Here is a 112,064-nt window from a genome sequence, read left to right on the forward strand (position 1 = left end):
CTGATGGTGCGCGCGGCGCTGATGAAGCTGCGGGCGTAGGATTTTAAACTTTCAGAAGGGGTCAGGAGACCCCTTCTCCTTGAGGGGGAGGGACCGAGGGCAGCGGCGCGACGATGTTCACGGGCCAGGGAGGGAATTTTTCATAGATGCCGGGGCCCAGCTCCTTGCTGCTGGCGTAGCCGCGGCGGAACATTTCGAGCTTGGCGTCAATGTTATCGACGTGATGGAGGGCGATGGCTTCGGGTGTTTTCGGCAGCACGGGAGACCCGAACTCAAGGGAGCCATGATGAGCGGCGATGAGATGCAGCAAGTGCAGGCGCACGACTTCAGAAGCGGGCTCCAGCGCGGCCCACCCGGCGGCAGCGGGGTCCTCCATCATGTCCCGCCAGAGCTTGTTCACCAGCTCAAGACCGAGCGGGATGTGGCCCAGCATCTCGGCGGTGAGATTGTAGGGCATGGTGAAGCCGGACTCGGCATAGACGTTTTCCCAGAGCTTGCCGCAGTCGTGAAACAGCACGCCGGCAATCATAAGGTCGCGGTTTAACTGCGGATAGACGGCGGCGACCGCCGAGGCGCAGCGCATCATCTGCGCCACGTGCTCCACCAGGCCGCCGCGGCGGGCGTGGTGATTTTTACGCGCGGCGCCGGTGCGGCGGAAGCGCTCGCCATGGCGCTCGAGAAACAGCAGGCAGAGCTTCAGCAGACGCGGATCGCGCAGGGATTCGATGAAGGCGAGGATGTCCGCATAGTCGGCCTGCTGGCGGGAGGCGAGGTCCGGGTCCCCGAGCAGGAGGGTGCTGGTCTCGTCTTCGGTGAGGAGGCGCATCTGCACCTGACGGGGCTCGATGCCGTATTTGCCGTCCACCCACTGGCCTGCGAGCTGGATGAAGGCATTGCGGGCCAGCTTGGCGGCGTCTGCAAACAGTGGGTTGTTGTCGAAGATGCGCCAGACGAGGGAGTCCGCGGCATCGACGAGCTTCACCTCAAAGAAGGGGCTGCCGGCGCTGGTGGTCTTCTCAAGGCGTGACTCGACCTGGAGGTGCAGGCGGTAGGGCTGCGGCGACTGATTGGCGACCTGCCGCAACTGGGTGAGGGAGATGAGGTCGAGGTCTTCAGCCGTGGCGTCTTGCATGGAGGCAGAGTGGCCGCGGACGGCATGGGGCGTCAAGGGGCTTTGAACCAGTTGCGGCGCAACTGGACTACTTACATGGCCAGCTTGCCGATCTCGCGCCACGGGCCCTGCTTGAGCACGATGTCAGGCACGAGCGACTGCCAGTTCATGTCGCGGGCGTTGATCATGTTGCGCACTTCGGCGCTGGTGTGGAAGAGGTAGTCGAGATTGGGCTCCTCCAGGGCGCGGACGCTCTGGGTTTCGATGAGGTAGCGGAGCAGGTGCTTCTGCTCGGGCGTCACCTGGGCGTCGTTGACGCTGAGGATCTGGCCGTTCATCGGGTTGCCCATGGGATAGACATAGACGCGCACCTGGTTTTTGAAGAGGCGGCCGAAGGCCTCCAGCAGGCCGCCTTCGAGATCAAGGCACCAGCGTTCATTGAAAAGCTCCTGGAAGAGCGGCAGGCCGAGAACGATGCCGATGGGGCACTGGGTGTGGCGGGCGAGGTAGCTGCTGACGCGATGGAACTCGGGATACTTGGAGATGAGCACGTTTTTGCCGAGGGCCTGGAGGACATCCGCACGGGCGAGAAATTCGCTGTCCGGCACCTCGGCGCCGCTGGCGAGGAGATTGTGCATGGTGATCTCCAGGATCTCCACGTTGTTGCGCGCGGCCTCGCCGAAGTCGGCCTGGAAGGCGGCCTGGCCGCGCTCGATCATGTCGAGATTGAGCCGGGTGATGGGATCAAAGCTGCCGCGCTTGAGGAAGACGGGCTTTTTGTAGAGCACGTCGGAGGCCTGCCAGATCTCGCCGTCGGCGCCGAAGAGAGCGGCGTCTGCGAGTCCGAGGCGGACTAGCTTCAGCGCCACGAGGCGGTCCTGGAATTCTGACGCGGCGAAGGCGGGCCCGGTGAAGTCGATCATGTCGATCTCGACGCGCTTGCGGGTGAGATCATCGAGCAGGCTCTGAAGAAAGAAGGAGAGGTCCGCGCGCAGATGAAAGGCGGCGTAGATGAGGTTCACGCCGAGCTTTCCAGCGGCATCTGACTGGCGCGCGTTGGAGTCGTCCAGCAGGCGCACATGCATCTGGATCTCGCTGCTGGGGCCGCCGGGCTCAGTCTGGAAGCGCAGGCCGATCCAGCCATGGCATTCCTCCTTGGTGTCGCGGTAGGAGCGGGCGCGGATGGTGTCTGCCAGGGTGAAGAAGGTGGTGGTGGCGCCGCGCTTTGCATTCAGGCGCTGGACGAGCATGGGGTACTCGTGCTCAAGCATGGCGCACATGCGCTGGCGCGAGACGTAGCGGGAGCACTTGCCGTAAATCTCGTCGCTGATGGTCATGTCATAGGCGGACATGGTTTTCGCCACGGTGCCGGAGGCGCCGCCGGCGCGGAAGAACCAGTTGGCGACCTCCTGCCCCGCACCGATCTCAGCAAAGGTGCCGTAGATGGTATGAGCGAGATTGATCTTGAGCGCTTTCTCAAGCGTGCCGGGGCGTTCGTTGACGGAATTCATGGAGGAGGGTTTTATGATGCGCATGCCTGAGGGCGATGCACGAAGCATTTGAAAGCAGTTCCGGCTCCATCCGGATCCGTGAGCCAGGCTGGCGCGGAATGCGCCGATAGGAATTCTGCCAATGTCTGATGCGAGGCCGCGGTGAGGCCAAGCTCGTGCAGCCAGGCGCAGTAGTCGGTGAAATTGATGTCGGCGGTGATGTCCTGACGGCCGGGGTTGGCATAGATGTCTGCTCCGGTGAGCCTTTGATGCAGGAGATAAGCACGCAGCGTGCCGTGTGGCCGGCGATGGTAGAGGCGGGGAAAGTCGCCGCCGTAATCAATGGTGAGCATGGCGCCGCTTTTCCACCGCGGCGTCCATTCACGGAGCCAGTCACGAATGCTGGGGTGGAGCTCGCAGCGCTGGCGGTCTGCGAAGGTGGTGTGGCGCAGTGCGCTGTAATGCGATGGATCGAGCGTGTGGGGATGAAGCGATTCAGGCACATGCACTTCGAGCCAGCGCTGCCCGGCGGCGCTCCACTGCACCAGCGTGGCGGGAAAGGCGTCGAGCAGTTCGTTGTGGCAGATGAAGGCGTGGCCCTGGGCGGCGGCGAGCGCGGACGGGAGATCCGCATGCCACGTCACTTTACCGCCGAGTTTCTTTTGCTGCTCCTGGCGCAGCACCGGGGAGGTTTCGACGATGTGGAAGGCGAAGCGGCGGCGTGCCCACCAGCCGAGAGATTTGCGCACGGTGTGCATGAGCGAGCCATCTCCGGCGCCGACTTCGATGACGTGGCGGACGTGCGGCTGGAGACGCGACTCTGTTTTGAGCCAGGCGGCGATGGCGTGGCCGAGGGAGGATGAGAGAGTGGCGGAGGTGCTGAAGTCGCCCCGTGCGCCGACGGTTTTGATGTGCCGGGTGTAGTAGCCGCGTTCGGGGTCAAACAGGGCGCGGGCCATGAAGGCGGAGAAGGGCTCGGCTTTGGGGGATGCTGCGCCAGGCGAGTCTGCGGAGTGCTGCGGACTCGGAGGTCCGCGCTCCGAGGCGGAGAAGGGCTCGGCTTTGGGGGATGCTGAGCCAGGCGAATCTGCGGAGTGCTGCGGACTCGGAGGTCCGCGCTCCGAGGCGGAGAAGGGCTCGGCTTTGGGGGATGCTGAGCCAGGCGAGTCTGCGGGGTGCTGCGGACTCGGAGGTCCGCGCTCCGAGGCGGAGAAGGGCTCGGCTTTGGGGGATGCTGAGCCAGGCGAATCTGCGGAGTGCTGTGGACTCGGAGGTCCGCGCTCCGAGGCGGAGAAGGGCTCAGAAACTGCGGATGATTTCATCGGCAATGATCTGAAGACCCTCCTCCACGATGCTCCGAGGCTGCGAGTAGGTGAGGCGCAGGCATTCGTGGGGATGACGCCAGTCTTTGTTCAAGCCGAAGGCGAAGTAGTGGCCGGGAATGACGAGGACTTTGCGTTCTTTGAGACGGCGGTACAGCTCCGCGGCGGTGATGGGGAGACCGTTGATCCAGAGCCAGAGGAAGAAGGCGCCCTCCTGCGCATGCAGGGCCCAGGGCACGCGGTCGCCGAGGGCGGAAGCGAGCACGGATTTGGCGAAGTCTGAGCGCTCGCGGTAGAAAGGCCGGATGACGGAGGGGCCGAGCCTGACGAGGGTGTCGTCTTTGAGCAGCGGCATGAGGAGCGCCTGACCGAGATTGCCATTCGCGAGCGAGACGATGGCGTTCATGTTTGAAAGCGCCTTCACGATGTGGGGATCGGCCACGATCATGGCCGTGCGCACGCCGGGCAGGCCGACCTTGCTCATGCTGATGCTGAAGATCATGCCGGGCCGCCACTTGGGCTGGAAGCCATTGTGAATGACGCCGGGGAACGGGTGGCCGTAGGCGTTGTCGATGATGAGCGGAATGCCGTGCGAGTCTGCCAGGGCGTGGAGGCTGTCGAACTCGTTTTGCGTGAGGACGTTGCCCGTGGGATTGGTGGGGCAGGAGACGCACATCGCAGCGACATCCGGCGTGATGCGGAGCTGGTCGAAATCGACGTGGTATTTGATCTCGTGCGGGGCGGTTTCGACGATGCGCGGCAGGCAGGCGGTGAACTGACCCTCAGCGAGCGCCTGATTGGCGTAGCCAATGTACTCCGGAAGCAGCGGGAAAAGGATGCGGCGTTTTCCAGCACCAGTCTGCCCGGCGAGAAGATTGAAGAGCAGAAAGAACGCCGACTGGGAGCTGGGCATGACCGCGACGTTTTCATGCGTCACGTCCCAGCCGCACTCGCGCTTGAGGAAGGCCGCGAAGCTTTCGCGGAAAAGCGGATTGCCGCCGGGGGGATCGTAGTTGAGCAGGGTGCGGTCCATGCTGCCGTCTCCCAGCATGGCCTGCATGCGTTCACGCCAGAGCTGCTGCACGGCGGGGATGGCGGCGGGCTGGCCGCCGCCGAGCATGCGCATGTCAGGATGCGTGGTGAGCGCGGCGCCGCAGTCATCCATGAGTTCCTGGATGCCGCTGGGGCCGGCGAGGCGCTGGCCGATGTCTGAGAAGGTTGGTTGCATCACGGGACGGCGGAGGTTTGCACCCAGTCGCGGATGTTGAAATCTGGCGCAGCTTTTTCAATCTGCCAGCGGCCATCCGCATTAAGCCTGACACTGCCGAGCCAGCGCTGGCGCCACTCCGCGGGTGCGATCATGCTGAGCTGGCGCCTGCCCTCGACTTCGTAGAGGTGATAGACTTCACCGCAGACGGGCTCGAAGCCGAAGTGGCTCTCGTAAATAAGCTTGTTCCAGTTGAAGGCGTCGATGACTTCCATGTAGCGCTCCTGGATTTCGACCATTTCCTGCTGCAGCACGCGCTCGACGCGGGAGACGCCGCGGGATTTGAAGCTGGTCAGGTCCTGCGGGACGATTTTGGCGGCAAGACGCGAAACGGGGTACGGCAGGTAGCTGCCGCGGGGTTCAGGAGCTTGCAGGGCGGCGTCGAGGGGGTCCAAAACAGGGGGCTTTCCGGGTAAAATGAGCGCCCGGGAGCAGGATGCAACCGGTGCTTTGATTTGAACACGGCAGTTCCCAGACGTATCTTAATAAAGATGAAAAAAACCTCCACCCTGCTGCTGGCCGCCCTGCTCTCCGGGCTGCTGGCCTCCTGCGCCAGCAGAACCATGGACAGCATTCCCACGCTGGCGGAACTGAACGCCTATGAAAAGGTGGTGCGCGCCAGGTATCAGGTGCTGTACAATGAACTCGATCAGAAACGCGCCAGCGGAACGATCAGCAAGGCCGAGTATGCCGAGCAAAAGCAGCGGCTGGACTCCAAGGTCTCCGAGGCTGTGAACAATGCCGCCTGGAACAAGCACTACCTGGCGGAATCTGAACGCAAGTCTGACGGAGTGCCGACCCCTGACCACCCGGTGGCCCTGGCCCCTGGGCAGGTGGGAGGCGCCGGGATGAGCGGCGCGATCTCATCCGGCGCGATGGGCTCGTTTTACCGCCCCTCCTACCAAAACTATGGCGCCGTCACGGGGATGGGTGGCTCGGCGGGCATGGGCAGCGTTCGCTCTGCGAATGACCAGCTCGGAAATGTGAGAAACATCCGCAATGACGCCATGTCGGCCGGGGGCACGTACCTTTCCACACCTCCGCCGGGCTCCATCTACGATGATGATGTGAAGCGTTAGGGCGGGGATCTCCCGGTCTCGTCCCGCATGCTGTTTTCGTCGCCCCTGCGCGACGCTCAGCGACTGCACTTCCAGAAAAGATAAAGCCCTGTGAGGAGTGATCCCCACAGGGCTTTTGTCGGCGGATTACTCCGCCACATTGACCTCCCTAGGAGGCCAATGCGTTACTTCTTCTTCTTGGCGGCCTTCTTGGCGGCTTTCTTGGCGGGTGCAGCCTTCTTGGCGGCTTTCTTTGCAGCTTTCTTAGCCATGGTGTTTATCCTCTGTTTGTTGTTGGTTGCGTTGTTGTTTTGTTTTGCCGCGGGTGCGCTTTTGGCGCCACCACGGACACTTTTTCCTGCGGCAGCCGGAGCGGCGGCGCGCTTTTCTTCGATCGCGGCCTGCGCTGCGGCAAGACGTGCGACTGGGACACGGAAAGGACTGCAACTCACATACGTGAGGCCTGCACGATGGCAGAATTTGACGCTGTCAGGATCACCGCCGTGTTCACCGCAGATGCCCAGCTTGATGTCGGGCTTGGTCTTGCGGCCTTTTTCGATGGCGATCTTGATGAGCTGACCCACGCCGGTTTGATCCAGAGTGGCAAAGGGGTTCTTCTTGAAGATCTCGTTCTCGGTGTAGGGCATCAGGAAGCTGCCCATGTCATCACGGCTGATGCCGAGCGCGGTCTGAGTGAGGTCGTTGGTGCCGAAGCTGAAGAACTGGGCCGTCTCGGCGATTTCATCTGCCGTGAGAGCTCCACGCGGCACCTCAATCATGGTGCCGACAAGATAGTCGAGCTTCACTTTTTTCTCAGCCATCACTTCTTTTGCTACCTTATGCACGATTTCCACCTGAAGGTCGAGCTCTTTCTTGAACCCGACGAGAGGAATCATCACTTCGGGCTTCACCTTGATCTTCTTCTTGGCCACATCCGCGGCGGCTTCAAAGATGGCGCGGGCCTGCATTTCGGTGATCTCAGGATAGGCGATGCCAAGACGGCAGCCGCGATGTCCGAGCATCGGATTGAACTCATGCAGAGCGGCGACACGAGCGGAAACCTTCTCGACGGAAACACCCATCTTCTTGGCGAGCTCGGCCTGGGCCTTCTCCTCATGCGGCACGAATTCGTGGAGAGGCGGGTCGAGGAGACGGATGGTGGCAGGCAGACCTTTGAGGGACTCAAAGATGCCGGTGAAGTCTTCGCGCTGATAAGGCAGCAGCTTGGCCAGGGCCTTTTTGCGGTCGCCCACGTTGTCGGCGAGAATCATTTCACGCACGGCGTCGATGCGGTCGCCTTCGAAGAACATGTGCTCGGTGCGGGTCAGGCCGATGCCCTGCGCGCCAAAGGAGATGGCGTTCTGCGTCTGCTCCGGATTGTCGGCGTTTGTGCGGACCTGCATGCGGGTGGCCTTGCCGCACCAGTTCATGAGCTGCTGGAAGCTCTTGAACTTCTCGGTGGCCTGAGCCGCCTTGTCACCGTGCAGCATGCCGGTGATGATCTCGGAAGGAGCGGTCTTCAGCTCGCCGGCGTACACGGTGCCGCTGGTGCCGTCGATGGAGAGGTAGTCGCCTTCACTGAAGGTGGTGCCGGCCACGGTGACGGTCTTCTTGTCATAGTCGATTTCCAGTGCGGCGGCGCCGCAGATGCAAACCTTGCCCATCTGACGGGCAACGAGAGCTGCGTGGGAGGACACACCACCACGGGCGGTGAGGATGCCTTCAGCGGCGATCATGCCGCGAAGGTCTTCGGGGCTGGTTTCGTTGCGGACGAGCAGCACTTTTTCACCCTTCTGCTCAGCGATGACGGCGCGGTCAGCGTTGAGGTAGATCTTGCCGGAGGCGGCGCCAGGGCCGGCAGGAAGACCGGTGGCGACTGCCTTGGCCTTCTTGACGTCAGCGGCGTCGAAGATCGGAGCGAGGAGCTGGTCGAGCTGATCGGCAGGATTGCGCAGCACGGCGGTTTCCCAGTCGATGAGCTTTTCCTTCACCATGTCCATGGAGAACTTCAGGGCGGCGGCGGCGGTGCGCTTGCCATTGCGGGTCTGCAGCATGAACAGCTTGCCTTCCTGGATGGTAAACTCGATGTCCTGCACATCCTTGAAGTGCTTTTCCAGAGTCTGGCGGACCTTCATGAGCTCCGCGTAGGACTTCGGCATTTCCTTCTGCAGCTGGGCCACAGGCTCAGGCGTGCGCACGCCGGCGACGACGTCTTCGCCCTGGGCGTTGATGAGGAACTCACCGTAGAACTCGTTGGCGCCGTTGGCAGGGTTGCGGGTGAAGGCCACGCCGGAGCCGGAGGTCGGACCCGTGTTGCCGAACACCATGGCCTGCACGTTCACGGCAGTGCCCCACTCGGCGGGGATGTTGTACTTGCGGCGGTACACGATCGCGCGGTCGTTCATCCAGGAACCGAACACAGCGCCGGCGGCGCCACGAAGCTGATCCCACGGATCGCTTGGGAAGCCCTTGCCAGTGCGGTCCTTCACGAGCTGCTTGAAGCGCTTCACCAGCTCCTTCTGGTCGTCGGCGGTCAGGTCGCTGTCCAGGATGTCCTTGTGGTAGGTCGCATGCTTGTATTCTTCGATGACGACTTCGAAGGGCTCATGGTCTTCGCCTTCGCGCTTCTGCACGCCGAGCACCACGTCTCCGTACATCTGGACGAAGCGGCGGTAGCAGTCCCAGGCGAAGCGCTCGTTGTTCGTGGCGGCCACCAGGGAGAGCACGGTCTCGTCATTGAGGCCGAGGTTGAGAATGGTGTCCATCATGCCGGGCATGGAGTCACGCGCGCCGGAGCGCACGGCGACAAGAAGAGGGAAGCCCTTGGCATCACCAAACTTGTAGCCCATGATTTTTTCCATGCCTTTGACGGCGGCTTCCATCTGCGCCTGCAGCGAGGCCGGATAGGTCTTCTTGTTTTCGTAGAAGTAGGTGCAGACTTCCGTGCTGATCGTGAATCCGGGAGGCACGGGAAGACCGATGCGGCTCATCTCGGCGAGATTGGCACCTTTGCCGCCGAGCAATGCTTTCATGGAACCATCACCATCTGATTTGCCTGGTCCGAAAAAATAAACGTACTTCTTTTTGTCTGCGCTGCCCTTGGATGCTGTCTTTGCCATAAGTTGATTCAGATCGTCTGATGCGATCCGTGGTTGTTGTGTATGTTCTGGGGGGGATTGAAGCGCGGATTTAAATCGTTGAAGTATATGATGCAAGCATTAGTTGACAATCAAAAGCTCGTGCGGGCGAGGGTGCTGCAAGACTCACAACGGCCGCGCACGGCGTTCTCCGCAGCGCTGAAGTTGTGCCATGCTTCATGACAAGTATTGACGTGGCAGCGCAAAACCGATTAAATTCCAGCCTGGAACGACGACTGTTTTTTTGAACCTTCCGTTCCCAGCGCCTGCCCAATACAAACCCAACCGAAGATCATGAAAATCAAACCTCGTTCCAACGCCCGCCTGCGACCAGGCTTCACACTCATTGAACTGCTGGTGGTCATCACCATCATCGCCATTCTTGCCGGCCTGGTCATCTCCCAGGCCAACAAGCTGATGGCGGATGGCAGAAAGCTGCAGGTGCAGACGGTGATCAAGGATCTGCGCAACGCCATCACGAGCTACCAGACCGATTACAACCGCTATCCGGTGAACCCCAGCCTGCTGAGCGCCGCCTCCTCCGGCCAGGACATCCAGGCTCTGCCGACCGATGAAAACAGCGGCATCGTCGGCGCGCTGACGACCCTGACCTCAGCCTCGAGCGGTTCATCCGGCGGCTCGTCCGGCGGCACCACCAATTTGAACCCGAAGGACATCAAATACATCGACCTGCCGATCGCGAAGAACGGCAAGTTTGGCCTGGTGAACGCCCAGCCGCCTTACAAGCTGGTGGATCTGTGGGGCACCGTGTATTATGTGCTGCTGGACACCAACGGCGACAAGCAGGTGGCCAATCCGGATTTGAACAACTCGGATTCCAAGATCTCGTCCAACACCATCAGCCCGCCGCCGAAGATGCTGCCCGTGGAAGTCGCCATCTATAGCTGGGGCCAGGACCTGCAGCAGCAGACGCAGGATGACGTGGTTTCCTGGCGTCAGAAGTGAGTGGCTCGCGGGCATGCCGCCTGACCTTTTCAGAAAACAGAAGCGCAGCGGTCCGCCGCTGCGCTTTTTTATTGCCGCAATGATCGATCAGGCGCGCTGGGCGAGCAGCTCGCCCGCCTTGGCCGGATCCACCTTCTCATAGAAGTCGTCCTCGATCATGCAGACAGGGCCGAAGCCGCAGCTCGCCAGACATTCGGCGAACTCGATGCTGTATTTGCCATCGGCACTGACGGCGATGGGGTGATGGTGATCGGTATGGGAACGGTCGATGTTGCCGGCTTTGCAGAAGGCGTCCATCAGCTCGTAACTTCCTGCCATGGCGCATGAAAGGGTGCGGCACACGCGGATGTGATATTTGCCAGGAGCGGCCTGACGGAAGCCCGGATAAAACGTGACGACTTCGAGCACCTGGATCGGCTCCAGGCCGAGCTTGGCGGCGACCCAGTTCACGGCCTCGTCACTGATGAAGCGGAAATGCTCCTGCGTCAGGTGGAGCAGCGGCAGAACGGCGCTGCGTTTGGAAACGGGATAATGCGAGATCGCCTCATCCATGCGTTTTTCCAATTCGGCTGGAACTTCAAAGGCCATGCGTGGGTGTCTCGGAAAAAGGTTGGAGATGAATCAGCGGTCACACTCGCCCATGACGAAGTCGAGGCTGCCAAGCACGGCAGGGATGTCACTGAGCATGTGCCCGGGGATCAGCTTGGAGATGATGCTGAGGTTGAGGAAGGAGGGGGCGCGGATTTTCAGGCGGTGCGGGACACCGCCGCCGGTGCTGTTGATGTAGAAGCCGAGCTCGCCCTTGGGGTTTTCCGCAGCGAAATACACTTCCCCGGCGGGAGCATCGATGCCCTGGGTGGCGATGATGAAGTGGTGGATGAGCTCCTCCATCTTCATGAGCACCTTTTCCTTCTTGGGCAGCAGGCCCTTGGCATCGGCGACATTGATGGGGCCTTCGGGCAGACTGGCCAGCACCTGCTTCAGGATGCGGACGCTCTGGCGCATCTCCTCCATGCGGACGAGGTAGCGGTCATAGCAGTCGCCCTTGGCGCCAATGGGGATGTCGAACTCGTACTTCTCGTAATCGAGATAGGGCTGGGCCTTGCGCAGGTCATGCTCGACGCCGGAGCCGCGCAGATTGGGGCCGGTGAGGCCGTAGGCGATGGCGTCCGCCTTGGAGATGACGCCGATGTCCTGGGTGCGGTCGATGAAGATGCGATTGCGCGAGAGCAGCTTGTCGATCTCATCAATCACGGGCTCCAGTTCGCCGAGGAAGGTTTTCACCGCGCCCACGAATCCGTTGGGAAGATCGCGGATCTGCCCGCCCACTCGGGTGTAGCTGGTGGTGAAGCGCGCGCCGGTGAGCTGCTCGCAGAGATTGTAGATCTTCTCGCGTTCCGTGAAGGTGTAGAGGAAGACGGTCATGGCGCCGACGTCCATGGCAAACACCCCGACCCCGAGCATGTGCGCGGAGATGCGGGCGAGCTCGCAGCAGATCACGCGGATGGCGCGGCCGCGCTCAGGCACCTCCCAGCCCATGAGCTTTTCCACGGCGAGGGCATACGCGACGTTGTTGGCCAGGGGGGCGAGGTAGTCCAGCCGGTCCGTGTAGGGCACGAACTGGTTGTAGTGCATGTTCTCGGCGATTTTTTCGTCGCCGCGATGCAGGAAGCCGACATCGGGGTCGGCCTTGGTGATGATCTCACCGTCGAGCTCCAGGATGAGGCGCAGCACGCCGTGGGTGGCGGGATGGCTGGGGCCCATGTTGAGCACCAGTTTCTCTCCGACGATGTCCGTCGTGGCTTCTTCCGCAGCTTCGAGCTGCCGGGCCGCTTTGGCGGCGGTATCCGGGGCCTCGTATTCTCGGGTGACAGTGGACATGAAAAGCAGGGGTCTGGTAGCGGGCGTGAATGGTATCTATCTACGCTGCCCAAAGAGCGGCAAGGCGATTTTGTGAAAAATTTCACAAGCGCCTGCCAACCGGCCCCCGATCCCCCGGTTTTTCTGCCATTCCGCCTTCGGATATCCCTATATATTATAGGCTGCCGTGCCGGAAGTTGCCCTCCGGGCAGGTTTGGGACAGGATGACGCCGCCCATGCCTCCCGCCCCATGCCTCATGAGACGCCTGCTGCTCCCGGCCTGCACCGGGGTCTGGCTGGCCGTGGCCGGATGGGGGCTGGGCCAGACAGCAGCGCCTGCGGACGGCATTCTGGATGAGACCCGGGCCCTGACGCCTGAAACGCACCGGGTGCTCGCCGAAGAACTCAGCCGGTTTTCGCGGGATTTGAAGTGCCAGGCATGGATCAGGGCCACGAGCTTCTCCACTTCGGGAGTGACTCTCCGCCGGCAGGCGCAGGCCACGCGGCGGGAGTGGAGCGGGACACAGCCTGCCGTGCTGATGACTTATGACCGCGCCAGCAACAGCGGGGCGATGTCCTTTGCCCCCGATTTCTGGGAGCGCTACCCCTCCGCGGAGCTGGTGGAGATCATGCAGGAGACGCGCCGCATCCTGGCGGAGCCCAGGCTCACGCTGGATGAGAGGCTCGCGCTGGCGACGCGGTCGTGGATGGAACGGCTGCGCAACATGGAAAGCGTGCGGCTGAAACACTCCCTCCTGCTGCAGCGGCGGGAAAAGCAGTTTGCCATGGTCATGCCCGCCCTGCTGACGGGGGGCGCAGCGGCGGCCGCGCTGCTGGGCTTCCTTTCACGACGGCGCAGCGAGCGCGCCGGGCGGCGCTTTCTGTTTCCGGAGGTGCAGGTGGGCATGCGTTTTGGCGCGGCCTATGGGGGCGGTGTGAGCGCCGAGATCAAAACAAACGCCGGCGCGCAATGACGGATGTCATTCGTCACTCGTGGGCGGTTCGTCGCCCTCTGCTTTGATCCCCATGTCCAGCAGCATCTTGTCGAGCTGCTCGACGTATTTCCAGGGCAGCTTTTTGCGCTGATACTTGCGGAAGAGCAGGTCGCGCAGCTCCAGCCAGCGCTGCGGCGGCGGATTTTCCAGCGGCATCCACGCCTCGCCATCCGGATGAGCATACCGAAACTGCCATTCGCGCGAGTTCCAGTACGCGCGGATGTACTGTTTGCGGCCGTCTTCGAGACGTTCATGCCATTCGTGGATTTGGTTTTTGGTCATTGAGAGCGCGCAGGATGCGCTAGTATCGCGCCCATGCAAGCCGCCAGCCCCGGCAGTTCCCCTGCCCTGCCCAAACTCCTGCTCTATCTTCTCGCCGTCATGCTCGGCGGGGCGCTCCTGTCGGCACCGCTGTTCCATCTGGGCAAGGCCGCGCACGGCTGGCTCTCCAGCTCATCGATTCATGATGCGGGGCTGGTGAAGTGGCTGCTGGCGGAAATCGAGCGGGCGCAGTTCACGCGGTACTTCAACCGCGCCGTGCTGGTGTGCGCGATCGTTTTCATCTGGCCGTTCATGCGCTGGGTGCGGCTGGAGCGCGCGCTGCTGCCGGCATGGCGTCCGTTCGGCGCGGGGCTCAAGCAGTGGGCCACCGGCTTTGTGCTGGCCGCGGGGCTGCTGCTGGCGCTCGGATTCATCTTCCTGAAAATGGGCGCGTATCATCTGCGCCCTGACCCGCGCTGGTGGAAGCTCGGAGAGCCGGTCACCGCCGCGCTGGGCGCCGGCATCGTGGAGGAGTTTTTCTTCCGCGGGCTGCTCCTGGGGCTGCTGCTGCGGACGATGCGGGAGACGAAGGCCCTGCTGGCGCTGACGTTCGTCTTTGCGCTGGTGCATTTCCTCAAGCCGCCGGAAGGCTGGCAGATCAGCGATGCCGAGGTGACGTGGAGCAGCGGCTTTGTGGTGCTCAAAGCGATCGCCCTGGGTTTTGGCGATGTGCAGTTTCTCCTGGCTGAATTTGCCACGCTCTTTGCGGTGGGCTGGGTGCTGGCGAAGGTGCGCGTGCAGACAGGGGCGCTGTGGGCCGGCATCGGCCTGCACGGTGGCTGGGTCTTTGGCCTGAAGTACTTCAGTGCCCTCACCACCTACTCGAACGGCTGGCTGCCCTGGATCGGCGCGAATTTGAAGGTGGGCCTCATGCCGCTGTGCACTGTGCTGATCACCGGATGGATCGCCTCACGTCTGCTGCGTGTTCGATAAGATACTTGTGATCATTGTTCCACGCGAACACGGAAACTCATGCCTCGACTGCTCGCCATCGGTGACATCCACGGCCATTCAAAAGCCTTCACCAGTCTCCTCGAGGTCATCAAGCCTCAAATGGAGGATACACTCGTGCTGCTCGGTGATTACGTGGACAGAGGGCCGGATTCCTGTGGAGTGATCGAACGCATCCTGAAGCTGAAGAAGGAAACGCATTTGATCTGCCTGCGCGGCAATCACGAGGAGATGTTCCTCACCGCCTATGGTTCAAACGAAGGCTCCAACTTTGGGGGATCTTGTGAAGCAGACGAGACAATCTTATCCTATCAAAAGCATGGTTTGCGGTCCATCCCAGAAACACACTGGGAACTCCTTCGAACAACCGGGCTTTATCACGAAACAGAAGACTGCATTTTCGTTCATGCCAATGTCGAGCCTGACGTGCCCATGGAGAGCCAGGACGAGAGCACACTCCTTTGGCAGCACATCAAGCACCCACCGAGGCACTTTTCGGAGAAACTCATCATTTGCGGCCACACGCCCCAGCCTGACGGATTGCCAGCACATCTGGGCACGGCGGTGTGCATCGACAGCGGCATTTACCGCACAGGCTGGCTGACCTGCTACGAGCCTCGGAGAAAACGCTACTGGCAGTGCAACGACGCAGGTGAAACGAGGGTTGACGTCTTGCTTCCAGACACAGATTGAAAGTGCGGACGGATGCCGCCGCGCACCGCCCTGCCGGCCGGATGAATCGTAGTCCTCAACGCACCCGATAATTCATTTGCAGCACGAAGCTGTGCACGGAATCATTCCCCCCTTGCGACTCCCTGCCGGAGTGGCGGAATTGGTAGACGCGCCAGACTTAGGATCTGGTTTGGAAACAAGTGCAGGTTCGAGTCCTGTCTCCGGCACCATGAATGAAACTTGCTGTGAATCAATGAATTGGAGGGAAGGCAATCGTTGCACATGCAAACGCATGATGACAGATACATTCTCATTTGAGCCGATTTTCTTGACACTTTCTTGACACTTTTTTTTGGCTCATCCCTTGATGCAGCCAGGTTCATGAACTCCCCCGGCATCAAGAAGCAGGTCGAGGATCACTGGAAACGGCTGCAGGAATCCTTTGGAGCCTGGTCAATGAACGCCGGCCCTGGTCACTTCTTCACGGTCGCAGTTCCTGTGAGCCGTCCCGATGAATCTCTGAAGGTGATGGTGCTGCCTCTGACTGTGCTGGTGCCGGTCGTTCTTCCCTGTGCATCTCGGAAGGTCGTTTTGTCGGTGTTCGATTGTGAGGCTGTTCCCGTGGTTCTTCCCTGGGCATCTCTGAAGGTGGTCGTGGTGCCTGATGTGCTGGTGGTTGTCGAAGATCTGCCTTTCTCATCTCTCAACGTGGCATTTTTACCAGCGAGTGTGGAGGCAGGATCAGCAAAGGCGAGGATGGGAAACAGGAGGACCTGAATCAGCTTCATGGACGATTTGGACGACTTTGGGCTGGAAATCTTCATGCTTAACCTCTCCCTGACGCTTTCCACCCATGCCAGAAGCTCATCGACCGGCATGAAGTATACTCATTGACAGGATGCTAATGATTGAGGTGTGGCATGAATGGTTCTGAATTACGCCGTGTTTAGGACACAAAACGTTTTGAAAATCATCCCAAAATGCCCTTAATTCGGTGCCATTCGGGTGTTGCATGATTCTCTGTCGGCTGTTGACTAATGTGGGATTCCGGCCGAATTTCGATGCTTGCCCTTTTCAAACACTCCACATTTTTAACGCGAAGAGATTGACATCCACTTTATCCGATTCTTTATCCGCCGCGAATTCCCAGCCCCTTGCCAGCCTTGACCAAATCTCGATTCCAAATTAAATTTAAGAACGCAAAGTTCAAGGAGCAGCATGTCCGTCTGGTCAGAGGAACCAATGAGGTGGGCGAAAGCAGCACGCTGATTGGCGGTTCCAACCTTGTGAAAGGCAGGCCCGAGAGGGTTCCGCCGCAGGCCGGGACAGGCCGGGCCTTGGGGCTTGGCCGCTTGCGGAACACAAAGTAAACCGCGCCCTTGATGCTTGTCGAAGCTCTTCACGCCAAGGGAACTTCTTACTTCGATCTCACAGAACGGATAGCCGGTGGAGATCCAGGGGGGCGCCCGTTTCACCGGATTTGTGAAATCATGAGGAAGTCCCGAGCGGAGACGATCCTCATCCATAGGGAAGTGCAGACGGAACCCCGGTTTACGGAGTATTACAATCACCTGGCAGACGAGCTCCGCCACAAGGAGCCTGATCTTGAGACCAAAGTAACCCAGGTCACCTTCCTCTCGAATCATCTTTCTGATCCGCCTCCCGTCGGGACACTGGATGACGAGCAGCTGCACAAAATCCGCGAACAGCTCGACAAGGATTCCATTTTGGCCACTTGCGTCATCGTGTCCTTCAAACGCTGGAACTCTGACGGCACAGAGTCGTTCCGGGTCGGTTATGTTTACGAAGCCATCGTGCGCGCGCCTGAGCTCGGGACCGGTGATGGCGGTGTGGAATTTCCTTCACACTATTCTCATGTCAAATCGACGATTCTAGCAGTCGTTCTCAACAAGAAAAACATTAAGATTTCCGGTTCTTACTTTGTCCAGCAGGACGGGATTGATTGCGTGTGCGCGCATGCCTGCCTCAAGATGTCGCTCATCCAGGTAGACGCAGGCAAGGGCGAGACAAGGATGCCGCCCACAACACGGCGGATAAACGAGATTGCCATCGCCGAGCGGAAGAGAACGCACAAGGAGCCTTTCCGGCCCAAAGACGGGCTCTACATCGACGAAGTGCTCAAGGTGCTCGAGGCCGAGGATGCGACCCCCCTGATACTTGACCGCAGCATAAGGCGGTCGATCAACGCCTACGAGTTTACTTACCTTTTGATTGAGAGCGGCATCCCGGCCATGGTCGTGTTCACCCATGGGGATGAGATGACTTCCGGGGAAAGCCCGGACATCTCTCACATAATGCCCGTGGTCGGACACACCCTGAACGCTGACAAATGGCTCCCGATGGCGTCCATGCACTATTCGTCGATGAAGACAGACGCAGGCGTGGACGAGCACCGCTACCGCACCACGGCAGAATGGGTATGCCACCTGGTGATTCACGACGACTACCTGGGGCCTTACTACTGCATGACGGAGGATGACCTCAACTATCCGCGACACAATCCCGACGAGCAGGCAAAAACACGAATTCAGTATGTGATCGGGCTCATACCCAAGGACTCGATCGTCCAAGTCGCGCCCTATTACATCCAAGACACGGCCGCAAAAATATTTGAGTCCTGCTGCGGGGACTTGATTGCAAAACTGAAGAGCCCCTGGCGGAATTACTTCCAGCAGCATCCATGGACACCCGACACTCTGGTTCTCAGAACCCAGCTTGTCAGCAAGTCTGCCTACATCAAGCACCTCTGCGAAAACTCCGACCACCTGGGCCGTAAGGCTCACAAGTCTGTCCGCAGGCAGCTGCTGTCCCGCCTGCCCGCCTGTTTCTGGATCATTGAATTCACCCTGCCGGAAATCTACGCAGTGAACCAAAACACCTTTGGTGAGATTTATATTGATGCCACAGCCACAGAAGACGATCTTGCCCGCGCCGACGAGCCGGAAACAAAACTGTGCTTGGGCATCCGCTTTCTCGATACCCTCTTCTTTGCAGACGGCCACGAATTAGACACTGGCTTGGCGTCACATTTCCCAATGTTCCGACGATTGGTGAATGAAACCGCCTTCCAGCAAGCCAAAATCTCAAAACATGTTTAACAAGAAACAAAACGAGTCCTCGCTCGAGGGTGACAGGAGCGGATTGAAGCCGATGCTCCTTTCAGAGCTTATTTCTGCCGTCAAACTTGACCTGCTACGTTCAGCAAAAAAACGAGACGCTGGCTTTGAAGCTATGTTTGCCCTCGACGAGATTGTGATTGAAACCGAAATCACCACGAGCAGAACCATCGGTGCCAAAGGGGCGGTTGACTTCAAAGTTTTGGCCCTGGGAGCAGAAGGGGGCCAAGGCAATGCGACAAAGCACAAAGTCACCGTGAAGTTGAAGGTATTGCCAGACAGGCAGGATGTTATCGTGCAAGGGGCTTCACGCCTGCGGAAACCGGATAAAAAGAGAAAATGACAAGCGCCGCAATCTCTTTGGCTTGATTCTGGAGTCTCAGTTCGTCCAGACCACCAGCGATTTTAAGCCCTTTGGTATGATCTGTGATGCCGATGTATTGATATCCCCGTTCAAGAGCCTCAGTCGCCATGTCCTCGATTGTTCCTTCCCCATCGCTCCATTGTGTGTGCATCTGTAGGTCTCCCTTGAGCTGCTTCTTCCACTTGGGATTCTTGGCCAGGATCTTTCGTGCCTGAGCGAGCGTTAAGAATTCCTGCCGTTTTGGCGGCGGTTCAGCTTTGGGTGGCGAATCAAACCACCGGAGGATCTTACGAACGTTCGAAGGCCCGACTCCAACGAGTTCGGTCAAAGACAGTCCAGCTTTAACCACTTCAGCAGCCTCAACGGGCCACATGAACGCGCTATGGGCTGCCCGACGATACGACAACTCTCGATGCCCCTCCACCATCTCAGCCTCGCGGATGAGGAGTTCGGCGATGGAAGCGTTGCTCAATATGGGTTCCAGAGATCAATCTCAAGACAATCGTGGCTCAGCCCAGGTTTGCGCTTCTGCCTGTTTTCGTGGAAACACGCTAATCGATAGCTCGCTACTACCCAACGTGCGGTCCAACGTCTCCCGCTGCATACCAGTCCTACCGGCACCTCAAGGTTCTACGCCGACAAAAACAGGTGGTAGCGAATGAGGTTCCGGAAAGTGGCTCTGCGATGGTCGGCACCAGGTCCCCATAAGGCGAGGCGAACCCCGGCCGTTACAGCGACGGAAGCGAGGGGTGGAGTAAGTTGTTTCCCAGAAGGGGGGACGCGGTGGCCTGCCACATCATCACGCGCCATAATCGAATGCTGATTTGGGAGTCAGCTGAGTGCAAGCTGCTTCTGCCGTTGACTGAACTTTAATTCCGTTTCCTGTAACGGGGAGTTGTAAAACTTCGTCATTCGCTGGCTGCTGAGCACTGTATAGTGGAGTTGGGATCCAGGCTCCATCAATCGGAATGGTCAGGTTTGCAATCAAAGTGGCCATGGAAGTAGCCACCGCAGTGCTCATAGAGCAAAACAACTGAGAATCGGTCGTATTCATGGGGCATTTGGAATTTCAGGAGCCTTGGGAGATCGCTTTCGGGAGGGCTTTTGGCTGTCGGTTTGTGGCAGATGGGCAGAGGGGGAGTGTTTCCATCCTTCAAACAGTCGCATGTCTTGAATTGCCGGAGCTCCACCGTTCGAAGGATTGTGGCGCTGGTACCTTCCTTCCGTCAAGTAAGCATGCGACCCTCCTCCCACGGATTCAATGATCGCACGAGTATACGAGTATTCGCGCTCATTTCCGCCAGCCAAAACTGAATTGGGATCGAGCCGACCGGAAAATTGTAGATCTTCATCGATGGCTGCAAAGGTGGATTTGATAAGCGCATACAGCGGAACTGAGGGGGTCTCGATGGGTAGTCCCAATTCTTTGCGAGCTTCCCGCCGATGAATCGGATAATCATGGCTTCCGGAATCAGAACAGAGGAACTTGATGATGCGGTCAATTTTGACTTCCTCCATCCTGCCCATAAGCAACTTACGTGCTAACATCTGGATCTGGGTCCTTGCACGGAATGCAGTCCCTAACACAAGCGGGTGAATAGATTCGGCAAGCTTTAAGAAAATTTTGGCCTTCTCTGCTTGGTCGGAAATTTTCAATTCTTCACCTGCCAAATCGAAATAACCTTGAATTGCCTCCACACTTACGGGAATGCGAACGTTTGGATTGTTTGGATGCTGAGGGTTCAACGGCTGATTCACTGACGGGTCGATGGGGCCGAGAGTGGCCTGTTTTGCCATCACAATGTTGTCGGCGGCGAGACACATTAATGTTCCGGCACTTAGTGCCTGAAAGGGGACGATGACTTCAAAATCATCACAATAATGCTTTATCAGATTAATCAGGCTCCAGGCTGCCATTGTCTGCCCCCCATTGGTGAGGAGGAATAGAGAGATCTTCTTAACTGGGCCAATCTCATCCAGATGCTGAGCCATCAGCGTATAGGTGTCCGGAGCTATTGCGGTTTCAAGGCCCGCCCGTGTTCCCGTAACATAGCAAATGAGCTTGGATTTTCGAGCCTTCTCAAGTTGGATATAATTCTCGCGCCTTTTCTCGTAGCTCATACTTATTTTATCACTACGATTTTATTTAAATCCATTCAAGACTTTTTCTTCTTTTAAAAGGAAATCGAGCGATTGATTCTCCGGCGGGTGATCAGGAGACCATTTCTTAAAATTTAAAACCGAACTTTCGGTGCAATTGCAAAAAAATCATGTCTGCAATCCGATCTGCCGGGTGCAAAAAAGGATTGTGAAGCCATCAGTATGACTGCCACCCTCCATTCGAGAGTAAGCCATGGTTGATTTTCTGGCACCAAATTCGGCACAGCTTCCCAGCTCAACGCCTTCTGAGAGACTCAAGATTCAGTACTAATTTAGGTATCGGGAAAGAATGCCCAGAACACCAAATCTTCCATTTCTAATAGCTTCCTCTCGGATCAAGATGTCTCGCTTATCACCTGCAGCGACTCGATCAAAATAAAAGTACGCCGGGGCCACGCAATCATGTGGACCACCGTTATATTTATCCTCGGCGTCCCGAAGCGCAGCAGCGATGGCACAATCTCGTTGAAGCTGGAATGCATGCTTCAGCTTAAAGCTTCTGTAGCCATCGGCTTTGAACGCCATTTCGGCTATGCGGTGCCACGCCAGCGATTCATCGACCCATTTAGTGATCACCAACACTCCGTCATCGTGCCGCATCGTTTGAATGGCAGTGCTCTCAAGTGAGGTGTCGAACTCCTGCCTTAGCCTGAGAACCGCCGAAAGAGGGGTCTCCTTCACCGCTCGGAGTCGCGGCACAAATCGCTTGGGCGGCATGAGTAGATTAGCAGCAAAAGTATCTGCTTCCAATTCCTCGATGCTGTCAGCCCCGTCAAACGCCCCAGTGTTTGAGCCATGGGACGGACACCCGGCCAGCAACTGCTTGCGATGTTCCGGTATGTGGTAGTGCCCAAGTTCGTGCGCAATGGTGAAGCGTTCGCGTGATGAACCCGGGGTATTGCCGTTGTCCAGGTTGCACAATATGGTCCATGCACCATCGCGGAGAGCCAGCAGTCCATCAAACTTGCCGACACCATAATTGCCATGAACAACAGTGATCTTCTTGTCCTTGCAGATTTTTATTGGGCAGACACGCCCGGTCTGAGTACACTCATTTGCGACGTCATCACTAAGTTCGAGCAGCTCTTGCTCACGCTGGTGATGCAGTTTGAATTTCATTGGCCGCGCTGCTTTCTATTGGCATCGGCGATGTCGGCCTCGATCTTGGACCTTGTAGCCTCATCAATTTCAGAGCCGTTGCGCGCAGCCAGCGCCAACCCCGTGAAGGAAGCTGCGTCGGTCGTATACCGCATGACAGGAACTGCGGTCTTTGCAGAAGATTGCCAAGTCAGCATCTGCTCAATTTGCGCAAAAGAGGCGTCGATCTGGCTCTGGCTGACCTGGCAATCCATGTGTCGTTCGGCCAAGGATACCTGTGAAACTGTGGTGGGAATAACAGCTCCGATCTCGACAAGCGCCTTGCGGATTTCCGGCCGAAGATCGTCGTTGGATTGATTTGTGGATTGGCTAGACATGGGTCAAAACATGGCTGGTGGTTGATGAGGCGGGGGCAAGCTCGGTTTGCAGGCGCAGAATGAGGCGTCGATATTTTTGGCGTATGGTGCTTCGCTCATAGCCTGTTCGCTGCTCAAGGGCATCACGCTCACTGGAGGGCAGCTCTCTTCCGCCTGCTTTGCACTCCGCGAAATTGGCATAGGTAAGCAGAATGTCCCTTTCCTCGGGCTTCATTTGCTGGAGTAGCTCCTGCAACTTTTTCAGCTCTTTGCGGGGAGTGGGAGTCTCGTCATCGCGGGTTTCGTCCACATTAATAACGATGTCGTGATCAGCTGCCAGTGGAACGATGGTGATTCCAGGATGACTCCTAGCGAGCGATCTCAATGCATCCCGGGCAAGATTGGACGCCACCCTTCCTAGCCATGCCCTGACGAGTTTCCGGCACGCTTCTTTGTCATTATTGCTTTTGTCGCTGAAGCTGTGTGCTTTGCGGTAGGCTTTTTCAAACACCTGATTGCATAAAAGCCCGGTGTCGATCTCCACCGTTTCGAGTTGGCGGGCATACCGGTCAAGGACAGCGCAGACAAAGCCAAAATGGCGCTGATGGAACTCGCGGAAAGCTTTGTTGGCCAGGTCCTGATCTGCTTCCGAGCTGCCAGCTTCGCCAATGAGGTACAGAAGACAAGCGTCTGACTCGTCGGAAAATGGGTTTTGCACAGTATGCATTGTAGCGTGGTAACGACAGCCTGTGACACAGGGGGAGGAAATGCAAGCAACCGAGGCAAAAAGTCTTCTGTCACAGGGCGGCGTTACTCCTGTGAATGCAAACTACGCATCCCCCCCACTCAAGCCTCGGCGCCGCTGAGGAAAACCATACGCAAACCTGCCAACCCGCGTCCAAGTGGATGGCCCTCGTGAACGATGAAAACGTTTATGCACCGTCGCGTCGAGTTAAAGCGTTGGTCCTCAAGACCCAAGCAGGCGTTCCCCCAGATCATGTGATTGTGCGCGACCACGACTCCGGCCGCGATGTAGCATACGATGACCAGGAGCTCCTTGATCTTGCTGAGGGAAATGTGTTCGTGGCAATGCCTCCCTGTGAGTTTACTAGGCATAGTGGCTGTGTGGGTCGCCCAAAGCTGGCATGGTTTGTCGACGATCGCCCTGAAATCACCTTGGTGTCCGAGCAGACCAGCGATTCAATCCGTGGGCTTTTCAGTCTATCTACCGCTGTCGACCTTTTCCGGGACAGTCAATCACCTGTGGACGAGGTGACTGCCTCCGGAACTTTCCTCAAATTTGATGAAGGCCCTGTGTTCTACACGCGTGGCAAAGGTTGCGAGCAAAAAGAAATCACGATCTACATTAACACTGAGCCGAAGAAAACTAAACTTGCTGTGATCAACTACGAACAGGTGATTGCACTAGCCTATCCGACTCTTCCAGTCGGGAATGATGTCCACTTCACAGTCAACTACCGCAAAGGTCCGCCAGAGAATTCAGAAGGCCTTTTGGTTGAAGACGGTACTCCAGTCAAATTGAAGGAAGGAATGCGCTTTGATGTCTCACCAAACGATCGATCATAATCCTGAGCTAAAGCGTCTCCGCGACGAGGGCTTCAACATCTCTATTGTTGGAGGATTTCTCGTCGTGGACGACGTTCCCTACGTGGCCCCAGACAATACCGTAAAGACCGGAAAGTTGATCTCTGACTTGCCGCTCTCGGGCAACCTCATTTCAAAAATGGGAACTCATGTAGCTCACTTCTGTGGCGAGTATCCTTGCAACCACAAGGGGCAGCCACTTCTGTATCTAAGGCATCAAAGCCAAGAAACCGTGCACTGTCCGGGCTTGAGCAGCCAACACTCCTTTTCAAGCAAACCCAACGGTGGCGTGGGGTATTCCGATTATTATCACAAAATGACTTCATATGTGGATAAGCTTTCGGGACCGGCGCGGCAGCTAGATCCCTCCTGTGATGCGCGAACGTTTCCTCCCTTCCAAGGGAATGAGCAGCATTCTGTCTTCTGTTACATCGATACCGCTTCCAGCCGTGCCGGCATTGGAGCGCTCTCCGAACGCTTGGCTGTCCCTCGGGTGGCCATTGTCGGCCTCGGTGGAACCGGATCATATGTCCTCGACCTCCTGGCGAAAACCCCCATCGGTGAGATCCATCTGTTTGACTCGGACATTCTTGCGAACCACAACGCATTCCGGGCTCCTGGAGCGGCTTCATTTGATGAACTGGTGCTCAGGCAGACAAAAGTTCATTACTTTCAGGCAATGTACTCAAAAATGCGTCGGCACCTTTACGCTCATGCCGAAAAGCTCAGCGAAGCAAATGTCCATAAACTTCAGTCGATGACCTTTGTGTTTCTCTGCCTGGACCACGGCCCGACGAAGCGCATGCTGATTGAGAATCTCGAAAAATTCGGTATCTCTTTCATCGATGTCGGAATGGGTTTGAACCTTTCTTCTAGTGGTCAGCTTATCGGTTCGCTACAAGTGACTACCAGCACGCCAGAAATGAGGGATCACATCACGGCCAAAAAGCGGATTTCATTTGGGGAACCCGAGGGCGAGGCCATATACGCAACGAATATCCAAGTGGCCGAACTGAACTCGCTTAACGCAGCGATGGCAGTGATAAAGTGGAAAAAACTTATGGGTTTTTATGCCGACGAAGATGGAGAGCATTTTTCGGTATATTCCGTACATGCCAATCACCTGATCAACGCAGATACCCCATGAAAACGGCTCAGATACTTGAACCGGAATTCGTGCTATCCGTTCCGAACCCGCTTCAGCAAGGCGTGCTCTATGTCTCCATGGAGTTTGCTACTGTGATTCATCTGTGCGCTTGCGGGTGTGGCAACAAAGTTGTGACCCCACTTAAACGTGCGGGTTGGGAACTTTCGTACACTGAAGACGGAGTGTCTCTGTATCCTTCGATCGGATGTTGGTCATTCGCCTGCAGATCCCATTATTGGGTTCGTCAAAACCAAGTAGTGTGGTCTGACGACTGGTCCAATGCAGAGATTCGCAATGGAAGGGAAGAGACCCAGCGTATGCACTTAGATCACCAGCGAAGAGCAAAGTCTCAAGAAGAGGAGAATAATACTTCAACACATCACTCAGCATCAGCCGCAGCGGCAGAGGTTGTCGTTTCTCCGCCATCAAAAACATATTTTCGGCGAGTGCTGGAGGTCCTCCAGTTTTGGAAGTAAGATGTTTCTAGTCCCATTCAATGCCAGGTGAGCCGATTCTGCCGAGAGTTTAGTACCCAATTGGATACTAACACATCCAAGGAATATCCCTCTTAAAATAAGACCTCGGCAACAACCATTTCTGTCCTAGCGTTGCCGTGGAGGATTCCACTAGCTAAAGAAAAGAGCCCCTGTCCAGCATGAAGCCGAAACGGAGACTCTTCCCTTTTCACGCAGACAAGCCAACGTACGAATCCAGAAGCCCGTGGAGAGCTTCTGTGCGTTTCGGCAGCTCTTGGAGATTCCCATCTTTCAGAGACTCCGTGAACGCATTGAACAGGCTCCAGACATTCCTCCCCTCAAAGGCATCATGTTTTGGCTCACGCCACTCATGAAGCACGCTGGGGATCAAACGATTGGAGCAAACACCAACGTCCACAGAGCGGATGATGAGGTCGTGGGCTTTAACGTCATCAATCTCAGCCTCTTTGTAGGCGGAGATGCGGGTGTCTTGCTGGTGCCATTTCGCCATGAGTTTGCCAATCGACCGTGAAACAAGCTGGGGCAGGTCACGGTTGATGTAGCGTGTGTGCTTCCTGTCGAATTTGATCTCTCCAGCAAAGGAAAGATTGTCGCAAACCAGAACTGCAGCACCGGCAACAATACCAGCGGGGAACATCTTGTCGTGACTGTTTCTGAGTCCGAGGATCCAGCAATAATCCTCTCCTTGGGCTTCTCGCTTCGTATGTATTTCCATGAGCCCGAAATACCTGTTCCCTTCGTGGGAGAGGGAATGGGCTTGTTTTCCAATGCGAAGGTTGGTCCGTTTGAGGGTGTTCTGGACGGTAGCGATCAACTCGTGGTGAGGAATCGGATGCCAGCTTGGTGTGGGATGCGGAGTCTTCACCTTGCGGACGTCTTTGAGGTCCACATGAGAGGCGCCACAATGCAGGATGAGGTTGGGGCTTTTACGTGTTGGGGGTGGTGGGGGTAGCGGGTCAAGATTCGAGATCATGACGGTGTTTTCCTTTCTGTGTTGGGGTTGGGAGCGTCAGGTGTGTTGAACCATGCGCTCGATTCTTTGGATGACAGGGACAGCGAGTAGACGAGCAGCCAGGTCACCAGAGGAGATCCAGTAACCATTCTTCCATTCGACTTTGATGGTGCCGAGTGGAGTGATGATGGTGGCTCGTTTCAGTTTCTCGTGTCTGTCGAAGACGATGGACGAGATGCGTTTCATAAAAAAGCCAGACACACCGGTTAGGCATGTCTGGCTCCTTGGGGTTTGAGGTTCGATCACAGCTTCATCCCTTGGAGAGAACGAAGCGTGGATCGGACAGACTGCATTTCCCTGGCGCTGGCCTTCTGGTCACGGTTGATGACTTTAAGCTTCAACGACAGATCGCGCAGCAGGTTGAAGCCCTCGTTGAACTTGTCACGAATGAGCAAGGTCATATCGATGGCTTCTTCCATGGGCGTTTTCTGTCCGTCGGAGGGAGGTGGTGTATCGGGTGTGGGACTGTGGAGCATGGGTTTGGGGGTGGGTTGTGGTGAAACAGGCCGAGGTGGTGGCATGTTCACCGGTTTGGATGGTGCTGGGTCTGGTGCGGTCATTCTCAGCGGCATCACGATCATTTGCTTGTGCTGGGTATGGAACCGGAGCGGACTCATGTCGTTGATGAGGCTGATGGTGTTAAGACCGAAGCCGAGAGCCTTGATGAGAAAGCGACGGCTCAGGTAGATCGTCACCTCAGGTCCTTCTGCTTTGACGTCAGAGACCGGAACTCGTGTCCAGCCTTCATTGTCGACGTCTTTGCCGAGGAGCAGGAGCTGTCCCTTGGCCCACTCTAGTCCGATGGTTTGGTATCGGTCTGGGTCGTGACAGGGCATACGCTGAATGAGCTTGATCAGTGCCTCCAGTTTGGCCGGGTCCAGGGTGATGCGTGTTTTGGCTTCACGCTGGTCTGGAACGGTAATGCGCCAGTCAGGATATTTGCCCTGAATCTGACGGCTTATGAACCTCCAGCGCCTTGAGGAGAGCTGAACGAATTCATTATCGGACTTCATCTGCCATTCCCCGTCCTGATTAAACTCCTTCCAGCCGATGAACTTGTTGGAGGGTATCAGCACAGAGCTTTGAATGGGCAGGGTAAACGAATTGGCACTGAAGAGGTGCTTTCCGTCTGTCCCTACCACATTGAAGGCTTTGGGGTTGCTGGCGTCGATGAAGGCACCGTTGAGGATGTAGCGAGTCTGGTCTGAGCTGGCGCAATCGAGAGCCTGATGAAGAGACTCACGAACGGCAGGAGACAGGACCACGGCTTCGCTTTTGATGCGTGGTATCTGCGGAAACAGCTCCAAGGAGACCGGTTTGACCTTGGAGGCACCGAGGTTTTCAGCAAGGGCGAACCGGATGATTGGGCCTTGAGGTGTGTTTTCGATGAGAAGGCGCTCGGCTTTGTCACAGCTTTTGGTGAGCTGATAGAGCTGGTCATACGGGATGAGCACAGCGAGAGGAGGTCCTTCAGATGGGTGTTCAAGTCTGAGAGTCACAAAACGGTCAAGATCAGATCCGGTGAGGGCGATCCAGCCTTCGTGAGTTCTTTCGACTTTGACACAGAGCAGGGCGGGCAAGGTGGCTTTATGGTTGATGACCTTGCCGATGCCTAGAAGTGCGGCTTTGAGCTCCGCGATGGGCAGGGCGATGGGTTGCATGGGTGTTTGGGGTTGTGGGTTAAACGCCAAAAAGCCCATGCGCCGGTTAAGGACACATGGGCTTGAGGGCGTTAAGAGTTGAGGAATGTTTCCTGTAGGAGGGTTCAGCAATCCGAACCAGCCTACATTGTCAGACGAAATGATGACCAAAGCTTGTAATTAGCGGTGGAGTGGAGGCGTCTTTTGGCTAGATTTCTATCATGGCTCACCAAAATATCGACATCACTTGGCTGGAAGCAGAGGTTTCATTTGGGGCGGATACGATCAAAGATAAATGGTTAGTCAGCAAGCACAGCGACGGATCCCATTCTATTGAAGTCACAAAAGAAATGCAGAATGGAAAGAATTATGTTTTTGATATTCCATTTGATATTGATGATACGGCTCCTTCCCGTTCAGGTGCATATGGTGTGCGCACCCTACTCAAGCCTTTGGACGCATCACAAATGACCTGCAGACAACAAATCACGTCGATTGAGGAACTAGATCAGCTTGGTTCGCCTAATGATGAAGAAGCGCAGACTTGAATCTCAGTTCTCGTGGGGACTACTTTAAGTGAAAAGAGCCGGACAACCCCGCTATTGGGATCATCCGGCTCTTGGGTTTTGTCGTTGGGGAGTGTTAGTAGCCGTAGGGGTCACGCCTTTGGCTGGAGCGCATGCGCATGACAAAAATGCTGCGCCCGATGAACACCATGCCCGACACCAGAAGGATGCAGAGCAGGACTGACAACGGGAACAGAATGAAGCTGCTCATGGTCGAGTTCAGCAGTGCAATCCAGCTTTTGAGCTGTTCCAGTGCCAGTGTGACCAACGGCGCCACAATGACCACAGGAACAGCAATGGCGATGGATAGACGTGCGTTCATTTTGACGAACTCACGAAGCTGACCAGACGGAGACAGCCAGTGCTCCAGTGTGGTGAGGATGAACCGAATCACCTCAGCAGCTCTTTCGATGCCGTTAAGGTGTGGGAGTTCATTATCGACTACGGGTGCGGGTAACGGTCTAGGACGCCAATGTTGCGTGAACATTTTCTTCAGTCGCTTGGGCCATGTGGGACTTACGACCGTTGAGGGATGCGGGGGAAGGTGTTGATCCTCCCATTCGTCGGGTGAATGTGTCATAGAAGTGTTTGCGTGTTTTGGAGCCGAGGGCAGTTCCGAGGATGAGCAGGAAGGCACAGCCGACAGCCAGAGAACCGGTAGCGATCTGCCAGCGGTTGAGGCTTTGGTTTTGTGCGGCGAGCTTGTTTTCGAGTCCATCGATCTTAATTTGCATGACGAGCAAAGGATCAGGCTTCAATGAGAACCAGCCTGCATGTGCTGTTGGCGAAAACAGGAGCAGGCCGATGATGAGTGTGAGGATGTGTTTCATGATTTGATGGGGTTGTGGGGTTCAATGTCTGCGGCATTCGTTGAAGAACTCACAGGACGAGCAATGCATCCCCGGTGAAGGAACAAATTGCTCATGTTGGAGTCCTGTGACGTAAGCTTCCATTTGGCGGAAGAGCCGGTTTTCCTGATGTCTGGTCATGGGTGGCATCGTGGTGATGACGACCTTGGGGTTTTTGAGTTTGACCAGGTGATGAAGGGCCATGCCGCTTTCCTTTTGACCAGTGTTGTGACGGTAAAGGATGGCGTAGCCAGTGGTTTGAATCTCAGTGGTGTGGGCGACCTTTTCTGGATTGGGCGTGGTGGCCGAGGTCTTGTAGTCGATGATCTGCCGACGTTGGACCAGGTCGAGGATGCCAATCAACCGGGGTAAACCATGGTTGACGAGATCAGCCTCCACAGGGACTTCAACGGCATCCGGCTTTAAATCAGCAGGAACATGGGATTCGCGCAGGTAGGTTTCTACCAGACGCCATCCCGTTGTTTTTTCTGCATCTTCCTCACCAGCTTCCCAGACAGGCATGCCTTCTGAGGTGTCCGACCATGCTTCAATGTAGGCGTTGTGAGCCTGCTTGAGTGTGAGCGGCTTTTGGAGCCACCGTGCTTTGTTCCATGTCTTCAAAACAGAGTGAACTGAGTTGCCGACGTGGAGCGAGGGTGTTTTTGGCTTTTTGAGCCTGAGCACGTAGCGGAAGAAGAATTTCAGCCGGCATTGCAGAAATAAGGACAGGCGAGAAGCCGATACCTTTTCCTGCAAGCCGGTGAGGATTTCCTTCTCGCTGGGCTCTTTGTGGGGAGCTTCAGCGAGTGTGTTCATGCCGCTTGGTGGTTGGTGGGTTGTTGTTGCCGCCAGCGTGTTTGACGAGGCGCTGGTTTACCGGCCTTGACCAGCAGATCTTCGATGAGCTGTGAGGCCTGCATCTTGTTAAGATGCTTTACGCCGGCACCAAAGAGCTGCTGGGACAGTTCCTCGGCCACCTGCTTAGTTATGCTGGGGTTCTCGTTGACGATGCGGAGGATAAACCCCTTTTGACCGTCTGTGCAGTTCCAGGCATCACCAACAGCTTTTGGTTGCTGCTGATGCTGTCCGTTGCTGTTCTGACGACCGTTGCCATTGAGCTGATAGGTGCGGCCGTTGTTCTGGGGACGCTGCTGACCGTTGTTGTTGGGGCGGTCATTGGCGGCCGGTACAAAGCCGGGATGCTGGATTTCCTGATCGACCGATTGTTGCAGGAGCTGATAAAGCTTCTGCACTTCTCCTTCGACCTGGCTGATGTCTGACAACTCGATCTCAACAGAAGCCGCAAAGCTGTGACTGCTGTAGTGGGGGAGACCGAGTTTCTTGCTGTAGTTGGCGCTGAGTTTGATGGCCATGGTGTTTTGATGTGGTGGTGGGATGAAGGCACGAAAAAAAGCCAGACCTGTGATGGCCTGGCTTGATGCGTGGATGGGTGCTGCTTTGAGTTCTAAGCCGCTTTTGGCAGCTCAGGACGTGGTGGAGTGCTGATGTCTGCTTCTCTGAGGGTGGTCGCTGTAATCCATCCCGCTGAGCCCTGAAGCGATTGCCGGAGAAGAAGATCCACGAGTTTTGTCATGGGGATCTTCTGGTGTTTTGCTTCATGGTATATGACGGAGACCAGAAACCGGCTGATCTGCGGACTGTAGTGCTTCGGTCTGGACATGGCGCTACTTTTGAATGTAACGCTGATCACAGACTTTGATCACCATTTCGCCAATGCTCTCGCCGGCCTTATAGAAAGCACGGTCCATGATTTTATAAGCAACGGCGAATGCGATGATGGTGCCGAGCGCTTGAGTTGCTGCGACGATGTAGAGGATGACGATTGCCTTTTTCATTGTGGGTGTGGTATGAGGTTGATGTGTCGCAGAGGATGGCCTCTTTGATCATCTTGTTATACCCGCAATGAATCAGCTTTAAGGGAGGGGGGGGTTATTTGAACTCCACCCCATACCTCTTCGTCAACAGCGCTCTCAGCGGCATTTGGTCGGATTGGATTTTTTGAATACCCTCCATGGCAGATGTCAGTTCACTTGAGAGGAGAAGCCATCTAGTTTTGCGCTCCCCCTTGAGGTTTTCCATCTCTTTAAAGGATGTGGTGAAATCACCGGAAAAGCCACGAAAGAAGTGTTTAGCGAGGTTGTCGAAACTTCCGAGATTTTCGTCTTCTATTTTTACCTCCGAGACAAAGTTGCTCAATTTCGTGGTGACAATCTCCAATTTTTGAGATGCCTCGACTACATTGTGAGCATAGTTGAGCAACTCCTCATCGACGTTTGCCATCGGGAGATCAAGAATCCCGTTCCGGATTCTCTTCATCATGTCGCAAAGCTCCTGAGCTTTTACCATCGCATTGCTTTGGTGCTCATCTCCAACAAGCGGTTTATCAGTGACAGAGGCAGACTCTCTTTCAGCAATTTTGTTGATCGAAGCCCAGTATTGAATCGTTGCGCGTTTGCCAGCTGAACCCGAAGGCAGCATTAACCACACGAAAATTACCGCCACACCGCCTGCAATGATCTTTCTCCGATAGGGCTGGATCTTTGACACCGCCTCCTTCACCCTCGCATCATCACGTATCTTTTGCCATTCAGGGCCAACTTTTTGCTGCACTTGAGAGACAGCTTCATTGACCTTCTTGTTCTCCCTGATCTTTTGAAGGAACACAAGAACCCGTGACCATGAGTTTTTCAGCCACGATTCGATCTCTGGTTTATTGGGTAGAGCTTTCATTTTGAAGTGGCGCGAACGTTGAACAGGATCAGCTCCATAATCGGCTTCGGCAGATAAAGCCTCACTGCCTCCAATGGCTTCCAATTTGATCCCCGGCTTCCGCTTGTGGTGAGATCTGGATTCATGAGCAGGCTGTCAATCCTCAGCACATCCACAGGCCCTTTTGGCTGTCCATAGGTGTACTTGGCGCTGTATTCCTTCCATCCCCGCTCGTCTTGAAAGAAGGGCTTGTGGTCGATCCATAGCCGTCTGCTCGCTTTCGTTCGTGCGTTAACGAAGTTGTAGCAGTGCCAGACCGTTTCCTTATACGGAGCATCAACCAGGTCTGCTTTGGGAGCTTCAGTCACCAGTTGAACCGCGACAACTTGATCCGCTTTGTCCACAACCAGGTAAAGCTTGTTGAAATGCCCGTCGAAGATCCCATCGAAACCGTAGTGGAAAAATGAGTCTTTTGGAAACCCTGGACACACCACCTTGATTTTTGGAACGACCTTTTGAATGAGGTGGAGCTGGTCTCTGGCTTCCACGTAGGGCATCAAATACGTAACATTCTGGTAGAGCTTGATCCTGGGTGCCTTCGACGTGTCTGAGGAAGGCTGTGCGAAGGTGGAGAGCAACACACCCAAATCCTCCATGGTTGCTGAACCACCCTGAGCCGCTGACTGCCATCCCTTGTCCAGAACGAGGGTGCCTGGAGGTGTGGGGGATTGTGCAAATCCATTGAAGGACTGCAGCACAACGAAAGCGGCAAGGGATATGGCTCGGATGGACATGGCGGCAAGATTCAAAACTCGCCACCAAGAAGGCGGACTCTGATGAATCCGCCGAGGTGGCCGGAGAGTTGATAAGCCGCCATAGGCCAGCCGCGACGGCCTTTAAGCCGAAGCTCTGGACATACGCCGTCGCCTCCCGGCCATTGTGCATGGTCGTGAAGCGACGTGTTTGCGGCACACGTCGACCGCCTATGGTGAGGTTATCAAGCCCCGGTTCTGGTCTCCCAGAACTGTTCAAATGCTAACGGGGAGGAGAACGCAGTAAAGGGGAAACTGAAACAGGAACCACCCACATCAAATTCCTGCCCAATATGATTCATCCTCCCAAGGGTTGAATTTGAATGGTTTCAGCACATGCGTTTACATCTCAGATTTTTTTAAAGCCTTACAACAACGGCATCATTCACGACGAAGCTGCGAGTGAAAATAAGCAGCAGCACCAGCTTCATCATGGGTTCGTCATCTCTCTGGTTGTTCAGCAAGGAGTGCATACAGCGCTGCAGCAGTGCTTAAGATAGCACTGCTGCTGCATCTGCACTCACTGCACCAAATGAATGCAGCAGAAGTGAAAAAGGCTGCTGCTGCACTTGTTTGAATGGTCAATTTCGGTTGAATCAGGTCACGTCCCCTCCCCCTTTCAAAGATGCCCAACCAACGACAAGCCGGAACCAAACTTGCCGGAGCCTACATCAGCGCCGACAAGGACAAGGCTCTGGCCGAAATCGCTGCCCTGAAAGGCTATGAAAACAAGGCCGAGTTCCTCCGTGCTCTGTTTGATGCAGCGATTGAGGAGAATGAATCGGCCCTTAAAAAAGCGCGACCTTCGGTTAAAAACAAGATGCGAAGACACATTTAGGGCCATATTCGCTAGGAAGTCCACTGAGTCATCTGGGTGCATTATAGGCTTGCAGTATAATAATTTTGCTTGTGCCGTTCACTTGGCCTTGCTATCCACTTTCCTGTCAATAACCTCGACTAGGTCTCGCCCGTAGACTTCCCAATGCTTCAAATTTCTGCCGATCCTTCGCTGCCATCATTAACCCATGAAGATCGATATCCACACCCACACCCGCAAGTGCAAAACAGGTGATGCTCTAACACGAAATATTTCAGCGCAAGATTTTTGTGAGGCCGTTCTTTCCACCGATGTTAAAATCATCGGCATCACTAACCATAATGTATTCGATCTGGATCAATATAAAGAGATTTTGGCTCGCCTAGGTACAGAGGCCCAAGCATGGCCAGGAATCGAACTCGACATCCAAGAGGAGGAATCCAGAGGTCACTTATTGGTAATTGTGTCACCATCAGTCGTAGATCAATTCTCCAGCATAGTTGAACGGGTAACCCATGGGTTCACACCTGACAACTTTTTGATATCGATCGAGGACGTCCTAAATGCATTTGACGAACTTTGTCCTTTGTACGTGGCCCACTACAAACAAAAGAAGCCAAACCTCTCTGACGAGGGAATTCTAGCTTTACAAAGCAGAACGAGAAATCCCTGTTTTGTCATCAAGGAGGTAGCAAACGCAATATCAGCGGGTATTTACATATCGCATGGCCATGCTTCGATATACGGATCCGATCTTCACGACTGGGCAGAGTACAAAGACATTTCGCGCGAGCTCCCCGATCTTCGCCTGCCGGTGGAAAGCTTTGAGCACTTTTGCCTCCTTTTAAAAAAGGATCCCACAACGATCAATACGATCCTCAATAAAAAGACATGTGAAGAACTCATCCTTCTTCCATTTGAAGACAGTGCAATCTTGAAGCTGAAGGTCTACAATGACATCAACATAATATTCGGACCCAAGGGAACCGGCAAGTCGTGCATATTGAAGGCCATCGCCAAGTCCTATTCAGACAATGGAATTTGTACAAATGTTTACGTTTCGGCGAGCGACCGCCTGGACGAAATTTTCGACACCAGAGGCAAAAATTTGACAGTTAACCTTAACGACTTTGGCATTAACTATTGCACGAACGAAATCAAAGAAATCCGTGAAGCTGCGGAGGTGACAGTCACAAGCGTGAGCAGCTACTTTGCCCACTTTTCTGCAACAACCACAAATCGAAATGCCAAAAAGATTTTGTTGAAGGATCTTAAGCCGGAAGAAGAAACTAGTCTCAGACATCAGTTTTCAGAGACCCATGAAGCAAGAAACAAAACATATGATTTCCTTCAGTTTTTAACATCACATCAGTCTATAAAAGAGGAATTAACTGAAGAGGAACATGGAGAGCTGTCACAAATCCTTTCTGATCTCGTTTCTCGCTTAAGCAAAAGGGAATGGATTCACTACTCCACATGGAAAGAGGTTTGTCTGCTCAACTCGGCAATCGCCGCATTCCGAACAGAGATCGCGAGAAAAACAGGCGTGCCCGCAAAACCATCCTCTACCGGCTTTCGGGATTATGCATTCAATCGGATTAAGATTGAGATCGCGGCAAATGAAATTATCAAGAGCTTAAGCGCGCAAATACCTCGTTTGCAAGAGAACGTGGGTAGTCTTGGGACCAACAAAGGCAATTTAGAATACCATACTGAATTTAGATTCCAGACTGGCGCTGTGACTGATAGTGCGTTCTGGAGCTTTAGCAGCGTGAAGAAAGGGACTCAGAAGAACTTTTCAAAGCAAATCCGCCAAATCGCCGGTTGTATTTACGATGATTCTTTGTTTCGCTGCATCGCTGACCTAAACGCCATTGAGGAAGTCGAAAACATAAAAACAGTCCAAGAACTGCTTCTTTTTAACCGACGTTTTATGCTGGATGGTAGCCAGTATATTCCATCAAGCGGCGAGGCATCAATGGTAATGTTGCAAAAGGAACTGGGCGCAGAAAAAGACATATACATATTAGATGAGCCGGAACGCAGTTTAGGCAATGAGTACATTAATGACGTCATCGTTCCACTGATCAAGGAGCGCGCCAGAACCGGCAAAAAGATTTTTATCTCGACGCACGATGCCAACATCGCTGTAAGAACGCTACCGTACAGTTCGGTTTATCGGTGTCACGGAAAAGAAGGTTATACCACGTACATTGGTAATCCTTTTTCAAATAATTTGATCAATGCCGACAATCACCATGACCAGCTTGACTGGAAAAAGGTCAGTATGAAAACGCTTGAAGGCGGGGAAGAAGCATTCGGAGAAAGGGGAATAATTTATGGAACAGATTAAAGCCAGCGTAAAATCTAAAGACGACAAATATTTCATTCATATTGAATCAGGTGATGAAGGAGTTTTTATTCCATTATCAGAGGATAAGCCGAATGATGTCAAAAGTGCATTTAATAAGCTTATCATTTGCCTTAAGAAGGGAAAATTTCAAATTCAACTCGAAGAAGTACGTGATGATCTTTTTTGCCAGGTTGCTAAAGAATATGTCACACAGCTGAACCGCGAACTTGTTGAGGTTCACAATGAGATGACACGCTACGGCTTGGTTTCGACAGCGGATGATTAACCGACTTGAAGGCAACATTCCCACCACCATTCTCCCAATTGTCTAAGCGGCCTGATTAGCTCCGCTTCCACCATGTGGTTTCACAACTTCGTCGTTCTTCAATACTATTGCACCTTTCTTCATAGAGCTCATAGCTTGTGAGCTTTGATCTCTATGACGCCAGCAAGTTCATAGGGTGCTAGCCGTGACGCTTACGATCAACCTCACCTCCTGCCGATTTTTTTCACGCTATTTTTGAAATGAATCGGATGGGTCAGATATGGAAGAGTTTACATTATAGTCACCTCTTGGACCAATCCTGGGCGAAGCAAGGTCATCGCCGTATCGATGACGAAAATTGGCGACACGAGGGCCATTGCGTCCGTTGCGCGTTTTCATTCCGATGTGAAATTCGATCATGTTCGAGCCAACACAAAAACCGCTTCGCGAACGACTCCAACCGCTGGCCCAGGAATCCGTGTTTATTGGCACCTCTTCATGGAAATATCCGGGCTGGTTTGGGCAGATCTACGCCCGATGCACCACCAGCAACAAGTTCTCAGAGGCCAAGTTTGACTGATGGGCTCTCCTCAACAGCTCAGACTCTTCCAGATCGAGAATCCCCTATCCTCTCGCCTCGGGGCTGATTTTTTCCGTTCTCTGCCTTCGGTCCCTGGCGTCTATTTCTTTTACGGGGCGGATGGTGCGCTGCTTTACATCGGTCAGTCTTTGGACCTGAAAGCACGGATTGGTAGCTATCGGCACGTGACTCCCGAGAAAAATCCCAAGCGAACTTTGCAACTGGTCCATCGAGTCTTCAAAATTGAATGGAGAGAATGTGCCACAGCCGCCGAAGCCATTGAGCTTGAGCGTGTGCTGCTTTTGGAACATCGACCACCGTTTAATCGTGCTGGCGTGTGGAAGGGTGATCCATGGTGGCTGAAAATCGAAGTCGTGTCTGACAGGCTGAATCTTGAGTTGATTCGTGAGGAAAGCGGCATAGGCCCTCTTCCACCAGCGTTTAGGTACCTCTTGAGCTCATTAATCAGGTGCCTGTTTCGTTTGTCCTCCCCTTCCGTTGCACTCACTGATTATCCACACGGCCTGTTTGAGCCAGCTCTGCCGCTTAGCCTTTCCATAGCACTCCCGAACGCAGCTGAGGCCTTTGGAATGCTCGCCGCTTATGCTGAAGGTCGTTTTGAGTCACTGCTGACGAAGATCCATGAGATTCACCTGGGCGTTTCCGCCTCAGAGCAGGAATATTGGAAAGAGGAGGTGGAGCGGTTGGTCAAATATGCTTCCAAGACTCAGAAGGCAGACAGCGGGTCCAAGGCGGTAGAAGTGAATGTGTGCTGATTACGGCCTATGGTCTCGTTGGTCATGATTTTTCAGTTGCAGAGGGAACTGGTTGGATAATGTTCTTTTGAACACATTACAACATGAACGCCCTAGCAAAGCTCGCCCAATACCTGGAGCAGATCCTGTTCCTTGGAGGCATTCAGGCAGGGCTTCCGGTCGCTGAATCCCCACGCATAGACCGACTGGATGACTTCGACATGGAAAGCCTGCGTATCCCCAAGAGCATGCGGACATTCGCACTAAAGGTGCGAGGTGATTCCATGATCAATGCCGGCATCCATGACGGTGATGTGGTCATTCTGGACTTCGAACGTCAGGTCAAGAACCGAGACATCGTTGCGGCTCTTATTGACGGAGATTCCACGCTTAAACGCTATGTCGTTCAACGTGGCAAGCCCTTCCTCAAAGCAGAAAACCCGGCCTTCCCTGCCCTGATTCCGGCTCAAGAGCTGGTGATTCAAGGGGTGATGGTGGCCTTGTTTCGACAGGTCACATGATCGTTCACCTCGATGCTGACGCGTATTTCGCATCTGTCGAACAAGCAGCAGATCCAAAGCTGAGAGGCAGGCCCATTGCTGTCGGTGGGGAGAAAAGAGGCATCATTGCGTCAGCCAGCTACGAGGCAAGGAAGCTGGGGATCTATACGCCTATGCCTACAGCAAGGGCAAGGAAGCTGTGTCCCAAGCTGATTGTGCTACCTGGGGACTTCGAAAAATACGAGCGATTCAGCCGGTTCATGTTCAGCTACGCCTTTGACTTTACGCCAGAGGTTGAAATCACATCCATCGACGAAGGCTATTTTGACCTGAAGGGATTGCGCAAAGGGACGCCCGAAGCAGTGGCTCAAACCATCCGGAAGGCCATAGCCCAGCGACTGAAGATCACCGTTTCAGAAGGCATAGGCAGCAACAAGCTCGTCTCTCAGGTCGCGTCGAAGCTCAAGAAGCCAGCGAGCCTGATTGAAGTTCCACGAGGGCATGAGCGTGAATTTCTGGCTCCCCTTCCCAATCAGTGGCTCCCCAATGTCGGACCCAAGCTCTCAGGGACGTTAAAATCTGCAGGCCTGGCTTTGATCCGTGAGGTGGCTGAAACACCCGTGGAAATGCTTGCTCTTCTGGTTGGCGGCTATGGGCATCAGCTTCGTGAATTCGCACACGGCATTGACCAGCGTCCTTTAGTGGTGGAGAAACAGCCGGCGAAGTCCTACGGCGAACAGCACACCTTTGAGACTGATGTGACCGAGGAAGCCGTCTTGATCGCCCAGCTTTACAAGATGGCGGACAATCTAACGGCCAAGGTGCGGGAGGACAGATGCAGCTTCCGCACCATCACACTCAAGCTCCGTTATAACGACATGCAGGACGTGACGAGGAGCACGAGCCTAGAAGAACCCTCAGACCTAGCTGAGGACATTTTCCCTTTGTTTTCGGGACTGCTCAAAAAGGCCTGGGATCGTCGTGTGAGTGTCCGCCTCATTGGTTTAAAGCTCAGTCACATCTACGGCTCTGTCTTTCGTAGTGAACTGCCTCTTGAAGCCGATTCTATGAAGCGGCTGAAAATGCAAAAGCTGGCTCCCGTGTTCGACCAGCTCAGGAGGGACCATCAGATCATGAGAGGCAATGAGCTGGTGTCTCATTCCATCCGGCGTTCCAAAACGATCTTTCCAGCGTTCACCAAGCCAGCATCGACCATAAAGCTGTTGGCTGGCCTCAACTTCAAATCCCAGTTCAGCTTTCTGGATTCTCTGCTCTCACCTGAAGAGGTGGTTGCCTTGGCGAAAGAAGCCGGTTTCCGTTCAGTGGCCATCACAGATCCAAACCTGCATGGAGTTGTTCCGTTCTTTCAGGCAGCGAAGGAAGCAGGGATCAAAGCCATTGTGGGCGCTGAACTGAAAGCTGTGGAGGGGTCTCGGCTGGTTTATGTGGCGAATGCGACGGGCTACCAAAACCTGTGCCATCTGTTGAGCGTTGAGACCCTGAGGGAGAAGGAGATACAGGCAAATTGCGAAGGCCTGTTGTTTGCCGATCCCTCAACGCATGCTTTGCCAGAAATCCGCTACAGAACTTCACAGGATCGAAGAAAACACGGCATCGTTCAAAGCATCCGCACTCTCACCCGGCTCAATCAGAAGCATCCCGAGAAGAGGCGTGGGGATTATTCTCTGCAGTCAGCCCATGCTCAGCTTGGTTCATTCACAGCAGAGCAAATCAGAGCTTCGAACGACCTGGCGGAGCAGTGCGATTTCAGCTTTGATTTCGAGACGCTAAGATTTCCGAGATTCACACCTGCAGACGGAAGCACACCCAATGAGATGCTTTATCGTCTTGCTGTGAAGGGATTGGAAAGGCGCTACGGGGATAAGGCTCAACTGCATAAGGCCCAATTGGAAGAGGAACTGGGCATTATCGCAGAGGTTGGCTATGAAGAATATTTCCTGGCCGTCTGGGAGCTGCTACAAGATTGCAAGACACAAGGCATCGAATGGATCACCCGAGGCAGTGCCGCGGATTCTCTGGTCTGCTACAGCCTTGGCATCAGTGGTGTTTGCCCCATCCGCTTTGACCTTTATTTCCGGAGATTCTTGAACCGGGAGCGAATGGCGATGAACAAATTGCCAGACATCGACATCGACTTCCCTCACGACAGAAAGGATGACGTCGTGGACCTGATCTTTCGTCGATATGGAAACCAGCATGCGGCCATTGTGGGTGGCTTTAACACGTTCCAAGGCCGTTCCGCACTGGCTGACATCGCCAAGGTTCTAGGCGTGTCTGAGCACCAAATACGGCGATTTACGGAGCGAGTACCTCATACCAGTGCTGCAAGACTCAGCGATGCGGTCAAAGACAGCCAAGAATGCCAGGATCATGAATGGGATGAGGAACCCTACAAGACGGCACTGGAAATGGCTGGATTCCTTGATGGCTTTCCCCGCTATCGAAAGATGCATCCTTGTGGCGTGGTCATTTCACGGGACGCCATTCATTCACTGACTCCCACGTTTATCAGCGCCAAAGGCTATCCGACGACGCACATGGATATGGATGCCGTCGAAGCGATTGGACTGATCAAAATGGACATCCTCGCTCAAGGAGGGCTGGCAGTGATGAGAGATACCGTAAAAGCCATTGAGAAAAAAGGAGTGCCTGTGGATATTGAGGCCTTCGAGCCATGGGAAGATCCGGAAGTGTGGGAGATGATAGCCAGTGGAGGAGCCAGAGCTGTTCATCACATTGAATCACCGGCCATGATCTCTCTCTGCAAAATGACCAACGTCCGAGAGATTGACGGACTGGTTGCCATTGTGAGTGTGATCCGTCCAGGTGCAGCAAACGAGTCCAAAAAGCTGAAATTCACCCGGCGTTATCAAGGATTGGAACCGGTTTATTATCCTGATCCTTCTTTGGAGAGTTGCCTGAAGAGCACGTTCGGCCTTGTCGTTTACGAGGAGCACATTCTGCAAATATGTGAAGCTTTTGCGGGTATGCCTCCGGGACGTGGTGATGTTCTCAGGCGGGCATTGAACAAGCAAAAAGCAAAACTCATCGCGGAGCTGAAGCTGGAGTTCATTGCCTGTTCCAGAGCACGAGGACACACCAAAGCCAAGATCGACGAGGTTTGGGAGCTGGTATCAGGATTCAACGGCTATGCCTTCTGTCGGGCACACAGCACAGCGTATGGAGTGGAGGCGTATCAAGCAGCATGGCTCAAACGCTACCATCCAGCCGAGTTCATGGCTGCTGTGCTGACTCATGGGAAGGGTTTTTATTCTCCCCTTGTTTACGCTCTGGAATGCTATCGGCTTGGGCTGCATTTTAAAGCTCCCTGCATCAATAATCCATCGTCCTGCTTTGAAACCGATGGAACGTGTATTCAAGTGCCCGTTCGCAGCATCAAGGGCATCTCAGAGAAGACTCTGGCAAGACTTGAAGCAGAAGTGAGGCACAGAAGCTTTTCATCACTGCGTGACTTCTGTGACAGAGTTCGTCCAGCCGTTGATGAGGTGGAGAACATGATCCGTGCCGGCGCCTTTGATGTGTTTGGTGATTCCCGTCCTCTCCAGTATTGGCAGTCTCGTGCGCTTTTAGCCTCCAAGAGTGAGGAAGATCGACAAGAATGGCTCCTCCGACCGCCAGACGTTGCTCAGCACCTACAACATCAGCTACACGAACCGACGCTGAAGGAGAAACTGGAATGGGAATATGACTTGTTCGGCTTCACCATTTCAGGGCATCCGTTGGACCTGTATCCAGAGGTGGCATGGGAGACGTATTGCCCGGTGGAGCGACTTCATGAATTCGTCGGTAAACGCGTTGTCTGCTGCGGTCTGGTGATTGAGCAGCGCCTTCACCATCAGACGACCGGAGAATTGATGAAGTTCCTGAGCTTGGCTGATCGAACCGGGATTGTTGAAACCGAGCTTTTTGCTGACACCTACAAGAGCTACGGGGCCGTCACAGTGCGCTATCCAGTTCTTGAGGTAGACGCCACAGTGGAACCATATGAGAATGGGCGGGGATTTTCACTGCGGGTGTTCCGAGTGAGCAAGGCACGCACAAAATCGTGAAGCTTTCTCAGACCTCCTTGATTGCCGACGTGGATTTTAGAAACTGATTCAATTCATCCGCGCTAATGAGAACATGGCGAAACGCTCGTGATGGTCGAATCAGTCCACGTTGAATGGCACGGTGCATTGAGACGGGCGAAACTCCGAGCAGTGTTGCCGCATCCTTCAGTTTGTAGGCCAGTGGAGGAGGTTGTTATGTATTCATGGGAAGAACAGCATACGCCACCTGCTGAACACGCAATGGCATCCAGGAACCATGATTTGCGGTCGTCATGATTCGAACTCCTGAGTCATCAATTGCCGTGGCGGCATGGCCTCGGGACTTCGGGTTGACCATGGCCGCCAGTTCTTTTGCCGTTGACGCACGGATGGATCGTGTTTCTTCCAAATCCTACACAGGCAGCGGAAATGTGGTCTTGAAGCCATAGAATCAAGGGGTGCTGTGCTTTTGCACCAAGCACGCAAAGTCATGAAATCTGTATTTTCTTATCTCTGCCTGGTTCTTTGCGCGCTTAGAGAGATCAATCAATTCATTGGCTCCCTCCTCAAGATATGAACGCCCCCCTTCAAAGTGACCTTTCTTCGTTTGGTGCTTAGGTGCATGGGCAGTGATTTTTAGTAACGTTAAAGGTGTGAGACGCAGCAGGAGGATCTTCAACTCAAACAAATCGGTGGACATTCAAATTGCAATAGAGCCCAATTATTTGGATTCAAGCTGGAGATATTTGCTGCGAACCCACCCTTGCTGAGAATCTATAGTAATTGGAACCCATTCAGTCTCTCCGTTTAATACTGAATCCCCCCTGATTTGCACCTTCACACCATTGGCAAGTGTGAGAACAGTTTTTGAATTCATTGAAGGAGCGGAACGGACGTTGAGTGTGTCATTTGAAGGAATTCCGCTAATAACAGCAGATTTTTCACCGACTACGATTTTAGTAGAGCCTGTCTCAGCCGGTCGAAAAGGAATAATTGAAGGACGGCTTGATTCAATAATTTTACTATTACTGGTCGTTGGCGCTACTGGAGGCTGAAATTCTAATGCGGTTGGTTCCGCGAAGGCAACATCAGTGACCTCAAGAATAAAATTGCCCTCTGCGAGAGTTAAAGCAGCAGCTTCTTTTACAGCTTTATCCATATCTATTTTTTTAGCAAGCATCTGAGCAGTTTGAATCACTGCCAGTGATCCATCGCAAAAAAATCTTTCGGCAGGCAAACTTGTAAACGTTCTAAATGTATAATACATCGTTTCATTCGGCTGCATTAGGTGTTGATACTCTTCCTCACTACGTTCTAGATTCAGATACTTACTAAGGCCGGTGAATTCAATGGAACTCATTTGAACCTTTTCTCCAAAGTCATTAACACTATTAAGCTTAGCGCGCAGTGCTTTAATCGCTTTTTGGGAGATGTTGCGCACGCCAACGCTCAATACCATATCGCCAGCACCATTCTTCCATATCCAGATGCCACGAAGCGCTAATGACTCATTATTGCTTTCGAAACGTTTAGTTGCTTCATCTGCACTATTAGCAACTCCTTTCAGACAAACAATAGCGAAAATAACGATCGAAAAATGGGCCAATGGTTTTTTCATAACATCGAAGCTGTAGAATATGCGTGCCAACAGATATTTATCTGATTATATTAAGAAGTGCAATTTTATAGGCAACTAAATCAAACGTCGCCTTAGCCTCATCGACTAAGGCCACATGTCCCTTTAGTAGTATTTCACTCGCGACCAATTAGAGCTTGGGCAAGACAGGCGAGAGGAAGTTTGATAAAGGCTTTAAGGATCATAGTGGTATTTTTTGCCCCAGATCCTCACTTTGTCAATTTTTTGGAACGTATTAATTACTATATTTTCTTAAGTTAACAATTCGGACAACCTTTGTGCTCGCATTCATCCGGTTCATTCCATAGATTCGAACTCGACCTGCGTCTGCCCCTATGAAATCCATTCTGCTTTACGTGTGCCTGGTTCTCGGAGCCCTGACGTTATTTGGCGCTGATGTCCCCACTGAGATCAACCTCCTCGACGGATCCAAGCTCAAGGGAAGGATAACTTCAAACAACGGCTCCGAGATCACCGTCATCAGCGATCTTGGCGTTTTCCGCATTCCCCTAGAGAAGTTGACTCCAGAATCCAAAGCAGCGGTCTCAGAGGTCACAAAACCCGATGTGGACGCCTTGTTGAGAAAGGTTGCTGAGTTGGAGGCCAAAGTGTCTCAGCTTCAGCAGGAAAACCAAGCACTTCGTCGGCAGGTGGCAGCATCCCCCTCCCCTGGCTATACCCCCTCCGGATCCAATTCTCTGACTCCTTCCTCACCAACGCCAACGACCCGAGCAGCACCAGGAGGGAGCTACACCATCAGTTCCACAGGAAAGCGCCACAATTCAGGATGCCGATATTTTGGATCTGGTCGGCCTTGTGGAGCAACAGACGGAATCGCATGCAAAATCTGTGGTGGTTAATCTTCTCGCTGCTCATTCTTTGTCAAGCCTCTGGACAAGATGTGGTGAGGGTAGTGACCTGGAATCTTGAATGGTTCCCAGGAAAGAAACCAGCGGCATCACAGGAAGAGCGGGACAAGCACTTCAACGAGGTGGCTGATGTCCTGCCCAAGATTCATGCGGATGTGGTGATTTTACAGGAGGTCCGAAATGATGAGGCTGCACAACGTCTGGCGAAGCTGATGCCTGGCTTTTCTGTGCATGTGACCAGCCGATTTCCAGACAGTTTCACGCACAAATTGGGAGAACAACAGATTACCATTCTTTCGCGTTTTAAGGCCGATGCAGCTTGGTCTGAGTCATGGAAGAGAGGATGGGCTAACGCTCCTCGTGGGTATGCCTATGCGAAGCTGTTGATCTCTGGAAAGCCACTGCACGTTTACGGGCTGCATCTGAAAAGCAACCTTGGCAATCCAGTCGAGAATACATCCAAACGAGAGGATGCTATGGAACAGTTGATTGAGCACACCAACGAATATTGCAAACCCGGTGAAGGCGTGGTTGTAGCGGGGGATTTCAACACGTCCAAGGATCAGGTGAAATTGGCATCCGACACCACTCTCCTTAAAATCGAAAAGGCTGGATTCTTCTGGACCTTTGAAGGGCTGCCTCTTGAGCAACGCATTACGGTTCCAAGAAAGGGCTCATACCCAGACGCCTGCTTTGACCACATTTATGTCAGAGACCTTGGCCGACCAGTTGCAAAACCACTGACAAACACACCCGGCAGCGATCATTTTCCTGTGGTGTTGGATCTTGTTGTGGAAACCAAATGAGCCTCACCAAAATCATTTCGGGCGGACAGACAGGCGCAGACAGAGCTGGGCTGGATCGAGCGAGAGCAAGGAGCCGGGAATCAACCTATGGGCGCAGCAGGTTCTACACAATAGCCTGTATGGGGACGACTCAAATCCAACCATGATGGGACGAACATGTGAGAGATGCTGGCTATCAGTTATAGCAACTCCTTGCATCAGGCCCATTGTTGATAACACTATTGCATGAAGTGCCTTCTTCTCACCTTGATTTTTGTTTCGGCGGTCCATGTCACAGCGGAAACCAAACGCGCTACCGAAAAGCATGTCAAAGTGGATCTAAACGGTGATGGCAAAAACGAGGATGTGCTGGTTCGATCTCTTAACAAACAGGGCGAGGAGATGACAGCATTCGAGGTGATCACTGAAGGGCAGAAAACCTCAGTTGCGGGCATGTTTTCGTCGGACTCAGACGATGGCTGGCCGACCCTCAAAGCGATTGCTCCATATCCAGGCAACAAGACGCAATGGTTGTTGATCGATGGTATTTTGTCTGGCTTCCTGGGATCAAGCAGCTCAATAATTGGGTTTCGAGAAGGACGTTTAGAGCAACTAGCTGCTTTTAAAGGAGCTGGCGAGCTTAAGATTCCTGGCAACGCAACAATCCTGACGAATGCCTGGGTTGGCTTTTGGTCACGCGTGGTGAAGTGGTCGATAGCCACAGATGGCAGTCTGAAGCTCGTTCCACAGGAGTTTTATGGAGTGGGCACAAGAGATGTAGAAGTGGTGCGCACATTCCCACTGCTTGAAACGCGCAATTCTGAGGCTGTAGTCGCAAGAACCAAGGAAGGGTCCAAAGTCGACATCCTCATATGGCAAGGGGAGCTACCGTTGACCGAATCGAAGCAACTTTCCTCAGATGTGCTCGAAAAAAGCTACCGTGAACCGGTCTGGCTCACTGGGTGGTATTTGATCCGAACCGAAACTGGACTGATTGGCTGGGTCAAAGGGGAAGGATTGGATAAACACCTCACTCTGCCGGTTGCGGGTTAAGCCATTCGAATAGTATGAACCTGGAAGAATTCCGCAAAGCATGTGAAGTCGCTGAAGGCTACATTGATCTGGGCCTTTTCGAGGATGCACTGAATATTTTGGAGGCTCTGCCAACGCAAGCCAAGATCTCCAAAGAGGTCATCATCCTTCACATGACCATTCTCGTGAAATCGGGACAGCCACTCAAAGCGTCATACCTGGGCGAGAATCTGTGTTTTGGTGATCCTGACAACGTAAGCCTGATGCTTGAGGTGGCCCAGTTGAAGCATGACGCCGGCGAGTTTACTGAAGCGATTAAATGGCTGAGGTCCGTGGAACCCAAATGCCAACACACCGGACAATTCCATCTAATCAGGGCCAGGTGTCATGCGGGATTGGGCGACCGTGAAGCATGCATCTTGGCTCTTCGCGAGGCACACAGAATCATTCCAGACCTCAGAATGAAGAGCCTTGAAGATCCAGCATTTGACCTGATACTCGGCAAAGCCCCCAATATTTAAACTCATGCCCCTTCCCTCCGTCTCTCAGCTCAAACAGGCCCTCAAACTCGCAATCAAACTCGAAGAAGCACAGTCAGAACTCGCCTCCATTCTGGGTGAATCATCAGACACGGCAAAGAGAGGTCCAGGTCGCCCTAAAAAGCAGCGAACGATGTCTGAAGAGGGCAAAAAGCGTATCGCGGAGGCACAGAAAAGGCGTTGGGCAGCTCAGAAGAAGGCTGAAGGGAAGAAGTGATGTGCCTTCTTTAAGTTTCTGGGCTAGCAATTTCACCCATGCTGATGAAAAACTCAACGGTGTACTCTGGCAAGGATATTGCACGAGCCGGCGCTGTGCTTGCCAAACCGGACATCGCGGAAACCGATCCTAGCGCTTTCGAAAATGCCATGGCCACCCTTTCGTATTGGCGGGCATGCCATGAAGAGCCGTTGAACTTGGCTGTAGAACTATTGAGTCAGTGTTCTCAGAGACATGATAAGCGTGCGGTGATTGCAAAACGACTCAAGCGTACACCGTCAATCATAAACAAGCTATGTAGGTTTGAGGGGATGAGCCTCAAAAACATGCAGGATATTGGAGGATGCCGTGCCATTGTATCAAGCGAGAAGCGTGTTCGGAAAGTGGTTCGTGAACTGACGAAGCATAAAGAATTCAGGATCAAAGACTACATCAGCAAACCCAAGGCTGACGGCTACAGAAGCATCCATTTGATAGGAAGCTTTTCGAAAAACAAGGGCGCTCCTCGTTCGATTGAACTACAAGTGCGCACAGCGGCACAGCACTCTTGGGCTACTGCAGTTGAAATAATAGACTTGTTTACTGGGCAAGCCATTAAAGCGAGTCGAGGCACAAAAGAATGGAGCACCTTCTTTCGATGTGCCGGAGAGCAAATCGCATTAATAGAAGATATTCATTTATTCAATCAGCTTTCCAATGAGGTTCTAGTTGAAGAGATCATTCACAAATTTAATGATAAATCGGTTCCTGACAGACACAAGGCTGTTACCACAAATGCAGCCACTTTGTATAGTCTGGGTAAAAACCTTGGAATTCTTGAGCATTTTAACGCTCGGGCCTTTTCGCTTAAGCTTGCCGATGATCATTTCACAAAAGTGGCTACCAAAGGATATTTTCTTCTGGAAATAAATCTAGAGAAACATGAAATCCAATCTCGCCATTTTCCAGAAGATAAGTTTCAAGCAGGTGTTGAAGCTTACCTCGCAGCCGAGAAACAAGCGGCAATAGTCAAAGAACTTGTCGTCGCTTTGGTCTCGACCGATGCTTTGGGCGGTATCACAGAAGCCTATCCAAACTACTTTGCTGACTCCAGTTTATTCACAAAGTACATTGCTGCTTCAATAGAGGCTTACCAGAGGTATATGCCAAATGCTATCTATCGCATATACAAGAAAATTTTTGGCTAATTATCGCGTTTTCAAATGACGAAGCAGATTCTTGCACCTGACTGCCTACCACCGCTAGATCATTTTTAAAAGTTTAGGAATTCACGTTTAAACACATCTCACTCGTCACTCCAGATCACCGGCATATTTGACAGTTTCATTCATCGTTGAAAAGAAACCCAAAGACCCCTGAGTTGTGACGATCCAATAAACCCCGGGGAAAATCCATGATCAGTGTGTCGTTGATCTGTTGAATCGGTTGTGAAAGGAGAAGCAGTGCCAATTGATCAATACGGGGATGCTTGAAGTTTCCATTGAACTCGTGCTTTCTCAGAAGAATGCGGTCGAGGAAGTGGTGAATGGGTGAGGGCTGGATCATGATGCCTCAACCTGCTTTTCCAAATCGCTGAAGAAGTTTGGCGTGGCATCCTAAAAGTAGCTGTCTTTGCGAAAGATTGCCTACATCTCCTCTTGTGAATATTCATCTCTGTGGCCAGTGTATTCCTCCACAGGTACTATCAGGTCCTCAATTACCGAGCAATTGGCCCATTATCTTCCAACCTGATCAATCCCATTTGACGGAAGAGGCCTGTGGAGGAATACAAAAAATTCGCTTTCACGATCTGTGCAGTCCAGCATTCCATCATACACAAACCGAAAGAAGATCCTCATCAGAGAATGCACATGCCGGTAGGAAGTGACCGGATCATCTTCACCTTCGACCACTTCAATCAGCCGGCATGAAGAAGTGAAGAACACCAGATCCTCCTTCTTCATTCCCGTCAGCTGAATCATCTCTGACATCCTCATGGTCGGTTCAATTTTCTGCCTCTTTGCATTTTTGAGGATCTTCCGGCCTTGCTGAAGTATCCCCAGGTAATCGAGGCCAGCCATTCGAGACAGGAGCCCGTTGAAGCTGCCGGTGATGATTAATTCGCCGGCGTCATTCATTCCCCTGCCCTCCTTCCTCTGTGACTGACATCTGGGACTGCAAATAGCGCACGGCATCCATTTCCCGGTCAAAGAAGCCAGTCCTTGAGCCATCGACGTCCAGGATCCAGAAAAGGCCGTAAAAATCAAGGACCACCGCTTCTTCATCGCCCAGCATCACAGACGAAACAGGGCGAGAGAGGAGCAGAACAGCCAGGGAGCGAGGCCCTTTATTGAGCAGCATTGAGATCATTAACATCCTAGCCCTTCATCATTTGAAGCAGCGATTCCATAACTCTCTACCGGCACTGGACCACTTTTAAAAAATTATGAATCTAGGTGGATGCGTTGGTCATTCGGCTGTGTGCGTTCTGAAACAATAAACCGGACTGCTTCATCGAGATCCGCAAAGAACCCCAAACTCCCCAGAGTTGTGACGATCCAATAAACCCCGAAGAAATCCATGATCAGGGCGTTGTTGAGTTGCTGAACTGGTCTTGAGAGCAGCAGCAGTGAGCGCTTATTGATCAGAGGCCGAGTGACGTTTCCATTGAGAACCTGCTGCGCTAAAAGAATTCGTTCTTGAAAGTGGTGAATGGGAAGAGGGAGGGTCATAGCTTCTCAACCTCCTTCTCCCACTCCTCGAAAAAATTGGGTGTCGAATTCCGGAAGTTGGCATCACACCGAAAAAAGGCCTCCATCTCCTCTTGGGAATAATCTCTTTGTTGATCTGTGTATTTATCGGCAAGGGAACGAAAAACCTTGGGCTGATATTGAGTTGTCCAAGGGCCGAAATCCAGCATAGACGGATTTGAATAATAATCCCTGCTCAATCCTGGCACCTTGCACGTCTCACAAAACAAATGGCTGATACACTTTCCCATATCAAAATAAAAAGCCTTCCTCGTTATTGGCTTTGCTTTGCAGACCTCACATATGCCGGCCAAACATGAGGCTCTAGCATAAAGCTCCTCGAAATAATCTTTCTCGTATGGGTCTAAATCCTGCCGTCTTTTTATCACTTTGTTTTCATACAGCCACGTGGCGTATGAGGGATCGTTGAAGAAGATCCACTCATACGACCTCCCCCTGTGCTTCCCGAATTCAATTTCGCAGTACATTTGGTTCTTGGTTCGTCATAATTATTGGTTTCTGTTCTTTTGGTGTATGCACTACTGCAGCAACGGTTAAGAAAACCGTTGCTGCTGCACTACATCCTACACCTCGATGAATGCAGCAGAGGTGTTTTGCCGCTGCTGCACTACTTTTTCAGGATTGGATACCTTTGACTGATTGAGTGCAGCAATGGGCTTTTGCTGCTGCACTTCCTTGTCCTGATTGCTCTGGGGTGGCTTGATGTCTTTAACGTCTATGGACTTGGGTTCAGGTGTGACTTTCCATTTTCCATTTTCTAACTTTTTCACCTTCCCACTGTCTTCTAGAATTTTCTTTTTTACCGAGAACGTCCTTTCCTTCATTTTGTGATCTTCAATACACCTATCTTTCCATTCGCTGTTGGTTAATTCCTCATCACCAAGAGTTTCTAAAAGCATATCGGTTGTGAATTGTTCGACACGTTGGCCAGGCACTTTCAGCTTTCTTGGATCGTATTTCGTTGTTGGCGTCATGAATGGATATTCCCAGCTCACGCAAAACGGCGCTATTGGCTTGTGATTTCGCAACGTGACATCAACTGTGAAAACACCTTCCGTTTCATGCTTGGTGATGATCATGATCGCATCAGGGGAACGCGCAAATACACCCGAACCAGAAATGCGGTCCATGGACTCTTTTCCTGCCTGCCCACCTTTTGAGAAGTGATGCCCAACAACTATGGCTGCCCCAGTAACCACAGCCAGCTTGTCCAGGTCATTCATCAATGAGTTAATATCACCAGCTGAATTTTCATCACGATAACCCAACAATTTGTAGATGGGGTCAATGATAATGAGGCTGTATCCCTTTCCTTTTAATTTCATTTCCAGCTCCGGCATCAACTCAGAGATGTCCCCAGCTTTGCCTCGGAGATTCCATATATGCAGGTTTTCAAGGTCTAACTTATTCTTCAATAAATCTTTGCCTTCTTTGATGTCCTCCAAACGTGATCGGAAGTGTTCCCGTTGTATTTCCAGGTCGATAAATAGAACTTTTCCAATCTCAGTTCTGAACCCCCACCAAGATTGGCCGCTTGCCACACTCACTGCCATGTCCATCAGCGCATAGGTCTTATTTGTTTTCGACGCGCCACCGTAAACCATCGTTGATCCGGCACTCAGCACCCCATGAATCACTGGCCTGGGGAGTGGCATCTCAGTAGCCAACAACTCAGAGGCTTTGATGATTGGCGGCAGCTTATTGGGGGAGTCGGGATCAGCCGGTATTGAAACCGGCTGCCCAAGGTGCTTGCTTGGCTTGATAACGCTCATTGCGCGCCCTCCTTATCGCGTAAAATCTTGTGAGCCTGCTCATTCAAAGTCAGCACAGCGTCGTAAAAGCCGACATCACACTTCTTCATCAGGTAGGCATAAATATCACCTTTCCAATCGCAGCCGTAGCATCTGCCACCGCTATCGTTTGACCATATATAGAAAAGATGTTGGTCGTCCTTATGGAAAGGACACATGCATCTCAGCCGGCCTCCAGCTTCGATGACTTTCTTTCCGTTGCGTCCAAGCAGCTTTGCGAAGGAAACGCTTTCCTTCAGCTCCTTGGCATCTATCTCGTATTTCGTTGACTCACTGCTTGTGGAAACCCTGGATTCATTATCAGGGCTTTCACAAGAAGCGGTTAATTTTGACTGTTCTTTACTTTCGCATTCTTGCCGATTTGTTTTGGTTTCCATAGTTCTAACGTTGCCCCTTGGGTTGAGACATGAGCGGGGACTTGTGCCAATGCCTTTATTGCGGTTTGAGTGTTGGTATTCATAGTTTTAGGATTGCGTTGAGGTACCATTAAGGACAAAAAAAGAGGTTTAGTTAAGTGTGAGTGTCGAGGATAGTTGTGCAATGCGACCATCAAGAAGATAAATCTTCAGAAGATGGTCACCCTTGTCACGGTTGATTTGAAAAGTTTTCAGATCTTGGGGAAGGATGCCAGCCAGACGCAGTTGTTTGGCTATCATGTTAAGGAATGATGCAGGGTATTCCTTCGACTCTTCCAAAACCTTATCTGTGCAGGTGTCGATTGCGTTGAGAATAAATGAATCCAGGGCACGGTCTTCAAGGTCCAGGGCCAGTCCGATCTTGCGAGCTTGATGTTCCCCCACTGTTCTGCTGCCACCCTGTAGCCCTGCAATCAACGAATGCGGAACTTTTGCCATGACTGCGAGCTCTCGGTTTGTGAGCCGAGCTTTCTCCCGCAATTCTGATAGTAGTTTTCCGAATGCCGCATGATTCATAATCGATAACTTCATTATTGCATACAATTTGCATTTGTCAACTTGAAGTTACAAAAGTTATAAGTTTGGTTTCGCCAGTCAGTGCCATCTAATAGACTGACCGATGTTTCTTTTCCGTGGTCCGATTAATCTAGTGCCGTGAAACCCATTGATTTATTACCCGGCCACACAAGGCCCCAGTTCCCGCTGTGCCTCTGAATGGCGCAGACTTTCGTCCTACACGCTCCTACCCTCCGAAACCACCTCCATCGGCGTGGCGACGCCAGCAGCCTTAATACCAAATTCTGACGTAATCACTCCCCTCCACGAATGGGCATTGATACTCGACACCCAACTCACTCCTGCCACCTCCAGTCCTTGCATATCGAATGCGTCCGCCCCATATAAAGAAGCCACCCCACACCGATTCAGTGTGAGGTGGCCGATCTTGCTTTTGCAGTTTGGCTATCCGTCAGGATCGGGTGCCTTGAGTGAAGTTGCCGCTCGCTTTGGCATTGTGCCTCACGAGCGGCCTATGGGGGTTACTTTTTGACTTCAGCGATGCGAGCAGCCGCACCGAACGGCCGCAGGCGCCAGGTGGTCTTATCTTTGGCGCACTCGATTTTTTTCTCCTCGTGCAGCTTCACGCGAGCCTCTCCGAGCAGCTTGCTGTCACTGAAGACAACATTGAGTTCTGCAGCTGTCACTCCCTCATCACCGATCTGGTTGACGATGGATTCAATTGCACTCTCGTAATTGTCCGTGCCGTTCATTCCTGTGAATGTCCGGTAGCTCATATAGAGGTCGGTGCGCTGAACATTGATCTGAGCAAGATATGAATCCTGCCCTTGCTGGATGAGGGCTTTGAGCTCATCCGGCGTCATGGGTTTAGGTTGCGTTTGAAGTGCCATATGTATTTGTTGGGTTTATTTTTGTGCTGTCTATTTTTGCTGACTCACCATTTCGGACAGCGACGACCTGGTGAAATTTGTCTCCCCTATTTGACGGCATGAACCTCCAGACGGTTGATTGCTTCAATCACTGCAGGCAGGCGAAAACGCACTGTTTTGTGCCCGAGCTTGATGTAAGGGATGCGGCGCTTACGCATCAGTTCGTCAACCATCCGTGTAGAGGGCAGATTCAAGCATTGAGCCAACTGCTCCTTGGTGAGCAGGCTGGAGGTCGGATCTCCTGGGAGAGGATTTCCGGCCTTGTGTGTTGGAGGCGTTATAGTCACGCCATTGAGAACGTCTCCGGAACATCATGCTTGGACGGCGTTGTCTGGTGTGTGAACCAGTGCTTCCAGACATTCCAATTTGACAAAGGGTAGTTTTGATGCGGCTGACCTTCAGCATCACCCTATCTTTCGACTGCTCAACTCCGAAGGAGCAAAGCCTCTCGACATGATCTATCCCACTGAAGAGTATTTCGGCTCAGCGCAATCCCACATTGGTCTGCCGATTGCATGCTCGATCTCATATCCAAAACTCTCTGGAAATAGCACGGACAATAAGACGTTGACCTCAGTCCCTGACGGATTCCATTCCTGCTCAGCCATATCAGCAGCTTTCGGATATTCAGCGAGGAATTGCTGCGCCTTTACGCGGAGGGAGTCGAAGCGTTTTTGCGCGAGCGAATTAGGCGGATCAGAGCAACATGCGTCGCAGACCTCATTGTACATATTGTTCCTCTCCAATGTCGAATTGCTATTTAGAAGCCTTGAAATCTCAAGCCCTTGCTTTTCCAACTGCATACCAGTCCGCTTCCAATTGTTGAAGAAATGGCTAATGAGCAGCATTCTCTTTTCCTTGGGATCAAGTTTTAAGGATGTCACTCCCTTAATGACCTCTATGGGTTCCGAGCTGCTCAATGGAACCAGTTGTTGTGGTTCCAGAATGGTGTCAGGCACTGATTCAATGCACTTTTCCCAAACGCCTCGGTGCCAAATGCCCACGCGATACAAACAATTTGTCCACTTTGCTATATGGACCCCATCTACCACGACAGGGACAAACGCAGCAAGTCTGGTGCCTCCAGGCGCTCTGATCAACAGTGCCCGCACACGCTCTTTAAATATACCATGCTCGTTTTTTTGTCGATTATCCCGAATTTTTAGTGACCGTTGGATGTCTTGCCAGTCGGTTGCACGGAGCATGAAACCGACTTCAGGGTATGCAGTCCGATCTGGCGAAACGAAGACGAAGTTCTCATCTAACAAGCACGTGCAGATGTGATGCGCCTGACCTTTGGTGAACTGCGCAACAATGTTCAAATGCGTCGGCAGCAATCTACAGTCTTGGGAAAGAAACAGATAATGCTCATTTATGGCTCCAACGCAGAGGTGATGTGTTTCCAGCTTGTAGTCGCGGCGGACAATCTTTGGGTCGTCAGCTCTGGCTATGCTCACAAAGGCATTGCACAAACTGCTGCTGGCTGCAACGCGTTGGGACTTTTTGGAAGGCATACTCAACAATGCAACTCTTGTTCGCAGTGAATGCCGATCTCGTCAACAAGCCGATTTGATGCTTCCAGCCCCTGGGAACAAATTCCAGTATGCCGCAGCATCCTTAGGCTTCACAACCTCCCGATAGTGCTGAAACAATAGCTGCGTGTTGGAGTGACCCAAATCCAGAGCAAGGGCGTTGGCGTTGTTTTCATGCGCGAGAGCATAACTCGCAAACGAATGTCGAAGAGCATTCTGAGGCCATTGTTCTATGCCAGCAAGGCACCGAGCCGAATCAAGCAGCTCCTTGAAATTCGGCGGCGTCACCTGTCCAGATGACTTCACCAAATCCTTCAACCATGCAGCGAGGTTTTCCCGCATTCGAACCAAACGACGGCGAGCACTTTTTGCCTTCATTGCAGTGACCTCGATAAAGCGTTCTTCGATATCGACATTGCTCCAATCAAGGCGGATGATCTCTGATCTCCGCAGTCCAGCAAACGCGCCAATCACCAGAAAAGCTTTCAGCTGTGCCGGTGCATGTTGGAGAAGGCGAGAGATCTCGGGCACCGAAAGAATACCAACGGGCGTTTCAATCTCCCTTGCTTTCGCTGTTCCCACGACCGGGTTCTCCAGGCAATAGGACCGAAACTTTGCATGATTAAATGCCACCACGAGGACACGACGAAAATTATTGCGAGTGAGCGCTGAGACCGGCTTGGCCAAATTGGTCTTGAGGTTTCTCAACCAATCATCAACTTCCCTTCTATCGATGGATGAAACGTCCCTATCGCCAAACGTCTTCGCGAAACACTGAAGTTTGTTGGTCAGGTCCTGAAGATAACGACCGCTAGCACCATCGGCTGTTTTGGCGGCAAGGAATTCCTCGACAAATTGATTCCAGGGGATGGTCTTCTTCTCTGCTTGAAGATGTGGCAGATAAAACTTCACGGCATCCAGCAATGAGTGACCATACGGCTCAAGGAGCCTAGCAGCCTCGATGGCTTCGACTCGAAGCTTCTCCGGGATGCTGAAAGCCGCCTCGCCAACATTTTTCTTTGCGACGCGCAGTTGTTCGGCCTTTGTATCTGCTTCCTCTTTCGTTTTGAAAAAGAACCGTTGCCGCTTCCCATTGATCATCCCGCAATCGACCATCCAACTGCTCGAATGTGCGTTGATTCTCTTCTTGACGATGGGCCATGTCTTTCGCCTTTTGGACACATGCAGTTTTTGACACTATTTTGACACACGGTCAAGGCTTTGCCTCAATATCAAAGATTTAAGTGTACATATTCACAGACTTAGGATCTGGTTTGGAAACAAGTGCAGGTTCGAGTCCTGTCTCCGGCACTTACGCTGTGGATGCGCCCAGCGCGGCTTCTTTCTCCAGGATGGCCAGGCTGGTTTTTAAAACGGTGTCGGGATTGAGGGAAATGCTGTCGATGCCCTGCTCCACGAGGAACTGCGCAAAGTCCGGGTAGTCGCTCGGGGCCTGGCCGCAGATGCCGATTTTACGCCCTTTCTCACGGCAGGTGCGGATCACGCTGGCAATCATCGTCTTCACGGCGGCGTTCCGCTCGTTGAAGATCGGGGCCACGATCTCGCTGTCGCGGTCCACGCCGAGGATAAGCTGAGTGAGATCGTTGGAGCCGATGCTGAAGCCGTCAAAAATCTCCGCGAACTCGGCGGCGAGCACGACGTTGCTCGGGATCTCGCACATCACGTAGATCTCCAGCCCGTTCACTCCGCGGGTGAGGCCGTGCTTTTCCATCTCGGCCTGCACGCGGCGGCCCTCTTCCACCGTGCGGCAAAAGGGGATCATGACCTTGAGGTTGGTCAGGCCCATCTCCTCGCGCACCTTGCGCACGGCGCGGCATTCCAGGGCAAAGCCCTCCTGGTAGCGCGGGTGGTAGTAGCGGCTGGCTCCGCGAAAGCCGAGCATCGGGTTTTCCTCCACGGGCTCAAACTGCCGGCCGCCGATGAGGTTGGCGTATTCGTTGGATTTGAAGTCGCTCAGCCTGAGGATGACGTCCTTCGGATGAAAGGCGGCGGCGAGCGTGGCCACTCCCTGCGCGAGGCGGTCCACAAAGTACTGCGGTTTGTCGTCGCAGCCCGCGGTGAGCTTTTCGATCTCCGCCTTCGCGGCGGCATCCGTCAGCCGCCCGAAGTGAATGAGCGCGAGCGGGTGCACCTTGATGTGGGTGGTGATGATGAACTCCATGCGCGCCAGGCCCACGCCATCATTCGGCAGAAAGGAGAGCGCGAAGGCGGTTTCAGGATTGGCGAGGTTCATCATCACCTTCGTGCGCGGGCGGCGCAGGTCCTGCAGGCGGGTCTCCTGCACGTCAAAGCCGGCGGCTCCTTCATAGACAAAGCCAGTGTCCCCCTCCGCACAGGAGACGGTGATCATCTGCCCGTCTCTGAGTGAGTTCGTGCCGTGCTCGGTGCCGACGATGGCGGGCAGGCCGAGCTCGCGGCTAACAATGGCCGCGTGGCAGGTGCGGCCGCCACGGTTGGTCACGATGGCGGCGGCCTTTTTCATCACCGGCTCCCAGTCTGGATCCGTCTTGTCCGCCACCAGGATTTCGCCCTCACGGAATTCGCGCAGGAGCTCCACGCTACGCACCACGCGCACGGGCCCCGTGGCGATCTTTTCGCCCACGCTGCGGCCGGTGACGAGAACGCGGCCGCGCTGGTGCAGCGTGTAGGTCTGGATGACATCGCGGCTCTTCTGCGCCTGCACGGTCTCGGGCCGGGCCTGCACGATGAAGAGCTCTCCGGTGCGGCCGTCTTTGGCCCATTCGATGTCCATGGGCGTGGGCTGTCCGCGCTTGCGCGAGTAGTGCTCCTCGATCACGCAGGCCCACTGTGCGAGCTGGAGGATGTCATCATCATCCAGCGCAAAGCGGGTGCGATCTCCCGGGGGCACGGGCACGTTTTTGACCATGCGGCCGCCGCCGGTGTCGTAGATGAGCTTGAACTCCTTGGACCCCGCGCGCTTTTGCAGGATGGGGCGGCGGCCCTGCTTCAGCGTGGGCTTGAAGACGCAGTATTCATCCGGGTTCACGGAGCCGAGCACCACGTTTTCTCCGAGCCCGTAGGAGGCGTTGATGAGCACCACGTCGCGGAAGCCCGTCTCGGTGTCGAGCGTGAACATCACGCCTGCGCAGGCGAGATCTGAGCGCACCATGCGCTGCACGCCGATGGAGAGAGCGATGAGAAAATGATCAAAGCCCTTGTCCTCGCGGTAGGAGATGGCGCGGTCCGTGAAGAGGGAGGCAAAGGAGCGCCGGCAGTGCTCCAGCACGGAGGCACCGCCGCGCACGTTGAGATACGTCTCCTGCTGCCCGGCAAAGCTGGCGTCCGGCAGGTCCTCCGCCGTGGCGCTGCTGCGCACGGCCACGTCTGGCGGCGGCTTGTGGGCTCCGCCGAGCTGCTGATACGCGGCCAGGATCTCCTCTTCCAAATCCTGCGGCATGGGGGTGGAGAGCATGGCCTGCCGCACCTCGCTGCCGCGCTGCTGGAGATTGTCCATGTCCCGCGTGTCGAGTCCGGCCAGGATCTGCCGGATGCGTGCGTCGAGTCCGGTGCTGTGGAGGAAATGGCGGTAGCCCTCCGCCGTCACGGCAAAGCCGTCCGGCACTTTCACGCCCTGCCCTCCCAGCTCCCGGAACATCTCCCCGAGCGAGGCGTTTTTGCCACCGACGGTGGGGATGTCGTCGATGCAGATTTCGGCAAACCGTTTGATGAAGCGTGGTGTGGTCATTGGTGTTGATAGGTTCCCATCCACACGCCCTGGGCCAGGACGTGGCCCGCCATCGCTTTTTCGAGCGCGCTTTTCCTGCTGCCTGGCGCCAGGGTCAGTGTGGAGTCGAGTGCGTAGAGCTTGAAGAAGTAACGATGTGCCCCGCCAGGAGGTGGGGCTGGACCGTCATAGCTGGTGCCTCCAGAATCGTTGCGGCCTGTCTGCGTGCCGGCAGGCAGCGCCCGCTTTTTCTCCACCGCCTCAGGCAATGAAGCGGTGCCCCCAGGCAGATTCCACAGCAGCCAGTGCACCCACGTGCCATGCGGAGCATCGGGATCGTCGCAGATCAAAGCAAAGCTTCGTGTGCCCTGGGGGGCGTCCGACCAATCGAGCTCCGGTGATACATTCGCACCGTCGCCGGTGTATCGGGCCGGGATGCCTGTTCCGTGGGCAAAGGCCGGGCAGCGAAGCGTGAGGATCTGGGGTGTGGTGCTCATGGATGAGAGGCTGGGTTTCAGGCTGACTCCGGTTGCCGCCGCGATCAGCAGCAGCACGGCGAGAATCAGGATGCGGCGGACATCGATCATGTCTTGGCTGGTGGTGATGGCTAGATGCCCGATGGGAATGTCTCCGGTGCTTCGCCGGCCTCCCAGAGCGAGGTGCGCTCCAGGGGCTCGACCGCACGCGTTTCATCAAAGTGGATGACCGCGTCAAACTGGTCCGCCAGACGTGTGTGAAAGTAATGACTGAAGCGCTCGGTGTCGGGCCGGTAGATGACGCCGATGGCACGCTCGAGCAGGGGCTGCTGCAGCGCGGCCTTCAGCCGCGCCTCTCCGCGGAGCAGAAGAAGAAAGCGGGGAATCCCCGTCTGATGAAACAGGGACTCGACGCTCCCGCTGATCGGCCGGCGCACCCGCTTTCTCTCGGCCTCGCCGCCCCAGTCGGAACTGGCTGTGACGGTGCCCTGCGCCGTGGTGAAGCCCACCAGCACCGCGTCTTTCCGGCGGCGCTGCCTCACGAGCTGCCCCACATTCCACTCGCCTCTTCGTGTCATGTCCGTGGCGCGTGCATCTCCCAGGTGGGAGTTGTGCTCCCAGACCACGATCTTGGGAGTCTGGCGGTAGAGTGTGGCGAGGTGCCCCTCCAGCGCGAAGAGCGTCTGGGTCATGTGGCTGTCCCGCAGATTCCAGGATGACACATCGCTGCGATACATGGTGCGGTAATACTGCTCGGCGTTCTTCACGAGGCGCGCGTTCTGCTCCGCATTGAAAAAATCATCCGCCGCCACGCGGCCGTCCAGCCCGGCCAGTTCCGCGGAACGTGAGAAAAGCTCCACGAACTGGCTCACCGCCTCGTCTTCGCAGGAGGAGCCCACGCCCGTGGCCACGTCAAAACCGTAGCGCTGGGTGTCGCCACCATAGCAGTTGAAGCATGAGTAGCGCTCGCGCGCGCGCTTTGCGGCCGGCGGATCAATTTTGTCCAGATACGTCAGGACGGCGTTCATCGAGGTGTTGAGGCTGTAGAGATCCAGGCCGTAGAAGCCGGTTTTCTCCAGGGGGCTGCGAATGCTGTCATTATGGGCGCGCAGCCAGCCGATGAAGTCGAGCACGTCGGCATTCCGCCACATCCAGGCGGGGAATCTTTGAAAGCCGCCCAGGGAATCGATCGCATCCTTGTCGCCGCCCAGGCCGCGCACGAACTGGTTCACCCGCTGTGCGTCGGGAAAATCCGCCTCCACCGCCACGGCATTGAATCCCTTTTCGAGGATCAGCCGCTTGGTGATCTGCGCGCGCTCGCGGTAGAACTCATGCGTCCCGTGCGAAGCCTCGCCCAGAAGCACAAAACGGGCGTCGCCGATGAGATGGAGAAGCGGATCGTAATCTGCGGCCTCCCCCGGGCGCAGAGGACGGGCCGCCGCCTGGATGACGGCTGGGATGGAAGCTGCGTGTGTCGTCCGGATCATGGCTGTGTCTCCAGGGGTGTTCATGAGAGAGGAGGCGAGGTGACGAAGACGGGCACGTGGGCATGGGTGAGCACGCTTTGCACCGCGGAGCCGAGCAGGGCGGTGGCCACGCGCGAACGCCCCCGCGAGCCCATGCAGATGGCATCGGCGCCAAAACGCTCCGCCGCCGCGCAGATGGCCGAAGGCACGTCATGATGCGCCAGAACCTCCGAAGTGATCCGCACGCCCGGAGCATGCAGCAGAGAGGAAGGCAGAGCCTGGAGCCGCTTCTCTGCCTCCTCGTGCTCCCTGGCGGCGGCCAGGCTTTGGTCAAAATAAACCCGCGATGCGATGACGGGATTGATGCCGTCCGAAGGCTCACGACAGACATGCACCAGCCTGATTTCCCCGTCTCCCGCCAGCAGGCTGTGCGCATGCCGGAGCACATCGCAATCCTGACCGTTGAGAGACACCGCCGCCAGCACGCGCCGGATGCCGGGAACAGCGGTGGGGACCACCGCCTTCATGGGAACGCACAGCACATTGGTCCCGGCATAGGCAAGAACGCGCCTGGAGAACGAAGCTGACGCGAGGCGTTTCAAACCATGGCGCTGCCGGGTGCCGATCACCACCATGCCGTAGGCGCCTCCCCTGGCGAGGCCGAGAAAATGCTCCGCGGGACTCCTGGCGACCTCATGCGCATGCACCGTGAGCGGCAGGTCTGGCAGCGCGGCGTGCATCTTGTCCCACACATCACGCTCATGAGCCTGATGCTCATCCGGTGTCGTGGCCTGATCCCGGGCGGGACCCACATGAGACGCCGCGGCCTTCACCCGTCCCATGCCGGCAAGTTTTCCCAGCCACGCGATGGCGGCGTCTGATGATCCCCCGAGATCGACACCGAGCAGCAGCTCAAGCACGGCGGCATCCCGCAGCCAGGAGAGGAGGACATCCGGCTGCCTCACGACAAGCGTCGGAAAGGGGGCTCTCTCCGCCACGTCTTCGGCGATGCTGCCGCGCGGCGAACGCCCTGCGCTGCGTCCGGCGAATCCCAGCACGATCAAGGCCGTGGGCTGCTCTTTGGCCGCGGCCAGCAGCTCCCCGACCGTGCTGCCATGGCGAAAGTCCTCGACGACCTGGACGCCTGATTCACGCAGACGCTCCGCCTCGGCATGCAGGCGGTCGATCTCCGGACGGTCGTCAGGCACGATCACGGGCAGCTCGCCCATGGCGATGTACTCACGCCCGCAATGAAGGAGACGCAGCGGGAGCTTCAGCTTCTTCGCCAGCAGCGCGGCGACATCCGCAGCACCCTGGGCGCAGGGTGAAAAATCTGTGGCGCAAAGAATGGACATGGTCTTGACGAAATGACTGCCGCGTTGGCGCCCGCCAGCAACTGGCAGGCTGCCCTCCCGCACTCAGGCTGTGGATGAGATGCCTTCAGCCTCTGAAGCAGATGCACCGCCGCGGCCCTCACTCAAAGTAGGCCTTGATGACGTACTGCGAGACCATCCGCTGGGTGTTGAAGAAGGAACCGTTGAGCGAGATGCAGTGGCGCATGACTTCGGTGAAGCGGTCACGATCACGGTAGAAGAGCGGGATCACCACCTGCTCCAGCTTGTCATACAGCGCGGCGGCATCGTACGCATTCCTGTCAGGATGACTGCGGTCCATGGTGCAGGATTCGCCCACGGCCCAGCCCGTGCCACCTTCGATCCAGCCCTCGATCCACCAGCCGTCCAGCACGCTGAGGCTTGGCACGCCGTTGAGCGCGGCCTTCATGCCGCTGGTGCCGGAGGCTTCCAGAGGCGGCTGCGGTGTGTTCAGCCACACGTCCGCTCCGGCGACCATGAGCCGGGCAAGGTCCAGATCATAATCAGGAAGATAAACCATGGTGATGTCCTGCCCGAGCCGCTCTCTGACACGGATGATTCGTTGAATCGCCTCCTTTCCCTCACAGTCGTTGGGATGGGCCTTGCCTCCATAGATGATCTGCAGACGGCCCGCGCTGGCGGCGATGCGCTTGAGGCGCTCCACGTCGCTGACCAGCAGATCGCTGCGCTTGTAGGCGGTGGCGCGGCGCGCGAACCCAAGCGTCAGCACATGCGGATCAAGGACCACGCCCGTATCGCGGCGTACACGCTCCGCCAGCAGTCGTCTGGCGGCCTGATGGGCGTCCCAGATTTCTGTCAGCGGCAGGCTGTGGGCAAAGCGAAGGCTGAAATTATCCCCGCGCCAGCCGGGGATGTGGCGGTCAAACAGCTCCTGAAACGGCGGCGAGGTCCATGTGGCTGCGTGCACTCCATTGGTGATGGAGTCGATCTTGTAATGCGCAAACATGAGCTGGGAAGTCTCCGCATGCTTCTTGGCCACACCGTTGATGAAGTGGCTGAGGTTGAGCGCGAGGAAGGTCATGTTCAGCGTGCCATCACAGCAGAAGACCTCGCGCATGCTCGTGACCTCGGCACGCCCCAGCACCCGGGTGGCCAGATCGAGCGGAAACTGGTCATGCCCCGAGGCCACCGGCGTGTGCGTGGTGAAGACGCACTGGCGGCGCACGGACTCCACATCGTCATGAGTGAAGGTGCTGCGTCCCGCCCGGTGTGCCGACTCATCCAGCAGCTCCAGCCCGAGCAGCGCTGCGTGCCCTTCATTCATGTGGTAGCGCGTCAGCCCCGTGCAGCCCAGGGCGCGCAGCATGCGCACCCCGCCGATGCCCAGCACCACCTCCTGGCAGATGCGGTAGCAGGCATCGCCACCATAGAGATAATGCGTGAGCGTGCGGTCCCACGCGGCGTTTTCAGGAAGATCCGTGTCCAGAAAAAACACCGGCACGCTGAAGCCTCCGGGCGCACGCACCTCATGCTTCCAGGCGCGCAGAGACACGGCACGGCCCTCGATGGTGACACTGACGCGCGGAGACTGCTCCTCCAGATGCCGGCCGATGTCCCAGTCGCACGGCTCCTCCCGCTGCCAGCCGCTGGCGTCGATCTTCTGGCGGAAGTAGCCTTTGCGATGCAGCAGCGTGACGACGACCATCGGCACCTTCAGCTCCGCCGCGGAGCGCACCGTGTCTCCTGCCAGCACGCCCAGCCCGCCTGCATACGTGGGCATGCCGGAGTCGAGCGCGATCTCCATGGTGAAATAGGCGACGAGAGGCTCGTTCACGGCGGCACCGGAGTTTGTTCAAGCCGGGCCGCGCTGGAGAGCAGGTGCGCCACCTCCTCGTCCTGAGTCTGGGAAAAGTCCTCATACCACCGGCCGACGCCGAGAAAACCCTCCGGCCGCGAGAGGGCCACCAGTTCATCCACCATCGGCTCCAGCTCCGCGCAGGTGTCCGGCGCCGCCACCGGCACCGCGATGACGATCCGGCGCGGATGCTGCTGGCGGAGGGCCATCACCGCCGCGCGAATGGTGCTTCCCGTGGCAATGCCATCATCCACCAGGATCACAATTTTGTCCCCGACCTCCGGCGCCGCCATGCGCCCCCGGTAGGCCAGCTCACGGCGGTGCAGCTCCTTCAACTGCACCGCGGCCTCCTCATCAAAGACAGACCTCGGGATGTCCATGCCGCGCATCACCTCAGGGTGGATGACCTGCACGCCGCCGCTGGCGATCGCGCCCATCGCCAGCTCTTCATGCCCGCGCACTCCGATCTTGCGCACCACGAGCACATCCAGCGGCACGTGCAGCTTCTCCGCCACTTCATACGCCACCGGCACACCGCCGCGCGGCAGGGCGAGCACGATCACATCCGCACAGTCTGCGTATTTCATGAGGGCGCCGGCCAGCATCTGTCCGGCATGCACTCGGTTCCTGAAAACGAGGCTCTTCATGCGCCGGCCCTCCATTCCGCCGAAGCTGCCAGGTGGCGGCAGAACCACTCCGCGCTGAGCTGCGCCACCTGCTCCAGCTTGCCGGGTTCCTCAAAGAGGTGCGTGGCTCCGGTGACCACGCGCAGCTCCTTCTCGCAGTTCATGCAGGCGAGCGCCGTTTCATTCAGGCCCAGCACCACGTCATCATTGCCGCCCACGATGAGCAGCGTGGGAGATTTGACGCGGGAGAGCGCCCTGCCGGCGAGGTCCGGGCGCCCGCCGCGCGACACGATGGCGCCCACCTTTTTCCCCAGCCGCGCGGCGGCCAGCAGCGCGGCGCCGCCGCCGGTGCTGGCGCCGAAATAGCCCACGGGCAGCTCGCTGGTGTCCGGGTGCTGGTTGATCCATTGCGTCACCGCCACAAGCCTGCCGGCCAGCATTTCGACATCGAAGCTCAGGTGCTGGGTTTGCGCATCCTCCGTCTCCTCCCTCTGCGTGAGCAGGTCGAGCAGCAGCGTGCCCAGGCCCGCATCGCGGATGACCTGCGCCACAAACTGATTACGCGGGCTGTGCCGGCTGCTGCCGCTGCCGTGGGCAAAGATGACGATGCCCTGCGCGCCGGCGGGGAGGTGCAGCTCGGCATCCAGGTCGCGCGTGTTCACGGGGATGTGCACGATTTCGTGAACTTCGGGGGAAGTCGGACAGGCGATGGTTTTCATGGCCGAAGATGGGAGTTTAAATGATGCCAGTCCTTAGATCTGCGCGGTTCCCTCGATGATGGCGCGGAGGTCGGTCTCGCGCTGGTGGCGCGCCACATCGTGCTCTGGAAACTCTTCGCGGTCTGGTTCTTCGAGTTCTGAAAGTGCGTGCGGTGCGGAGGCCTGCGCCGAAGCAAGAGGTCCCAGCCTCGCGCCGGAGGGCAGCCCCTCGCGCTCGGCCCGGCTCTGTGCCTCCACCGTCCGGCGCGCCCAGGGCACCGCGCGCAGGCGTGCGGCGGGAATGGGCCTGCCCGTGTCCTCGCAGATGCCGTAGGTGCCCTGCATGATGCGGTTGATGGCGCTTACCACTTCAAGGAGCGCGTCATCTTCCTGCGCCAGCAGGCCGAGCGCGAGTTCATGGTCAAACTCATCGGTGGCGCTGTCCGCGAGATCCATGCTGTGGGGTTCAATGGGTTCGCTGACCTCCGCCTGGTGGTCGCTGCGTTTGCCGAGCAGCTCATCGAGCAGAGTCTGAAGTTTGTGGTAGTGCCAGGCCCAGCACCGGGGCACAGCGGGAGACAGGGTGGATGGTGTGTTGTTCATGATGTGCGTTATTCCAACGGTGATTCTGCGCCGGGCATGCGGTGGTTCTCCTCCGGTTCGGGCTCCTCGGTCATGGTGGCCTCCGTGAGCAGCAGCACGCCCGCCACGGACACGGCGTTTTCCAGCGCAATGCGCACCACCTTTGCCGGATCCACAATGCCGGCCTCCATGAGGTCGGTGTAAACGCAGCGGGAGGCGTCAAAGCCCTGGTTGCCGCTGCTCTCGCGCATCCTGCACACCACCACCCCGCCATCGGTGGCGGAGTTCTCGGCGATCTGCCGCACCGGAGCCTCCAGCGCACGGCGCAGGATGAGCATGCCGGTGCGCTCGTCTCCCTCCGCCAGCGCGGCGTCCTTTTCCACGGCGTCAATGGCGCGCAGCAGGGCGAGACCTCCGCCAGGGACGATGCCCTCGGCAATGGCCGCCTTGGTGGAGCTGACGGCGTCATCAAAGGCGTCCTTGCGCGCCTTCATCTCAGACTCGCTCGGTGCTCCCACGCGCACGACGGCCACGCCGCCGCTGAGCTTTGCCAGGCGCTCCTGCAGCTTTTCGCGGTCGTAGTCGGAGGTGGTCTCCTTGATCTGCTGGCGGAGCTGGTTGCAGCGCGCGGTGATCAGATCCTTGCGCCCCTCCCCGCCCACGATGGTGGTCGCATCCTTGGTGACCACGACACGCCTGGCTTTTCCAAGGCTGTGCTGGGAGATTTTTTCGAGGGTCATGCCGAGCTCATCAGACACCACCTCGCCGGCGGTCAGCACGGCGATGTCCTGCAGCATGGCCTTGCGGCGGTCGCCAAAGCCCGGCGCCTTCACCGCCACGCAGGGCAGCACTCCGCGCAGCTTGTTCACCACCAGCGTGGCCAGCGCCTCGCTTTCCACATCCTCGGCAATGATGACCAGGGGGCGGCCCGATTTCGCGATCTGCTCCAGCAGCGGCAGCAGCTCCTTCATGTGCATGACCTTGCGCTCGGTGAGGAGGATCAGGGGATCGTCCAGCACCGCCTCCATCTTTTCCGGATGGGTGACGAAGTAGGGCGAGATGTAGCCATGCTCAAACTGCATGCCTTCGACCACCTCCACCGCCGTCTCGGTGGTCTTTGCCTCCTCGACGGTGATGGCTCCTTCGGCGCCCACCTTCTCCATCGCATCCGCCACAAGTTCGCCGATGGCAGGATCATTGTGCGCGGAGATGGTGGCGACCTGCGCTTTTTCCTTCCGGCTCGCGACAGGGCGGGAAATGGCATGCACGGCCTGAACTGCGACGCGCAGGCCGCGTTCGAGGCCGCGCTTGATGTCCACCGCGGAGGCGCCGGCCGTCACATTCCGCACGCCATCGGCAAAGATGGCATGCGCCAGGATGGTGGAGGTGCTGGTGCCATCCCCGACGGTTTCGCCGGTGCGCTCGGCGGCCTGGCGGATCATCTGCACGCCCAGGTTTTCCTCCGGGTCCTTGAGATCAAACTCCCGCGCAATGGTGACACCATCATTGCAAACGAGAGGTTTTCCCCATTTGCGGGCGATGAGGACGCTTTTCGATTTGGGGCCGAGCGTGACGCGCACCGCGTCCGCGAGCGCCGCGGCGCCGCGCAGCACTTTTTCGCGCGCGGCAGCCCTGAAGATGACTTTTTTGTGAGCCATGGAGCGGGAGATTTGGAGGACAGGATGCCGGTGCTTTCGATCAGACCGCGAGGCCAAAGCGGTGCTTCACCGCCGCGGCATCAAGACCGAGAGAGGCGGCGAGCAGGCGCGTGGCGATGCGCTCCGCGGCCACACGCAGGATCCGTGAGGACTGCGCCTGATCGAGCTCGACGCCCTCGTGCTTGATGGAAAGGATGCGCGCACCGGCGATGAGGAGTTGCATCAGGAAGTCCTCCAGCTCCACGGGATCATCCGTGCGGTGGGTGTCACGGCGGCTGTTGTGCTGCGGGTGGATGGTGTATTCGACAGAGAATTTGGAGATCATGGTGATGGATGAGTTGAAGAAGTGAGTCTGCGGGAGCACCGCGCTGACAGGCCCGTCCAGCGGGCCATGATCTGCGGGGATGCTGCTACAGTTCTCACAGGTGTTTCTTCCGCCCGCCGCTCTCTCCGGACAATCAGCCAGTGAGATGCACCGTCTTCAGCCAATGAGGAACGGGGTGTTCAGCCTCTGGCTGAGAAAACAAACCCGCACCCCGGCTCCGCCGCGCCTTCACCTTGACCGCCCGGGCCTCTCCACAAAGTCAGCCGCGACGGGAGGAAGCTTTTTGAGCAGGGCCAGTGTTTCGCGGATGGCATCCACATTCACCGCGACCGCGAGGTGTGAAAAGCTGCTCTTGTCCGCGCCGATCCGGCTGGTGAGAACGCCCACCACCTGGGGACGGCCCGTGCGCATGGTGAGAAACACCGGCGCTCCGCTGTCGCCGGGATAAACGTCCGCATTGATGAGGAACCTGCCCCCGGCCATGGCGCCGCTGGCCGGATAGGAGGCTATGCGCCCGCTGCGCAGCAGGGCAAAGGCGCCCCGTGTGCCCGGATAGACATCAGGATAGCCGAGGAATGACACCTCGTCCCCCGCACGCAGTTCCGCGCTGGTCAGCGTCTGCTCGTCCGGGATTGAATCCAGCCCCAGCAGCTTCCGCGCTTTGTCCGGCACCGTGAGGCAAAACGCCGCGAGGTCATGCGTGGGATGTTTGACATAGAAGGAGTCTCTCATGGCCCCCCTGGCGGGGATGATGATCACCGGCTCCGGATCCACCCCGCCGTTCTGGTCCTGATGGTGAAGACAGACGATCACGGGTCCCTCGCGCATGGTCTTCATCACATGCGCGCAGGTGACCACCACGGCCGTGTCATGCCCCTTCGAGTCACGGCTCTTGAGGACGAAGCCCGAAGCCATGCCATGCAGGGTGGCGACCGGGCAGGCGGACCACATCATCTTGTCCGTGACGGTCCTGCGCGTGGCGCAGCCTGTCAGGAGCATGGCCAGGATGAGGCCGCAGACGGCACGCGGCGCCACCGGCATGCCGGTGCGCAATGTCAGATGATGGGGTTGCTTCATGGCTCTTCGGGATGCACGACAAAAACGGGCTTGGGCGTCAGTGACATGACGGACTGCGCCGTGGAGCCAAGCAGCGCGGCGCCGATGCGGGAGCGGCCGCCGCCCCCCATGCAGATGACATCGGCCCCATGCATGGCGGCGGCGTCGCAGATGCCCAGCGCGGTGCTTTGAGACCCGCCTCCAGGTCCTTGAAGTACTGCTCGTCTGGCGGGAGAAGGGAGATCCCCCATGTGAACCGGGTCAGGGATGCAGTGGAGAAGCTTCAGCGGGAGGTTCAGTTTTCCAGCGAGGGCTGCCGCGATGTCTGCCGCCGCCTTGGCCTGCTTTGAAAAGTCCGTTGCACAGAGGATTTGCATAATGAGAAAAGGGCGCCGCAGGAGGCGGGCGGTGCGGGGATGGTGATGATGGCTTCCGGCATGGGGCCGGCCTTGTCCCAAGGGCCTCGCAGGGACCCATGGCCGAAGCGCCGCCGGGCTCCATGCGCAGATGGTCCATTCCGCGCTCAGCCATTGGCTGAGAGGCCGCCTCCAGGTGCTCCGGGCCGGTCAGGTGGCAGCGCAGCCAGTCCACACTAAGCCTGGAGGCGATCTGCAGGCTGCGCGGTGTCTCCAGGAGATGGGTCACATGCGGAATGACGCACCACTGATCACCTCGGGCTGCGTTTTCCTGCCGCGAAAGACGCGAAGTCGCGGACGCACGCGCGTCATGCTCTCCGGCGATGTGCAGGGCGGGCGCCTTCCTTTCAGGCCTGGCCGCGGGCACGCCGGGAAAGCCGCCGATGCAAACCACGGCGGAGACCACGCCGCCCATTCTGGCGGCGGCTATCTGGGCGGCCGCGCCGCCGCTGTTCATGCCCAGAAAGCCAATCTTCAGGCTGGTGCTCAGCGCCTCCGTGGCCAGCCACCAGGTGGCGCAGATGATGCCGTCCGCCAGCAGGTTCACATCCGCGGCGGACTCCTGCCCCGGACGGGCGGTGAAGTCCAGCAGCAGGACAGCCATGCCAGCTTCTACCATGGCCCGGGCCAGGGCCTGCATGCGCGCGCCGCGGCTGCCGCCGCCTTTTCCATGGACAAGCACCACCACGCCGCGCGCATGCGGCGGGATCTGCAGAGAGCCTTCCAAAAAGGCCGTCTCCAACGGGAGAAAAAAACGCCGGCATGGAGCTCCGGCAGGAGAATTTGCGGCCTGGGCGGCGGCTGCTGCTTTCATGAGACAATGAGATCAAAAAAAGGGACTGTTTAGGGGAAAAAACTCAGCAGCCGCGGGGGCCTTTGGAGCATCGGCTCCCCGCGGCTGCCGTCACCTGCGGCGGCAGAATCACGCATGCGCGTTTTGCGTGATCTGCCCGGGGCCGCGGGCGGAATTTTGCACGGCGTCGGGCCGCGCCAGGTCAGGTCAGCTCACCTTGACCTCGATGGCCTTCGGCCTCGCCTTTTCATCCTTGGGCAGATGAACCTCGAGCAGGCCGTTTTTGAAGTCGGCGCTGACCTTGTCTCCGCTGACGCCTTCGGGCAGCGTGAAGCTGCGCACGAAGCTGCCGTAGGAACGCTCGATCCGGTGGAACTTCTTGTTCTTCTCCTCCTTCTCGATCTTGCGCTCGCCGGAGATGGTCAGCTCGCCGTTTTCCACGGTGATCTTGACCTCCTCCTTTTTGAGATCGGGCAGCTCCGCCTTCACCAGGTATTCCTTGTCGTCCTCCGTGATGTCCACCAGAGGAGACCACCGGGCGACGGTCATGGATTCGCTGCCTCCGTTTCCATTGGTGGACAGCAGCGGGCGGCCGAAGAATTTGTCCAGGCGGTTTTCCAAGCTGGTGATCTCCTGGAGGGGATCCCAGCTGGAGGTGGTGCGGAAGGGATTGAGCAGGGATAGTGCATTCATGATGTTTGGGTGTGTTTGTGTGTTTGGGTTGCGGACTTCGGGGTTGGTTCACGCTGCCGCCGTGTCCGCGCGGCGGCAGGGAAAGACGACGCGGTTCAGATGAGCATGCCCGAGCCCGCCGGAGGGCTCTCGCAGCCGGGTGATCTGCCAAAGCTGAGAAACTGGAAGCCCGGCGTAGCCGCGGGCTCCCGCAGGCGCGCGATGCGGCTCAAATCCGAGTTCATCCGCGTTTCAAACTCCTCGTTGCTGATGAACTCCAGCCGCCAGTGCCAGGCGATCTGGCGCAGGTCCCGGGTGAGCGGACCGTCCAGGGTCTCGGGCGTGGACTCAAAATCATACAATGCCACGAGGGCGGCCGGTCCGCCGGTGTTTTGCCCGAAGCATTCGTTGATCCACTTGTGGACGCCCTCCGGCAGGGGCTGCGGGCCATGACCGGAGATGATGAGGAGATCCGAACCCGCCCAGTCCTCGGCGGCGGAGGCCCGCATGTCTGAGCCTGCCAGGGAGGCAAAGCTCCAGGCGCGGTGCAGGACACGCACGCGGCCGTCAAAATGGAAGTGCAGCCACTCGACGGCTTCACAGGCCTGGATGGCGCCGATGAAGTCGTCATAAACGGAGATCACATTCAGCACGCCGGGGGCGGTGCCGGAGCCTGCGCGCGGCTGGCAGGCGAGGGCGGATGTCGGAGTCGTGGCCTGTTTCATAACGCCGCCATTGGGCAGCGTACGGCCTCTGCCGGCAATGAGCGGAGGGCCCCGCCGCTTCTCAGCCTCCGGCCTAGCCGGCCTCATGCGCACCCGCAGTCCGGCACGGCGGGTGCGCCGCGTCCGCTGGCGCGCCTCAGCCCTGCTCTCCGCACCAGCACACGGCCTGGCGCACCAGCTCGGTGTTGTTCTTCACGCCCAGCTTGGTCTTGATGTTCACACGGTGGGTGTCCACGGTCTTGGTGCTGAGGTGCAGGGCAGCCGCGATCTCGTGCGTGTCCTTGCCCTGGCCGATGAGGCGGAAGACTTCAAACTCGCGCGTGGTCAGCGCGCTGATGACCGAGGTGCTGTTCTTCGTGGCCGGGCGGGAGAGGGAGTCGAGGATGGTGGAGGACATCTGCTCGCTCACGGCCACCCTCCCTCCCATGATCCGGTGCACGGCGGCCATGATTTTTTCCGGCCCCTCCATCTTCATCACGTAGCCGCGGCCGCCGGCCCGCAGCACGCGCTCCGCAAAGAACGCCTCCTCATGCATGGAGACCACCAGCACCGGCAGCTCGGGCATCATGGCATGAATGTCCTGCAGCAGCTCCAGGCCGCTCTTGCCGGGCAGGTTCAGGTCCAGAACGAGGAGGTCGGGCTGCTGGCGGCTGACGCCGGTGATGGCCTCGGCGGCGGTTCCGGCCTCGCCGCAGACGATGAACTTTCCATCTCCCTCCAGCATGCGGCGTACGCCGTCGCGAAACACAGGATGATCGTCCACGATGAAAACTCGTTTGGTGTTCTGGTCTTTTTTCATGTCAGGAGGCAGGTGTTTTTTTGTGCACTTTGCAGGTGATGAGGGTGCCGCCGAGCGGCGCGTGATCGATCTTGAACTCAGCTCCGATGAGGCTGGCGCGATGCTGCATGATGCGCAGGCCCATGCCCCGTCCCGAGTGGCTGTGCTCCGGCAGGCCGCATCCATCATCGCGTACGGCTAGCGTGACCTGCCTGCCACGCCGGGAGAGCGTGATGTCGATCCGCGTGGCTCCTGCATGCCTTGCCGCATTGGTCACCGCCTCCTGGCAGATGCGCAGCAGGTTGGTCGTCACCGCCTGGTCGAGGCCGGCATCCTTGCTGGCGCCATGAAAGCGGCAGGGCACGCCAAACATCAGCCGCGTGCGCGAGGCCAGGTCCCTGAGCGCCGCCACCAGGCCGCCGGTCTCCAGCGCCACCGGATGCAGCCCCTGCGCCAGGCTGCGCGTGAGGGCCAGCACCTGGCGCAGAATCTCGGAGATTTTACCGGCTTCGGCAGCCTCCGGGGCCGAGCGCTGGCGCAGGCTGTCATGCAGCACCTGGCTCATGCACCAAAGCCCCGCGATCTGCTGCCCCAGGTCATCGTGCAGGTCTTCGCCGATCGCGGCGCGCTCGCTCTCGCTGACGTCCAGGATCTCCTTCTCCAGCGCCCGGCGGCTGGTGATGTCCCGGATCACGCCGGTGAAAATGTGCATGTGGTCCACCTGGCTGACAGCCAGTTCGATCGGGAAAAGAGTGCCGTCCTTGCGCCGCCCCTGCGCTTCACGGCCCATGCCGATGAGTCTTGCCTGGCCGGTGCGCTTGAACCTTCTGAGGTAGCTGTCGTGCTCCTCGCGGTAGGGTGAAGGCATCAGCATCTTCACATTCCGCCCGACCATCTCCGCCTCGGTGTAGCCAAACATCCGCTCAGTGGCGGGGTTCACGTTGATGATGATGCCGCGCTGGTCGATGGTGACAACGGCGTCCGCCACCGTGTTGAGAATGGCGCGCAGCCGCTCCTCGCGCTCATGCAGCAGGGTGACGGCCCGGCGCTGCTCGGTGATTTCCTCCTTGATCGCCACAAAGTGCCGTATTTTTCCGTCCGAGTTCATGATCGGGGCGATCACGGCGTATTCCCAGAACAGCTCCCCGTTCTTCTTCCGGTTGCAGAATTCACCGCGCCATTCGTGCCCGGCCGCGAGCGTGTCCCACATTTTCTGGTAGAACTCCGGCGGCTGCTCCCCGGATTTCAGCAGGCGCGGGTTCTTGCCGGTGACCTCGGCGGCCGTGTAGCCCGTGACCCGGGTGAACCTCGGGTTCACGTACTCGATCGCCCCCTTCGCGGAGGTGATCATCACCACCGCGGGACTCTGCCGCACCGCATGGGAGAGCGTCTCCAGCTTGGCCAGCGCGGCGCTGAGCTTTGACTGCGTCTCTTTCAGCGCGGTGATGTCCACCAGCATGCTCACCGCGCCGCAGGGGCGCCCGCTGGCATCATGCACGGGATCAGGGAAGCAAAGCACATGGGAGCGGCTTCCGTCCGGACGCTCCACGATGCGCTCCATCCCGCGCACGGGCTCGCCGCTGCGGACCGCCTCCACGATCGCAAGCTGGGAGCGCTTCATCGGCCTGGCCTCGGCATCCAGAATCCGGTAGGAGGCGTCCCAGCGGTCTTCGTCATCCGGCTCGCGGCCCCAGAGCTTGGCCGCCTCCGCGTTGAAAAGTGTGATGCGCCCCGCCGCATCGCAGGTGTAAACCGCCGCCGGCAGTGCGTGCACGAGCTGCCGGTAGCGCTCCTCGCTCTCGCGCAGGGCGGCCTCGGCCTTCTTGCGCGCAGTAATGTCCCGTGAGACGAGCAGAAGGCTTGTGACGCAGCCTTTGGAGTCGCGAACGGGCGTGCAGTGCCCCTCCAGCCAGACCCATGTGTCAGGTTTCCTGAGAAAGCGATATTCGATGGTGGTGCTTCTGCCTTTCAGATTGGCGGCGCGCGCTTCACGGATGGTTTTCAAGTCATCGCAATGCATGTGCGCCGCAGCCCCCTGCGCCGCCAGCGTGCTGATCGAGATGCCAAGCCTTCGCTCGTATGAGGGGCTGAGGTAAAGAATGTTTCCTCTCACGTTGCTCAGCGCCACAAAGTCGGCGGTGTTGTCCGCCAGCAGCCGGTAGCGCTCCTCGCTCTCGCGCAGCGCTTCCTCCGCGCGGCAGCGTCCGATGAAACTCGCCGCCGCCTGCGCGTAGAAATCCAGCCGCGCGAGCTCCAGCTCGGCGGGGCGGTGCGGCTGGCGGAAGTGCGTGCTGATCATTCCCAGCGGCGCGCCATTTTGACTGAAGAGCGGCGTGGACTGCACCGCGCGGTAGCCCGCCGCACGGGCGACACGGCGGAAGGGTTTGAAGCCCGCGTCCTTTTCCACGTCCTCGATGATGATCCGTTCTCGCGCGCGCAGCGCGCGCAGCGCGCGGCCGCACGCGGCATTCTCCTTCGTGGAGACCTCGTGGAAGAAATCGAGAAACGGCTTTTTGAAGCCGCGATGCACCGCGATGCGCAGCACGCGCTTCTCCGCGTCATAGAGCTGCACATTGCCAAAATCCGCGCCGAGCATGGCGATGGTGGACGCCAGGATTTCCTTCAGCCCCGCGCCCAGGTCCCGGATCTGCCAGAGGCGCGCATTCGCTGCATTCAGCCTTGCCAATGCGGCCGCCTCTGACTCCAGAGACTTCTGCCTCCCCGCCGCGCGGAGGGCAGGAGCGCCATGCGCCGGCTTTTTCATGGCTGCGGCGGGGCCGGTGGTGAACCTGCGGCACCAGTGGCGCTTGGACTGGTTTTAGGGGCATTCATTTGGAAGTTCAGCAGCACTCATATAGCGGAGCGGCGATGTGTGTCTCAGCGGCAAATGCGGTGCTTTGCGCCTCCCTTGCGTCGTGGTGCTGTGGGGGCCGGCTTTCATTTAGGAGTCAGATCTGGCATTCATCCTCCACCCTGGAGGTCGCCGGCAGGGTGCAGACGACCATCGTTCCCTGCCGGTCCGGGCGGTTCTGAAGCTCCAGCATCCCGCCGATCATGTCCGCCCGGTATTTCATGGTGCGCAGGCCCATCCCTTCTCCGGCGGCGGACCCCGGCAGCAGGCTGCCGTCGTTGCGGATGGAGAGCACGTAATGGCCTGGCGTGAGGGAGACCTCGATGGTGATCGACTTCGCCTTGCCGTGCTTCACCGCGTTGGTCACGGCCTCCTGGCTGATCCGGTAGAGGTGTGTGGCGGTGGTGTTGTCCAGCGCGATCTCCGCCGGGCCATGGTACGCACAGGTGATGCTGAACATCTGGCGCGTGCGGACGGCCAGCTCCTCCAGGGCCGCGGCCAGTCCGCCGTCTCCGATGGTCACCGGGTGCAGGCCGCGCGCAAGGGTGCGCGTGAGCACCAGCGCCTCTTTCAGGAGGCTGTTGATTTGCGCGGCGTGCTCCGCCTCGGGCAGGCCGCGCCGCTTGAGGCTTTTTTTCAGCACGTCGCTCATCAGCCAGGTGCCGGCGAGCCGCTGGCCCAGGTCGTCATGCAGATCCTGGCCGATCCGCTGCTGCTCACGCTCGCTGACGTACAGGATCTCGCGTTCGAGTTCGCGCCGCTTGGCGATCTCCCCGCGCAGGACTTCATTGCTGGTGCGCAGCTCCGCCTCCGCGGCGGCGAGCTGCTTGTCCTTCTCAACCTGCGCCAGGGCGCGGCGGACCACGGTGGGCAGGAACTCCAGGAAGTGCGCGTCCTTGACCAGGTAGTCCAGCGCGCCGCGCTTCATCATGTCCACCGCCACGCGTTCGTCTCCCTGCCCGGTGATGACGACGAAGGGCACGCTGCGTCCCGTCTCCGCCACGGCGGTGATCACCTCGGAGCCTTCTCCGTCCGGCAGTTTCAGGTCCAGCAGCAGCAGGTCCGCCTGGTTTTTGGCAAGCCATTCCGCCGCCTCCTGCGCTGAGCCGGTGCAGTGTGTCTGATAGCCCTCCCGCTCGAGGGCGCGCGCGATCAGCCGGGTGAGCCCTGGGTCATCATCCACCAGCAGCAGGGTGGCGGTGGAATGCGCGCCGGCCATGACAGGAGATCAAGTTTGGTCGTGCAGGCCGGGCACCCGCACGAGGGAGACAAACATCCCGAGCTGTTTGATGGCTTCGGCAAACTTGTCGTAGTCCACCGGTTTGACGATGTAGCTGTTGCACCCGAGCAGATGGCAGCGCTCGATCTCACGCGGGTCGTCCGTGGTGGTGAGCATGATCACCGGCATCCTGCGCAGGAACTTGTCCTCCTTGATCTGGCGCAGCACCTCCGCGCCGTCCACCTTGGGCATGCGGATGTCCAGCAGCAGAAGATACGCGGCATCCGGCTGACGATGCGCGCCAGGGCCGCGGGCAAACAAAAAGTCCAGCACTTCCTGGCCGTTCTCAAAGCGCTGGATGGGATTATGCAGACCCACTCGGGCGAGATTTTTTTCGATGAGCCTGGCGTGACCGGCGTCATCTTCGGCAATGATGATGATGACTTCCTGCGTCATGACTTCTTTTTAAAAGGGTTCGTAGTGGCTGGCAAGCTGACAAAAAATTGACTGCCTAGGCCGGGTGCCGACTCCACCCATATTTTACCGTCGAGTCTTTCAAGAATTCGCTGAGAGATGGTGAGGCCGAGTCCTTCTCCGCTGCCGTGCGAAGGATCGAGACGGTGGAAGATTTCAAAGGCCTTGGCCTGATGGGCAGGGGCAATACCTATGCCATTGTCACTCACCACATAGACAGCGTGTGTGCCATCTTTGTAACCTTTCACGCTGATGTGGCCGGGCCGTGCGGGGTCGAGATACTTGACGGCGTTGTCCAGCAGGTTGGTGAAGACCTGGTTCACCTGCGTCGCATCTCCGCGGCTGTCCGGCAGCTCTCCGATGTCGAGCTGCGCGCCGGCCTGCTGAAGCTGAAACTCCATCGCCTGGGCGATCTGCCGGACCATGACCTGCATGGAAAGGGGCTCGATGGAAAGCGCCGCGCGGCCCAGTCGCGAGAAGCGCAGCAGCCCGTTCAGGAGGGTGTCGATCTTGGACACACCCGCCTGGATGAAGCCGAGAGATTCGGGGATGTCTTCGCTGAATGCGGTGAACAGGTCCTCCTTGGGCACCACGCTGCCGGGCGTGTTGGACAGTTTGGCGCGCAGGTCCTCGCAGGTGCGCGTGAGCTCGCGGCCAAAGCCCTGGATGTTCACCAGCGGGGAGCGCAGATCGTGCGAGGCCACGTACACGATGGCCTCCAGCTCCTTGTTTTTTTCCGCCAGCGACTGAGCCAGCTCCGCCAGCTTTTCCTCATCGCGCTTCCGCTGGGTGATGTCTGTGCGGATGGCGATGTACTGCTGGGGTTTTCCCGCCAGGTCCACAAAGGGAAAGATGGTGGTGTCCACCCAGTAGATGCCGCCGTCCTTGGCGCGGTTGCGGATCTCGCCCTTCCACACCTGGCCATGCCCGATGGTGCTCCACAGATCTTTGAAAAATTCCTTGGCGTGGTGGCCTGAGTTGATGATGCGGTGGTCCTGCCCCAGCAGCTCGCCGCGGCTGTATTTGGAGATTTCGCAGAACTTGTCATTCACATAGGTGATGATCCCGCGTGCGTCCGTGATGGCCACGATGGAGTGGGCGTCCAGCGCCGCCTTCAGGTCCATCAGCTCCTTCACGGGCACGAACTGCGAAGCCTGGCTCTCCGCGCCTGCCAGGCCGGCCTCCATCTGCTGCAGCCGCTCGATGAGCTGCGCCTGGGTCATGCTGGAATAATCGTTCATCTCGGCTCATGCTGCCTGGTTTCCAGACAGTAATCACGGCAAAAAGCATTCCTTTTTCAGAAAAAGTTTCGGATCAGATGCTATTTCATCCGAGACCTCAGCCGGATCGTTTTTCCCCCAACCATAAAGCGGCCATGACCGCGATGATGCAGCGTGCGGGGATCTTTGACGCCGGGGTCGATCCATGCCTGGACGACCTCCAGCACAAACAGTCCGTATTTGGCCACCATCCGCGTGTCCGCCACCCGGCATTCGAGGCTGGCGTAGCATTCGCCGATGAGCGGCGCGGCCACCTTTTGAGCGGGCAGCGGCGTGAGCCCGAAGCGTTTGAACTTGTCCGTGCGTGCCCCGGTGGTGTTGCCGCAGCGCACCACTTTCTCCGCGAGCTCGACGGTGGGGATGTTGATGACGCAGCTTTTTGCGGCCTTCAGCAGGGAGAAGGAGTAATTGCGGTCGCTGACGATGCAGCCGACCAGCGGCGGCTCAAACTCCATCATCAGGTGCCAGGAGAGCGTCATGACGTTGCGCCGCTCTTTGTGGGCGGTGGTCAGCAGAATGACCGGCCCTGTCTCCAGCAGGCCATAGACTTTTGCGAGAGGGAAGGGTCTGCGGGTGGTCATGGGCCTAGCTGCGGTTGGTTTTCCAGTCCTGCGGCGGCACCAGCCGCACTTTCTCCGGCCAGGGCGCCCCCTGCAGGATCCAGTCGTGCAGGAGTTTCTGCTGCTCGCGCTCCACGCCTTCAGGCGTGGGCGGCATGGCCACCGGGTTTTCGTGCCCGAGGAGCAGCACCTTGTACAGCAGGCTCTGGTGCGGCGCGCCGGGGATGATGACCGGGCCGCTGCGCCCGCCTTTCATCGCCAGGGCTTTGGTTTCAAGGTTCAGCCCCGCGCAGACATAGCGCCGGTGGTGGCACTCCAGGCAGCGGGACTCCAGCAGCGGCTTCACCTCGGCCACAAAATCGACCGCATGATCTGGCGGCAGCTCGGGCTGCAACTGCGTACAGGCCGTGAGGCCGAGAAGGCCAAGAACGGCCGCGAGGATGTGTGGTTTCATGGATGAAAAGGAACGGATCTGAAAGACGCGGCTGGTGTGCGGATCGGGTGTTTCTCCGTGCATGGATTCAGCGGGGGGCGCGGCATCATGGGTGAACGGCTCCGGCCACCACCCGGACGGGCGTGCCGTTGTCCACCCACTCATAAAAGAACCGCGCGGGATTGCCGCCATCCAGCGGCAGGCGGATGCAGCCGTGCGAGGCCGGGTAGTCCGGCACGGAGGTGAAGCCATGAATGAAAACATGCCCATGGATCTGCACGCTCCACGGCATGGGGGCGTTGTTAAAAAGGTGCGAATAATGCATCCTGGCCCTGAACGGGCCGGCGGTGAAACTGCCCTGCGGGGTGCGGCCATTGCGGCCGGAGCTGATGTGCGTCTGCAGCACCAGCCGGTCGCCCTGCCATGCCTGCAACTGCTGGGTGGCAAGATTGACCTCCACCTGCTTGGGCCCCACGCTCAGGCTCATCCGATAAAACCCCCGGCGGAGCACGGTGATGCTGTCCTCGGTGGTGAGGGTGATGCCGGGATGCGCCAGCGGCAGATCGGCGGCACGGACCAGCTCGGTGCCGTCGATGAGCTGGCGCAGCGCGCCTGGCTGGAGGACGAGATTTTCCAACTGCACGCAGCGGCCCTCCTTGTCGCGCGTGACGTCCAGATGAAGCTGCTTTGCGGCGTCCAGCAGGGGCGCGTAGATGACGCCGGGCTCGGCGGCAAAAGTGACGGCCTGGACATGCGGCTGCGCCCAAACCGGGGACAGGCACGCCAGCGTGAGGAAGAGGCAGAGCAGCGGAGAGTTCATGAGGGAGACTCCGCGGGTGTTGCCTCCGCGGGTACGACCAGCACCGAGCAGGTGAGCCGCGCCAGCAGGCGCTCCGCCGTGGAGCCCAGCAGGACGTAGCGCAGATTGCTGCGCCCCTTGCTGCCGATGACGATCAGATCGGCCCCGCATTCAGCGGCGTGCTCCTGGATGCCCGGCGCATAGGACATGGACTCACGCAGCACCTCGCTGTGGAAAGTGGCCGCGGCATCCTTCTGGACAAACTCGTGAAGCGTCTGGTGGAGATTTTGAATGAGCGCCTTGCGCTCCACATCGGTGAACACGAGCGGGGGCGCCGTGTCCTCGGTAAACATGCCGCCGCGTGGCGTGACCACCCAGGGCTCGCGCCACACATGCAGGAAGTCCACATGGGCGCCGTCCTGCGTGGCCATGCTCTGCGCCATGCGGACCACCTCGCGCGCGGTGTCGGAGAAATCGACACAGGCCACGATCTTGCGAAAGGCCTCCGGATGGCCGGAGCGCACGAGCAGGGTCGGGATCTGCGCCTTGCGCGCCAGCTTGGCGGAGACCGAACCGGCGCCTGCGGAGGCCCCGCCCTTCCCCATGATGCCGGCCACCAGCATGTCGGCATGCAATGAGCGGATGTGGCCGAGGATCTCATGCAGCGGAACGCCCGTGGCGATGGTGGTCTCGAAGCCCGCAGGCAGCGTGACGCCGTGCAGCCAGCTCGCCAGCGCCTTGCGGGCGCCCTCCACCGCCGTGCGGGCATGGCTCTCAAAGCTTTCCTCGCGCAGGCTGGCCAGGGTGGCCACGGCTTCCGAATCCACCACATGGAGTACGTGCAGCCTGGCGCCGCTGAGCGTGGCGAGGCGCGCCGCCTGCACGAGCGCCGCGTGGGAGCCGGTGGAAAAATCCACGGCGACGAGAATGGTCCTGGGTGTGTTCATCAGTGTCCGCCTGTTCGCCACGAATGAGCCTCCGGCAATCGGCAGATGCCAGTGCCTGCTCTCAGCCAATGGCTGAGAGGCGCAGAGTCTTCTGGCTCATGGCATGTGCCCGGCGGCGCTGCTTAGCATCAGACACACAGCCCCACCGGCTGCCTTCAGACAGACCAGACATAACCAACCATGAAAACCAGCACTCTTCTCCTCATCCTTTCCCTTTCAGCGCTGACGGGCTGCCACAAGCAGTCGCAACCCGAAGCCACCAAGCCCCCGCCTCCGAAGGAGGCTGCGGCGCCTGCTCCAGTGCCGAAGCCGGCACCCGCTCCAACTCCAGCTCCTGCGCCCACACCGGCTCCCACACCGGCCCCCGCGCCAACGCCTGCTCCAACACCCGCACCGGCGCCTGCTCCAGCACCAGCGCCTGCCACCAAGTAACTTCAGCCGCTTTTCCAGCCATGTTCCATGGAGCGGCACGGCGGGTCCGGCATAGCCTGCCTGCCGCTCCATGAGAATGTGGGGAAACCAGATCCCACCACACCCTGCCATGAAAGCCAAATCCAGCCCCGCTGACACGCCGCCCGCCGTGAACGCTCCTCCTCTGCCGCGCCAGCTCGGCGCCAACCACAGCGACACCGCCAGACGTCCGCGCAAGCACCACAACAACTTCAAGCAGTCCAACGACCTGCGCGAAGACCGCGGCATCCGCCAGCTCAAGGCCAGCCCCAAGGCCCAGTCCAACCGTGGCGGACGCTGATACCACCTCCGCCTTAATCCCCGCGCTGTGCTGTCGTCCGCATATGCGCGGAGCGCGTAACGTTTTGCATGAAAGCCATGCTCCTGGAGTCTCCCGGCAGCCCGCTGGTGCTGCGGCAGATCGACACGCCGCAGGCGGGGCCGGGGCAGCTTCTCGTACGGGTGCGGGCCTGCGCCGTGTGCCGCACCGACCTGCATGTGATCGATGGCGAGCTGCGCCAGCCAAAGCTGCCCCTGGTTCCCGGGCATGAGATCGTGGGCAGCGTGGAGGCCCTGGGCGAGGGCGTGCAGGGTTTTCAGCGCGGCGACCGCGTGGGCATCCCCTGGCTGGGCTGGACCTGCGGTGCGTGCCCCATGTGCCTGAGCGGCCGCGAAAATCTCTGCGACACGGCGATGTTCACCGGCTACACGCTCGACGGCGGCTATGCGGAGTACACCGTGGCGGACGCGCGCTTCTGCTTTCCGCTGCCCGCCGGCATGGATGATGTGGCCGCCGCGCCGCTGCTGTGCGCGGGGTTGATCGGCCACCGCTGCCTGATGAAGACGGGTGACGCGAGGCGGCTCGGGCTCTACGGCTTTGGCGCGGCGGCGCACATCGTCATCCAGGTGGCGCGGCATCAGGGCCGGGAGGTGTATGCCTTCACGCGTGGCGGAGACCTGGCGGCGCAGCAGTTTGCGCGGCATCTCGGCGCCGCCTGGGCCGGGGCGTCTGACGAGGCTCCGCCGCACAAGCTCGATGCGGCGGTCATCTTCGCCCCCGCGGGAGAGCTGGTGCCCCGCGCGCTCCGCTCCCTGGAGAAAGGCGGCATCGTGGTATGTGGTGGTATCCACATGAGCGACATCCCCTCCTTCCCCTATGCGGATCTCTGGCAGGAGCGCTCCATCTGCTCCGTGGCGAACCTCACACGGCGCGACGGCCATGAATTCCTCGCGCTGGCTCCCCGCGTGCCGGTGGTGACGCAGACGCAGGCTTTTCCGCTGGAGGCCGCCAATGAGGCGCTGGCCCGCCTGCGCGAAGGCCGTCTCACGGGTGCGGCGGTGCTGGTGCCGGAGTGAGTGAATCACGCGGCGGCGAGACCGCGCATCTGCCGCGTGAGCACCTTCCGCAGCCTCCGCCTTGGCAGGTGCAGGGACTTTGCCGCCACGGCGAAGACGCGGGATTTCTTCTCGCGCAGCCTGCGCGCAATGGCCTTCCGCCACGGCGCGGCGGAGGCTCCTCCTGACACGTGGGAGCCAAGGAGCCTGAGGTCGTTCACCTGGCCCAGCAGGTGGCCGAGCTCCCGTGCCGGGCGCACGCTGCTCCGCGCCTGCGGCAGGCGGCCCAGCGCGAGGCTGAGGTAGTACCAATGCTTCACGTGCTTGCGCCAGCGGTGCATCTGCACAGCGTCATCTCCGGCGGCGCACTTTTTCATGCGCCTCCTGCAGCCATGCTGGCAGCGGACATAGCCGGCCACCACATCTTCCGGCGTCAGCTTTTTCAGCCGCAGCGCCGCCACCTCATGCCGCAGCAGCGCGATCCTGCGCCGCGCTCCGGCCAGCACGCGTGCAGGCCCGGCGGTGGCGCTCTGCCCGGTGCCCGCATTCAGCTTCAGTGCCGGCAGACTGCGGCGGCGGCGCAGGGTCTCCGCCAGTTTTTGCATGACTTCGAGATCGCGCCTGCCGGCGAAGGCGTCCTTGATCTGGCGAATGAGCCGGCGCAGGCGGTTCATCTTCGCCTGAGGAATCACGCCCCGGATGAGGCAGAGGAGGGAGCGCAGCTTCTTCATGCGCAGGCGCAGGGCATGCACCGCCTGCGCCGGTGCGCGTGGCATGCGGCGCAGATCGGCCTCCGCGTGGCGGCACAGGGCCGTCATGAGGCGGACCAGTCTCGCGCCGGGGCGCTGCGCGTCAGCCTTCATGGGCGTTCCTTTCCGCCAGGAGCAGCAGCAGACGCGCGAGCGTGGTGGAGACGTCGTCATGCGTCGTGATGCGCAGGCCGCAGGAGTCCGGCAGCTCCTCCGGGGGCTCGTAATGGTTGTTGATCCGCGCGTGGTCCTCCGCGCGTGCGTCAGACACCACGCCGCCGCACCTCCCGCGCTCCTGCAGGCGGCGCAGCGTGGTGGTTTCATCGGCCTCGGCCACCACCCACACGCAGGCCAGTCCCTGCCGCGCCAGCAGCGCCCGCAGGGCATCGCGGTGGGCGCGCTTGGAGAAAGTAGCATCGAGGATGATGCAGCCCTCCGCCGCCGCGTGGGTGGCTTCGGCAAACAGCGTGTCATAGACGCGCTGTGTCATCTCCGCGGAATACAGCGCGGCGCGCTCCTCCGCCGTGCCGCGCTGATGCAGCTCCACGCCGGCCAGCGTCTTGCGCACGCGGTCCGAGGAAATGACCCGCCAGCCGGTCTCGTGCCCCAGCGCCTGCGCCAGCGCCGACTTGCCGCAGGCCACGCGCCCCATCACCACAAAGACGCAGGGCGCGCCCCCGGCGATGGCATGTCGCAGCGCCAGCCTGAAGTAGCGCCGTGCCAGATCCATGCTCGCCGCGCGCTCCTCCGCGCCCACGGTTTCCCCTTGGCTGTGCAGGCCCTCCACCTTGCCACGCACGCAGGCGCGGTAGCACTGGTAAAAGTCCAGCAGTCGCGGCAGCGCGGCATCCTGCAGCAGCGTGGCAAAACGTGCCGCCACATGCCGCGCCAGGTCCGGACGGCCGTTGAAGTCTAGGTCCATCGTCAGAAACGCAATGTCGCAGGCCACGTCGATGTGGCGGAAGGCCTCGTTGAACTCGATGCAGTCATAGATGCGCACCCCGTCCGCCGAAATGTGGATGTGCTCGCTGTGCAGATCACCATGGCAGTCGCGTATCCAGCCCTGCGCGCTGCGCGCAGCCAGCAGCGCGCGATGCTGCTGCTCGAAGCAGCGCGTGTAATGCTCGATGGCCGCCAGCGCCGCTGCGGAGATCGCGTGCCCGGCGGCGCCGCGCATGGCCTCAAAGTTTCCACGCAGAGCCTCGTCCAGCCGCCGGCACGCCAGGTCGCTCTCCGCCTCTGGCAGCGGCGGCTGCCCACGGTAAAAGTCATGCAGCAGGTCCACCACGCGGTCCATCATGGCGGTGCCCGCCTCTCCCTGAAGCAGCCGCTGGTGCAGAAAGCCGGCGGCGTCCAGCTCGCGCATTTTCACCGTCCATTCCAGGACTCTGCCCTCCCCGCCGAGCTGCAGCCCTGCGGCTGTCTCCACCACCGGCACCACATCGAGATACACGTCCGCGGCCAGCCGCCGGTTCAGCAGCAGCTCGCGCCCGCAGTCCCCCTGCCGCAGCTCCAGGGTGGAGAAATCGAGAAAGCCGAAGTTCACCGGCTTTTTGACTTTGTACACCAGCGGCGGCGCGATGAAGACCCACGAGGCATGCGTCTGCATCAGGCGCACTGCGGCGGGCCGGTGCGGGTAGGAGCCCGGGGCTGCGAGGAAATCAAGCACGCGCTGGGTGTCAGGCGGGATCATGGGGGCAGTGGAAGGCGAAGCGGGCCGGTCTGCAAATCCGCACATCACCGGGACTCAAGTTTCCCCGCAGAAATGACAGGCCCGGCACAACCGGTGGCAACCAGTGGCAGCCTTTGCCCTTGCCCCCTCAAGGGCCTCTCCGGCCGACCAGGCGCTGTCAAATCTTGGCGGCTTATCGTGCCGCCTTGCTGGCGGCGGCCTTCGGCGAGCGTTTCGCCTGCCCGTTTCCGTTGGAGGTGGGGCCGGCTGCCTTGCGTTTGGGGGCCGCCTTGGCGGCGCGGGGCGCAGCCGCTGCCTGCTTCGGGGCTTTCGCGGACAGCAGCCGGTTTTCGGCCTCGGTCCAGAAGAAGATGTCCTGGCCGGAAGGGCAGCCGGCATCTTCCCACAGGCAGTAGGCCAGCGCGCGGATGGACTCATGCGCGGGCGACGTTTCAGCTTGGCATGTGTGTGGCATGGTTCGTGGTGTTGGAGGGTGAAGGAGGGTGTTATTATTCATTGATGCCCCAGCGCCGCGGACGGCTGAGCTGCCTGCCGGAAAGAACACATTCGGAAGCATGCGTCTCCACCAGCGTCCGGAACTGCATGCGGTCTGGGTTCATGCGTCCGTTCAGACCACCCTCGTATCCGCAGTCAGGTTCCGCGGCTGCGTGGTCAAATTCAGGCTCAGGAAGTCCGGCCTGCATGACCAGGCTGATGAGGGACAGGGCGGAGTGGAGGCCGGCGGGGAGGGGGAGTGGTTGTGCTTGGATCATGGCCGCATCCTGCCAAATCCCCGCATGGCGGCAATGAGCCTGCACTCGCAACACTTCTCAGCCATTTCCTGAGACGCCTTCAGCATGCGGGCGAAGGCCTGCGCGCATTCAGTTTTTCCTCCCTCTGGAGCGGTTCGAAGCAGGGATTTTTGTTTTACAAAGCGGGCCGGAATCGATACTGTTCTTCAGAACAGTATGAGCCAAGCCGCTTCCCTCCTCCACATCCGTGAACTCCTGCGCAGCAAGTTTCCCGCAGCGCAGTCTGTGCCGGTGAAAACCGACGCGGTGTGCACGGGTGTGGAATGCCTGGATCAAATGGGCATGCAGGCAGGGCGTTTGCACGAGATTGTTTCCGCCAGCCGGGGAGCTGGCGCGGGCCTGCTTTTGTCTGCCCTGCTGGAATGCTGGAGCGAGAGGCGCCAGCCGGTGGCGCTGGTGGATGGCGCGGATGTTTTCAATCCGCAGGATGTCACGGCGGAAACGCGGGAGCGGCTGCTGTGGCTCAGGTGCCGGAATGTGGACCAGGCGGTCAAGGGAGCCGACCTCTTGCTGCGGGATGGAAACATCTCCCACGTGCTGATGGACATGGAGCTGTGCCCCGCCTCCAGCATGCGCAAGGTTCCCGCGCAGGCCTGGCACCGGCTGCGACTGCTCGCGGAAAAAAGCGGCGCTCTGTGCTGTGTCTTCACCGCTTTTCAAACAGTGCCCTGCGCACGGTCGCGCCTGGTGATGAAGCTGCCGCATGGACTGGAGGCCATGGACCGGCCGCGCGCCGAACTGCTGGCCCGGCTGCGCGGCGGTGTGGGGCGCGGCGCGCTAGGCGGCGAAGCTGAGGAAGAATCATCCGCGCCGTACTTTTTTTCGGCATGAAGGCGGGCCTGTCATCACTGCATGCGGCCCTCTGGCTGCCACGCTTTGCGCTGCAGGCGGCGCTGCGGATCCAGCCGCAGCCTGCGGGCCGCGCGGTGGCCGTGCTGGATGGTGAAGCGGAGCTGTCGTCTGAGAAAGAGAAAGAAAAAGAGGCGGGCTCGGGGCGCATCATGCATGCGAATCCGGTGGCGGAGCGTCAGGGGATCGCTGCCGGCATGACGGCCTCCCAGGCCATGGCACGCTGCATGAAGCTCACGCTGCTGCATCGTGTGGCCGCGGAGGAGGAGCGTGTGCAGCATGAGCTGCTGAAATGCGCGGATCATTGGACACCGCATTATGAATCGACCAGCCCCGGCCTCTGTGTGCTGGAGGTGTCAGGGATCCGCCATGTGTGGCGGCGGCGGGCTGCCTGTGGTGAAGGCATGCGTGCGGAGCTCGCCGCGCGGAAGCTGGATGCGCGCGTGGGTTTTGCGGTGGATGCAGACCATGCCTGCCTGGCAGCGCAGGCCGCCGATGATGTGCTGATTCTGGACGGCGGCGTGGATGAAGGTGCGCTGCTGGAAAAGCTGCCGGTGAAAGTACTGCAGCCCTCCGCCGCCGTGCTGGAAGTGCTGGAGCTCTGGGGCGTGCGCACGCTGGCGCAGCTCACCGCCCTGCCCCGCGAAGGAGTGGCAGGCCGCCTGGGAGCAGAAGGCCTGCAGGTGTGGCAGCTCGCCAAAGGCGGCGCCGGCAGGCTGCTGCAGCGGGTGCGCCCGGCGGTGATGTTTGGCGAAACCACTGAGCTGGAGCATGGCGTGGAGTCTTTGGAGCCCCTGCTGCTCCTGCTGCAGCGCATGCTGCAGACGCTGTGCGGCAGGCTGGCGGAGCAGTGGCTGGTGGCGGCCGCGGAGCACCTGCTGCTGACGTTTGAAGACGGCACGGTGCATGAGCGTCTGCTGCGCGTGGCCGAGCCCACGCGCGATGAAGAGCTGCTGCTGCGCATTCTGCATGCTCATCTGGACGGCCTGCGCAGCTCCAGCGCCGTGAAGGCCGTGAAGCTGGAGCTCACGCCCACACGGCAGGCCATGCGGCAGAATCTGCTGTTTGAACGCAGCCTGCGTGATCCGCAGCGTTTTGCGGAGACCCTGGCGCAACTGGAGGTGCTGCTGGGCATGGGCCGTGTGGGCAAACCGCGCCTGCTGCCCACACGCAGGCCGGATGCTGTTTCGATGGCGGGGTTTCTGGAGCCGGCGCCCTCCGCTCCGGTACGCAGTGAGCCCCCTTCCCATGGCCTGCCCATGTGCTGCTTCCGGCCGCCACGGCCCGTGAGCGTGCGCCTGGAGGAGCAGCGGCCGGTGGCCATCACCACGCCGGACGCCGTGCTCACCATCGTTCAGGCCCACGGCCCCTGCTTTCTCTCCGGTGACTGGTGGGACCGCCAGGCCTGGAGCCGCGAAACGTGGGAGGTGGAGACGAGTGACGGCGCGTTGTACCGGCTGGCCTGCGAAGGCCGGCAGTGGATGCTGGACGGAGTTTTCGGCTGACGCTCATGGCTTTTGTGGAACTCCATGCGCGCAGCGCGTTCAGCTTTTTGCGGGCCGCCAGCTCCCCTGAGGAGCTGCTGGATCATGCGGCTGCGCATGGCATGGAGCAGATCGCCCTCACAGACCGCGATGGTGTGTATGGCTCGGCGCGCGCGCACCACCGCGCCAGGGAGCATGGCCTGCGCAGCATCGTGGGTGCGGAGCTGACGCTTGAAGACGAGACCGTGCTTCCGGTGCTGGTGCGCACGCGTGAAGGCTACCAAAATCTCTGCCGCATGCTCACGCTGGCCAAGCTGCGCGCTGCGAAGAACGCCAGCCGCATCACCTGGGCGGAGCTGGAGCAGCATGCGCAGGGATTGATGGCGCTTTCAGGCGATGAAGAAGGGCCGCTGGTGCAGGCCATCAGCCGTGGGGAGCGTGAGTCCGCGCTGGGTGTCATGGAAAATCTCGTGCGCATCTTTGGCGTCCAGAATTTCGGCGTGGAAATCCAACGTCATCATCTGGCCGGTGACCGGCGCCGTGCGGCCTCCCTGGTGGAGCTGGCGGAGCGTTTTTCCCTTCCTCTCATCGCCTCCAACGGCCCCTGCCATGCCACGCGTGAAGGCCGCCTGCTGCTGGATGCTTTTACGGCGCTGCGCCACCACACCACGCTGGATGAGGCGGGCCTGCTGCTCGCGCCGAACTCACAGCGTCATCTCAAACGCGAGCGGCAGATGCGCGAGCTGTTTGCCGATCTGCCGACGGCGGTGGAAAACACGGCGCGCCTGGCGGAGCGCGTCGAGTTCACCCTGGAAAATCTCGGCTATGAATTTCCCACCTATGCCGTGCCTGCGGGACACAGCATGGATTCGTTTCTGCGCGAAAGGTCCTTTCATGGCGCACGCGGCCGCTACGGCAGAATGGACGCCACCATCAGGGACAAGCTGGAGCATGAGCTGCGCATCATCATCATGCTCGGCTTCAGCGGGTATTTCCTGGTAGTCTGGGACATCGTGCGCTGGTGCAAAGAGCAGGGCATCCTGGTGCAGGGCCGCGGCAGCGCGGCGAACAGCGTGGTCTGCTATGCCCTGGGCATCACCAATGCGGATCCGATCGCGAACAAGCTCTTGTTTGAGCGCTTCCTCAGCGAGGGCCGTGACACCTGGCCGGACATTGATCTGGACCTGCCCAGCGGCGACCGCCGTGAGCGGGTCATCCAGGAAATGTACCGGCGCTTTGCCCCGCATGGAGCAGCGATGACGGCGAATGTCATCACCTACCGCGGGCGCAGCGCCCTGCGGGAGATGGGCAAGGTGCTGGGGCTGCCACCTGATGTGCTCAGCCGCTTCTCCAGCCTTTTTGCCAATGGGGATTTTCATCACACCCTGGGAACGGCCGACCATGTGAAACGCGCCGGCCTGCCCGAAAACCACCCGCGGCTGGACGCTCTGCTGCGGCTGCATGCCGCGGTGCACGGGCTGCCGCGGCATCTGGGCCAGCACAGCGGCGGCATGGTGCTGTGCAGCCAGGGTCTCAACACGATGGTTCCTCTGGAACCGGCGTCGATGCCGGGACGTGTCGTGGTGCAGTGGGATAAGGATGACTGCGCAGACCTGGGCATCATCAAGGTGGATCTGCTCGGACTGGGCATGATGGCGGTGCTGGAGGAGACCATCGACACCTGCCGTGTACGCGGAGAAACGCGCGCCGTCGAGCTGCACCGCATTCCGCAGGATGATGCGGCGACCTATGACATGATCTGCCGTGCGGACACCATCGGTGTGTTTCAGATCGAGAGCCGTGCGCAGATGGCCACCCTGCCACGGCTGCAGCCGCGCTGTTTTTACGATCTGGTGGTGGAGGTGGCCATCATCCGCCCCGGGCCGATCGTGGGCAAAATGGTGCACCCGTATCTGAACCGCCATGCGGGGCGGGAGAAGGTGGACTACATCGCGGATTGTTTTCAACCGGTGCTGGAGCGCACGCTGGGGGTGCCGTTGTTTCAGGAGCAGGTGCTGCAGATGGCCATGCTGATCGCCGGCTTTAGCGGCAGCGAGGCGGAGGAGCTGCGGCGTGCGCTGAGCTTTCACCGCTCCCAGGAGCGCATGGACAAGGTGATGGCCAAACTGCGGCTGGCGATGAAGCAGCGCGAAGTACCCGAAGCAACGCAGGACCGCGTGGTGAAGTCCATTCAGTCCTTCGCGGTGTACGGGTTTCCGGAATCTCACGCCATCAGCTTTGCGCTGCTGGCCTATGCCAGCGCGTGGCTGCGCACGCACCGGCTGGCGGAGTTTACAGCAGCGCTGCTCAACAACCAGCCCATGGGTTTTTATTCCTCGGCCACGCTGGTGCGGGATGCAAAACTGCACGGCCTCCGGGTGCTGCCCGTCTGCGTGTGCGTGTCGGATCTCGGCTGCAGAGTGGATGATGATGCCACGATCCGGCTGGGGCTCAGCCAGCTCCGCGGCTTCTGCGCCGCCTCCAGAAACCTGCTGATCTCGGCACGCCAGTCCGGCCCCTGGCTCAGCATGGAGGATTTCCTGCTGCGCTGCCCGCTGCCCAAGGATGAGCTGCGGGTGCTGGCCAGGTCAGGTGCCCTCAATGCGTTAGGCGGAAACCGCCGTGCCGCCCTTTGGGAGGTGGAGCACAAACGCGAGCTCAATCTCTTCTCCATTCATCGAAATGCCGCTGTTGAAGACGCAGAAACGTCCTCGCCTCTCGCCGTCATGACGCCGGTGGAAAGGCTGGAGGCCGACTACGCCTCCACATCGCTGACCGTGGGTCCGCATCCCATGGCGCTCATGCGTGCGGCACTGCCAGACATCACGCGCGCCTGTGACCTCCCCGGCGGACGTCGTGGTTCGCGGGTGAAAATCGGCGGCATGGTGATCTGCCGCCAGCGGCCCGGCACCGCGAACGGGCATGTCTTCATCAGCCTTGAAGATGAAACCGGCATTGCGAATGCCTTTGTTCCCTCGGAGTTGTTTGAAGCACGCAGGCTGGTCATCACGCAGGAGTCTTTCCTGCTCATCCGCGGGCGGCTGCAGATTGAGGATGGCGTCACCACCGTCCTGGCGCTGGCCATTGACCGCCTGCCAGGCCCGGCGCACGGCGGCGTGCAGTCGCATGATTTTCATTGAAGGGCGCCTCAGGAAACCTGCCCGCCAGCGTACCTCATCCTGCGAAGCGGAATGCCCCGGCCCCTCACCCGGTCTCTCCCGGAGGACGCTCAGACCCAACACACTTCGACGGGGAGCGGGGATTCACGTTGAAGCACTTTGGAACTCAATCGGAGCCCTGACGGGTTTCTCCTCTCCCCGTCGAGGACACCGCTGCTTCAAGGTTGGTTCGGGGAGAGGTCGGGTGAGGGGGCGGCTGGCTGCTTCGCAGGATGCGATTGGGAAAGAGCAGTTTCCAGAGGTGTCCTGAGCAGAATCGTCAAGCCAGAGCCCTGGCCACCACGCGCAGGTGCATGCGCAATGAATGTCCGCTCCTCAGGAAACGAGGAGCGGTCAGTGGCGATCCTGGCGGACGTGATCGGCGATGAGGCGGTCCAGCTCGCGGACACCAAAAGGTTTGTTCAAGTAGGCGGTGGCTCCGGCGGCCAGGCACTTTTCCTTGTCCGTGGCGCTCACATGACCTGAGAGGCTGACGATGGCGATGTCCCGCGTCTTGGGATCGGCGGAAGCACGGATCTGCCGGATGGCGCTCAGGCCATCCACGACCGGCATGCGCACATCCATGAGGATGAGGTCAGGCTTCAGCGTGCAGGCCTGCTGCACCGCCTCGTTGCCATCCCGCGCGGTGATGACGTTGAAGCCGAGGCTTTCCAGGTAGTTGCGCGTGACCGTGATGAGCGCGGGCTGGTCATCCGCAATGAGAATGGTGGGCTGCTGCTGCTGCTGCGAGCCGACGGGTGCTGCGGCTTCCGGAATGACCTGCGGCTCCGGCATGGTGCCTGATTCCAGCGCTGCTTCCTCCACGGCCAGTCTGTCCAGGGGCAGGCGGATGGACATGCCGACCTCCTGGCCGCCCGTTTCATCCATCTCAAAGGAGCCGCTGTGAAGCTGCACGAGCTGCTGCAGCAGAGCCAGGCCGATGGGTTTGACTTTCCCGAGCTGGCTGAGGAGCTGGGCGGGCGTGCCGCCGCCTCCCGTGGCGGCGCCGCGGGTCTGGAGCTGGAGCCCCTTCTCGCCATGCGTGATGTGCAGGCGCAGCCCGCCGCCCGTGTTCATGGTCAGGATCGCGGCGGAGAGCAGCTCTGTGATGACCTGCTGCAGACGGTGCGGATCCGCCAGGACGCTGAGCCGAGGCGGCTGCACTTCAGTGACGATCTGAATGGACCGTGACTTTGCCAGCGCCGCCACCGTCGCCACGCTCGCGGCGCATTTCTCACTGACCACGCAGGCGCTCTTTGCCAGCGGGGAGGCGCCGGCTTCGATCCTGCCGAGGTCCACCACGTCCGCGATGAGCTGGAGGAGCTGCCGGGCGCTGTCCTGAATGGCGGTGACCGCTTTTTTCTGCGTGCTTTCCAGAGGTCCATACACGCCTTCGAGCAACGTTTCTCCTTGAGCGAGAATGTTTGAAATGGGATTGCGCAGCTCATGACCCATGCTGCCGAGGAACTCATTTTTCTCCGCAGTGGACCCCTCGGTGAAGGAAAAATGCGCTCGCAAGGCGTCGTGAGGCCGAGGTTTAGGAAAGTCTAAATCATTATTCATTATCGTGCTTCCACGCTACAGGTGTCAGATTTGTTGTATGTTACCGCTGATTTCAGCCATCATCATAAAATAAGAACATTCATGCAGCAGGCAAATTGGCATTCCAGTTGTTCAGGAAAATCCGGGTTGATCCTGCTGGTGGAGGATCATGACCTCTACCGCGAGGTGGTGCGTGCCGCGCTTGGCAGGTACCTGCCTCACTTTGAAATGGTGGAGGCGGACTGCGTGGCCGCCGCTCTGCCAGTGCTGCAGGCACACAAGATCGACGTGATGGTGGTGGACATGACCCTGCCCGATGGATCTGCGATTGATCTGGTGGAGCAAAGCAGGTATTTCATCGAGCAGGGAGTCAAAGTTATCGTACTGAGCAGTCATTCCAGCGCCGACATGCTGCCGGTGCTGAGCCGCAGTGATGTGCATGGCTTTGTCTCCAAGGAACAGGGGTTGAAAACACTTGCCGAGGCGATCACCGCCGTCTGCCGCGCCGATGCTCCTGCATTGGTGGAAAGGGAGCCGGCGCTGACACAGGCATTGTGAATGTTTGACCTCACTGCCATGATCGCCTGCCCCATGCCGCCATCCATCGCCAAAGATGATCTGGACATCGCCCTGCAGGGCGACTGGTTTCGCAGCGTCTTTGACTGCCTGAATGACGCGGTTTTCATCCATGACGCGGTCACCGGGGCCATCCTGGAGGTGAACCAGCGCGCCTGCGAAATGTATGGCTGCGGGCCGGATGAAATGCGCAGGCATTCGGTGGCGGTGTTCAGTGTGAACACCCCGCCCTACACCGCCGATGAAGCGCTGCACTGGATGCGCAAGGCGGTCGAGGAAGGGCCGCAGTTGTTTGAGTGGCAGGCACGTTCGTTTTCGGGGCGCGTGTTCTGGGTGGAGGTGAGCATGCGCAAGGCGGAGATCCTGGGCGAGGACCGGCTGGTCGTCACCGTGCGCGACATTTCCAAGCGCAAGCACGCCGAGAGCGAACTGCGGCGGAGCGAAGAACGGTTCCGCACCGTGCTCGGCAACTCCAAGGACCCCGTTTACTGCCTGAGCCTGCCCTCGCTGACCTATGATTACATCAGCCCCGCGGTGGAGCAGGTCCTGGGCTTCAGCATCGAGGAATGCATCGCGGGCGGACTGCGGTTCATGTTTTCTCGGATTCATCCCGAGGATTATCATTTGAAGCGTGACCGTCTGGAAAAGCTGATGGCACGCGACCTGAACGGTGATTTTCAGCCCGTGCTGGAATACCGCTTCAAGCACAAGAACGAGGCCTACCGCTGGATCAGCGACAGCCGCTCCGTGGTCCGGGACAGCGAAGGCAGGCCGGTGGCCATCATCGGCAACCTGCGTGACTTCACCACACGGCGGGAGCAGGAGGAGGCGCTGCAGCAGCAGGCGCATGCCACGCTGCTCCACCATCTGGAAAACACCTCGCTGGCGCTGGTGGAGTGTGACACGACCAGCCGCATCTGCCGCTGGTCCCCGCAGGCTGAAAAGATCTTCGGCTGGAGCGAGGACACCGTGATGGGGCGCAATCACAGCGACTGGAACTTCGTCCATCCCGAGGATCTGCCGCGCGTGAAGGCCACGCTGGGCCGGCTGCTGGACCGCTCGGAATCACGCAACACCTGCATCAACCGCAACTTCACCAGCGACGGCCGGGTGATCGTGTGTGAGTGGCACAACTCCGCGCTGCTGAATGAAGAGGGGGAGCTGCAGTCCATCCTCTCCCTGGCCTCGGACATCACGGTGGAGAAAAAAGTGGAGGAGGCGCTGCGGGCGATGGCCGAAGGCGTTGACGCGCGCAGCGGCGAGACGTTCTTCCAGTCCCTGTGCCTGCAGGTGGCCCGCACGCTGGAGGCCAAATACGCCATGGTCGCCATGCTGCTGCCGGAGCGCGACCGCATGGTGCGGACGCTGGGTTTTTGCGCGGACGGCAAGGTGCTGCCAAACAAGACCTGCTCCCTCGTGGGCACGCCCTGCTACAACGTGGCCAGCGGCGAGGTGTGTTATTACGACCGTGATGTGCGGGATCACTTTCCGGATGACCAGCTTCTGCAGGAGCTGGGCGCGAACAGCTACATGGGCATGCCGCTGCATGCCACGGACGGCAGGGTGATCGGCATGATCGCGGTGTTCAGCGACCACGCGCTGGACCACCGCGAACGCCTGCAGGCCGTGTTCCAGCTCTTTGCCGTGCGGGCGGCCGCGGAAATGGAGCGCCATCAGGCGGAGCTGGCGCTGCGGCAGAGCGAGGAGCGCTACGCGCTGGCGGCCACCGGCTCCACCGGCGGCGTGTGGGACTGGGACATCCGCACCGGAGGCGTTTATTATTCGGCGCGTTTCCGTGAGCTGCTCGGCTACAATCATGAGGAGTTTCCCAGCCTGTTTTTCGCCTGGGAGCAGAAGATGCACCGTGAAGACCTGCCGCTGGTGCGCGCGGCGCTGGAAAGCCACCTGGAACAGCACAGCGAGTTCTGCATTGAATTCCGCATCCAGGTGAAGTCGGGGGAGTACCGCTGGTTTGAAGCCCGCGGCCAGGCGCTCTGGGACAAATATGGCGAGCCCTACCGCATGGCGGGCTCCGCACTGGACATTCACGAACGCAAGCTGGACGAGCAGCGCCTGCTGCGCCTCAACCGGCTGCACGCCATGTCCAGCAGCATCAACGAGGCGATCGTGCGCATCCGCGAGCCGCAGTTGCTCTATGAGACGGCGGTCAGCATCGCCGTGGAAAAGGGCAGCATGAAGATGGCCTGGATCGGCTTTTACGACGAGGAGTCGCAGATCCTGAAGCCCGCCGCCTGCGCGGGCAGCTACCAGAACTACCTGGACGGCCTGACTCTGATCACGCGCGGGGATCATCCCTCCGGCCGCGGGCCTGCGGGCCGTGTGTTTCGCAGCGGCACGCATGAGATCTCCAACGACATCGAGAACGACGAAACCTTTTATTTTCGTGAGCGGGCCCTGGAGCGCGGCTTCCGCTCCTGCGCCGCATTTCCTTTGAAGCCTGGCGGCGTTCCCGTGGGTGTGCTGCTGATCTATGCTGATGAGCGCGACTGCTTCCAGGAGGAGGAGATCCGCGTGCTCAGCGCCCTGGCCAATGACCTGTCCTTTGCCATGGAGACCGTGGAGCGCGAGAGGGAGCGCCAGCAGGCCATCGAGGCTCTGCGTGAAAATGAACGCATGATCTCGACGCTGATGGGCAACCTCCCCGGCGCCGCCTACCGCTCTCTCATCGATGAAAAATGGACGCTCGAGTTCATCAGCGAAGGCTGCCTGGAGCTCACCGGATATGAAGCGGAGGTGTTTGCCGGCAATGGCGAGGTCTTCTTCGGCGATCTGATCCACCCGGAGGACCGCGAGCACGTACGGCAGACGGTGGCGGAGGCGGTGGCGGAAGGAAAACGCTTTGAAATGAGCTACCGCATCCGCACCGCGGAAGGCGCGGTGAAGTGGATCTGGGAGCGCGGCCAGGGCATTCCCTCCGAGGACGGCGTGATGCGGCACATCGAGGGCTTCATGACCGATGTGACCGAAAAGCGCCGCATGGAGTCGCAGACCCTGCGCAATCAGCGGCTGGAGAGCATCGGCACGCTGGCGGGCGGCGTGGCGCATGACTTGAACAACGTGCTCACGCCCATTTTGATGTCCCTCACCATCCTGCGGATGAAGCTGCAGCAGCCGCGGGATGTGGAGCTGCTGAACGCGATGGAGAACAGCGCGAACCGCGGCGCGGAAATGGTGAAGCAGATCCTGAGCTTCGCGCGCGGCGTGGAGGGCCGCAGCATGCGCCTGCGCCCGCAGGATGTGCTGCAGGAGATCGAGCAGCTCATCCATGAAACCTTCCCCAAGTTCATCAAGTGCCGCATCTCCTGCGCGGAGGAGACATGGAATGTGGAGGGAGACCCCACCCAGCTCCACCAGGTGCTGCTCAACCTCTGCGTCAACGCCCGCGACGCCATGCCCGGAGGCGGCGAGCTGGACATCACCGTGAGCAACGTGGTCGTGGACGAGCAGTTTGCCAGCATGCACCCCGACGCCAACACGGGACCGCATGTGGTGCTGGAGGTGCGCGACACGGGCACGGGGATTCCGCTGGAAGTGCGCGACCGCATTTTCGACCCCTTCTTCACCACCAAGGAAATGGGCAAGGGCACCGGCCTCGGACTGGCCACGACGCTGGGCATCGTCAAATCCCACCGTGGCTTCATTGATCTCGCGAGCCGGATGGGAAAAGGAACGGCGTTTCGCGTCTATCTGCCGGCCAAGACGGACGTGGAAAACCGCGAGATCCACGTGGCGGAGTCCACCCGCTGCCTCGGCCAGGGCGAGCTCATCCTCATTGTGGATGATGAAGCCGCCATCCTCACCGCCACCAAGCACACCCTGGAGGCCTTCGGCTACCGGGTCATCGCCGCCTGCGACGGCACCGACGCCATCGCAACCTTCCTGAAAAACACGGAAAAGCCGGTCGCGCTCATCACGGACATGATGATGCCGAACATGGACGGGCCCACGCTCATCCAGGCCCTGCTGAAGATTCATCCCTCCCTGCCGATCATCGGCGCGAGCGGCCTCAGCCATCAGATGCAGGCGCAGGTGAACAGCCTGGGCGTGAAGCATTTCCTCCGCAAACCTTACAACGCCGACGCGCTGCTGGAGGCGCTGAGGGACGTGCTGCAGCCCGCAAGGAAGACCGCCTGATCTGGCAGGGCGGTCAGTGCGGGTGCTGCTCGTTCAAAACCTGGTGCAGGGCCCGAAGAATGGTTTCGGCCGTGTACGGCTTGGGCAGGAACTGCCGCACCCGCGTGCCCATGGACTTGGCGAGGCCATGGTTGGAATTGATCCCGCTGGCGGCGATGATGCGGACCTCCGGGTTCATTTTCATGAGCACCTGGATGGTGGTGGTGCCATCCATGACCGGCATGCGCATGTCGGTCAAAACCAGCGCGACGTCGTTTTGATGCTTGGAGTAGAGGGTCACCGCCTCCGCGCCGTCCGCGGCCAGAAGCACGCGGTAGCCGTAGGCCTCAAGGGTCTGGCGTGTGATCTCACGCACGGCGGCCTCGTCATCGACGAGGAGAACAAGCTCGTGATTGCCGCGCGGCAGCACCTGGTCTTCCACCACCGAGCGGGCCGTGACCTGCGCCGGCTGGGCCGGAAGGTACACGCGGAAGGAGGAGCCGTGGCCCAGCTCGCTGTAAACACGGAAAAAGCCGCCATGGCTTTTCATGATGGCCAGCGAAGTGGAGAGCCCCAGCCCGGTGCCCTTCCCCGTTTCCTTGGTGGTGAAGAAAGGATCAAAAATTTTCGGCATCACTTCCGGCGCGATGCCCACACCGTCGTCTTCGACGCTGATCATGATGTGCGGGCCTTCCCGCGCCTCGATGTTCATCGCGGCGTACTGCGCATCGATGAGCACGCTGGCCGCGCTGATGGTGAGCGTGCCCCCCGCGGGCATGGCGTCCCGCGCGTTGACGCACAGGTTGAGCAGCACCTGATGGATCTGCGTGGGGTCTCCTGACACCGTGTCGTCTTCCTGCAGGTCGCACTGGGTGCGGAGATGAATGTTTTTGGGGAAGGTGTCCCCCACGATGCGCGCCAGGTCCTGCAGCAGGCGGCTGATCTGGAGAGGCGTCTTCTGCCCTTCCATCCCGCGCGCGAAGGACAGCACCTGGTTGAGCATGTCCGCGCCGCGCCGCGCGCTGGAGGCGATGGTCTCCAGCGTTTCCTTGCTCGCCGCGTCCTTGATGCGCAGATTGAGCAGGTCCACCGACATGAGGATCGGCGTGAGCACATTGTTGAGGTCATGGGCGATGCCGCCCGCCAGCGTGCCGATGCTCTCCATGCGCTGGGAGCGGAGGATCTGGTCCTTCAGCCGCTTCTGCTCGGTGATGTTGGTGTTGATGGCCAGCACGCACTTGGGCCTGCCCTCCGCATCGCGCACCAGGGTCCACCGGCCTTCCACCGTCAGCTCCTCCCCGTTCTTGGTCACCTGCTGGATCTCACCCGCCCATTCGCCTTCGGAGAGCACCTTGCCGTTCCTTTCGTCAAACTGCGCGGCATCGACGTAGAGCAGCTCGGAGACCTTCCGCCCCTTCGCCTCCTCGGCCGTCCAGCCATAAAGCATCTCCGCGCTCTTGTTCCAGTAGGTGATCCTGTGCTCAAGATCACGCACCAGAATGGCGTCGTTCGCCTTGTCCAGCAGCGAGGCCTGCTGCCGCAGCATGTCCTCCACCTGCCTCCGCTCCCACTGCGCCAGCACGAGGGAGATGAAATGCGCCAGCGAAGTGGCGAAGCTTTTCTCTTCGGGCAGCCAGCTCCGCGCCGGGCCCACGTGCTCATGGCACAGCACTCCCGCCAGCACCCCGCCCACATGCAGCGGAGCATCCAGCATGGAGGTGATCCCCAGCGGCGTGAGGTAGCTTTCGGCAAACTCCCGCGTGCGCGCATCACTCCGCGCGTCATCCGCCGCGATGGTTTCATTTTGCGCAAGAGCACGAAAATAGGCCGGATAATCCTTTTCATGCAATTCCAGGCCCGAGGTGTGCCGGCGCGCACCAGACTCAAACAGCATCTGGCACACGATGCTGCTGCGGCTCTGGTCATACCGCCAGATGCTCACACGCTCCACCTCCATCGCGTGGGCGATTTCTTCGACGATCAGGCGGAAGGCCGTCTCCAGATGCACCGCCTGCATCACCCCGCCCCGGATCATGCGCGCCAGCGCGATGTGCTGCCTTTCATAGCGCAGGTTGCTCCTCCACAGCCGGTCCGCCGCCTCCTTGCGCGCGGTGATGTCCCTCTGCACCGCCACAAAATGAGTCGGCCTCCCGTCGGGTCCGTTGATCGGCACGATGTCAATCTCGATGCAGAAGGCGGTGCCGTCCTTCTTGTAGTTGATCAGCTCCTCCTTGCTCGGCAGCCCCTGCGCCAGCGCCGCGTGCATCCTGCCCAGCGCAAACCGGTCCGTCGCAGGCCCCTGCAGAAACCGCGGGCTGCGCCCCAGCGTCTCCTCCCGGCTGTAGCCGGTCTGCCGCGTGAAGGCGTCGTTCACAAAAACAATGCGCGGCCCGGGTTCCACCAGCGGCTCGGGCTCCGTGATGATCACGATGTCATTGAGCCGCGCCACGCACGTCTCCAGCAGCCGCAGTTGCTCCTGGTCACGGCGCGATTTGGTGATGTCCTTGCACAGCACCACCATGTGCAGCGCCAGCCCCGCTTCATCCCTCATGGCGGAGACGCTGTTCTCCACCCACGCCACCTCCCCGTTTTTGCACACATAGCGCTTTTCGACGATGAAGTCGTTGATCTCCCCCTCGATCAGCCGCTGGTTCAGCTCCTGCTTGCGCACCACGTCATCAGGGTGCGTGATGGTGGCAAAGGATCTCCCGATCATTTCGTGCTCCGCGTACCCAGTGATCTGGCAGTAATGCTGGTTGATGTGGAGGATCGCTCCTCCCATGTCCGTGATCGCAAAGCCCACCCTGGCATTGGCGAACGCATGCCGGAAGCGCAGCTCGCTCGCCTTGAACACCTCCTCCGCCAGCTTGCGCTCCGTGATGTCATGCGCCGTTCCCACCATGCGCAGCGGGCGCCCCGTGTTCTCATCCAGAAATATCTGCGCGTCTTCGTGGATGTGCCTCACTTCCCCCTGCGGAAGAATGATGCGGTGGTCGATCGAGTAACGCCCGTGCGTTCGGATGGCTTCAGCGACGGCCTGGCGGATCAGTTCACGGTCATCCGGATGCACCGCGCGGAAAAAATTCTCATTGGTGGGCTCGATGCCCCCCACTTCATGACCAAAAATGCGGAATATCTCGTCGGACCAGCGCAGGCTGTTGTTGCCCAGGTTGTCCAGGTCCGTCAGATCCAGCTCCCAGCTCCCGAAATGGGAGATGCGCTGCGCTGCGGCCATCGTGGCCTCGCTTTGGCGCATCTGCTCCTGCACCTCCTGATTGCGCAGCCCCTGTTCCGCCTGTTTCCGCGCGCAAATGTCGATGCAGGTGATCAGGGCCCCCGTGCTGTCACTGGTTCGCAGCGGGATCAGGGTGACTTCGATCCACCCGCCGTCGGAGGAACCCGTGAGGCGTGACTGCATCTGCACGCCGGGTGACTCGCCGTTCAGGATCTTCCGGAGGGCGCGTGACCATCCGCCCGCCCCTTCAAAAACGGGCTCGCATGTGTCAGCAATGAAATCAAAACAACTGCCGCCCGTCTGCGGCGGCCGCCATTCCCGCCCTGAAATCGGTGGAAAGCAGTCCAGCCTGCCGTTCACTTCTTGAATGATGCCCTGCCCATCCACCCGGAGCACCAGGCTGCAAGCCAGAGGCTGCTCCTGCGGGGTGGAATGTGACAAGGCAGTTTTCATGACCGGAAGACTGCTGGGGCTACAATCTTCAGGAAAGGCGGCTTCTCTTTGACGGCCGCGCGGTGTATACGTGGGCATTTCTTACGCCGGAGAAGTCTGTGCGTAGAAAAACACATGGTGGAAACACAACGGCCAGGACCGCTCTGACCTTGGACCGGATTTGCCTCCGTAAACAACAGAAAAACAATGAAACATGAATCTACCCATGCGTTTCCTTCGGCCATTGGCGGGCGGGGTCAAGACCATGTACATGCCAAATCCTGCCCTGCGGACGATTTCAGAAAAATTCCATGCTCACTATGCATGCTGGAGCTCCATCCTGTCTCTTGAAAGACGTTTTTCGACCTCTTGATTCGCAGGGGTCATGCTGCGTTTTTGGCATTCCTCCATGCACCTGCGCGGAGACCATGCGGAGAGGAAGATCTGCGGAGACCCCGGGCGTGGTCGTGGTGACTCGTCCGTTCCTGGCGCTTCTCACAGCCGTGCCGGCTGCAGCAGGGCCTTGCCCACGATGTTCAGCAGTTCCACCATGCCAAAAGGCTTTGGCAGGAAGTTTTCGCCGGCTTTCAGCTCTTTCGCGTTGGGCAGGCTCGTGGGCGAGTAGCCGCAGGTGAAAATCACCGGAAGAGTCGGGTCTTCCGCGGCCAGGGCCTTTTCAAGATCAAACCCGCTCACGCCGCCGGGCAGTTTGACATCGATCAGGGCGAGCTTGATGACGGCGGCCTTCTCGCGCCAGATCGCCCACGCTTCATTCGCATCTGCCGCCGTGAGCACCTTGTGCCCCTGGCTCGTGAGCACGTATTCCATCACCTGCCGCACCGAGTCTTCATCATCGACGATCAGAATGGTCGATGACTCCTCCTCGGCATTGGTCATCAGAAGCTTCTTCTCCGGCGTGGCGTTGGCGGGTGCCGTCCCGGTGGCCACTGGTAGATAAATGGAGAATTCCGTGCCGACTTCCAGCACGCTCCGCGCTTCGATCCACCCGCCCTGCATGCGCACCAGCCCCTGCACCAGGATCAAGGCGATGTCCGCCCCCCCCTCCGGTGATGAGGACAGCTTGGCCGAGTCGAACAGGCCTGCCAGCTCCGCGGGGGTCAGCCCCTTGCCCGTGTCAGAAATCGTCATGGCGATGTGGTCCCCCGGCTTGGCCTCCGCGTGCATCTGGCGCGCGGCCGCCTCGTCAGGGATGTACATCTGCCGGGTCTGGATCGTCAGGCGGCCGCCGGTGGGCATGGATTCACGCGCATGGAGCAGCAGATTGAAGAGGATCTGCTCCAGCGCCGCCTGGTCCGCCATGACGCAGGGCAGCTCGGGGTTGTGGCTGATCTCGAAGGCGATCTGCTCACCAATGGCCTTCTGCAGCATGGCGGCCTGACCGTCGATGATCTGCCCCAGGTGCAGGGGGGAGGGCTGCAGATATTCGCGCCGGTTGAACGAGACAAACTGGGACGTCACTCCGGCCGCCCGCTGCGTGGCGAGCACCAGCTCCTTCAAAGTGGCGGTGGGCAGCACACTGGAACCGCTGCCATCCTGGGTCATCTGCGCCACCTCCAGGTGGCCCTGGATCACGGTGAGGTAGTTGTTAAAAAAGTGCGCCATTGCATCGGCGAATCGCCCCACACTCTCCAGGCGCTGGTTCCGGCAGAGCCGGTCCTCCAGTTGCTTGCGGTGGTCCTGCTCCAGGCGCAGCCGGTTGCTCACATCTTCAAAGCGGGAGGTGACCTCCAGCAACTGCGCGCTCAGGTTGAGCGTGCGGTGGGAGGTCTGGTTCTCCGCGCCGTGCCGGACGTTCAGCGTCCGGATCAACTGGGTGATTTCGAAAGGCACGAGCCTGAACTTGAACACCAGAAGCTGGGGATTGCCGCCGAGGTCGATGGGGATCTGCTCGAACGCCTCCAATTGGGAAACCGCGTGCAGCACGATGTGCAGATCACGCTGGGTATGCCAAAGGCGGTTGATGACATGCCGGTAATCTTTTCCATAGAAAAGACGGCCATCCATAATAATCACAGAAAACGGCCGGTGTTCTTGGACTGCGGCTTCAACCATCGCCAGCGCTTCCTTCTCATTTGCGATGCAGGTCACTTCCGGGGCCGGAGCAGCCTTGGCCTTGGAGGTGGCATGCGTCGCAGCCTGCGGGGCGGAGGAACTGCCGCCCGGGCTCATATTCTGCAGAGCGTGGGAAATGCGCAGGTCCTCTTGCAGGGTTCGCTCCTCCGTCACAATCAGAATCCGGCTGCAAGTGCTGAGGTTGGGCTGAATAGTATTTAGATACATGTGCCGAAAGTTACCCCGACTTTGTTATAAAATTAATAAAAATAGGTTTATTCTGGCTATAAATTAGACTCACCGGAGCTAATTATAAAATGTGGCTATGCTATCGGTTTAGGTTATGCCTAAATATTAAATCAACATTTAGGTGCTAAGGGCCTCGAAGTGTGGATTTTCTAAATACTGCAAGTCCGCGGTTCAATGATTTAGCCCACCATGCCTCCTTCCCCCCTCGAAATGGAAAAAAACTCGGCTGCCGTGCTTCTGCAGGCGCTGAGCTGCCTGCTGAAAGAAGAAGATGCGCAACGGGTCGATCTCGCCCATCTGCTGCACAAGGACATGGCTGGCGGCCTGGTGGCCTGCGCCTCCCTGGGCGAGATGATGCGCCATGAACTTGCCAACGGCGGGGATGCCGCCAGCGTCACCAGGCTCCTGGGCAGCCTGGACGCCACCCTGCGGCAGACGCTGCAACTGGTGCGCGACATGACGGAAAAGCAGTTTCCGCCTGTTTTGAAGGCGTTCGGTCTGCACGTGGCCCTGCAGCAGTTGGTCCGCAACGTAGGGGAAAATTTCGCCGGCTCTCTCGTCCTCCACATCAATGGTGACGAGCCGCCGTTCGACCTCGCCAGCCGGCTCAATCTCTTCCGCATCATGCAGGCGCTGCTCACGCATTGCGTGCGCTTTGCCAACACCTCCTGGGTGGAGGTGACCTGCCTGGCCTCTGCTGAGAAGCTGGAGATCACCATCGACCACGACGGCGGTGACAGCATCTGGAAGGAAATGGTGCCGGGATCTGAAATGGCCGTCATCGAGGCCCGCTGCGCCCTGCTCGGCTCGCGCATCGAGGTCATGGCCGCCGGCCCGGCCGGAAGTTCGCGCATCAGCCTCATGGCCCTCCCATCCACACCGCAGTCAGGCGGCATGACCCCCTCACGTGATTGAACACCTTCATGCACTCTCCACCACCATTCAATATCCTGGTCGTCGATGATCACGCGCTGGTGCGCGAAGCCTTCACCAGCATGCTGAAGGGAGAATTTCCCCAGGCCACGGTGGTTTCCACCGGCACCTGCGCGGAGGCCATGGTGGAGGCCCGCCTCCGCAATTATGAAATCGCCCTGGTGGACATCGAGCTGGGAGACCGCTCAGGCATGGAGCTGACCACGGAGCTGCGCACGCTGCCCACGCCGCCCAAAATCATCGCCGTTTCCATGCACCAGGAGGAGACCTTTGTCTCACGCACGATGCAGCTCGGGGCGCGCTCCTACGTGACGAAGGATGCGCCGCCGCATGAGCTCTTTGACGCCATCCGCAGCACGCTGGAAGGCCGCAGCTACATCTCCAGGGAGCTGGCTCAAAAATTTGCAGACAGGTCGATCCGCAAGGGCTCTGCCAGCCAGGTGCATGAGAAGCTTTCCAACCGCGAACTCGAAGTGCTCATGCAGCTCGCCCGGGGCAAAAGCCTCAAGCAGGTCGCGCTCGATCTTTCTCTCAGTCCCCGAACTGTCGCAGTGCACAAGCACAACCTGTGCCGCAAGACAGGGCTCAAAGGAACTGTCGAGATTCTCAGATACTGCCAGTCCAACGGCCTCGCCTGACCTGACGTGACCTGACCTCAACGCTCTCCCAACCATGAAAGCACCTGTCTTCCGCTCCATCGTCGCCCTCAGCCTGGCTGCCATGGCAGCGCATGCCTCCGAGACGCTCTCGGTCGTCCCCGACTCCGCGCAGGCGCTGGGCATCGCGGGCGGCAGGTATGCCAACCTGAAGGACGCCTCCTCCGTGCGCGTGTCACCCGCCAACATGCTGCAGATCGAGAAGAGCGAGCTCCTCATCAACACCGCGGCGTGGTATGGCGACATCCGTTTCAACGGAGCCAACGGGCAGTCGGTGCAGATGAACAAACCCTGGGTGTTTCCCGCCAGCATGTATTTCGTGCAGCCGGTCATTCCCGGAAGGCTGTCCTTCGGTCTCGGTGTCAGCACTCCCTACGGGATGGCTTCCGTCTATCCCCAGAACATGGACGGGAACCTGCGCTATGCGCTGCCTTACTCCTCCAACCTGCTGACCGTGGACATCACACCGGCGGTGGCCTTCAAGGTCACCGACAACCTGAGCGTCGCCGTCGGCATGGACATCATGTATGCCGATCTCACGCTGAAGGAGTTTTACAGCTGGGTTCCCTTCGGCAGCACGACGGAGGGCGACATCCAGATGCACGGCCAGGGCTGGGGACTGGGGGCTTACGGCGCGGTGAACTGGACGATTGCCAAAAGACATCGTTTCACCGTGGTGGGAAGGCTGCCGGTGCATGTGACCTTCAGCGGTGACTTCAAGGCCACAAACATGCCCGCGACCGCGCAGGCGCTGGGCTACAGCCCGTCGAGCAACTTCAGCTCAGACATGAAGTTTCCGGGCTCCATCGCCGCCGGCTACGGTTTTGATGTGACTGACCGCTTCACCATTGGCTTTGACTTCAAGTGGTCGCAAAACTCGTCTCATGACGACCTGCCGCTGCTGATCGGCAACAACCAGGGGCTGCTTGGCGGAGCGACGAGCTCCGTGTTCAACTGGAGAAACTCCATCGATCTCGGCACGGGGATGACCTACCAGCTCAATGAGCGCTGGGTCCTGCGCGGCGGCTACCTGTGGTCGGAAAATTCACAGCCGGCCAGCACTTACAGCCCGGTGGTGTGCACCAATGACCGCAGTGTTTTCAGCCTCGGCGTGGGCTGGCGGGGTAAAACACGCTCCGTGGATGTGACCTATGCTTACGTATACAATCCGACGCGTGTCATCAGCGGCGCTACACAACCACTTTTTGATGGCAACTACAGGCATCAATGGCAGGTGTTGGCCCTCAGTTTCACGCAACGTTTTTAACTCACAATCAAAGCAAAAATGAGCATTCCCTGTGTCTGTCTCCAGCATTTTCGAGTGCCCTTTCCCACCACGCAGCGCCTCCTCCCGGACATGGGTTCTGCAGTCACCCCGGCACTCAACGCTCTAGCAAAGGATTCGTAACATGGAGAACAACGACCACTCACTTCCAGCAGTCGCTTCCACAGGGGAGCGCCTGAGCTTCATCATCTGCCGCAACAGCCAGGGGGCTGAAGTGCGCGGCACTCTTCACCGGCTCACACGCTATCTGGGCGTGTTTGAGGTTTATAATCCCTACAGCATCGTCCAGCTCTCCGAAGTTCTGAACGACTTCCGGATCATGATGAACGAGCGCGTGGTTTATTCAGGCCGCGCGGTCATCGCCAACCTGGTGAACACCGGCATCATGCTCATCTGCGAGGCCTCGCTCTCGGATGAAGGCTGGATCGACATCGACATTCTCTCCCCGGCGCAGAACAAGAGCCGCCTGCTCGCGGACTTTGCCGAGTTCCTCAAGGAGACCGAAAAGAACTACCGCGTCGTGCCGGAATTCAAGCTCGTGGTGGCGGACATGCACACCCTGCTCTCCGACCTCCGCCGCTGGATGGAGCAGGTGGAGCTGGGCGTGCGCTCCCTCCCTTCGGGAGACCGCATCCAGGCGGAGCGCGAAACCATCAAGCAGCTTGAGGACCCCATCCTCCCGGCGGTGGCGCCTCTGCTGGTGCGCTTTGAAAGCACGGCCGGTGAGATTGTGCAGGATCAGCAGCCGGTGCACCGCAGCTACATCAAACGCCAGCTTCACCCGCTGGTTCTGTGCTCACCCTTCATTTATCGAACTTTCCAGAAGCCGCTGGGCTACGCCGGCGACTATGAAATGGTCAGCATGATGCTGCGCGACCCCTATGAGGGCAGCTCCATGTTTGCCAAGATCCTCAACCGCCTCTTCCTCGACACCGCGCCGGTGGTGGCGCACCGCAACCGCATCAAATACCTCAAGCAGCGCCTCCACGATGAGACGGCGCGCATGCACGCGAAGGGCAAGGTGGCACGCATCTTCAACCTGGGCTGCGGCCCGGCGCAGGAGATTCAGAACTTCCTGATCGATGACGATCTCTGCGACCATGCGGACTTCCTGCTGCTGGACTTCAACGACGAAACCATCACCAACACCACGCGGGACCTGGAAAGCCTGCGCGCCCGCCACCGCCGCCGCACCGGCATCAAGCTCGAGAAGCGCTCGGTGCATCAGATCCTCAAGGAATCCTCCCGCACCGGCGCGGGGTTTGAGGCTGGCAGCTACGATCTCGTTTACTGCGCGGGCTTGTTTGACTACCTCTCAGACCGCATCTGCCGCCGCCTGCTGGAGGTGTTTTACGATCTGGTCGCGCCGGGCGGACTGCTCATCGCCACCAACGTGGATCTCTCCAACCCTTCGCGAAACTGGATGGAGTACGTGCTTGAGTGGCATCTGGTCTATCGCAACAAGGAGCAGTTTGCCAAGATCGCCCCGGACAAGGCCCCGCCAGGGTCGGTTGAAGTGAAAGCCGACGAAACCGGCGTGAACATCTTTCTTGAAGTCCGCAAGCCCGCCTAATGACCGCAGCGCAGCCAGTTCTGATGGACAGCCTGGAGAGTTCGTTTGACACCTACGAACGCCCCATCCGCGTCCACAACTACAAGCTGGGCGCGCTGCTGGCCGGCATCTTCATGCCTGCGGGGGCTTCATTGGACTTTTTCATGTACGGCTGGAAGGGGGCGCTGGACTTTTTCCCCGTGCGCCTGTTTTCAGCGGTGCTGCTGGCGCTGGTCTGGCTGGCCCTGCACTACCATCCAGGAACACGCTACTACCGCTATCTGGGGTTCTCGGTCGCGCTCATTCCGCTGCTGGCCATCTCCTGGATGATCTATACCAAGGACGGTGCCATCTCCCCCTACTACGCGGGGTTGAACCTGGTGATGCTCGGCTCGGCGCTGCTGCTGCGCTGGACGCTGGAGGACAGCATCCTCATCTTCGTGCTCAACTTCGTCGCCTACCTGGCGGCGGCCATGCTGCACGGGCCGTTTTCCATCCAGGGCCTGTTCTTCAACAACCTGTACTTTCTTTTCGTCACCGGCGTCTTCATTGTGGCCGGAAGCTGGTATTACAACCGCATCCGCCTCTCCGAGTTCAAGCTCCGCCACGACCTGGACCTCAACCGTGCTGAACTGGAGGAGAACAACAAGAAGCTCCGGGAGCTGGACGAGGCCAAGGGCCGCTTCTTTGCCAACATCAGCCACGAACTGCGCACGCCGCTCACCCTCCTCATTGCTCCGCTGGAAAGCCTCATCCAGCGCATGGACTCAAACCGGCCGCAGGAAGAGCGCGACCTGATGGCGACCATGCATGGCAACTCCATGCGCCTGCTGAAGCTCATCAATGACCTGCTGGACCTCGTGCGTCTGGAGTCCGGCAGGGCGCAGATCCGCACCCGGCGTGTGAACATGAACGCTTTCATCAACGGCCTCGCCACGGCCGTCGGCAGTGTCGCCCAGGACAAGCGCATCAACCTCCACGCTCACGTGGATGAGGACGTCGGCACGGTGCTGGCGGACCCGGAGAAGCTGGAGCGCATCTGCCTCAACCTGCTTTTCAACGCCCTCAAGTTCACCGCCGCCAACGGCCGCGTCAGCTTCAGCGCCATCAAATCGGACGGCTGGCTGGCCATCGAAGTGCGCGACACCGGCATGGGCATTCCGGCGGATCAGCTGCCGCACATCTTCAACCGGTTCTGGCAGGCGGACACCTCCTCCCAGCGCAAATTCCAGGGCATGGGCATCGGTCTGGCCCTCGTCAAAGAACTCGCCGAAGCTCAGGGCGGCAATGTGGTGGCCGCCAGTGAAGTGGGCAAAGGCACGACCATGACGGTGAACCTGCCGCTGCTTCAGGGCGAGCCCTCCGTCGCTGAAGAGGAGCCCGAAGAAATGACCGGGGCAGAAGCCGAGGCTGATGCGCCGAAGAAAGACTGGATCGCCGAACTCTACCGCCGTGCCGAACTCTTCCCCGCCATGACCTCGCTGCAGGCCACCCTGCGTCCGGTGGAAACCGGCGTGGGCCGCAGCCGCAAGCCCAAGCTGCTCATTGCCGACGATGAACCTGACATGCTGCGCTTCCTCAAGAGCCAGCTCAGCGCCACCTTTGAAGTGCTGGAGGCCGTGGACGGCCAGCAGGCCCTGGACAAGGCCGCGCAGTTCCTTCCCGACATCATTCTTTCTGACATGATGATGCCGGAAAAAGACGGCCTGCAGCTCTGCCGCGAGCTGCGCGAGCGCACCTCCACGCGCTCCATTCCCGTGGTGCTGCTCACCGCGCGTGCGGATGAGAAGACGAAGCTGGACTGCCTGGCCGCCGGCGCCAATGACTTCCTGCCCAAGCCCTTCTCCCTCACGGAGATCATGGTGCGCCTCAAGAACCTGGTGGACTCCCGCCTCTTCCAGAAGGAGCTGGTGGTGCAGAAGCAGCAGCTCGAATCCGCCCTGGAGCAGATCAAGGAGACCGAGTCCATGCTGGTGCAGAATGAAAAGCTCGCCTCGCTGGGCCGCCTGAGCGCGGGATTGATCCACGAGATCAACAACCCGCTCAACTACGCTCGCCAGGGCCTGGGCATCATCAGCCGCTCCGCCAAATTCCTGCCGGAGGAAGAGCGCGCCGACTTCGCCGACACGGTCAAGGACGTGGAGGAGGGTGTGAACCGCGTCATCCAGATCATCTCCGACCTGCGCGGCTTCACCCGCAACACCAGCCAGCTCAACCACGCCTTTGATTTGAAAAACGTGGTGAACACCGGCCTGCGCTTCTTTTCCCACATCTGGAAGGATGGCATGCAGCGGGAGGTGGACATTCCCGAAGGCCTGGAGATCCGCGGAGACAGCAACCAGTTCGTGCAGGTGCTCATCAATTTCATTCAGAACGCCATCGATGCGATGAGCACGAAAAAATATCCCGAGGGAGAAACGGGCTGCATCAAGCTTTCCGCCCACGCCCGCGACGGCAAGGTCTTCTTCTCCATCAAGGACAACGGGCCCGGCATCCCCCTGGCGATCCGGGACAAGATCTTCGACCCCTTCTTCACCACCAAGGATGTGGGCCAGGGCATGGGCCTCGGCCTTTCCATCTGCAACCGCATCATCGCCGACCACGGCGGACGCATTGAGGTGGTCAGCCAGACCGGCCAGTTTACCGAATTCATCCTTGAGCTACCATCGACCGACAGCACCAACAACAACCACGCCGACACTTAGAAGGACACCTCCACATGCAAAACCAATACGACCTCAAACGCTACGCCGTTCTCTATGTCGATGATGAAGAGAAGGCGCTGAAGTACTTCGAAAAGACCTTCGGAGACGAATTCCGCATCCTGACCGCCAACAACGCGGCCGACGGCCTCAAGCTCATCGAGCAGCATGGGGAGGACATCGGCGTGCTGCTCTCCGACCAGCGCATGCCGGGGGAGAAAGGGGTGCAGCTCCTGGAGCGCGCACGCCAGCTCCGCCCGCGCCTGGTGCGCATGATGGTGACCGCCTATGCCGACTACGACGTGACCGTGGATGCGGTGAACCTCGGCAGCATCTTCCGCTACATCTCCAAGCCCATCCAGATGGACGATGTGCGCAACACCCTCCACCGCGCCATGGAGTTCTACATCCTCCAGCAGGAGCGCGACGGCCTGCTGCAGGAAAAGCTCTCCGTGCTGCAGAACCTGCTCATCACCGACCGCGTGATGGGGCTGGGCGTCGTGGCCGCCGGGCTGAACCAGCATCTGAACCAGCCGCTGCGCGCCGTGCATGCCTTCCTGGACATCACCCCGGGCAGGCTCGGCCAGCAGAACTTTGACCTCGACCGCCTGCGTCAGGCCACCTTCTGGCGCGACTTCCACGCGCATGTGGTCAGCCAGGCCGGCCGTATCGGCGAGCTTCTGGGCGAACTGCAGTCCGCCTCCGGTGCCGAGCACAAGATGGATGCGGCGGCGGTCATTCAGGGGCTGATTGAGCAGCAGCGCGCGGCCTTCACGGCCAAGGGCATCGAACTGAAGTTCGAGGCCGCCGGGGCGCTTCCCGCCCTCCAGGCCAGCCGCCCGGCGTTTGAAAAAATGCTGCATCTGCTGCTTCAGACGGAACTGGCGCTGCTTTCCTCCGGAACGCATGTGACCCTCTCTGGCAAAACGGCCACCGAGGCCGCGGATGCCGGAGCCCTGCACC

General features: G+C 58.6%; 110 protein-coding genes and 1 tRNA gene (2 of these 111 running past the window's edge). 40 read left to right on the top strand and 71 right to left on the bottom strand.

Annotated features, from left to right (window positions below; genetic code table 11):
- On the top strand, positions 1-39 hold the final stretch of the coding sequence (locus ACILSQ_RS00810) for a site-2 protease family protein (RefSeq protein ID WP_395741665.1). The gene continues 1,062 nt to the left of window position 1, outside the view; only the last 39 of its 1,101 coding nucleotides appear in the window; the start codon falls outside the window, past its left edge; its stop codon occupies positions 37-39.
- A 22-nt stretch (positions 40-61) separates the two neighbouring features.
- On the opposite strand, the gene ACILSQ_RS00815 is transcribed toward ACILSQ_RS00810, so the two are convergent.
- From ACILSQ_RS00815 to ACILSQ_RS00835, 5 genes are all read right to left on the bottom strand, one after another.
- Positions 62-1,132 carry an HD domain-containing protein gene (locus ACILSQ_RS00815; RefSeq protein ID WP_395741666.1) on the bottom strand — a complete coding sequence of 357 codons (1,071 nt, stop codon included), beginning with the start codon at positions 1,130-1,132 and terminating at the stop codon, positions 62-64.
- A 71-nt stretch (positions 1,133-1,203) separates the two neighbouring features.
- Positions 1,204-2,622 (bottom strand): TonB-dependent receptor, encoded by a 1,419-nt coding sequence (locus ACILSQ_RS00820; RefSeq protein WP_395741667.1) that lies wholly within the window; start codon positions 2,620-2,622, stop codon positions 1,204-1,206.
- An 11-nt stretch (positions 2,623-2,633) separates the two neighbouring features.
- Positions 2,634-3,560, bottom strand: a complete 927-nt coding sequence (locus ACILSQ_RS00825) for an SAM-dependent methyltransferase (protein WP_395741668.1) — start codon at positions 3,558-3,560, stop codon at positions 2,634-2,636.
- Between the two features lie 340 nt (positions 3,561-3,900).
- Positions 3,901-5,151 carry a valine--pyruvate transaminase gene (locus ACILSQ_RS00830; RefSeq protein WP_395741669.1) on the bottom strand — a complete coding sequence of 417 codons (1,251 nt, stop codon included), beginning with the start codon at positions 5,149-5,151 and terminating at the stop codon, positions 3,901-3,903.
- Positions 5,151-5,585, bottom strand: coding sequence for a DUF2452 domain-containing protein (locus tag ACILSQ_RS00835; protein WP_395741670.1), 435 nt, complete (start codon positions 5,583-5,585; stop codon positions 5,151-5,153). The genes ACILSQ_RS00830 and ACILSQ_RS00835 overlap by 1 nt, the downstream gene beginning before the upstream one ends.
- A 96-nt stretch (positions 5,586-5,681) precedes the next feature.
- Between ACILSQ_RS00835 and ACILSQ_RS00840 the strand changes: the two genes are divergently transcribed.
- Entirely contained in the window at positions 5,682-6,269 is a 588-nt protein-coding gene (locus ACILSQ_RS00840; protein ID WP_395741671.1) for an SHOCT domain-containing protein, read from the top strand.
- A gap of 164 nt (positions 6,270-6,433) precedes the next feature.
- Here ACILSQ_RS00840 and ppdK read toward each other — a convergent pair whose 3' ends face one another.
- Positions 6,434-9,367, bottom strand: a complete 2,934-nt coding sequence (gene ppdK / locus ACILSQ_RS00845; RefSeq protein WP_395741672.1) for a pyruvate, phosphate dikinase — start codon at positions 9,365-9,367, stop codon at positions 6,434-6,436.
- Positions 9,368-9,679: 312 nt separating this feature from the next.
- On the opposite strand from ppdK, the gene ACILSQ_RS00850 reads away from it, so the two are divergent.
- Positions 9,680-10,351 (top strand): type II secretion system protein, encoded by a 672-nt coding sequence (locus tag ACILSQ_RS00850; protein ID WP_395741673.1) that lies wholly within the window; start codon positions 9,680-9,682, stop codon positions 10,349-10,351.
- An 87-nt stretch (positions 10,352-10,438) separates the two neighbouring features.
- On the opposite strand, the gene ACILSQ_RS00855 is transcribed toward ACILSQ_RS00850, so the two are convergent.
- Both ACILSQ_RS00855 and nuoD read right to left on the bottom strand, forming a co-directional pair.
- Positions 10,439-10,939, bottom strand: a complete 501-nt coding sequence (locus tag ACILSQ_RS00855) for an NAD(P)H-dependent oxidoreductase subunit E (protein WP_395741674.1) — start codon at positions 10,937-10,939, stop codon at positions 10,439-10,441.
- A gap of 33 nt (positions 10,940-10,972) precedes the next feature.
- Positions 10,973-12,232, bottom strand: coding sequence for an NADH dehydrogenase (quinone) subunit D (gene nuoD, locus ACILSQ_RS00860; protein WP_395741675.1), 1,260 nt, complete (start codon positions 12,230-12,232; stop codon positions 10,973-10,975).
- 236 nt (positions 12,233-12,468) lie between these two features.
- On the opposite strand from nuoD, the gene ACILSQ_RS00865 reads away from it, so the two are divergent.
- Positions 12,469-13,185: a hypothetical protein gene (locus ACILSQ_RS00865; RefSeq protein WP_395741676.1), complete on the top strand. Its 717-nt coding sequence runs from the start codon at positions 12,469-12,471 to the stop codon at positions 13,183-13,185.
- Between the two features lie 6 nt (positions 13,186-13,191).
- On the opposite strand, the gene ACILSQ_RS00870 is transcribed toward ACILSQ_RS00865, so the two are convergent.
- Positions 13,192-13,488: a hypothetical protein gene (locus ACILSQ_RS00870; protein ID WP_395741677.1), complete on the bottom strand. Its 297-nt coding sequence runs from the start codon at positions 13,486-13,488 to the stop codon at positions 13,192-13,194.
- 33 nt (positions 13,489-13,521) lie between these two features.
- On the opposite strand from ACILSQ_RS00870, the gene ACILSQ_RS00875 reads away from it, so the two are divergent.
- From ACILSQ_RS00875 to ACILSQ_RS00900, 6 genes are all read left to right on the top strand, one after another.
- Positions 13,522-14,460 carry a type II CAAX prenyl endopeptidase Rce1 family protein gene (locus ACILSQ_RS00875; RefSeq protein WP_395741678.1) on the top strand — a complete coding sequence of 313 codons (939 nt, stop codon included), beginning with the start codon at positions 13,522-13,524 and terminating at the stop codon, positions 14,458-14,460.
- A 39-nt stretch (positions 14,461-14,499) separates the two neighbouring features.
- Positions 14,500-15,171: a metallophosphoesterase family protein gene (locus ACILSQ_RS00880; protein ID WP_395741679.1), complete on the top strand. Its 672-nt coding sequence runs from the start codon at positions 14,500-14,502 to the stop codon at positions 15,169-15,171.
- A 124-nt stretch (positions 15,172-15,295) separates the two neighbouring features.
- Positions 15,296-15,380, top strand: a tRNA-Leu gene (locus ACILSQ_RS00885).
- 151 nt (positions 15,381-15,531) lie between these two features.
- Positions 15,532-15,927 (top strand): hypothetical protein, encoded by a 396-nt coding sequence (locus ACILSQ_RS00890; RefSeq protein WP_395741680.1) that lies wholly within the window; start codon positions 15,532-15,534, stop codon positions 15,925-15,927.
- A gap of 602 nt (positions 15,928-16,529) precedes the next feature.
- Positions 16,530-18,269 (top strand): hypothetical protein, encoded by a 1,740-nt coding sequence (locus tag ACILSQ_RS00895; protein WP_395741681.1) that lies wholly within the window; start codon positions 16,530-16,532, stop codon positions 18,267-18,269.
- Complete coding sequence (locus tag ACILSQ_RS00900; RefSeq protein WP_395741682.1) at positions 18,262-18,630, top strand: trypco2 family protein; 369 nt, start codon at positions 18,262-18,264, stop codon at positions 18,628-18,630. The genes ACILSQ_RS00895 and ACILSQ_RS00900 overlap by 8 nt, the downstream gene beginning before the upstream one ends.
- Here ACILSQ_RS00900 and ACILSQ_RS00905 read toward each other — a convergent pair.
- The 6 genes from ACILSQ_RS00905 to ACILSQ_RS00930 form a co-directional block, all read right to left on the bottom strand.
- The gene (locus ACILSQ_RS00905) at positions 18,578-19,123 is read right to left on the bottom strand and encodes a PHP domain-containing protein (RefSeq protein ID WP_395741683.1); all 546 of its coding nucleotides are present in this window, start codon (positions 19,121-19,123) and stop codon (positions 18,578-18,580) included. The two genes, ACILSQ_RS00900 and ACILSQ_RS00905, sit on opposite strands and share 53 nt — an antisense overlap.
- A 327-nt stretch (positions 19,124-19,450) precedes the next feature.
- Positions 19,451-19,705, bottom strand: a complete 255-nt coding sequence (locus ACILSQ_RS00910) for a hypothetical protein (RefSeq protein WP_395741684.1) — start codon at positions 19,703-19,705, stop codon at positions 19,451-19,453.
- A complete protein-coding gene (locus ACILSQ_RS00915) occupies positions 19,702-20,772 on the bottom strand; it encodes an SDH family Clp fold serine proteinase (protein ID WP_395741685.1) in 1,071 nt (356 codons plus the stop codon). Before ACILSQ_RS00915 ends, ACILSQ_RS00910 begins: the two co-directional genes overlap by 4 nt.
- A 306-nt stretch (positions 20,773-21,078) precedes the next feature.
- Positions 21,079-21,930, bottom strand: coding sequence for an ImmA/IrrE family metallo-endopeptidase (locus tag ACILSQ_RS00920; protein WP_395741686.1), 852 nt, complete (start codon positions 21,928-21,930; stop codon positions 21,079-21,081).
- Positions 21,927-22,286: a hypothetical protein gene (locus ACILSQ_RS00925; RefSeq protein WP_395741687.1), complete on the bottom strand. Its 360-nt coding sequence runs from the start codon at positions 22,284-22,286 to the stop codon at positions 21,927-21,929. The genes ACILSQ_RS00920 and ACILSQ_RS00925 overlap by 4 nt, the downstream gene beginning before the upstream one ends.
- Entirely contained in the window at positions 22,279-22,992 is a 714-nt protein-coding gene (locus ACILSQ_RS00930; RefSeq protein WP_395741688.1) for an RNA polymerase sigma factor, read from the bottom strand. Before ACILSQ_RS00930 ends, ACILSQ_RS00925 begins: the two co-directional genes overlap by 8 nt.
- A gap of 188 nt (positions 22,993-23,180) precedes the next feature.
- Between ACILSQ_RS00930 and ACILSQ_RS00935 the strand changes: the two genes are divergently transcribed.
- The 3 genes from ACILSQ_RS00935 to ACILSQ_RS00945 all read left to right on the top strand — a co-directional run bounded on the left by ACILSQ_RS00935 (position 23,181) and on the right by ACILSQ_RS00945 (position 25,493).
- Positions 23,181-23,852: a multiubiquitin domain-containing protein gene (locus tag ACILSQ_RS00935; RefSeq protein WP_395741689.1), complete on the top strand. Its 672-nt coding sequence runs from the start codon at positions 23,181-23,183 to the stop codon at positions 23,850-23,852.
- Entirely contained in the window at positions 23,827-25,017 is a 1,191-nt protein-coding gene (locus ACILSQ_RS00940) for a ThiF family adenylyltransferase (RefSeq protein WP_395741690.1), read from the top strand. The genes ACILSQ_RS00935 and ACILSQ_RS00940 overlap by 26 nt, the downstream gene beginning before the upstream one ends.
- A gap of 77 nt (positions 25,018-25,094) precedes the next feature.
- Positions 25,095-25,493 (top strand): DUF6527 family protein, encoded by a 399-nt coding sequence (locus ACILSQ_RS00945; RefSeq protein WP_395742379.1) that lies wholly within the window; start codon positions 25,095-25,097, stop codon positions 25,491-25,493.
- Positions 25,494-25,701: 208 nt separating this feature from the next.
- Here the strand turns inward: ACILSQ_RS00945 and ACILSQ_RS00950 are convergent, their stop codons facing one another.
- Genes ACILSQ_RS00950 through ACILSQ_RS00960 form a run of 3 tightly spaced genes read right to left on the bottom strand, consistent with a single transcriptional unit; the run spans position 25,702 to position 28,187 of the window.
- The gene (locus tag ACILSQ_RS00950) at positions 25,702-26,487 is read right to left on the bottom strand and encodes a DUF932 domain-containing protein (RefSeq protein WP_395741691.1); all 786 of its coding nucleotides are present in this window, start codon (positions 26,485-26,487) and stop codon (positions 25,702-25,704) included.
- 36 nt (positions 26,488-26,523) lie between these two features.
- Positions 26,524-26,712 carry a hypothetical protein gene (locus tag ACILSQ_RS00955; protein ID WP_395741692.1) on the bottom strand — a complete coding sequence of 63 codons (189 nt, stop codon included), beginning with the start codon at positions 26,710-26,712 and terminating at the stop codon, positions 26,524-26,526.
- A gap of 56 nt (positions 26,713-26,768) precedes the next feature.
- Positions 26,769-28,187: a DNA polymerase III subunit beta gene (locus ACILSQ_RS00960; protein WP_395741693.1), complete on the bottom strand. Its 1,419-nt coding sequence runs from the start codon at positions 28,185-28,187 to the stop codon at positions 26,769-26,771.
- Between the two features lie 200 nt (positions 28,188-28,387).
- On the opposite strand from ACILSQ_RS00960, the gene ACILSQ_RS00965 reads away from it, so the two are divergent.
- A complete protein-coding gene (locus ACILSQ_RS00965) occupies positions 28,388-28,714 on the top strand; it encodes a hypothetical protein (protein WP_395741694.1) in 327 nt (108 codons plus the stop codon).
- Positions 28,715-28,808: 94 nt separating this feature from the next.
- On the opposite strand, the gene ACILSQ_RS00970 is transcribed toward ACILSQ_RS00965, so the two are convergent.
- From ACILSQ_RS00970 to ACILSQ_RS01000, 7 genes are all read right to left on the bottom strand, one after another.
- Positions 28,809-29,219 (bottom strand): hypothetical protein, encoded by a 411-nt coding sequence (locus ACILSQ_RS00970; protein ID WP_395741695.1) that lies wholly within the window; start codon positions 29,217-29,219, stop codon positions 28,809-28,811.
- Positions 29,194-29,562 carry a hypothetical protein gene (locus tag ACILSQ_RS00975; RefSeq protein WP_395741696.1) on the bottom strand — a complete coding sequence of 123 codons (369 nt, stop codon included), beginning with the start codon at positions 29,560-29,562 and terminating at the stop codon, positions 29,194-29,196. The genes ACILSQ_RS00970 and ACILSQ_RS00975 overlap by 26 nt, the downstream gene beginning before the upstream one ends.
- A gap of 21 nt (positions 29,563-29,583) precedes the next feature.
- Positions 29,584-30,396 carry a RecB family exonuclease gene (locus tag ACILSQ_RS00980; protein WP_395741697.1) on the bottom strand — a complete coding sequence of 271 codons (813 nt, stop codon included), beginning with the start codon at positions 30,394-30,396 and terminating at the stop codon, positions 29,584-29,586.
- Positions 30,393-30,953: a hypothetical protein gene (locus ACILSQ_RS00985; protein WP_395741698.1), complete on the bottom strand. Its 561-nt coding sequence runs from the start codon at positions 30,951-30,953 to the stop codon at positions 30,393-30,395. The genes ACILSQ_RS00980 and ACILSQ_RS00985 overlap by 4 nt, the downstream gene beginning before the upstream one ends.
- A gap of 312 nt (positions 30,954-31,265) precedes the next feature.
- Positions 31,266-31,436 carry a hypothetical protein gene (locus tag ACILSQ_RS00990; protein WP_395741699.1) on the bottom strand — a complete coding sequence of 57 codons (171 nt, stop codon included), beginning with the start codon at positions 31,434-31,436 and terminating at the stop codon, positions 31,266-31,268.
- A 94-nt stretch (positions 31,437-31,530) separates the two neighbouring features.
- On the bottom strand, positions 31,531-32,331 hold the full coding sequence (locus ACILSQ_RS00995; RefSeq protein ID WP_395741700.1) for a hypothetical protein: 801 nt from the start codon (positions 32,329-32,331) through the stop codon (positions 31,531-31,533).
- Entirely contained in the window at positions 32,328-33,104 is a 777-nt protein-coding gene (locus tag ACILSQ_RS01000) for a hypothetical protein (RefSeq protein WP_395741701.1), read from the bottom strand. Before ACILSQ_RS01000 ends, ACILSQ_RS00995 begins: the two co-directional genes overlap by 4 nt.
- Before the next feature lie 643 nt (positions 33,105-33,747).
- Between ACILSQ_RS01000 and ACILSQ_RS01005 the strand changes: the two genes are divergently transcribed.
- The 6 genes from ACILSQ_RS01005 (at position 33,748) to dnaE (ending at position 42,483) form a co-directional block, all read left to right on the top strand.
- Positions 33,748-33,960, top strand: coding sequence for a hypothetical protein (locus tag ACILSQ_RS01005; RefSeq protein WP_395741702.1), 213 nt, complete (start codon positions 33,748-33,750; stop codon positions 33,958-33,960).
- 187 nt (positions 33,961-34,147) lie between these two features.
- On the top strand, positions 34,148-36,292 hold the full coding sequence (locus ACILSQ_RS01010; RefSeq protein ID WP_395741703.1) for a hypothetical protein: 2,145 nt from the start codon (positions 34,148-34,150) through the stop codon (positions 36,290-36,292).
- Positions 36,279-36,578 carry a hypothetical protein gene (locus tag ACILSQ_RS01015; protein ID WP_395741704.1) on the top strand — a complete coding sequence of 100 codons (300 nt, stop codon included), beginning with the start codon at positions 36,279-36,281 and terminating at the stop codon, positions 36,576-36,578. The genes ACILSQ_RS01010 and ACILSQ_RS01015 overlap by 14 nt, the downstream gene beginning before the upstream one ends.
- Before the next feature lie 558 nt (positions 36,579-37,136).
- Positions 37,137-37,913, top strand: a complete 777-nt coding sequence (locus tag ACILSQ_RS01020; RefSeq protein ID WP_395741705.1) for a nucleotide excision repair endonuclease — start codon at positions 37,137-37,139, stop codon at positions 37,911-37,913.
- Between the two features lie 83 nt (positions 37,914-37,996).
- Positions 37,997-38,413 (top strand): LexA family protein, encoded by a 417-nt coding sequence (locus tag ACILSQ_RS01025; RefSeq protein WP_395741706.1) that lies wholly within the window; start codon positions 37,997-37,999, stop codon positions 38,411-38,413.
- Complete coding sequence (dnaE, locus tag ACILSQ_RS01030) at positions 38,410-42,483, top strand: DNA polymerase III subunit alpha (protein WP_395741707.1); 4,074 nt, start codon at positions 38,410-38,412, stop codon at positions 42,481-42,483. The genes ACILSQ_RS01025 and dnaE overlap by 4 nt, the downstream gene beginning before the upstream one ends.
- Positions 42,484-42,490: 7 nt before the next feature.
- Here the strand turns inward: dnaE and ACILSQ_RS01035 are convergent, their stop codons facing one another.
- From ACILSQ_RS01035 to ACILSQ_RS01045, 3 genes are all read right to left on the bottom strand, one after another.
- Entirely contained in the window at positions 42,491-42,664 is a 174-nt protein-coding gene (locus ACILSQ_RS01035) for a helix-turn-helix domain-containing protein (protein WP_395742380.1), read from the bottom strand.
- 249 nt (positions 42,665-42,913) lie between these two features.
- Positions 42,914-43,162 carry a hypothetical protein gene (locus tag ACILSQ_RS01040; RefSeq protein ID WP_395741708.1) on the bottom strand — a complete coding sequence of 83 codons (249 nt, stop codon included), beginning with the start codon at positions 43,160-43,162 and terminating at the stop codon, positions 42,914-42,916.
- 21 nt (positions 43,163-43,183) lie between these two features.
- A complete protein-coding gene (locus ACILSQ_RS01045) occupies positions 43,184-44,080 on the bottom strand; it encodes an SH3 domain-containing protein (protein ID WP_395741709.1) in 897 nt (298 codons plus the stop codon).
- A gap of 353 nt (positions 44,081-44,433) precedes the next feature.
- On the opposite strand from ACILSQ_RS01045, the gene ACILSQ_RS01050 reads away from it, so the two are divergent.
- From ACILSQ_RS01050 to ACILSQ_RS01075, 6 genes are all read left to right on the top strand, one after another.
- Positions 44,434-44,958 (top strand): hypothetical protein, encoded by a 525-nt coding sequence (locus ACILSQ_RS01050; protein WP_395741710.1) that lies wholly within the window; start codon positions 44,434-44,436, stop codon positions 44,956-44,958.
- A complete protein-coding gene (locus tag ACILSQ_RS01055; RefSeq protein ID WP_395741711.1) occupies positions 44,937-45,773 on the top strand; it encodes an endonuclease/exonuclease/phosphatase family protein in 837 nt (278 codons plus the stop codon). The genes ACILSQ_RS01050 and ACILSQ_RS01055 overlap by 22 nt, the downstream gene beginning before the upstream one ends.
- 225 nt (positions 45,774-45,998) lie before the next feature.
- Positions 45,999-46,805, top strand: a complete 807-nt coding sequence (locus tag ACILSQ_RS01060) for a hypothetical protein (protein ID WP_395741712.1) — start codon at positions 45,999-46,001, stop codon at positions 46,803-46,805.
- Between the two features lie 14 nt (positions 46,806-46,819).
- Entirely contained in the window at positions 46,820-47,305 is a 486-nt protein-coding gene (locus ACILSQ_RS01065) for a tetratricopeptide repeat protein (RefSeq protein ID WP_395741713.1), read from the top strand.
- 4 nt (positions 47,306-47,309) lie between these two features.
- Complete coding sequence (locus ACILSQ_RS01070) at positions 47,310-47,540, top strand: hypothetical protein (RefSeq protein WP_395741714.1); 231 nt, start codon at positions 47,310-47,312, stop codon at positions 47,538-47,540.
- A gap of 38 nt (positions 47,541-47,578) precedes the next feature.
- Complete coding sequence (locus tag ACILSQ_RS01075; RefSeq protein WP_395741715.1) at positions 47,579-48,727, top strand: RelA/SpoT domain-containing protein; 1,149 nt, start codon at positions 47,579-47,581, stop codon at positions 48,725-48,727.
- A gap of 136 nt (positions 48,728-48,863) precedes the next feature.
- On the opposite strand, the gene ACILSQ_RS01080 is transcribed toward ACILSQ_RS01075, so the two are convergent.
- The 36 genes from ACILSQ_RS01080 to ACILSQ_RS01255 form a co-directional block, all read right to left on the bottom strand.
- On the bottom strand, positions 48,864-49,085 hold the full coding sequence (locus ACILSQ_RS01080) for a hypothetical protein (protein ID WP_395741716.1): 222 nt from the start codon (positions 49,083-49,085) through the stop codon (positions 48,864-48,866).
- A 170-nt stretch (positions 49,086-49,255) separates the two neighbouring features.
- The gene (locus ACILSQ_RS01085; protein WP_395741717.1) at positions 49,256-49,657 is read right to left on the bottom strand and encodes a hypothetical protein; all 402 of its coding nucleotides are present in this window, start codon (positions 49,655-49,657) and stop codon (positions 49,256-49,258) included.
- Positions 49,650-49,895, bottom strand: a complete 246-nt coding sequence (locus ACILSQ_RS01090; protein ID WP_395741718.1) for a hypothetical protein — start codon at positions 49,893-49,895, stop codon at positions 49,650-49,652. Before ACILSQ_RS01090 ends, ACILSQ_RS01085 begins: the two co-directional genes overlap by 8 nt.
- A 68-nt stretch (positions 49,896-49,963) precedes the next feature.
- On the bottom strand, positions 49,964-50,251 hold the full coding sequence (locus tag ACILSQ_RS01095) for a hypothetical protein (RefSeq protein ID WP_395741719.1): 288 nt from the start codon (positions 50,249-50,251) through the stop codon (positions 49,964-49,966).
- Positions 50,248-50,757: a hypothetical protein gene (locus tag ACILSQ_RS01100; protein WP_395741720.1), complete on the bottom strand. Its 510-nt coding sequence runs from the start codon at positions 50,755-50,757 to the stop codon at positions 50,248-50,250. Before ACILSQ_RS01100 ends, ACILSQ_RS01095 begins: the two co-directional genes overlap by 4 nt.
- Positions 50,758-50,853: 96 nt before the next feature.
- Positions 50,854-52,062 (bottom strand): AAA family ATPase, encoded by a 1,209-nt coding sequence (locus ACILSQ_RS01105; RefSeq protein WP_395741721.1) that lies wholly within the window; start codon positions 52,060-52,062, stop codon positions 50,854-50,856.
- Entirely contained in the window at positions 52,059-52,478 is a 420-nt protein-coding gene (locus ACILSQ_RS01110) for a CHC2 zinc finger domain-containing protein (RefSeq protein WP_395741722.1), read from the bottom strand. The genes ACILSQ_RS01105 and ACILSQ_RS01110 overlap by 4 nt, the downstream gene beginning before the upstream one ends.
- A gap of 129 nt (positions 52,479-52,607) precedes the next feature.
- Complete coding sequence (locus tag ACILSQ_RS01115) at positions 52,608-52,955, bottom strand: hypothetical protein (protein WP_395741723.1); 348 nt, start codon at positions 52,953-52,955, stop codon at positions 52,608-52,610.
- Positions 52,956-53,554: 599 nt separating this feature from the next.
- Complete coding sequence (locus ACILSQ_RS01120) at positions 53,555-53,923, bottom strand: hypothetical protein (RefSeq protein WP_395741724.1); 369 nt, start codon at positions 53,921-53,923, stop codon at positions 53,555-53,557.
- An 86-nt stretch (positions 53,924-54,009) separates the two neighbouring features.
- On the bottom strand, positions 54,010-54,135 hold the full coding sequence (locus ACILSQ_RS01125; protein ID WP_395741725.1) for a hypothetical protein: 126 nt from the start codon (positions 54,133-54,135) through the stop codon (positions 54,010-54,012).
- A gap of 285 nt (positions 54,136-54,420) precedes the next feature.
- Entirely contained in the window at positions 54,421-55,476 is a 1,056-nt protein-coding gene (locus ACILSQ_RS01130; RefSeq protein WP_395741726.1) for a hypothetical protein, read from the bottom strand.
- Between the two features lie 42 nt (positions 55,477-55,518).
- Complete coding sequence (locus tag ACILSQ_RS01135) at positions 55,519-56,595, bottom strand: tyrosine-type recombinase/integrase (RefSeq protein WP_395741727.1); 1,077 nt, start codon at positions 56,593-56,595, stop codon at positions 55,519-55,521.
- Between the two features lie 211 nt (positions 56,596-56,806).
- Complete coding sequence (ppsA, locus tag ACILSQ_RS01140) at positions 56,807-59,221, bottom strand: phosphoenolpyruvate synthase (RefSeq protein ID WP_395741728.1); 2,415 nt, start codon at positions 59,219-59,221, stop codon at positions 56,807-56,809.
- Positions 59,218-59,787, bottom strand: a complete 570-nt coding sequence (locus ACILSQ_RS01145) for a YbhB/YbcL family Raf kinase inhibitor-like protein (protein ID WP_395741729.1) — start codon at positions 59,785-59,787, stop codon at positions 59,218-59,220. Before ACILSQ_RS01145 ends, ppsA begins: the two co-directional genes overlap by 4 nt.
- A gap of 20 nt (positions 59,788-59,807) precedes the next feature.
- A complete protein-coding gene (locus tag ACILSQ_RS01150) occupies positions 59,808-61,187 on the bottom strand; it encodes an erythromycin esterase family protein (RefSeq protein ID WP_395741730.1) in 1,380 nt (459 codons plus the stop codon).
- Positions 61,184-62,497, bottom strand: coding sequence for a universal stress protein (locus ACILSQ_RS01155; RefSeq protein WP_395741731.1), 1,314 nt, complete (start codon positions 62,495-62,497; stop codon positions 61,184-61,186). Before ACILSQ_RS01155 ends, ACILSQ_RS01150 begins: the two co-directional genes overlap by 4 nt.
- Positions 62,498-62,615: 118 nt before the next feature.
- A complete protein-coding gene (glgP, locus tag ACILSQ_RS01160; protein WP_395741732.1) occupies positions 62,616-64,310 on the bottom strand; it encodes an alpha-glucan family phosphorylase in 1,695 nt (564 codons plus the stop codon).
- Positions 64,307-64,918, bottom strand: coding sequence for a phosphoribosyltransferase (locus ACILSQ_RS01165; RefSeq protein WP_395741733.1), 612 nt, complete (start codon positions 64,916-64,918; stop codon positions 64,307-64,309). The genes glgP and ACILSQ_RS01165 overlap by 4 nt, the downstream gene beginning before the upstream one ends.
- Positions 64,919-64,974: 56 nt before the next feature.
- The gene (locus ACILSQ_RS01170) at positions 64,975-65,676 is read right to left on the bottom strand and encodes a dienelactone hydrolase family protein (RefSeq protein WP_395741734.1); all 702 of its coding nucleotides are present in this window, start codon (positions 65,674-65,676) and stop codon (positions 64,975-64,977) included.
- A 33-nt stretch (positions 65,677-65,709) separates the two neighbouring features.
- On the bottom strand, positions 65,710-66,258 hold the full coding sequence (locus ACILSQ_RS01175) for a TraR/DksA family transcriptional regulator (protein WP_395741735.1): 549 nt from the start codon (positions 66,256-66,258) through the stop codon (positions 65,710-65,712).
- An 8-nt stretch (positions 66,259-66,266) separates the two neighbouring features.
- Positions 66,267-67,895, bottom strand: a complete 1,629-nt coding sequence (gene groL, locus ACILSQ_RS01180) for a chaperonin GroEL (protein ID WP_395741736.1) — start codon at positions 67,893-67,895, stop codon at positions 66,267-66,269.
- A 40-nt stretch (positions 67,896-67,935) separates the two neighbouring features.
- The gene (locus ACILSQ_RS01185) at positions 67,936-68,220 is read right to left on the bottom strand and encodes a hypothetical protein (protein WP_395741737.1); all 285 of its coding nucleotides are present in this window, start codon (positions 68,218-68,220) and stop codon (positions 67,936-67,938) included.
- Between the two features lie 228 nt (positions 68,221-68,448).
- The gene (locus ACILSQ_RS01190; protein ID WP_395741738.1) at positions 68,449-69,297 is read right to left on the bottom strand and encodes a serine protease; all 849 of its coding nucleotides are present in this window, start codon (positions 69,295-69,297) and stop codon (positions 68,449-68,451) included.
- Positions 69,294-69,653 carry a universal stress protein gene (locus ACILSQ_RS01195; RefSeq protein ID WP_395741739.1) on the bottom strand — a complete coding sequence of 120 codons (360 nt, stop codon included), beginning with the start codon at positions 69,651-69,653 and terminating at the stop codon, positions 69,294-69,296. Before ACILSQ_RS01195 ends, ACILSQ_RS01190 begins: the two co-directional genes overlap by 4 nt.
- On the bottom strand, positions 69,538-70,506 hold the full coding sequence (locus tag ACILSQ_RS01200; protein WP_395741740.1) for a dienelactone hydrolase family protein: 969 nt from the start codon (positions 70,504-70,506) through the stop codon (positions 69,538-69,540). Before ACILSQ_RS01200 ends, ACILSQ_RS01195 begins: the two co-directional genes overlap by 116 nt.
- A gap of 186 nt (positions 70,507-70,692) precedes the next feature.
- Entirely contained in the window at positions 70,693-71,178 is a 486-nt protein-coding gene (locus ACILSQ_RS01205) for an Hsp20/alpha crystallin family protein (RefSeq protein WP_395741741.1), read from the bottom strand.
- A 95-nt stretch (positions 71,179-71,273) separates the two neighbouring features.
- A complete protein-coding gene (locus ACILSQ_RS01210; protein ID WP_395741742.1) occupies positions 71,274-71,882 on the bottom strand; it encodes a hypothetical protein in 609 nt (202 codons plus the stop codon).
- Positions 71,883-72,018: 136 nt separating this feature from the next.
- Positions 72,019-72,681: a response regulator gene (locus ACILSQ_RS01215; protein WP_395741743.1), complete on the bottom strand. Its 663-nt coding sequence runs from the start codon at positions 72,679-72,681 to the stop codon at positions 72,019-72,021.
- Between the two features lies 1 nt (position 72,682).
- Entirely contained in the window at positions 72,683-75,424 is a 2,742-nt protein-coding gene (locus tag ACILSQ_RS01220; protein ID WP_395741744.1) for a PAS domain S-box protein, read from the bottom strand.
- A gap of 184 nt (positions 75,425-75,608) precedes the next feature.
- On the bottom strand, positions 75,609-76,730 hold the full coding sequence (locus ACILSQ_RS01225; RefSeq protein ID WP_395741745.1) for a response regulator: 1,122 nt from the start codon (positions 76,728-76,730) through the stop codon (positions 75,609-75,611).
- A 9-nt stretch (positions 76,731-76,739) separates the two neighbouring features.
- Positions 76,740-77,186, bottom strand: coding sequence for a response regulator (locus ACILSQ_RS01230; RefSeq protein WP_395741746.1), 447 nt, complete (start codon positions 77,184-77,186; stop codon positions 76,740-76,742).
- Positions 77,183-78,445 carry an ATP-binding protein gene (locus ACILSQ_RS01235; RefSeq protein ID WP_395741747.1) on the bottom strand — a complete coding sequence of 421 codons (1,263 nt, stop codon included), beginning with the start codon at positions 78,443-78,445 and terminating at the stop codon, positions 77,183-77,185. Before ACILSQ_RS01235 ends, ACILSQ_RS01230 begins: the two co-directional genes overlap by 4 nt.
- Positions 78,446-78,525: 80 nt before the next feature.
- Complete coding sequence (locus ACILSQ_RS01240) at positions 78,526-79,065, bottom strand: flavin reductase family protein (RefSeq protein WP_395741748.1); 540 nt, start codon at positions 79,063-79,065, stop codon at positions 78,526-78,528.
- Positions 79,066-79,069: 4 nt separating this feature from the next.
- On the bottom strand, positions 79,070-79,498 hold the full coding sequence (locus ACILSQ_RS01245) for a c-type cytochrome domain-containing protein (protein ID WP_395741749.1): 429 nt from the start codon (positions 79,496-79,498) through the stop codon (positions 79,070-79,072).
- 85 nt (positions 79,499-79,583) lie between these two features.
- Entirely contained in the window at positions 79,584-80,297 is a 714-nt protein-coding gene (locus ACILSQ_RS01250; RefSeq protein ID WP_395741750.1) for a L,D-transpeptidase, read from the bottom strand.
- Positions 80,294-81,223: a universal stress protein gene (locus tag ACILSQ_RS01255; protein ID WP_395741751.1), complete on the bottom strand. Its 930-nt coding sequence runs from the start codon at positions 81,221-81,223 to the stop codon at positions 80,294-80,296. Before ACILSQ_RS01255 ends, ACILSQ_RS01250 begins: the two co-directional genes overlap by 4 nt.
- 180 nt (positions 81,224-81,403) lie before the next feature.
- Between ACILSQ_RS01255 and ACILSQ_RS01260 the strand changes: the two genes are divergently transcribed.
- The 3 genes from ACILSQ_RS01260 to ACILSQ_RS01270 all read left to right on the top strand — a co-directional run bounded on the left by ACILSQ_RS01260 (position 81,404) and on the right by ACILSQ_RS01270 (position 83,029).
- A complete protein-coding gene (locus ACILSQ_RS01260) occupies positions 81,404-81,655 on the top strand; it encodes a hypothetical protein (protein ID WP_395741752.1) in 252 nt (83 codons plus the stop codon).
- A 109-nt stretch (positions 81,656-81,764) separates the two neighbouring features.
- Entirely contained in the window at positions 81,765-81,974 is a 210-nt protein-coding gene (locus ACILSQ_RS01265) for a hypothetical protein (protein ID WP_395741753.1), read from the top strand.
- A gap of 68 nt (positions 81,975-82,042) precedes the next feature.
- Complete coding sequence (locus ACILSQ_RS01270) at positions 82,043-83,029, top strand: zinc-dependent alcohol dehydrogenase family protein (protein WP_395741754.1); 987 nt, start codon at positions 82,043-82,045, stop codon at positions 83,027-83,029.
- Positions 83,030-83,034: 5 nt separating this feature from the next.
- Here the strand turns inward: ACILSQ_RS01270 and ACILSQ_RS01275 are convergent, their stop codons facing one another.
- The 4 genes from ACILSQ_RS01275 to ACILSQ_RS01290 all read right to left on the bottom strand — a co-directional run bounded on the left by ACILSQ_RS01275 (position 83,035) and on the right by ACILSQ_RS01290 (position 86,202).
- Positions 83,035-83,871, bottom strand: a complete 837-nt coding sequence (locus tag ACILSQ_RS01275; RefSeq protein ID WP_395741755.1) for a CHAD domain-containing protein — start codon at positions 83,869-83,871, stop codon at positions 83,035-83,037.
- Positions 83,861-85,450: an AAA family ATPase gene (locus tag ACILSQ_RS01280; RefSeq protein ID WP_395741756.1), complete on the bottom strand. Its 1,590-nt coding sequence runs from the start codon at positions 85,448-85,450 to the stop codon at positions 83,861-83,863. The genes ACILSQ_RS01275 and ACILSQ_RS01280 overlap by 11 nt, the downstream gene beginning before the upstream one ends.
- A 172-nt stretch (positions 85,451-85,622) precedes the next feature.
- Entirely contained in the window at positions 85,623-85,904 is a 282-nt protein-coding gene (locus ACILSQ_RS01285) for a DUF2934 domain-containing protein (protein ID WP_395741757.1), read from the bottom strand.
- Positions 85,905-85,938: 34 nt separating this feature from the next.
- Positions 85,939-86,202, bottom strand: a complete 264-nt coding sequence (locus ACILSQ_RS01290; RefSeq protein WP_395741758.1) for a hypothetical protein — start codon at positions 86,200-86,202, stop codon at positions 85,939-85,941.
- A gap of 195 nt (positions 86,203-86,397) precedes the next feature.
- On the opposite strand from ACILSQ_RS01290, the gene ACILSQ_RS01295 reads away from it, so the two are divergent.
- The 3 genes from ACILSQ_RS01295 to ACILSQ_RS01305 are packed head-to-tail and all read left to right on the top strand — an operon-like array spanning position 86,398 to position 91,714.
- A complete protein-coding gene (locus ACILSQ_RS01295; RefSeq protein WP_395741759.1) occupies positions 86,398-87,072 on the top strand; it encodes a hypothetical protein in 675 nt (224 codons plus the stop codon).
- A complete protein-coding gene (locus ACILSQ_RS01300; RefSeq protein ID WP_395741760.1) occupies positions 87,069-88,595 on the top strand; it encodes a hypothetical protein in 1,527 nt (508 codons plus the stop codon). The genes ACILSQ_RS01295 and ACILSQ_RS01300 overlap by 4 nt, the downstream gene beginning before the upstream one ends.
- Before the next feature lie 5 nt (positions 88,596-88,600).
- Positions 88,601-91,714, top strand: a complete 3,114-nt coding sequence (locus tag ACILSQ_RS01305) for a DNA polymerase III subunit alpha (RefSeq protein WP_395741761.1) — start codon at positions 88,601-88,603, stop codon at positions 91,712-91,714.
- 372 nt (positions 91,715-92,086) lie between these two features.
- Here ACILSQ_RS01305 and ACILSQ_RS01310 read toward each other — a convergent pair whose 3' ends face one another.
- The gene (locus ACILSQ_RS01310) at positions 92,087-93,250 is read right to left on the bottom strand and encodes a response regulator (RefSeq protein WP_395741762.1); all 1,164 of its coding nucleotides are present in this window, start codon (positions 93,248-93,250) and stop codon (positions 92,087-92,089) included.
- A 66-nt stretch (positions 93,251-93,316) separates the two neighbouring features.
- Here ACILSQ_RS01310 and ACILSQ_RS01315 point away from each other — a divergent pair, with 66 nt between their 5' ends.
- Positions 93,317-93,832 carry a response regulator transcription factor gene (locus ACILSQ_RS01315; protein ID WP_395741763.1) on the top strand — a complete coding sequence of 172 codons (516 nt, stop codon included), beginning with the start codon at positions 93,317-93,319 and terminating at the stop codon, positions 93,830-93,832.
- Between the two features lie 18 nt (positions 93,833-93,850).
- Positions 93,851-98,005 carry a PAS domain-containing protein gene (locus tag ACILSQ_RS01320; protein WP_395741764.1) on the top strand — a complete coding sequence of 1,385 codons (4,155 nt, stop codon included), beginning with the start codon at positions 93,851-93,853 and terminating at the stop codon, positions 98,003-98,005.
- A gap of 13 nt (positions 98,006-98,018) precedes the next feature.
- Here ACILSQ_RS01320 and ACILSQ_RS01325 read toward each other — a convergent pair whose 3' ends face one another.
- Both ACILSQ_RS01325 and ACILSQ_RS01330 read right to left on the bottom strand, forming a co-directional pair.
- A complete protein-coding gene (locus ACILSQ_RS01325) occupies positions 98,019-101,672 on the bottom strand; it encodes a PAS domain S-box protein (RefSeq protein ID WP_395741765.1) in 3,654 nt (1,217 codons plus the stop codon).
- A 474-nt stretch (positions 101,673-102,146) separates the two neighbouring features.
- Positions 102,147-103,676, bottom strand: coding sequence for a response regulator (locus ACILSQ_RS01330; RefSeq protein WP_395741766.1), 1,530 nt, complete (start codon positions 103,674-103,676; stop codon positions 102,147-102,149).
- 486 nt (positions 103,677-104,162) lie between these two features.
- Here ACILSQ_RS01330 and ACILSQ_RS01335 point away from each other — a divergent pair, with 486 nt between their 5' ends.
- From ACILSQ_RS01335 to ACILSQ_RS01360, 6 genes are all read left to right on the top strand, one after another.
- Positions 104,163-104,888, top strand: coding sequence for a hypothetical protein (locus ACILSQ_RS01335; protein ID WP_395741767.1), 726 nt, complete (start codon positions 104,163-104,165; stop codon positions 104,886-104,888).
- 8 nt (positions 104,889-104,896) lie between these two features.
- On the top strand, positions 104,897-105,544 hold the full coding sequence (locus ACILSQ_RS01340) for a response regulator (protein ID WP_395741768.1): 648 nt from the start codon (positions 104,897-104,899) through the stop codon (positions 105,542-105,544).
- 34 nt (positions 105,545-105,578) lie between these two features.
- Positions 105,579-106,829, top strand: a complete 1,251-nt coding sequence (locus ACILSQ_RS01345; protein ID WP_395741769.1) for an OmpP1/FadL family transporter — start codon at positions 105,579-105,581, stop codon at positions 106,827-106,829.
- Between the two features lie 142 nt (positions 106,830-106,971).
- Complete coding sequence (locus tag ACILSQ_RS01350; protein ID WP_395741770.1) at positions 106,972-108,420, top strand: SAM-dependent methyltransferase; 1,449 nt, start codon at positions 106,972-106,974, stop codon at positions 108,418-108,420.
- Entirely contained in the window at positions 108,420-111,104 is a 2,685-nt protein-coding gene (locus ACILSQ_RS01355) for an ATP-binding protein (protein ID WP_395741771.1), read from the top strand. Before ACILSQ_RS01350 ends, ACILSQ_RS01355 begins: the two co-directional genes overlap by 1 nt.
- Positions 111,105-111,118: 14 nt before the next feature.
- A protein-coding gene (locus ACILSQ_RS01360; RefSeq protein WP_395741772.1) for a response regulator crosses the window boundary here: on the top strand, positions 111,119-112,064 show its 5' portion. The gene runs 305 nt beyond the window's last position; the window shows 946 of its 1,251 coding nt (coding positions 1-946); the start codon lies at positions 111,119-111,121; the stop codon falls past the right edge of the window.

It is taken from the genome of Prosthecobacter sp. (assembly GCF_044227185.1).
Lineage (GTDB): Bacteria > Verrucomicrobiota > Verrucomicrobiia > Verrucomicrobiales > Verrucomicrobiaceae > Prosthecobacter.

Coding starts and splice junctions, on each gene's coding strand:
- ACILSQ_RS00815 (WP_395741666.1), bottom strand. CDS start 1,132: ATGCAAGACGCCACGGCTGAAGACCTCGACCTCATCTCCCTCACCCAG.
- ACILSQ_RS00820 (WP_395741667.1), bottom strand. CDS start 2,622: ATGAATTCCGTCAACGAACGCCCCGGCACGCTTGAGAAAGCGCTCAAG.
- ACILSQ_RS00825 (WP_395741668.1), bottom strand. CDS start 3,560: ATGGCCCGCGCCCTGTTTGACCCCGAACGCGGCTACTACACCCGGCAC.
- ACILSQ_RS00830 (WP_395741669.1), bottom strand. CDS start 5,151: ATGCAACCAACCTTCTCAGACATCGGCCAGCGCCTCGCCGGCCCCAGC.
- ACILSQ_RS00840 (WP_395741671.1), top strand. CDS start 5,682: ATGAAAAAAACCTCCACCCTGCTGCTGGCCGCCCTGCTCTCCGGGCTG.
- ppdK (WP_395741672.1), bottom strand. CDS start 9,367: ATGGCAAAGACAGCATCCAAGGGCAGCGCAGACAAAAAGAAGTACGTT.
- ACILSQ_RS00850 (WP_395741673.1), top strand. CDS start 9,680: ATGAAAATCAAACCTCGTTCCAACGCCCGCCTGCGACCAGGCTTCACA.
- ACILSQ_RS00855 (WP_395741674.1), bottom strand. CDS start 10,939: ATGGCCTTTGAAGTTCCAGCCGAATTGGAAAAACGCATGGATGAGGCG.
- nuoD (WP_395741675.1), bottom strand. CDS start 12,232: ATGTCCACTGTCACCCGAGAATACGAGGCCCCGGATACCGCCGCCAAA.
- ACILSQ_RS00865 (WP_395741676.1), top strand. CDS start 12,469: ATGAGACGCCTGCTGCTCCCGGCCTGCACCGGGGTCTGGCTGGCCGTG.
- ACILSQ_RS00870 (WP_395741677.1), bottom strand. CDS start 13,488: ATGACCAAAAACCAAATCCACGAATGGCATGAACGTCTCGAAGACGGC.
- ACILSQ_RS00875 (WP_395741678.1), top strand. CDS start 13,522: ATGCAAGCCGCCAGCCCCGGCAGTTCCCCTGCCCTGCCCAAACTCCTG.
- ACILSQ_RS00880 (WP_395741679.1), top strand. CDS start 14,500: ATGCCTCGACTGCTCGCCATCGGTGACATCCACGGCCATTCAAAAGCC.
- ACILSQ_RS00890 (WP_395741680.1), top strand. CDS start 15,532: ATGAACTCCCCCGGCATCAAGAAGCAGGTCGAGGATCACTGGAAACGG.
- ACILSQ_RS00900 (WP_395741682.1), top strand. CDS start 18,262: ATGTTTAACAAGAAACAAAACGAGTCCTCGCTCGAGGGTGACAGGAGC.
- ACILSQ_RS00910 (WP_395741684.1), bottom strand. CDS start 19,705: ATGAATACGACCGATTCTCAGTTGTTTTGCTCTATGAGCACTGCGGTG.
- ACILSQ_RS00915 (WP_395741685.1), bottom strand. CDS start 20,772: ATGAGCTACGAGAAAAGGCGCGAGAATTATATCCAACTTGAGAAGGCT.
- ACILSQ_RS00920 (WP_395741686.1), bottom strand. CDS start 21,930: ATGAAATTCAAACTGCATCACCAGCGTGAGCAAGAGCTGCTCGAACTT.
- ACILSQ_RS00925 (WP_395741687.1), bottom strand. CDS start 22,286: ATGTCTAGCCAATCCACAAATCAATCCAACGACGATCTTCGGCCGGAA.
- ACILSQ_RS00930 (WP_395741688.1), bottom strand. CDS start 22,992: ATGCATACTGTGCAAAACCCATTTTCCGACGAGTCAGACGCTTGTCTT.
- ACILSQ_RS00940 (WP_395741690.1), top strand. CDS start 23,827: ATGTCTCACCAAACGATCGATCATAATCCTGAGCTAAAGCGTCTCCGC.
- ACILSQ_RS00945 (WP_395742379.1), top strand. CDS start 25,095: ATGGAGTTTGCTACTGTGATTCATCTGTGCGCTTGCGGGTGTGGCAAC.
- ACILSQ_RS00950 (WP_395741691.1), bottom strand. CDS start 26,487: ATGATCTCGAATCTTGACCCGCTACCCCCACCACCCCCAACACGTAAA.
- ACILSQ_RS00955 (WP_395741692.1), bottom strand. CDS start 26,712: ATGAAACGCATCTCGTCCATCGTCTTCGACAGACACGAGAAACTGAAA.
- ACILSQ_RS00960 (WP_395741693.1), bottom strand. CDS start 28,187: ATGCAACCCATCGCCCTGCCCATCGCGGAGCTCAAAGCCGCACTTCTA.
- ACILSQ_RS00965 (WP_395741694.1), top strand. CDS start 28,388: ATGGCTCACCAAAATATCGACATCACTTGGCTGGAAGCAGAGGTTTCA.
- ACILSQ_RS00970 (WP_395741695.1), bottom strand. CDS start 29,219: ATGTTCACGCAACATTGGCGTCCTAGACCGTTACCCGCACCCGTAGTC.
- ACILSQ_RS00975 (WP_395741696.1), bottom strand. CDS start 29,562: ATGAAACACATCCTCACACTCATCATCGGCCTGCTCCTGTTTTCGCCA.
- ACILSQ_RS00980 (WP_395741697.1), bottom strand. CDS start 30,396: ATGAACACACTCGCTGAAGCTCCCCACAAAGAGCCCAGCGAGAAGGAA.
- ACILSQ_RS00985 (WP_395741698.1), bottom strand. CDS start 30,953: ATGGCCATCAAACTCAGCGCCAACTACAGCAAGAAACTCGGTCTCCCC.
- ACILSQ_RS00990 (WP_395741699.1), bottom strand. CDS start 31,436: ATGAAAAAGGCAATCGTCATCCTCTACATCGTCGCAGCAACTCAAGCG.
- ACILSQ_RS00995 (WP_395741700.1), bottom strand. CDS start 32,331: ATGAAAGCTCTACCCAATAAACCAGAGATCGAATCGTGGCTGAAAAAC.
- ACILSQ_RS01000 (WP_395741701.1), bottom strand. CDS start 33,104: ATGTCCATCCGAGCCATATCCCTTGCCGCTTTCGTTGTGCTGCAGTCC.
- ACILSQ_RS01005 (WP_395741702.1), top strand. CDS start 33,748: ATGCCCAACCAACGACAAGCCGGAACCAAACTTGCCGGAGCCTACATC.
- ACILSQ_RS01010 (WP_395741703.1), top strand. CDS start 34,148: ATGAAGATCGATATCCACACCCACACCCGCAAGTGCAAAACAGGTGAT.
- ACILSQ_RS01015 (WP_395741704.1), top strand. CDS start 36,279: ATGGAACAGATTAAAGCCAGCGTAAAATCTAAAGACGACAAATATTTC.
- ACILSQ_RS01020 (WP_395741705.1), top strand. CDS start 37,137: ATGGGCTCTCCTCAACAGCTCAGACTCTTCCAGATCGAGAATCCCCTA.
- ACILSQ_RS01025 (WP_395741706.1), top strand. CDS start 37,997: ATGAACGCCCTAGCAAAGCTCGCCCAATACCTGGAGCAGATCCTGTTC.
- dnaE (WP_395741707.1), top strand. CDS start 38,410: ATGATCGTTCACCTCGATGCTGACGCGTATTTCGCATCTGTCGAACAA.
- ACILSQ_RS01040 (WP_395741708.1), bottom strand. CDS start 43,162: ATGTCCACCGATTTGTTTGAGTTGAAGATCCTCCTGCTGCGTCTCACA.
- ACILSQ_RS01045 (WP_395741709.1), bottom strand. CDS start 44,080: ATGAAAAAACCATTGGCCCATTTTTCGATCGTTATTTTCGCTATTGTT.
- ACILSQ_RS01050 (WP_395741710.1), top strand. CDS start 44,434: ATGAAATCCATTCTGCTTTACGTGTGCCTGGTTCTCGGAGCCCTGACG.
- ACILSQ_RS01055 (WP_395741711.1), top strand. CDS start 44,937: ATGCAAAATCTGTGGTGGTTAATCTTCTCGCTGCTCATTCTTTGTCAA.
- ACILSQ_RS01060 (WP_395741712.1), top strand. CDS start 45,999: ATGAAGTGCCTTCTTCTCACCTTGATTTTTGTTTCGGCGGTCCATGTC.
- ACILSQ_RS01065 (WP_395741713.1), top strand. CDS start 46,820: ATGAACCTGGAAGAATTCCGCAAAGCATGTGAAGTCGCTGAAGGCTAC.
- ACILSQ_RS01070 (WP_395741714.1), top strand. CDS start 47,310: ATGCCCCTTCCCTCCGTCTCTCAGCTCAAACAGGCCCTCAAACTCGCA.
- ACILSQ_RS01075 (WP_395741715.1), top strand. CDS start 47,579: ATGCTGATGAAAAACTCAACGGTGTACTCTGGCAAGGATATTGCACGA.
- ACILSQ_RS01080 (WP_395741716.1), bottom strand. CDS start 49,085: ATGATCCAGCCCTCACCCATTCACCACTTCCTCGACCGCATTCTTCTG.
- ACILSQ_RS01085 (WP_395741717.1), bottom strand. CDS start 49,657: ATGAATGACGCCGGCGAATTAATCATCACCGGCAGCTTCAACGGGCTC.
- ACILSQ_RS01090 (WP_395741718.1), bottom strand. CDS start 49,895: ATGTTAATGATCTCAATGCTGCTCAATAAAGGGCCTCGCTCCCTGGCT.
- ACILSQ_RS01095 (WP_395741719.1), bottom strand. CDS start 50,251: ATGACCCTCCCTCTTCCCATTCACCACTTTCAAGAACGAATTCTTTTA.
- ACILSQ_RS01100 (WP_395741720.1), bottom strand. CDS start 50,757: ATGTACTGCGAAATTGAATTCGGGAAGCACAGGGGGAGGTCGTATGAG.
- ACILSQ_RS01105 (WP_395741721.1), bottom strand. CDS start 52,062: ATGAGCGTTATCAAGCCAAGCAAGCACCTTGGGCAGCCGGTTTCAATA.
- ACILSQ_RS01110 (WP_395741722.1), bottom strand. CDS start 52,478: ATGGAAACCAAAACAAATCGGCAAGAATGCGAAAGTAAAGAACAGTCA.
- ACILSQ_RS01115 (WP_395741723.1), bottom strand. CDS start 52,955: ATGGCAAAAGTTCCGCATTCGTTGATTGCAGGGCTACAGGGTGGCAGC.
- ACILSQ_RS01120 (WP_395741724.1), bottom strand. CDS start 53,923: ATGGCACTTCAAACGCAACCTAAACCCATGACGCCGGATGAGCTCAAA.
- ACILSQ_RS01125 (WP_395741725.1), bottom strand. CDS start 54,135: ATGGTTGACGAACTGATGCGTAAGCGCCGCATCCCTTACATCAAGCTC.
- ACILSQ_RS01130 (WP_395741726.1), bottom strand. CDS start 55,476: ATGCCTTCCAAAAAGTCCCAACGCGTTGCAGCCAGCAGCAGTTTGTGC.
- ACILSQ_RS01135 (WP_395741727.1), bottom strand. CDS start 56,595: ATGATCAATGGGAAGCGGCAACGGTTCTTTTTCAAAACGAAAGAGGAA.
- ppsA (WP_395741728.1), bottom strand. CDS start 59,221: ATGACCACACCACGCTTCATCAAACGGTTTGCCGAAATCTGCATCGAC.
- ACILSQ_RS01145 (WP_395741729.1), bottom strand. CDS start 59,787: ATGATCGATGTCCGCCGCATCCTGATTCTCGCCGTGCTGCTGCTGATC.
- ACILSQ_RS01150 (WP_395741730.1), bottom strand. CDS start 61,187: ATGAACACCCCTGGAGACACAGCCATGATCCGGACGACACACGCAGCT.
- ACILSQ_RS01155 (WP_395741731.1), bottom strand. CDS start 62,497: ATGTCCATTCTTTGCGCCACAGATTTTTCACCCTGCGCCCAGGGTGCT.
- ACILSQ_RS01165 (WP_395741733.1), bottom strand. CDS start 64,918: ATGAAATACGCAGACTGTGCGGATGTGATCGTGCTCGCCCTGCCGCGC.
- ACILSQ_RS01170 (WP_395741734.1), bottom strand. CDS start 65,676: ATGAAAACCATCGCCTGTCCGACTTCCCCCGAAGTTCACGAAATCGTG.
- ACILSQ_RS01175 (WP_395741735.1), bottom strand. CDS start 66,258: ATGAACAACACACCATCCACCCTGTCTCCCGCTGTGCCCCGGTGCTGG.
- groL (WP_395741736.1), bottom strand. CDS start 67,895: ATGGCTCACAAAAAAGTCATCTTCAGGGCTGCCGCGCGCGAAAAAGTG.
- ACILSQ_RS01185 (WP_395741737.1), bottom strand. CDS start 68,220: ATGATCTCCAAATTCTCTGTCGAATACACCATCCACCCGCAGCACAAC.
- ACILSQ_RS01190 (WP_395741738.1), bottom strand. CDS start 69,297: ATGAAGCAACCCCATCATCTGACATTGCGCACCGGCATGCCGGTGGCG.
- ACILSQ_RS01195 (WP_395741739.1), bottom strand. CDS start 69,653: ATGCAAATCCTCTGTGCAACGGACTTTTCAAAGCAGGCCAAGGCGGCG.
- ACILSQ_RS01200 (WP_395741740.1), bottom strand. CDS start 70,506: ATGAAAGCAGCAGCCGCCGCCCAGGCCGCAAATTCTCCTGCCGGAGCT.
- ACILSQ_RS01205 (WP_395741741.1), bottom strand. CDS start 71,178: ATGAATGCACTATCCCTGCTCAATCCCTTCCGCACCACCTCCAGCTGG.
- ACILSQ_RS01210 (WP_395741742.1), bottom strand. CDS start 71,882: ATGAAACAGGCCACGACTCCGACATCCGCCCTCGCCTGCCAGCCGCGC.
- ACILSQ_RS01215 (WP_395741743.1), bottom strand. CDS start 72,681: ATGAAAAAAGACCAGAACACCAAACGAGTTTTCATCGTGGACGATCAT.
- ACILSQ_RS01220 (WP_395741744.1), bottom strand. CDS start 75,424: ATGAAAAAGCCGGCGCATGGCGCTCCTGCCCTCCGCGCGGCGGGGAGG.
- ACILSQ_RS01225 (WP_395741745.1), bottom strand. CDS start 76,730: ATGGCCGGCGCGCATTCCACCGCCACCCTGCTGCTGGTGGATGATGAC.
- ACILSQ_RS01230 (WP_395741746.1), bottom strand. CDS start 77,186: ATGACGCAGGAAGTCATCATCATCATTGCCGAAGATGACGCCGGTCAC.
- ACILSQ_RS01235 (WP_395741747.1), bottom strand. CDS start 78,445: ATGAACGATTATTCCAGCATGACCCAGGCGCAGCTCATCGAGCGGCTG.
- ACILSQ_RS01240 (WP_395741748.1), bottom strand. CDS start 79,065: ATGACCACCCGCAGACCCTTCCCTCTCGCAAAAGTCTATGGCCTGCTG.
- ACILSQ_RS01245 (WP_395741749.1), bottom strand. CDS start 79,498: ATGAAACCACACATCCTCGCGGCCGTTCTTGGCCTTCTCGGCCTCACG.
- ACILSQ_RS01250 (WP_395741750.1), bottom strand. CDS start 80,297: ATGAACTCTCCGCTGCTCTGCCTCTTCCTCACGCTGGCGTGCCTGTCC.
- ACILSQ_RS01255 (WP_395741751.1), bottom strand. CDS start 81,223: ATGAACACACCCAGGACCATTCTCGTCGCCGTGGATTTTTCCACCGGC.
- ACILSQ_RS01260 (WP_395741752.1), top strand. CDS start 81,404: ATGAAAACCAGCACTCTTCTCCTCATCCTTTCCCTTTCAGCGCTGACG.
- ACILSQ_RS01265 (WP_395741753.1), top strand. CDS start 81,765: ATGAAAGCCAAATCCAGCCCCGCTGACACGCCGCCCGCCGTGAACGCT.
- ACILSQ_RS01270 (WP_395741754.1), top strand. CDS start 82,043: ATGAAAGCCATGCTCCTGGAGTCTCCCGGCAGCCCGCTGGTGCTGCGG.
- ACILSQ_RS01275 (WP_395741755.1), bottom strand. CDS start 83,871: ATGAAGGCTGACGCGCAGCGCCCCGGCGCGAGACTGGTCCGCCTCATG.
- ACILSQ_RS01280 (WP_395741756.1), bottom strand. CDS start 85,450: ATGATCCCGCCTGACACCCAGCGCGTGCTTGATTTCCTCGCAGCCCCG.
- ACILSQ_RS01285 (WP_395741757.1), bottom strand. CDS start 85,904: ATGCCACACACATGCCAAGCTGAAACGTCGCCCGCGCATGAGTCCATC.
- ACILSQ_RS01290 (WP_395741758.1), bottom strand. CDS start 86,202: ATGATCCAAGCACAACCACTCCCCCTCCCCGCCGGCCTCCACTCCGCC.
- ACILSQ_RS01295 (WP_395741759.1), top strand. CDS start 86,398: ATGAGCCAAGCCGCTTCCCTCCTCCACATCCGTGAACTCCTGCGCAGC.
- ACILSQ_RS01300 (WP_395741760.1), top strand. CDS start 87,069: ATGAAGGCGGGCCTGTCATCACTGCATGCGGCCCTCTGGCTGCCACGC.
- ACILSQ_RS01305 (WP_395741761.1), top strand. CDS start 88,601: ATGGCTTTTGTGGAACTCCATGCGCGCAGCGCGTTCAGCTTTTTGCGG.
- ACILSQ_RS01320 (WP_395741764.1), top strand. CDS start 93,851: ATGATCGCCTGCCCCATGCCGCCATCCATCGCCAAAGATGATCTGGAC.
- ACILSQ_RS01325 (WP_395741765.1), bottom strand. CDS start 101,672: ATGAAAACTGCCTTGTCACATTCCACCCCGCAGGAGCAGCCTCTGGCT.
- ACILSQ_RS01330 (WP_395741766.1), bottom strand. CDS start 103,676: ATGGATGGCCGTCTTTTCTATGGAAAAGATTACCGGCATGTCATCAAC.
- ACILSQ_RS01335 (WP_395741767.1), top strand. CDS start 104,163: ATGCCTCCTTCCCCCCTCGAAATGGAAAAAAACTCGGCTGCCGTGCTT.
- ACILSQ_RS01340 (WP_395741768.1), top strand. CDS start 104,897: ATGCACTCTCCACCACCATTCAATATCCTGGTCGTCGATGATCACGCG.
- ACILSQ_RS01345 (WP_395741769.1), top strand. CDS start 105,579: ATGAAAGCACCTGTCTTCCGCTCCATCGTCGCCCTCAGCCTGGCTGCC.
- ACILSQ_RS01350 (WP_395741770.1), top strand. CDS start 106,972: ATGGAGAACAACGACCACTCACTTCCAGCAGTCGCTTCCACAGGGGAG.
- ACILSQ_RS01355 (WP_395741771.1), top strand. CDS start 108,420: ATGACCGCAGCGCAGCCAGTTCTGATGGACAGCCTGGAGAGTTCGTTT.